This window comes from Streptomyces sp. V4I23, from assembly GCF_030817975.1.
Lineage (GTDB): Bacteria > Actinomycetota > Actinomycetes > Streptomycetales > Streptomycetaceae > Streptomyces.
The window spans coordinates 1-115,343 of record NZ_JAUSZW010000003.1; the positions used below are offsets into that span (position 1 = coordinate 1).

The window sequence follows — 115,343 nt, forward strand, 5'->3', positions numbered from 1 at the left end:
CTGTACTGAGATTTGTGGAGTCCCTGATGCCAGGGTTACGGTCCTGGCGAAGGAGATCCACCAACACCATGCCTGCACCCCGTAAATACCCGGACGAGCTCCGCGAGCGCGCGGTCCGCGAGGTCCGTTCCACCGGCCGCCCGATCGCGCACGTTGCGAAGGACCTGGGCATCCATAAAGAGGCCCTGCGCGGCTGGGTCCGCCAGGCGGAGGCCGACCGTGGCGAGCGCGACGACCGGCTGACCACCGCCGAGCAGGACGAGCTCAGGCAACTCCGCAAAGAGGTGGCGGAGTTGAGGCGGGCGAACGACATCCTCAAGGCCGCGTCGGTGTTTTTTGCCCAGGAGATCGACCGTCCCCGGACGAGGCCGAGCAGGTGATCGACCATCTGCGTGACAAGGGTCTCGGGGTCGATCCCGTCTGCCGGGTGCTGGAGCTGTCGCCGTCGACGTACTTTGCCCGCAAGAAGCGGCCGAAGTCGGCCCGCCGGCTCCGCGATGAACAGCTCATGCCTGTGATCGAGTCGGTCCACGCCGAGTCGGACGGCACCTATGGAGCCCGCCGGATGACCCGTGCCCTCAAGCGCAAGGGGGTGGACGTCGCCCGCTGCACCGTCGAGCGCCTGATGGCCAAGCTGAACCTGGAGGGTGTCATTCGCGGACAGCGGCGCCGCACCACGATCTGCGAACCGTCGGCGCCGAGGCCGCCGGACCTGGTCGATCGGGACTTCACAGCCTCCCGCCCGGACGAGCTCTGGGTCGCCGACATGACTTATGTGAGGACGTGGTCGGGCTGGGCATACGTGGCGTTTGTCCTGGACGTGTACTCGCGGATGATCGTCGGCTGGCAGGTCGCGAACCACATGAGGACCGAACTGCCCCTGGACGCACTGGAGATGGGTCTGTGGAGACGCCGGATCAAGGCAGGCTCCGGCCTCATTCATCACAGCGACCGCGGATCTCAATACGTGTCAATTCGGTACACCGACCGGCTCGCTGACATCGGCGCCTCCGCGTCGGTCGGCTCCGTGGCCGACTCGTACGATAACGCGATGGCCGAGGCCCTGAACGGCACGTTCAAGGCCGAGCTGATCGAGATGCAAGGGCCGTGGCGGGACGTCGACCAGGTCGAACGGGCGATCTTCCAGTGGGTCACGTGGTACAACGAAGAACGCCTGCACTCCGCACTCGACTACGTACCGCCCGCCGAGTACGAACGCGACTTCTGACGACAACAGGAAGCCACCCCGCAGTCCGCCTGAAACAAGACCACCGGACTCTACGAAACTCGGGGCAGCTCACGACCTTGACGCCATCGCGACGAAGCTCAACAACCGTCCGCGAAAGTGCCTGGGGTTCCGCACACCAGCCGAGAGTGTTGCCTTGACCGGTTGAATCTAGCCTCGGGCTTTCATGACAGCTCGCCAGTTCATCTGGCGGGCTGTTTCTGTCTGTGCTGTGGGTTTCGGGCATGACATCGCCCCGGCAGTCGCGTCGGGTGGGCGCCGGGTTCCACTGCTCCGGTGGGCTTGCGCTGCCCGTAGGGACGAGAAAGTGTTGGTCAGCCGGGGCTGGGGAGGGCTTCGAGTCGTGCCCACGCGTCGGTGATCAGGTTGGTCCAAGGCCAGTGTTTCGCGAGCCGGAGGATGCGGCGGCGGCCGGTGGTGACCAACTGGGCAGCGATGGAGAACAGCCGCAGGCGCAGGCGTTTGGGCTCCCACACCCGGGCGGTGCCGGCCAGAGCGAGCATGGGCATCCAGGCGAGCAGGTCGAGGGCGATCTGGACGATCTCCAGCCAGATCTGGTTCTGCGCGGTGTCGTGCAGGGGCAAATTGCGCAGGCCGGTGGCGCGGGCGGCGCGGATGCGGTCCTCGGCCCTCGCGCGCTGGCGGTGCCGCAGTTCGAGCGCGGCGATCGGAGCATGCTTGGTGTTGGTGGCGAAGCAGGTCAGGCGCATGCCGTCGGCGTCGGTGAAGCGCAGTTGGGCGCCGGGGTGCGGGCGTTCCTTCCGCACGATCAGCCGCATCTCCTTGGGCCAGCCGGTCAGGCAGTCGCCGTCGAGTTCGGCGACCCAGGCACCGTCGCGGATCTCGCCGTCGGGCTCGACGGCCGGCGTCCAGGCCGATGCCGGGACCTTCCCGACGGCCTGGTGGATGGCATCGGTGATGGTCATGCCGACCGAGTAGGACAGCCACCGGCCGCGCGCGGAAAGCCAGTCCACGAACTCGTGGGTGCCGCCGCCCGAGTCGGTGCGGATCAGCGTCCGCCGTCCGCGCCGGTACTTCTTCGGCAGCTGCTTCAGGGCGATCCTGGCGGCTTCGATGTGGTCCGCAGCGGTGTTGCTGCCCGCGTTCCCGGGCCGCAGCAGCCCGGCCACCGGCTCCCCGGACCCGCCCCGGCCGTGGTCGACGAACCCCATCAGCGGATGGTGCCCGAACGTCTTTTTCCAGGTCGCGGCCGCATCCTGCTTCTCGGAATGCGCGATCACCAGCACCCCGTCCAGGTCCACGACCACCTGCCCGCCGGCGTCCGGAGCTTCCTCACCGGCCAACGTCCACACACATTCACGGACTTGAGAGCGGGCCTGCCGCAGTGCGGTCAGAGCACGCTTCCCACCCGCTGCCAGCGTGTCGATCAGCCGGGATACCGTCGGATCGGAGGCCACCGGCCCGAACACCGACGGTTCGGCCCGCAGCAGACCTGTCCCGCGTCAAGTTTTTGGCTCAGTGATCTCGGTTTGAAAGTTGGGGATGCAGGCTCGGGTCGTTGTAGACCTCGATCGGCCGGTGGCCGGACAGGGCCTCGTGGGGTCGGTTGTGGTTGAACACATGCCGGTAGTGCTCGGCCTCGCGGGCGAGCATGGTGAGGTCCTCGATCTCCAGGCGGTAGAGGTGCTCGTACTTCAGCGAGCCGAAGGCGCGCTCGCGTACGCCGTTCTGGCCGGGGCTCTTGGCCTGGGTGCGGATGTGCAGCAACTCGGGGCGGGTAGCGATGAAGCGGGCGAACGCGGCGCCCTTGAAGGCTCCGCCATTGTCGGTGACCAGCTTGATGCGCCGGTTTTTGCCGGTGTCGGGATCGGCGGGCAGCAGCTCGGCCAGCGGACGTCCGCCGAGACGTTCGGCCTCCGCGATCGCGAGCTTCACCGCCTCGATCGCGTCGGCGCCGGTGCACGAGGGGCTGATGTGCCAGCCGTGCTCGTACTTGGTGAAGTAGTCCGTCACCCCGGCCAGCTGCCAGATCCCGCCTCCGGACGTCTCGTATTCGGAGAAGTCCAGTTGCCATACTTCGTTCGGGCTCGTCGGCGGCTGGGCGAAGGCGGCCTTGCGGGCCTTGGCCGGCTCGCGGCGTATGCCCTGGTAGTCGACCGGCTGGAGTAAATCCCTTCTGCGCAGAGCCGGTTCGATGGAGGATGCAGACACGTCGTGGCCGTCGGCTCGCATCATCCAGTGGATCTTGCGGTGGCCCCAGGCCGGCCAGTCCGCGGCGTACTTCGCGGCGATCGGCTCGAGCTGGTCGACCACCGGCGCCGGCCACGGGCCCTTGACCACACTCTGGCCACGGCGGGCGCGGGCCTGCCAGCGGGTGCAGGTGCGGCGCGGGATGCCGACAAGCTCGCAGAACCTCGAGGTCGGCATCGCCGCTTGGGTGCGGATCACCTCGAGGTCCTCGAAGGGGCCAGGCGGCCCTCAGCGGACTTCTTCCACACCCGCAGCTCGACATGGGCCTCACCAAGCGCGGCCTTGAGGTCCTCGATCTGCTCCTCGAGCATCGCCTCCCGGCTGGAGGCCTGCTTCGATGTTCCGGCCGTCAGGCCAGCCTTCCCGGACTCCAGGAACTGGTCCCGCCACTTGGCCACCGACGTCTGCGACGTCTTGTTCCGGCGGGCCGCCTCAGCGACGGTCATCTCACCAGCCAGGACCGACAGCACGATCCGTATCTTGTCCTCCACCGGGAACTGCGGCGGACGGCTCATCAGGCTCTCCTTCAGCTCGTCAGGGCTCAACAAACCCCTGTGCCAGAAAGTCTGACGCGCGACAGACCGACGTCTGCCAGGCAGTCCCCACCCAGCGCGACCGCGAGCGCCACATCCAGCAGGACCTTGCCCGGATCATGCACCGCCCGCGGCCTTCGCCACGGCTCAAGCGCCGCCGATATCGCCTCATCCAGACCGGACTTGCGGATCGTCTCCACCAGCAGCACACCGCCAGCCTGGGACACCACCCCGCGGCCACCGCCCTCGACGCGGACACGCGGGTAGGACCCGATACGCTTCTTCACCTGGAGAGTGCTTCTTTCATGCGACGACCTGGACACTAGACAAGTCCCATCGTTGCAGGTCAGGAGCACTCTCTGCGTTTCTGATCACCCACCGGACGCCCTGCCTCGTGAAAGCGCGAGGCTAAGGCCGCTTTTTTCAGGATCTCGATCGTCTTCGCCTGCTCGGCGGTCAGCTTCCGCAGCCGCTTCAGTTCCGTCGGCGGCCCGCACGGCACCGGGTCCCGATCCGCTGTCCCGGGCGGCGCTGGCCTTCTTCACCCAGCCCCGCAGGGACTCCGAGCTGATCCCGAGTTCCCGGGCGACTGCGGTCACCGTCCGGCCCGACGACCGCACGAGCTCGATCGCGTCCCGCTTGTACTCGTCCGAGTACCGCTTCGTGTACTTGCTTCCCACCTGGCACTGCTTCCTCTGGAACCTCAGAGGGCGTTAAGTCCGTTTCTGATAGCGGCCGCGTCCGGGTTGTTCGAGGAGTCCTTGGCGGACGAGTCGTCCCAGGCGGGAGTGGGTGACGTTGATCGAGGGCTCGTCGGTGGGCAGGCCGAGGTGCTCGTGCAGATCGCGGACGCGGAACACCTTCCCGGGGTGCTCGTTGAACGTGGTCACGATGCGCTGGTAGACGGTGGCGGTGGCGGTCTCCGAGGGGGCCGTTGCGTGGTCGGGAGGGGTGAGGCCGTCGATGACCTTGCGGGTGGCGGCGAGCTCGGCCAGGCGGGCTTCGGTCTCGGCGAGGGCGGTGGTGAGCTGCTCGATCTGCTCACGCAGGTTGCCGGCTCGTGCGGCGGTCTCATCGTGTTCGGTCTGCAGCAGCCGCAGGAGTTCGCTGACGTTCACGCGGCCAGCTCCACGTCGTCCCGCCAGGTGGGGCAGGGGTGGTGAGGCGGCGGAGCATGCCGGCGGTGGAGGCCCAGTAGACGCGGGAGGCCGCGTTGTCGGGCCGGTGGTCATAGTCGCGAGCGAGGCGCCGGTGCAGCATGAGGGTGCCGTTGACCTGCTCGACCACCCACCGTTTCGGTTCCGGGACGAAGCCTTTGCCTTCGTCGTCGGGGTTGCGCCGGACCACCTCGACGGTGATGTCCTTCACCGCTCCGTGGATGATCACGGCGTCTTTGAAGCCCTGGTCGACCAGGGCTGTCTCCAGGCGCATTCCGCATCGTTCGGCCGCCTGGTCCAGCAGGGCGATGCCGGCCTCGTTGTCGTGCGCGCTCGCGGCCAGGACCACCACGCCGATGATCAGGCCTATGACGTCGACGGCGAGCCCCCGCTTCCTGCCGGGCGTTTTCTTGTTCATCCAGTCCCGTCGTCTTCTTCGGCACCCCGGCCGCCACGCGGACGGACTGGGTGTCGATGATCACCAGGGACGGGTCCTCTAGGGCCAACGCCGTTCAGTTAAGGCGGGCTCGGTGGTGTCAAGGGCTGCTCGTGAGCATGGTGATGCTAATGGTGGCTTTGTAGGTGGTGCGGTCGATGGCGGGTCCGCGCGCGTTGTATTTGGAGATCGCTCGTTTGACGATGCGGTCTTTGGTGCGGACCCGCCGGGCTGGCAGGAGGTGGGCCAGGACGTGGCGGCCGATGGTGCCGACGAGGTCGATGTCGGTGTCGGTGATGACGCCGGCGGCCAAGACGAGCTGGTCCCGGGCAGCGGCGAGGGCAGTGGTGAAGCCGGCCCGGTCCGGGTCGGTGCCCGCGGCACTGTCGGCAGCGTCGGTCATTGCCGTGCGTAATGCCTGGTAGGCGGTCAGGAGTGCCCAGACCTCCTGCTCGATGCCGTCGGGGGTGCGGGCCCGCAGGACGCGTCCGCCCAAGATCGTGGATTTCAGCTCGGCGTAGGCGGTCTCGATCTCCCAGCGCTCGTGGTAGAGCCGGATGAGTTCCCCGGCCGGGTGGGTGGCAGGGTCAGTGAGGGTGGTCAGCAGCCGGTAGTGGCCGGCGCGGGCGCCCTGGGCGGTGCGGATGGTGATCTCGGCGTCGATGACTCGCATAGTCAGCGGCCCGATCCGGGTGAGTACCGAGCCGTCGCGGCAGCGGGCCACCAGGGGCAGCTTCCGATTGGTCTTGCAGCGGACCAGCAGATCGGCGCCGGTGGAGGCCAGCTGGTTCAGCAGGGCAGCGGAGGAGAAGTTCCGGTCGCCCAGCAGCAGCATTCCGGGCCGCAGGCTGTCCGCCAGGGGGCGGGCGTATTCCAACTCACCATGCGTGGCGGGACCGAATACGGCGCCGATCAATGACCGGGTCCCGCAGGCCACCAGCGCGGCCAGACGCAGTTGCGGGTAGCCAGAGGTCCCGTTGCCGAGCCGCTGCCGTGTGAACACCGCCAGGTTGGCCGGGCAGTCCGGGACCGGCAGTAAGGTGCCGTCGACCGCGACGACCCTCAGTCCCCGCCACCGCCCGGCGGCAGCGGTCGTGGCCGCGGGCCCGCTCACCAAATTGAACAGCGCTTTCATTGGTGCCGGCCCCAGCCGCTGGCGGGCCTGGCGAAGAGCGCTGCCGCTGGGCCGGAGCAGCGGCAGGCCCGCCAGCCCGGCACACAACCGGTCGAAAACCTGCTGGTAGCCCAGCCCGTTGAAGAGCGCTCCGGCCAGCAGCAGGTACACCGTGACCCGCGCCGGCACCAGCCGGATCCTGCGCTGCACCGCACCGGTCTCGGCCAACACCTCGTCGACCATCTCGAACGGAACGATCCGGGTCAGCTCACCGATATGCCCCGGCGCGAACACCCCGGCCGCTACCCCGACCGTCCTGGTTATGGCAGTCTGTTCCAACAGCGGAGCTCCTGTAGTGAGGATGTCTTGGAGGACAACCTCTTCTACAGCAGCTCCGCTGCCTCGTTCACCAAGCCTTGACGAGCGACCTCCACGCCTAACTGAACGACGTTGCCTCTAGGGCCCGTGTGATGTCGTGATCATCTTGCCGATCCGGATCTGCCTGGAAAGCGGATCCGGTAGGAAGAGGATCGTGACGTGCAGACAACTCACCGACGAGCAATGGAAGTTGATCGAGCCGTTCCTGCCGATAGGCGAGTACGGCCCCTACCCCGAGCGGCTGCGAGATCAGTTCGAGGGGGTGATCTGGCGGTTCAGGACAGGCGCGCAGTGGCGGGAGATGCCGGGCGAGTTCGGGCCCTGGCCAACCGTCTACGGACGCTTCCGGGTCTGGCGGAACGCCGGTGTCTTCACTGCCCTGCTGGAGGGTCTGATCGCCGAAGCCGCCCGCCAGGGCAAGACAGACCTTTTCCTGGTCAGCGTGGACTCCACCACCGCCCGCGCGCACCACGACGCGGCCGGGATGATCGTCGACAAGGACGTCATGGAGGCTCTCGAGGAAGCCGCCGCAGAGCAGGAACAGGCCCGGCAAAAAGGGGCGATGAGGCGGAACAGAACGGGCGGGGGTGCGGAGATGAACCTGAGCGGGTCGAACGCCGACGCGTCCGCCGCCGACACAGACTCCGTCTGGGGGCAGCCCTGCTCGGAAGATCCCGCGGCGGGCTGACCAGCAAGATTCGCCTCGCTGCTGACCGCAAGCGCCGACCGCTGTCGTTCGTTCTGACCGCCGGGCAGGCCGCGGACAGCCCCCAGTTCATCCCCGTGCTGAAGAAGATCCGCGTCCGTCTGCCGGTCGGCCGGCCCCGCACCCGGCCGGGCGCGGTCGCCGCAGACAAGGCGTACTCGTCCCGCGCCAACCGCGCCCACCTGCGCAAACGCCGCATCAAGGCAGTCATCCCGGAGAAGAAGGACCAGGCCGCCAACCGCAAGAAGAAGGGCAGCCGGGGCGGTCGTCCCGTCAACTTCGACGCCGAGCTTTACCGCGAGCGCAACACCGTCGAGCGCGTGATCAACCGGCTGAAGGACTGGCGCGGCATCGCCACACGCTTCGACAAGACGCCCGAGAGCTACCTCGCCGGCCTCGAACTGCGCGCCTCGATGATCTGGATCGGAGATCTGTTGCAGGCAACTGATTGATCACAACATCACACGGGCCCTAATTGTCTGGACCGCTCCCGCACCTGGCAGCGCAGGATCTCCTGGATCCGCTGGTCAAGGCCGTCCTCGCGCCACAGGGTGAAGTAGTAGAACACCGCCGACCAGGCCGGGAGGTCGTGTGGCAGGAGCCGCCACTGACAGCCGGTCCGGTTCTGGTAGAGCAGCGCGTTCACGACCTCACGCAGGTCGCAGGAGCCCGGGTCCCCGGTCGCCGACCGCGCCACCCGCTCCTGCTTCCACGCGGTGACCAGCGGCTCGATCAACGCCCACTGCTCGTCGGACAAGTCGGTTGCGTACGGCATCCGTTCCATGCCCGCGACCCCATCATGCACACGACATGAGGCGACGGCAGAACCGTCCCATCACCCACGAACGGGCGACACCACATCATCAGGAACGGGACTTAACGCCCTCTCAGGTCCCAGTCTCCAGGTGTCCACGATCAAGGGGAAGCATCACCAGCTTGCCGTCGGAGGCCACGACGAACCACTCGACGTCCAGGCGTTGCTCGTTGGCATAGCCCGGAGTGCAGTCGCCGACGTAATCGCACGCAATAACTGAGTGGCCAATTAGCCTACGTGGCCTGAAGGGTGCCCTCCTTGCGCCTGGTCCCGCTGAGGGCCCCTCGTGCTGACCGGCGCAGCCCGCCGGCGGGAACCCCGCCGCCTGCGACTGCGGCTGCTTTCCGCCGCCACCCAGCCCGTCACCACCGGCCGCCGTCGCATCCTCCGCCTGGCAAAGCACTGGCCCTGGAGCGTGCACGGGAGCGGTCACCCCAGGTTGGCAAGGGGCGGCGTGGGTGGTGTTTGCTGTTGATTTTTGTTTAGCTTGCTTCGCGCCACATGGCCAGGGGGTCGTATTCGGTGGGGATGTGTCCTGTGTGCAGTCGCATGGCTGCTTCGCGCAGGATTTGGGGTGTCTTGTTGCCGTGTACGAAGAGGTGGTCGCCTTCGACGGTGCGCACGGTGAAGCCGGCGGGGGCGTAGTCGGCCCATTCGATGATGCCGTGCAGGGGGGAGATGGTGTCCCGGCGTGCGGCCAGGGCGAGGAGTGGGGCTTGGAGTGGGGTTCGTTCAGCGGTAAGGAGTGCTTGGGCGAGGTGTAGGTCGTCTCGCACGACGGGGAGTACGTGTTGTTCCCACAGCCGGCCGCCTTGGGCGGCTTGGGGTGGCAGGGTCTGGTGGGCGACCAGCAGTTGCAGCAGTTCACGGTCGGGCAGTTCCAGACCGGTCTGCAAGGGAGAGGCCAGGTGAGGGGCTTGAGTGGCCCCGATGACGACCAGTGCCGGGGAGGGAAGGCCGGCCCGTTCCCGGGCGCGTGCGAAGTTATAGGCCACCAGGCCGCCCATGCTATGCCCGTAAAGGATGTAGGGGTGAGTGTTGAGGGTATCACCGAGCTGTGTGTGGAGTTCTTCGATGAGCTGGTCGGCATCGGTGATCCTTGGCTCCGCCTTGCGCTGGTCACGCCCCGGCAGGGTTACGGGAACAACCTCAGCGGCCTCACCGATGATTTTCTGCCACGAGGCGAAGGCCGAAGAACCCGCGCCCGCGTGGTGGAAGCAGACCAGCTTCGGCCGCTCCAGCGAGCCACGCCGACGACGAGCAACTTCAAGATCATTATGCCGGGAGTCGGTGGGCGCACAGCCTACTAGGGCCCGTGTGATGTTGTGATCAATCAGTTGCCTGCAACAGATCTCCGATCCAGATCATCGAGGCGCGCAGTTCGAGGCCGGCGAGGTAGCTCTCGGGCGTCTTGTCGAAGCGTGTGGCGATGCCGCGCCAGTCCTTCAGCCGGTTGATCACGCGCTCGACGGTGTTGCGCTCGCGGTAAAGCTCGGCGTCGAAGTTGACGGGACGACCGCCCCGGCTGCCCTTCTTCTTGCGGTTGGCGGCCTGGTCCTTCTTCTCCGGGATGACTGCCTTGATGCGGCGTTTGCGCAGGTGGGCGCGGTTGGCGCGGGACGAGTACGCCTTGTCTGCGGCGACCGCGCCCGGCCGGGTGCGGGGCCGGCCGACCGGCAGACGGACGCGGATCTTCTTCAGCACGGGGATGAACTGGGGGCTGTCCGCGGCCTGCCCGGCGGTCAGAACGAACGACAGCGGTCGGCGCTTGCGGTCAGCAGCGAGGCGAATCTTGCTGGTCAGCCCGCCGCGGGATCTTCCGAGCAGGGCTGCCCCCAGACGGAGTCTGTGTCGGCGGCGGACGCGTCGGCGTTCGACCCGCTCAGGTTCATCTCCGCACCCCCGCCCGTTCTGTTCCGCCTCATCGCCCCTTTTTGCCGGGCCTGTTCCTGCTCTGCGGCGGCTTCCTCGAGAGCCTCCATGACGTCCTTGTCGACGATCATCCCGGCCGCGTCGTGGTGCGCGCGGGCGGTGGTGGAGTCCACGCTGACCAGGAAAAGGTCTGTCTTGCCCTGGCGGGCGGCTTCGGCGATCAGACCCTCCAGCAGGGCAGTGAAGACACCGGCGTTCCGCCAGACCCGGAAGCGTCCGTAGACGGTTGGCCAGGGCCCGAACTCGCCCGGCATCTCCCGCCACTGCGCGCCTGTCCTGAACCGCCAGATCACCCCCTCGAACTGATCTCGCAGCCGCTCGGGGTAGGGGCCGTACTCGCCTATCGGCAGGAACGGCTCGATCAACTTCCATTGCTCGTCGGTGAGTTGTCTGCACGTCACGATCCTCTTCTACCGGATCCGCTTTCCAGGCAGATCCGGATCGGCAAGATGATCACGACATCACACGGGCCCTAGCAGGCGACCTGGCGCAAGAACAAAGCCCTGTGGAACGGGACTCGACCAGTCAGTCGACGAGCAGATCACGGCTCTGCAGTATCTCGCGCAGCGCGCGCACTGCGTAGTATGTGCGCGACTTGATGGTGCCTCGAGGCACACCCAGTACCGTGGCCGTCTGACTGGTGCTCCGACCGATAAAGTACACGTGTAGCAGCACCTCTCTTTGGATCGGCGGGAGTTCTCTCATGGCCTCGACCACCGCCTGCTTGGTGAGAACGCGATCGATCCAGTCGGGTACGGGGATGCTTGGGAGTTCCGGTTCAGCGACCTCCGGAGGCCGTGCTTGCCGGGCTCGATGGCCGTCGATGACCAGATTGCGAACCACGGTGAACAGCCAGGGACGTACGGTCTCAGCCGTCGGATCACCCAGGTTGGCGGCGTTGCGCCAGGCGCGGATGGCCGCCTCTTGCAGGACGTCCTCGGCTCGGTGCCAGTCACCGCCAAGCAACCGGGCCGCGTAGCAAAGCAGTAGGGAGCCGTGGCGTTCGTACAACGCCTTGAGGAAGGCCTCGGCCGGTTCCGAATCCGAGGATGTGGGACGCGGTGCCTCGTCGGTGGGGAGAACGTCGTGGGTGGTGAGGAGTAGGTCGCGCATGAGAGAGCCCCCAGTCAACTGGTTGTATGCAGCAGGGAGTGTTGTCTGCGCGAGCGGTCCCAAGGAGCGGCCCTGCACGCGCAACGTAGCGGGTCTGATGACTTTGTACCGGCGTAGGCGGGGCCTCAGTCGGCCCGCACCGGCATGCATTCGGGCCGAATGTGACCGTTTCCCGGAACTCCAATACACAGGCTCACATGCTCGATTGACCGGTCGCCGCCGTCTTCTCGTGCCCGGTTGCGCCAGCACGGCTGCCCGTTCCCGCTCCGAACGGACGGGAGCAGGCCGCTCCAACGCACGAGAGGGCGGCAGTCGACACGAACGGGCAAGGAATGGACCCCGCTAATCCCGCATCGGGCAGCAAAGACGGTCGCGGGAAACCCGAAACGGCTGGCTGACCAGCGGATATGCAGACTGCCTCGCGGGCAGATGCGGGCCCGATCACATCGGACATCAGTCTGTTCACCGCAGCCTTCGCGCTGTACAAACGAGCCACGCCGACCCAACGGAGCCGGCCCATAGCAGAGACAGGGATGAATGTCGTGGACATCGATGAACGCCGACGAGAGATCCTCCGACTCGCCCGGCGCACCGGCTCCGTGACTGTCACAGCACTGGCCGCGGACCTCGCGGTGGCCAAGGAGACGATTCGCCGGGACCTCCATGTGTTGGAGCAGCACGGGCTGGTCCGCCGCACGCACGGTGGGGCCTACCCGGTCGAGAGCGCGGGCTTCGAGACGACCCTCGCCGTCCGCACCAGGCAGCACGTACCGCAGAAGGCCCGGATCGCCGCCGCCGCCGCCGGGCTGCTCGGAGAGGCAGAGACCGTCTTCATCGACGAGGGCTACACACCGCAGCTCATCGCGGCGGCACTGCCCCGGGACCGGCGGCTGACAGTGGTCACCGCCTCCCTCGCCGTGGCGCACGTTCTGGCCGACGCAGAGAACACGGCCGTACTGCTGCTGGGCGGCCGGTTACGCGGCGGCACCATGGCCACCGTCGACCACTGGGCGACCCGGATGCTCGCCGGATTCGTCATCGACCTGGCGTACGTTGGGGCGAACGGCATCTCCCGCGAGTACGGGCTGACCACTCCCGACCCAGTCGTCAGCGAGGTCAAGGCACAAGCCGTCCGCGGGGCCAGGCGGCGAATCTTCGCGGGAGTGCACACCAAGTTCGGCGCCGTCAGCTTCTGCCGCTTCGCCGACGTCCGCGACGTCGAGGCCATCGTGACCGACGGCGGTCTACCGGCGGCCGAGGTCCAGCGCTACTCGGTGCTCGGCCCCCGGGTCGTCCGGGTGTGAAGCACCGTCCCGTTCCACCTGGAGGCGCACACCTCCCCGCACCCTACCCGCCGACACACGCATGAGGAGAAGCTATGTCCCTCCAGCAACCAGGACAAGTCACCAGCACGTGCATGGTAGCTTCCCGGCTCAGAGCCGTAGGGGCTTCGCTCATCGCAGCGGCCTTGCTCGCCGGGTGTAGCGGAGCGGGCGCCGAATCCTCCGGCGCCGCCGACACCCTAGTACTCCAGTCTGGTTTCGCGATCTTGCTGGTGGACCCGGCTGGTAACGCGTACGGCCACCGCATGATCATCGGGGGTTGTGTGGACTCCTGAAGATCGTGCGGTGGCCGCAGGCCATAGCGTAGACCCTGCCCGCTGGCGGGCGATGTTCGACCAGGCCATGGCCCGGATCGCGGGACGATTCGGCCGAGTTGAGCCGCGGACCGCCGCCCGTGCCTATCTGCTCGGGCTGCTGTCGAACGTCGAGCGCAAGAACTGCTGGCAGCTGGCCGAGCAGGCCGGTCTCGCCCGGCCCGGGCCGATGCAGCGCCTGCTGCGCTACGCGCGCTGGGACGCCGACGCTGTCCGTGACGACCTGCGCGCCTACGTCGCCGACCACCTCGGCACCGACGACGCGGTGCTGATCGTGGACGAGACGGGCTTTGTGAAGAAGGGCCGAGCCTCGGCGGGCGTGCAACGGCAGTACACCGGCACCGCGGGACGCATCGAGAACTCCCGGGTCGGCGTGTTCCTCGCCTACGCCACCAGCCGGGGACGGGCCCTGATCGACCGTCGGCTCTACCTGCCCGAGCATTCCTGGTGCACCGATCGCGACCGCCGTCACGCGGCCGGGATACCCAAGGAGGTGCAGTTCGCGACCAAGCCCCGCTTGGCCGGGGAGATGATCGCCGACGCGCTGGACGCGGGGCTCACCGCTTCCTGGGTGACCGGCGACGAAGCCTACGGCCAGGACCCGCACCTGCGAGCCCGCCTCGAAGGCCGTGGTATCGGCTACGTCCTGGCAGTCGCCTGCTCGGCCAGGGTGCGGATCAACCACGGCCGCACCCCCGTCCGCGCGGACACCGTCGCCGGCAGCCTGCCCGCCACCTCCTGGCACCGCCAGAGCGCCGGGAGGGGCGCGAAGGGCCCGCGCTACTACGACTGGGCCTGGATCCACATCGGCAGCGACAGCCACCGCCACCTACTCATCCGTCGCAACCGGACCACCGGTGAACTCGCCTTCTACCTGTGCTGGTCACCCACCGAGGTGCCCCTGGCGGAGCTGATCCGCGTCGCCGGTGTCCGCTGGAGCGTCGAGGAGTGCTTCCAGGCAGCCAAGGGCCAGGTCGGACTCGACCACTACCAGGTCAGGCACTGGACCTCATGGCACCGGCACATCACGCTCGCCATGCTCGCCCTGGCCTTCCTGAGCGTCGTCGCCGCCAGCGCGGCCCCGGACCGGGCCGCCGATCCGCACCACCCCACCCGCAGCCACGAACCGATCACGCTGACCGTCCCGGAGATCCGCCACCTACTCGCCGCCTTCCACCCACCGGCCGTGTCCGCGGCCAGGCTGCTGCACTGGTCCAACTGGCGCCGAAAGCACCAGGCCACAGCCCGTCGCAGCCACTACCGACGACGATCCGCCGACGAACCCACGGGATAGATCACGAAACCGCACTGGAGTACTAAGAGGGCGTTAAGTCCCGTTCCTGATGATGTGGTGTCGCCCGTTCGTGGGTGATGGGACGGTTCTGCCGTCGCCTCATGTCGTGTGCATGATGGGGTCGCGGGCATGGAACGGATGCCGTACGCAACCGACTTGTCCGACGAGCAGTGGGCGTTGATCGAGCCGCTGGTCACCGCGTGGAAGCAGGAGCGGGTGGCGCGGTCGGCGACCGGGGACCCGGGCTCCTGCGACCTGCGTGAGGTCGTGAACGCGCTGCTCTACCAGAACCGGACTGGCTGTCAGTGGCGGCTCCTGCCACACGACCTCCCGGCCTGGTCGGCGGTGTTCTACTACTTCACCCTGTGGCGCGAGGACGGCCTTGACCAGCGGATCCAGGAGATCCTGCGCTGCCAGGTGCGGGAGCGGTCCAGACGATTAGAGGACCCGTCCCTGGTGATCATCGACACCCAGTCCGTCCGCGTGGCGGCCGGGGTGCCGAAGAAGACGACGGGACTGGATGAACAAGAAAACGCCCGGCAGGAAGCGGGGGCTCGCCGTCGACGTCATAGGCCTGATCATCGGCGTGGTGGTCCTGGCCGCGAGCGCGCACGACAACGAGGCCGGCATCGCCCTGCTGGACCAGGCGGCCGAACGATGCGGAATGCGCCTGGAGACAGCCCTGGTCGACCAGGGCTTCAAAGACGCCGTGATCATCCACGGAGCGGTGAAGGACATCACCGTCGAGGTGGTCCGGCGCAACCCCGACGACGAAGGCAAAGGCTTCGTCCCGGAACCGAAACGGTGGGTGGTCGAGCAGGTCAACGGCACCCTCATGCTGCACCGGCGCCTCGCTCGCGACTATGACCACCGGCCCGACAACGCGGCCTCCCGCGTCTACTGGGCCTCCACCGCCGGCATGCTCCGCCGCCTCACCACCCCTGCCCCACCTGGCGGGACGACGTGGAGCTGGCCGCGTGAACGTCAGCGAACTCCTGCGGCTGCTGCAGACCGAACACGATGAGACCGCCGCACGAGCCGGCAACCTGCGTGAGCAGATCGAGCAGCTCACCACCGCCCTCGCCGAGACCGAAGCCCGCCTGGCCGAGCTCGCCGCCACCCGCAAGGTCATCGACGGCCTCACCCCTCCCGACCACGCAACGGCCCCCTCGGAGACCGCCACCGCCACCGTCTACCAGCGCATCGTGACCACGTTCAACGAGCACCCCGGGAAGGTGTTCCGCGTCCGCGATCTGCACGAGCACCTCGGCCTGCCCACCGACGAGCCCTCGATCAACGTCACCCACTCCCGCCTGGGACGACTCGTCCGCCAAGGACTCCTCGAACAACCCGGACGCGGCCGCTATCAGAAACGGACTTAACGCCCTCTAAGAGGGTGTCTCACGTGGCGTTAGGTGGATGCGGCATGATGCTTTGCCATGGTTGTTGGTTTGTCGCAGCGGTTGGTTCCTGACGAACTCTGGTCGCTCGTCGCACCGTTGTTGCCTTCGTTTACTTCCCGTCCGCAGGGTGGAGGCACGGCCCCGGTCGATGAGCGAGCAGCGTTCACGGCTGTGGTGTACGTGCTGACCAGCGGCTGTGCCTGGCGCCATCTGCCGGAGACTTTCGGTGTCTCGCCGGCCACCGCGCACCGCCGGTTCTCCGCTTGGACCAAGGACAGGCTGTGGCGGCGGCTGCATCGGGCCGTTCTGGACGAACTCGGGGCCCGTGGTGAGGTGGACTGGACCTCGGCGATCGTGGACGCGGCCTCGGTCCGTACGAAAAAGGGGGATCGCTGACCGGGCGCAATCCGGTCGACCGGGGCAAGAAGGGCAGCAAGCTCCACGTACTGTCCGACGCGCAAGGCTTACCCCTCGCTCTTGGCGTCTCTGGCGCGAACGTTCACGACAGCCAGGCGCTGCTGCCGCTGGTCCTGGGCATACCCGCCATCCGCTCGAGGCGCGGTCCCCGTAGACGCCGCCCCGGCAGGCTCCGTGCCGACAAGGCGTACCACTCCGCCGAGAGGCTGAAGTGGCTGCGCGAGCGGGGCATCGTCCCGCGCATCGCCAGGCCCGGCATCGAGTCCAGCGAGCGTCTCGGCCGGCACCGCTGGAAGATCGAACGGTCGATCTCCTGGCTCTTCGGCTACCGCCGCCTGACCGTCCGATACGAGCGAAAGGGCAGCCACTTCCTGGCCTTCCTCGGACTCGCGGCGGCCCTGACCTGCTACAAGAAGCTCGCAAAACTCACCACGTGAGACATCCTCTAACACTCAGGATTTCAGGCGCATGACACTAGACAGCTCGCAGGTGCGTCGAGGTGCATCAGCCCATCCCTCAAATCGCCCCGGTGAGCGAAAACCGGATAGCCGCTGCCCGTTGGGGCAAGTCCGCGATGACCGAAGGGGTACACAATCTCCAACGATGCTGACAAGCACGTTGGGCTTGCTGATCCTGATGCGGAGTCAGCAGATCCACTTTCGGCGTTATAGGTGCCTCGGATTCGGTTCGGACCCGGATGGTGCCCTCGCGTCAGCTTGCCCGTAAGGGGGTCGGCCATGGAAGGCAATGCCGCGGTCCTGTGTGGCCTGGGAGCTTGGGTGCCACCACGAGTGGTGTCCAACAAGGAACTCACCACGGCCTTGGATACGTCCGATGAATGGATCCGCAGTCGTACCGGTATCGAGCAGCGATACCTCGTCGACAAGGGAATGGCCACCTCCGACCTGGCCGTGGAAGCCGGCAAACGAGCGATCGAGTCCGCCGGCTCCCCACCCATCGGAGCGGTCGTGCTCGCAACTACGTCACCGGACCGCCTGTGCCCTGGAACAGCTCCCGAGGTCGCCACGCGGCTCGGGCTCGTCGATGTACCCGCCTTCGACATAGCGGCGGCGTGCGGCGGATTCATGTACGGGTTGACCGTCGCGTCCTCGCTCGTGAGCACAGGGCTCTCCGGCCATATCCTGCTGATCGGTGCCGAAGCCTTCTCCACCATGGTCAACCCGCAAGACCGCAGCACGGCAGTGCTGTTCGGCGACGGCGCGGGCGCCGTCGTGCTGCGTGGGGGAGAGCCGGGTGAACCAGGTGAGATCGGGCCCTTTGACCTGGGAAGTGACGGCGGCAAGGCCGACCTGCTCGCCGTGCCGGCGGGAGGCTCGCGTCAGCGGTTCGTTGCGGCAACCGGTCAGGGGTTGGCGGACGCCCGACCACCCGAGTACTTCCTCCACATGGACGGCCCGGAGATCTTCCGTAACGCGGTCAAGCGGATGACCTCCTCCAGCCGCAAGGTGCTTGACCAGATCGGCTGGACGCCGGACGAGGTCGATGCTCTTGCCGCGCACCAGGCCAACCTGCGCATTGTAAGCGCCGTAGGGGAGAGACTCGGGATTCCGCAGGAGCAGTGGCTCACCAACGCCGATCGCGTCGGTAACACCCTGACCGCTTCTATACCGATCCTGCTCGCCGCCTCAGCGGCTAAGGATCTACTACGGCCCTCCGATCGCGTCGTGCTGACGGCCTTCGGCGCGGGCCTCACCTGGGGTTCCGCGGCAATGACCTGGCCACAGATTACGCCGCGCATCGACGTTATTCCTTAGTCCGCACAGAAGGGAAGCCCACCCATGGGAACCACGTATGACCAGCTGGTCCACATCCTCACCGGGAAACTGGAGGTGCCCGCGGAACGCGTCCGTCCGGACGCTCTCTTCGGCGAGCTGGAGCTCGACTCGCTCGCTGTAGTCGAGCTGGAAGTCGTACTGGAGGAGACCTTCGGGGTTGAGCTCTGGTCGGACGGTTTCGACCAAAGCATGTCGCTTGCCGAGGCCGCGAATCAGCTTGCCGCAAGCCAGCTGGAAGTCTGATGTCCCAGGAGTGGGCCGCGGTCACCGGAATGGGCATGGTGACGCCAGGTGGTATCGGAAACGAACCGACCTGGCGCGCCGTGTCCGCCGGCATATCGACAGGGGCAGTCGACCCCAACTTGTCAGGGCTCCCCGTCGACATCTCCTGCACGGTTCCAGGCTTCGATCCGCTCGAACTCCTGGGTGAAGGGCCTTCTCACCGTCTCGACAGGTACGAACAGTTCGCCCTGGTAGCGGCCCGCGAGGCGCTGCTCGACGCGGGACTGGATCCGGATGTCTGGAACGGTTCGCGTGTCGGTGTTGTGATCGGCACCGGGGCTGCTGGAGTATCCACGTTCGCCGCACAGGCACGTCGGTTCGAGGCCAAGGGCGCCAAGGCCGTCTCGCCCTACTTTATGCCGATGTTCCTGCCGAACATGCCCGCTGCACAGCTTGCGCTAGCATTCGGCGCCAAGGGCCCTTCCCTCGGCGTGGCTACCGCATGCGCAGCAGGGGCTACGGCGATCGGTATCGCCCGGACGCTCCTGCTTGCCGGGGCGTGCGATGTGGTGCTGGCGGGGGGTGCCGAGGCGGCGATCACGCCGTTGTACGTATCCGCCTTCGCCCGCATGGGTGCCCTGGCCCAGCGGACCGACCCGCCCGACCAGATGGCGAGACCCTTCGACGCCGAACGCCAGGGAATGGTGCTCGGTGAGGCTGGCGCGGTTCTCGTGCTCGAGCGCCCGGAACATGCCCAGCGCAGGAAAGCTCGCGTTCTGGCCCGGATCACAGGATTCGGTGCCTCCACCGACGCCCATCATGTGACCGCCCCCGATCCGGAGGGTGCCGGAGCCGTGGCCGCGATACAGATGGCACTGGCCGATGCCGATGCACACCCTCAGAACGTGGATCACATCAATGCACACGGTACTTCCACCGTGCTCAACGACCTGACCGAGGCAATCGCGATCCGTAAGGCTGTCGGTGACCACCCTGCGGTCACCTCGGTCAAGGGCGTGCTCGGTCACTGCCTCGGTGCCGCCGGCGCGGTAGAGGCCGCGTGCACAGTGCTGAGCATCCGCGACGGGATCGTGCCGCCGACCGCCAACCTCAGGCGGATCGACCCGCGCGTCGGTCTCGATGTCGTCTCCGGTGCTCCTCGGCAGCAACAGATCAAGCTGGCCCTCAGCCAGTCGTTCGGCTTCGGCGGCCAGAACGCCGTACTAGCCATCGCCGCGCCCTGATCTCCCAGGAGGAGCCCTTCACATGCCCGCCCGTTTTCAAGGCAGCGGTGCCGACGAAGATCGCAACGAGCTGCTACACCTGGTGTTCGATGGTACGTTCGACGCTGTCCACACCGAGCTGCGTGAACTCGTCGCCGATCCCATCTTCGAACGCGCACGAGACCTTTCCCCCACCCAGGCGGCACGCCTGGCCTACGAGCGACTCAAGTTCGCCGGGCCCAAACTCCCCCCCGCGCAGAAACTGCTGGCCGACCCACAGCAGCTGTTCGCCGTAGCCGAGTGGCTGTCACTTGTCGACCCGACATGCGCGGCTCTCGCATCCATCCATTACAGCCTGTGCCTGGGAACGCTGCTGCAGTTCGGCGCCGACCGGCCGGAGTTGCAAGGATACGTCGATGAACTCACCTCTATGACGTCGATCGGCCTGTTCATAGGCACGGAGGTGGGCTACGGGAGCAATCTGGCTGCGCTCAAGACAGAGGCTCACTTTGATCCAGATCGCGGCGGGTTCCTTCTCAATACACCCGGGCCGATGGCCTACAAGTTCATGCCCAACACTGGTCTGAGCGATATTCCCAAGATCGCGGTCGTGCTGGCGCGACTCATGGTGCGCGGCGAGGATTTCGGAGTTTTTCCCTTCCTCGTTCGCATCAGTACGTCCGAAGGACCGTGTGAGGGAATCCGGCCCGTCCCCCTGACCGACAAACCCGGCCTCGCCCTGGACAACGGTCTGACCCGCTTCGACAACGTCTGGTTGCCGATGGAGGCGTTCCTCGGTGAGGGCCTAGGGGAGGTCACCGCAGACGGCGAGTTCCGCAGCCCCATCAGCGGCCTCCGAAACCGTTTCATGGAATCCATGACGCGCATCCACGCCGGAAGAGTCTTCCTCACCTCAGGCATCATGGCCGCTGCGCGTGCCAGCCTGTACGCGACCATCCGCTACGCACATGTGCGCCACAGCTATGGCTCTGCAAACCACGAAGTCCCGCTGATCGAGTATCGGGACTATCGGCGAACCTTGTTCGGACGCCTCGCTGAAAGCTACGCCATGGCTTTCCTGGTCAACCACACCAAGAAGGCCTACGCTACGGCGTCGGCACAGCCTAGCCAGAAGACCCTCCACCTGATCGCACTCACCAAGGCTCTCGCCAGTTGGTCAGCGTCGCACACCATTCACACGTGCCGCGAACAGTGCGGTGCTCAGGGGATGTTCGGCGTGAACCGCATCGCCGACTACGTGGGTTACGCTCAGGGCGTCGTGACTGCGGAAGGGGACAACCAGGTACTGCTTGGCCAAGTCGCCGGCTGGCTTCTGACACAACACCACGATGCCCCGGACATCCGCCTCGTGGCACACAACGCCCGCGTAGATCCCCGGGACCTCACACCTCTACTCGTTCACCGCAAGATTGACCTCGCAGAATCAGCAGGCAAGCGCCTCCGGGAGCAGCTCAGGGGCCATGGTGCGGCCTTCGAAGCGTGGAACAGTGTCGTCACCCAAGCCACCACGGCTGCTCGCCTCCACGGCACCATCCTCGCCCTCGAACTCCTCCTTGACGCCGCCGAGCGGGCACGAACCGAGCGCGTGCGCAAGGCCCTCAGGACGCTCGCAACACTGTACGGACTGCAACTGGTCATCGACCATTCTGGGTGGTTGCTCGCCCGCGGCTTGATCTCCGCGGCATTCGTCGAATCCGCTCCCCAGGTCGTCGACGAGCTGTGCAACGAGATCGTGCCAGACGCCGCCCTCCTCGCCGATGGCTTCGGGGTGAGCAATGACATTCTGCGAGCACCCATCGCCGAGGCCAACTACGCCGAAGGGGTCTTCAACGCCCTGGGGGTGCCCTATGACCCTCGCTGAACCACCTGTGGCCGGCAGTCCGAGTTCCAGGATGATCCCAGAGCCCACGCACCAGTCGACTGACACCGCCATCTCAACGTCTGCTCGCACGTTGGTTGCCGAGCTCAACGCTCGGCGCGCGGAGGCCCACAACGGGCCCAACGAAAGCGCCACCCTCGCGCAACACAAGAAGGGGAAACTCACCGCACGCGAACGAATCGACCGCCTACTCGATCCCGGTTCCTTCAACGAGGTCGAGTCGTTCCGACGTCACCGGGCCTCTGGTTTCGGCCTCGAGGACAAGAAACCTTATACCGACGGTGTGGTCACCGGATGGGGCACCGTGGAAGGGCGGACAGTATTCCTTTACGCCCATGATTTCCGGATCTTCGGCGGATCGCTCGGTGAGGCCCACGCAGCCAAGATCCATAAGATCATGGACATGGCGCTGTCGGTGGGCGCTCCGATCGTTTCACTCAATGACGGGGCCGGGGCACGGATTCAGGAAGGGGTGACCGCTCTCGCCGGCTACGGTGGCATCTTCCAGCGCAATACCAAGGCATCCGGCATCATCCCTCAAATTTCCGTCATCCTGGGTCCGTGCGCCGGCGGAGCAGCCTATGCCCCGGCGCTTACCGATTTTGTCTTCATGGTCCGGAACACCTCCCAGATGTTCATCACCGGACCGGACGTCATCCACGCCGTGACCGGCGAAAAAGTCACCCACAACGCCCTAGGCGGCGCCGACATCCACGCCGAAACATCCGGAGTGGCACACTTCTCCTATGATGACGAGGTCAGCTGCTTGGAGGACGTACGTTATCTACTCTCGCTTCTCCCGTCGAATAACGAGGAGTATCCGCCGTTCGAGCCAACGGCCGACCCTCTCGACCGCTCCTGCGAGTCCTTGCTCGATATCGTCCCATCCAATGGCCGGCAACCGTACGACATGCGCGCGGTCATCGAAAAACTAGTCGACGACGGCGATTACCTCGAAGTTCAGGAGAGATGGGCTCCCAACGTCATTTGTGCGCTCACCCGTCTGGGCGGTCATGTGGCAGGCATTGTTGCCAACCAGCCCAATCATCTCGCGGGCGTCCTCAATATCGATGCTTCCGAAAAGGCGGCCCGCTTTGTCCAACTGTGCGACGCCTTCAACATCCCTTTGGTCACCCTCCTGGATGTACCCGGCTTTCTACCAGGGGTCGACCAGGAACACAGTGGCATCATCCGGCACGGCGCAAAATTGCTGTACGCGTACTGCAATGCCACCGTGCCCAGGGTCCAGCTCATAATACGCAAAGCTTACGGAGGCGCGTACATAGTTATGGACTCCCGGTCCATCGGTGCCGACTTGGCCTACGCCTGGCCAACTAACGAAATTGCCGTGATGGGCGCCGAAGCCGCCGTTAACGTGCTCTACCGCAAACAGTTGGCTGAATCCGCCGATCCGGACACCTCTCGCGTCAGCCTCATCAAGCACTACCAACACGAACTTATGCACCCGTACTACGCCGCGGAGCGCGGACTCGTCGACGATGTCATCAATCCCTCCGAGACCCGTAAAACGCTCACCCGCGCCCTTGCGATGCTGCAGACGAAGAAGACTCCGCTCCCTCAGCGCAAACATGGCAATCCGCCGGAATGAAACTCACAAGGAGGCACCACCCTTGCAAGTGCACTCCACCTTCATCGCATCGGTACCCGATCCCTCCAAAGCTCCGTTCACCGTGACTCCGGAGGAGATCCGGGAGTTCGCCGACGCGATCGGTGCCCCTGATCCCGCTTACCGTGATTCCAAGGTAGCTCGCTCTATGGGGCACCCGGACATCATCGCACCTCCGACGTTCATCATGGCGCTTGTCATACCCGAACTGGAGCGCCTCCTGGCGAGCTTCGACATTCCGCGATCTCAAATCATGCAGGCGAAGCAGCACACCTCATACGACAGGCCGATCCATGCAGGACACGAACTGACTGTGTCCACAAAGGTGAAGCGTCTTGCGGTGGTGAAGCCGCGCGAGGTGCTCATCCTTAGATGCACCCTCTCGGACCGGGACGGCAGTCGTGTGGCACGTTCGACCTCGGCCGTAATGATCATTCCTCCGGAAGGAAAATGAACATGATTAAAGAGTCCGAGGAAAAATTTGAAGACATCGAAGTCGGCTTTCAGCTCCCGGCTGCACGGTACCGTTTCACTCGTGAAGGAGTGGTTCGATACGCCAGCGTGACCAAAGACTTCAATCCCATTCACTGGGACATGACAGCAGCCCGAGAATTCGGCCTGAAAGGCACGAATTCTCCCGGCATGCTCATCTTCGCGCAAGTACTCCGAACGGTTACTGCGTGGGCCAGAAACCCGGCTGCCGTGATCGACTACGAATTCAGCTTCCAGAATCCGCTGCTCGTGCCGGATGACGGCCACGGGACTGAAGTTGAGGTGCTAGCTACCGTTAGCGACAAGCTCCCTGGCGGGCGAGTTCGACTTAAAGCGACAGCAACCTGCAACAGTCAGCACCTCATCCGTGGAGCCAATGTGGTCGTCCAGCTCTGACTCCCACGCTATGCGACGAGTCCATCCGCACCTCCGGACGTGCCGACGGGTATGAAAATGAACGCTCGATCTGCAAAGAAATTGTCAGTCGCACGCCTTGTACCAAGCCCGACCCAGGACCGCACGATAGGCCATCCCTAGTGGAGTAGAATCCAGTGCGGCGTCGATCAAAAGTTCCACGTCCACCTCGGCACTCTCCACAGAACCGGATGAAAGATCGCCACGGGACGAGGTTCTATGGATTCCCACTCCGATTTCGTTCCTGGCAGCGCAGTAGAGGTTGTCCGCATAAGCGACGAAGCGTGCCAAATGAGCCTCCTTCGTGTGGGACTCCACCAGTCGGGCGAGTCGGATCATCTGGTCGGTCGCCTTCTGGATACTCATTTTCCCCTCCAGTATGATCTGGGCAACGGGCATTCACCTCTTACTACGAACGCTTTTTCACGAAGTAATCCGGGTTCTGTCATAGATCTGAAACAGTAAGGATCTTCGGCCTGGCCATCGATCGGAGGGGTGCGTAGTGGAATCTGAGGAACGCCGGCGCCAGATCCTGGATCTGGCGCGTCAGGCCGGGTCGGTAGACGTGGTGCAACTCGCTGAGGAACTGGGAGTCGCCAAGGAGACCGTACGGCGCGATCTGCGGACCCTCGAACAGCATGGCCTGGTGCGGCGTACGCACGGCGGCGCACATCCGGTGGAGAGCGCAGGCTTCGAGACGACGCTGGCTCTCCGGACCACCATGCATGTCGGGGAGAAGTTGCGGATCGCGAAGGCCGCGGTGGAGCTCCTGGGGGATGCCGAGACGGTGTTCATCGACGAGGGCTACACTCCACAGCTCATTGCCGATGCCCTTCCCCATGACCGGCAGCTCACTGTGATCACGGCCTCGCTCCAGACGGCCGCGAGCCTGGCGGCCCGGGATAACATCAGCGTTCTGCTGCTGGGTGGTCGGGTCCGGGGGGGCACGGTGGCCACAGTCGGTCAGTGGGCCTCCGGGATGCTGTCCGGCTTCGTCATCGATCTGGCCTACCTCGGCGCCAATGGCATCTCCCGCGAGTACGGCCTGACGACGCCCGATCCGCTGGTGAGCGAGGTGAAGAGCCAGGCCACACGGATCTCCCGGCGGCGGATCTTCTCCGGGGTGTATACTAAGTTCGGGGCCGTGAGCTTCTGCCGTTTCGCCGAGGTCGGCGCCTTCGAGGCGATCATCACCGACACCCGGCTCTCCCAAACGGAAGCCCATCGTTATTCGCTGCTGGGACCTCGGGTCATCCGTGTCTGAGTGGACGTTAAGTCCGATCTTCCCTGGTTCGTGATCGCTCGATCGTGGTACTGATCGCCGTACGAGGCGACCGTTCGCCATGTGCATGCTGGGATGCGGACATGGACCGAAGACCGTATCCGAGCGACTTGTCGGATGAGCATTGGGCGTTGATTGAGCCGATGATCACGGCCTGGAAGCAGGTGAGGGTGGCGCGGTCGGCGACCGGTGATCCCGGGGCCTGCGATCTGCGGGAGGTCGTGAACGCGATCTTCTACCAGAACCGGACGGGCTATGGCGCTACTGCCCCATGACCTGCCGGCCTGGTCGGCGGTGTTCTACTACTTCACGCTGTGGCGTCAGGACGGCCTTGACCAGCGGATCCAGGAACTCCTGCGCTGCCAGGTCCGGGCGAGAGCTCGGCGATTAGAGGACCCGTCCCTCGTGATCATCGACACCCAGTCCGTGCGTGCGGCCGCCGGTGTCCCGAAGACCACGACGGGACTGGACGCCAACAAGAAGGTGTCGGGCCGCAAGCGGGGACTGGCCGTCGACGTGCTGGGGCTGATCATCGGCGTCGTCGTGCTCGCCGCATCCGCCCACGACAACGCCGCCGGCACCGCGCTGCTCGACCAGGCCGCCGAGCGGTGCGGGATGCGTCTGGAGAAGGCTCTGGTGGACCAGGGCTTCAAGGACGAGGTCCTCATCCACGGTGCCCTGCTGGACATCGACGTCGAAGTCGTCCGCCGCAACCCGGTTGACCAGGGCAAAGGCTTCGTCCCGCAACCGAAGAGGTGGATCGTGGAGCAGGTCAACGGCACGTTGATGCTGCACCGCCGACTGGCCCGCGAGTACGATCACTGGCCCGACACGTCCGCCTCGCGCGTCTACTGGGCCTCGATCGCGAGCATGACCCGCCGCCTCACCACACCGAGTCCAGCCTGGCGCGACACCCTCGGGCTGGCCGCGTGAACGTCATCGAGCTCCTGGCCGACCTTCAGGCCCAGCACGACAAGGCCGCAGCCCGTGCCGACGAACTGCGTGCCCAGATCCAGCACTTGACCGCCGCCCTGACCGAGACCGAAGCGCGACTCGCGAACCTGGTCACCACCCGGAAGGTCATCGCCGAACTCGCACCGGCTTCAGGCCAACCCGCACCGCCCGAGACGAACACCGCCTACCAGGCCATCGTGAACACCTTCAACCAGCATCCCGATCAAGAGTTCCGAGCCCGTGAGCTGCACGTGTCCCGCGTCAAGTTTTTGGCTCAGTGATCTCGGTTTGAAAGTTGGGGATGCAGGCTCGGGTCGTTGTAGACCTCGATCGGCCGGTGGCCGGACAGGGCCTCGTGGGGTCGGATGTGGTTGAACACATGCCGGTAGTGCTCGGCCTCGCGGGCGAGCATGGTGAGGTCCTCGATCTCCAGGCGGTAGAGGTGCTCGTACTTCAGCGAGCCGAAGGCGCGCTCGCGTACGCCGTTCTGGCCGGGGCTCTTGGCCTGGGTGCGGATGTGCAGCAACTCGGGGCGGGTAGCGATGAAGCGGGCGAACGCGGCGCCCTTGAAGGCTCCGCTATTGTCGGTGACCAGCTTGATGCGCCGGTTTTTGCCGGTGTCGGGATCGGCGGGCAGCAGCTCGGCCAGCGGACGTCCGCCGAGACGTTCGGCCTCCGCGATCGCGAGCTTCACCGCCTCGATCGCGTCGGCGCCGGTGCACGAGGGGCTGATGTGCCAGCCGTGCTCGTACTTGGTGAAGTAGTCCGTCACCCCGGCCAGCTGCCAGATCCCGCCTCCGGACGTCTCGTATTCGGAGAAGTCCAGTTGCCATACTTCGTTCGGGCTCGTCGGCGGCTGGGCGAAGGCGGCCTTGCGGGCCTTGGCCGGCTCGCGGCGTATGCCCTGGTAGTCGACCGGCTGGAGTAAATCCCTTCTGCGCAGAGCCGGTTCGATGGAGGATGCAGACACGTCGTGGCCGTCGGCTCGCATCATCCAGTGGATCTTGCGGTGGCCCCAGGCCGGCCAGTCCGCGGCGTACTTCGCGGCGATCGGCTCGAGCTGGTCGACCACCGGCGCCGGCCACGGGCCCTTGACCACACTCTGGCCACGGCGGGCGCGGGCCTGCCAGCGGGTGCAGGTGCGGCGCGGGATGCCGACAAGCTCGCAGAACCTCGAGGTCGGCATCGCCGCTTCGGTGCGGATCACCTCGAGGTCCTCGAAGGGGCCAGGCGGCCCTCAGCGGACTTCTTCCACACCCGCAGCTCGACATGGGCCTCACCAAGCGCGGCCTTGAGGTCCTCGATCTGCTCCTCGAGCATCGCCTCCCGGCTGGAGGCCTGCTTCGATGTTCCGGCCGTCAGGCCAGCCTTCCCGGACTCCAGGAACTGGTCCCGCCACTTGGCCACCGACGTCTGCGACGTCTTGTTCCGGCGGGCCGCCTCAGCGACGGTCATCTCACCAGCCAGGACCGACAGCACGATCCGTATCTTGTCCTCCACCGGGAACTGCGGCGGACGGCTCATCAGGCTCTCCTTCAGCTCGTCAGGGCTCAACAAACCCCTGTGCCAGAAAGTCTGACGCGCGACACCGCAGGCAGCGCTCCAACCCCCGTGTCATCAAACGCAAGATGACCAACTGGCACCTCAAACACACCCACCACCGCAACCCACCCCGGCCACCGGCCGTCGCAGTCACACTGATCCCACCCACCAAACCAACCAGCAGACGCCAGAAAAGCACCTAAATCACCAGTATTTGGTCTTAATCCCCTTACAACAGGCCCGCCGACCGCACACGGCCCCGCGGTGGCGGGGAGCAGCAGCCACCGCCTGACGGCAGGTGTGACCGACGATGTCCCGCCTACCTGAGGATCGACACCCCAACAGAGCGACGAGCGGGCCGTGTCACGGGCACGGCCCCTACCCTGCTCGGGTGCGGCATCAACTCGAGGCTGCAGCTTCTGCGGGACGCAGCGCTGCGTGGAGCCCCCATGCAGCGAGCGCGTGGGTGACACCGGATAGTTGGACCGGCAGCGGCCAAATCCTGGCCATCTCTGGCAGGCTGCCCCGCCAGGTGCCTTGTTCGCCTAATCCGCTCACCAGATGGTCCAGCGCGGGGGCGCGGCGCTCCGCGGTCAGCAGGCCGCATTGTCGCAGAACAACCAGGGCGATGCCGGTGGCTGCCGGGGTACTCGGCCCGTCCAACTGCTCCGGCCAGCCGCCGTCTGGGTTCTGCAGCGACGCCAGGGTGCGCGCCGCCTCCACGCTCTCGGGTGCCGAGCAGCCGAGTGCCTCAGTCATCTGGTGGACGGCGTACGGCAGGCCGAGGATATGGCTTGTACCATGCGCCAGCCCCGAGGCGTTACGTACCCGTGCCGCGAGCCATCTCTCCGCCTTGTCGTACGGGACGTGGTGCCTCCCGACGTGCTGGCGCAGGGCCGCCACCACGTGGGCGACGGTCTCCTCGCACGGCTTGCCGTGGCCCCAGAGGCCGTCGGGTGTTTGCCGGGACATGAGATAGGCGCACGCGCGTTCCGATATATGGCGGGGCAGCGGCAGCCCGGCAACGGCGCTGAGGACGAGTCCGGTGAGAGAAACGTCTGAGGGGGCTTGCACCGTCGCGCCCCAACCCCCGTCGTGGCGCTGGGCCGAGCAGAGGAACGCGAGTGCGCCGGGCAGGGCATGCTCCGCAAAGGCGGGATCATCGCGAAGTGCCCGGGTGATCAGGGCTGTTTCGACCACGTCGGCGGTTCGATCGGTCCAGGAACCATCGCTCCGCTGCACGCGAATCAGGTAATCGAGACTCCGGCTCCAGGCACCTCCGCGGGCTCCCACGCTGCTGAGTGCCAGCATGGTGAATGCGGCGGCTATAACGTCGCCGTACGAGTCGTCGGGGGACTGCCTAGCCATGAGATGTTCGAGTGCCGGCCAGCCTGCCTGCCCGGCATGCTGTGGACGTTCCAGAAGTATGTGGGCGGCGAGTGCCTCGACGGTACTGGCTGGGTCCGCCGGTGCGCGAGCGGCCCAGTCGCTGATATCACTGATGGCTCCGCGCAGCTCCTTCAGTGACATTCCCCCGATTATCGGGCGATCGCCGTGGAGGGCGAGCACCTGCACGAGGAGACATTGCCAGTCCCAGTCACCAGCGGAGGGTGTCGAAGGCAGCGTCGGTGACGATGAGTCGCAGCCGGGTCCTAATGGCAGCGGCGGGAGTGTGACGGGTTCGCCGTCGTTGACGCCGAGGGACCAGAGAGCCGCTTCCAGCTGACGTGCGGGAGGTTCGATCACGGCACGGGGGTGATTGCGGAGGAGCCAGTCGCGGGCGCGGTCGACGGCCGTCCGAGAGCTCGGTCCGCCGGCGAATGCGAGCGCGAAAGCGGCGACGGCGGTCTCGGCGACGCGTAGCACGGGCCGGGAGGCCCAAGACCCATCGTCGCGCTGGCTCCGGAGGCTGTGCATCACTGTGGCCGCCGCTGCCGAGCGGTGTCGTTGTGTCCGGTCTTTCATAGTGTCTCCGTGCGAGGCCGGTGAGGGAGGTCGACCTTTTAACGTAAGGGAATGGCAGCCAGTTCAGGTGGATGCGTCGACCGATTAGAGCACCGTCACCGCACCGTCCGCTTCGCGAAGACCGCCCTGAAAGCAGGTGTCGGGCATGTCTTCGCAGTCGACGTCGCGGTCGCCGCCACAATCCGGCAGACTGGAGCCAACGGCCTCGGTGCGCAGCCGAATCATCAGCCCTCAGCGGGGTTGGGCGACGGACGTCCCCAGATTTCTGGCAGAAGAAAGCGGAAATGTGAATGATTTTAGAGGGTGTCTCACGTGGCGTTAGCCTCGCGCTTTCACGTGGCAGGGCGTCCGGTGGGTGATCAGAAACGCAGAGAGTGCTCCTGACCTGCAACGATGGGACTTGTCTAGTGTCCAGGTCGTCGCATGAAAGAAGCACTCTCCAGGTGAAGAAGCGTATCGGGTCCTACCCGCGTGTCCGCGTCGAGGGCGGTGGCCGCGGGGTGGTGTCCCAGGCCGGTGGTGTGCTGCTGGTGGAGACGATCCGCAAGTCCGGTCTGGATCAGGCGATATCGGCGGCGCTTGAGCCGTGGCGAAGGCCGCGGGCGGTGCATGATCCGGGCAAGGTCCTGCTGGATGTGGCGCTCGCGGTCGCGCTGGGTGGGGACTGCCTGGCAGACGTCGGTCTGCTGCGGGCCGAACCGGCCATGTTCGGGCCGGTGGCCTCCGATCCGACGGTATCCCGGCTGATCGACACGCTGGCAGCGGGTGGGAAGCGTGCTCTGACCGCACTGCGGCAGGCCCGCTCTCAAGTCCGTGAATGTGTGTGGACGTTGGCCGGTGACGCGGCGCCGGACGTGTCCGGGCAGGTGGTCGTGGACCTGGGCGGGGTGCTGGTGATCGCGCATTCCGAGAAGCAGGATGCGGCCGCGACCTGGAAAAAGACGTTCGGGCACCATCCGCTGATGGGGTTCGTCGACCACGGCCGGGGCGGGTCCGGGGAGCCGGTGGCCGGGCTGCTGCGGCCCGGGAACGCGGGCAGCAACACCGCTGCGGACCACATCGAAGCCGCCAGGATCGCCCTGAAGCAGCTGCCGAAGAAGTACCGGCGCGGACGGCGGACGCTGATCCGCACCGACTCGGGCGGCGGCACCCACGAGTTCGTGGACTGGCTTTCCGCGCGCGGCCGGTGGCTGTCCTACTCGGTCGGCATGACCATCACCGATGCCATCCACCAGGCCGTCGGGAAGGTCCCGGCATCGGCCTGGACGCCGGCCGTCGAGCCCGACGGCGAGATCCGCGACGGTGCCTGGGTCGCCGAACTCGACGGCGACTGCCTGACCGGCTGGCCCAAGGAGATGCGGCTGATCGTGCGGAAGGAACGCCCGCACCCCGGCGCCCAACTGCGCTTCACCGACGCCGACGGCATGCGCCTGACCTGCTTCGCCACCAACACCAAGCATGCTCCGATCGCCGCGCTCGAACTGCGGCACCGCCAGCGCGCGAGGGCCGAGGACCGCATCCGCGCCGCCCGCGCCACCGGCCTGCGCAATTTGCCCCTGCACGACACCGCGCAGAACCAGATCTGGCTGGAGATCGTCCAGATCGCCCTCGACCTGCTCGCCTGGATGCCCATGCTCGCCCTCACCGGACAAGCTGGCCGGTGGGAGCCCCGCCGCCTGCGGCTGCGGCTGTTCTCCGTGGCCGCTCAGCTCGTCACCACCGGACGCCGCCGCATCCTCCGCCTCGCCAAGCACTGGCCCTGGGCTGGTGTGATCACCGACGCCCTGCAACGGCTCGCGGCCCTGCCGAACCCCGGCTGACCAGCAACTTCCCGTCCCCACGAGCAACACCACCCGACCGGAGCCGTGGAACCCGGCGCCCACCCGACGCGACAGCCGGGCCACCAGCCTGCCCACCTGCAGAAATCTCCGCTCCGAACGAGCCGAAAGAGTCCTTCAGCAAGCTGACGGACCCTCATGCAAGATCGAGGTTAGGTGGATGCGGCATGATGCTTTGCCATGGTTGTTGGTTTGTCGCAGCGGTTGGTTCCTGACGAACTCTGGTCGCTCGTCGCACCGTTGTTGCCTTCGTTTACTTCCCGTCCGCAGGGTGGAGGCACGGCCCCGGTCGATGAGCGAGCAGCGTTCACGGCTGTGGTGTACGTGCTGACCAGCGGCTGTGCCTGGCGCCATCTGCCGGAGACTTTCGGTGTCTCGCCGGCCACCGCGCACCGCCGGTTCTCCGCTTGGACCAAGGACAGGCTGTGGCGGCGGCTGCATCGGGCCGTTCTGGACGAACTCGGGGCCCGTGGTGAGGTGGACTGGACCTCGGCGATCGTGGACGCGGCCTCGGTCCGTGCGAAAAAGGGGGATCGCTGACCGGGCGCAATCCGGTCGACCGGGGCAAGAAGGGCAGCAAGCTCCACGTACTGTCCGACGCGCAAGGCTTACCCCTCGCTCTTGGCGTCTCTGGCGCGAACGTTCATGACAGCCAGGCGCTGCTGCCGCTGGTCCTGGGCATACCCGCCATCCGCTCGAGGCGCGGTCCCCGTAGACGCCGCCCCGGCAGGCTCCGTGCCGACAAGGCGTACCACTCCGCCGAGAGGCTGAAGTGGCTGCGCGAGCGGGGCATCGTCCCGCGCATCGCCAGGCCCGGCATCGAGTCCAGCGAGCGTCTCGGCCGGCACCGCTGGAAGATCGAACGGTCGATCTCCTGGCTCTTCGGCTACCGCCGCCTGACCGTCCGATACGAGCGAAAGGGCAGCCACTTCCTGGCCTTCCTCGGACTCGCGGCGGCCCTGACCTGCTACAAGAAGCTCGCAAAACTCACCACGTGAGACATCCTCTTATTGCCAATGAGCCTTTTCCAACCTCGTTCTTGAGTACGTCAGTTGGGCTGACAACGTGGTGAAGCCCCTGGTAGACGGGTTTTCGACCAAGAGAACCGTCTCCACCAGAGGCTTCACGTGCTTGTCTACCCGTCGGGCGCTGACGTGTCCAGCTCCGCCCTTCGCTTCCTCACACAGCAGTTGCGGCGGCACCGCCGCGCGATCGGTTCCCGGTGGCGGCGTCTGAGCGCCGGCCGCCAGGCCCTGCTCACAATCGCCCACCTGCGGGTGGGAAACACCTACGCCCAGCTCGCGGCCGGATTCGGCGTCGGCACCACAACGGCCTACCGCTACGTCACCGAGGCGGTCGAGCTTCTCGCCACGCTCGCCCCGAGCCTCGCCGACGTGGTGCGGACCGCGTCGGCGAAGGCATATCTGATCCTGGACGGCACGCTCCTGCCGATCGACCGCATCGCCGCCGACCGCCCGTTCTACTCCGGCAAACACAAGAAGCACGGGATGAACGTGCAGGTCCTCGCCGATCCCTTCGGCCGACTGCTGTGGGCCTCACCGGCCCTGCCCGGCGCCGTCCACGACATCCGCGCGGCCCGCGAACACGGCATTGTCGACGCCCTCACGCAGGCCGGCATCCGATGCTGGGCCGACAAGGGCTACCGAGGTGCCGGAGGCACGGTCCGCGTCCCGTGCCGGGGCCGGTGGGAGAACCTCTCCGAAGGCCAGAAAGCGGTGAACCGGTCCCACGCAAAGATCCGGGCCCTCGTCGAGCCCGCCGTCGCAGCCCTCAAGTCTTGGCGGATCCTGCGCAAACTGCGGTGCTCGACCACCCGGATCACCAGCATCGTCCAAGCCGTCCTCACCCTTCATCTGACCAGCTCAGAGTGAGGTTGGAAAAGGCTCAATGTTGCCACTTCGATCTCTCGCTCGATGTTCTTGAGGCGGTTCTTCAGCTGGTAGCTGTGGCCGTTGATGGAGATCACTTCGCAGTGGGGGAGGAGCCGGTCGCGGATGGCGGACGACGGTCTTGGTGCGGTCGTAGACGATCGTCATCGGGGCCCTTCTGATTTGCGGGAGCTCGCTGTAGCTCCCGGAGCGTTGCACTTCATCAGTCGATCAGTGATTCCCAATCAGGTTTGTCAAGGGCTGTGGTAGCGGTCGGTGACCGTGTTATGCCGCTGCGAGGCCGCGTTGAGGTGGCTCGACGGTGAAGGTCCGCTGGTCGCGTATGAGGGCCCACAAGACGTCGAGGCGGCGCCGGGCGAGGGCGAGGATGGCCTGCTTGTGTGACTTGCCCTCGCTCCTCTTGCGTTCGTAGAAGGCTCTGGATGTCGGACAGCACCGGGCGGCGACCTGGGCGGACAGGTAGAAGACGCGCAGGAGGCGGCGGTGGTAGCGGTGCGGTTGGCGCATGTTGCCGCTGATGCGTCCGGAGTCCTTGGGGACGGGGGCCAGGCCTGCGATGCCGGCCAGGCGGCCGGAGCTGCCGATGGCGTCCAGGTTTCCGCCGGTGCAGGCGATGAACTCGGCACCGAGGAGGCTGCCCATGCCCGGCATGCTGGTGATCGCCGCAGCGTGCGCGTGCTCGCGAAACCGTGCCTCGATCAGCGCGTCGGTGCGGGCGATCTCCTCGTCCAGGGCCATCACCGCGGCGGCCAGGGTGCGGACCATGGCTGCTGCGGTCCTCTCGCCGGGAATCACCGTGTGCTGGGCCTGCGCCGCCTCCAGCGCGGTGAACTCCACCGCCTGGGCGTTTCGCACCTTGCGGTTCGCCAGCCAGGTGCTCAGGCGGGACCGGCCGATCCGGCGCAGGGCGGCCGGTGTCTGGTAGCCGGTCAGCAGGACCAGCGCGGCCTTGGAGGTGCTGTAGTTGAAGGCGCGTTCCAGGGCGGGGAAGTACTCCAGGAGCTGGGCGCGCAGCCGGTTGATGGCGCGGGTGCGGTCGGCGGTGAGGTCGTAACGGCGGGCGGTGAGGATCCGCAGGTCGACGGCGATCTCGTCCTGTTCCTGCAGGGGGTGCAGGTCACGGCGCATGCGGGCCTGATCGGCGATGACGTAGGCGTCCTTGGCGTCCGTCTTGCCGTCGCCCCGGTAGGAACCGGAGGCGTGGTGGACGGTCCGGCCCGGGATGTAGAGGACTTTCTGTCCGTGGGCGGCCAACAGCGCGATCAGCAGTGCGGCACCGCCCGCGTTCAGATCGACGGCCCAGGTCACCGGCTCGCCCTCGCTCAACTCGAGGACCTCACCGATCAGCTCGAGCAGAGTCGTCTCGTCGTTGGCCACCCGCCGTGACAGCCTTCGCTCACCCTCGGCGTCGATCACCGTGCAGTGATGCTCGCTCTTGCCCGCGTCCGTTCCCGCCCACAGCTGCGGCACTCGTGCCTCCCTTGAGGATCCGTGTTCCTGGTCCCGGCAGACGACCACGCCGACGTGTCCTTACGAAGCGATGAGGTTCGCGCATCCCAATGAGTGGCCGTGTCGTCGCGGGGCGCCGGGCGGCCAATCACTGAAAGCCACACCCTCGGCATGAGCTTTTTGAGCCACACCCGACGTCCCTGGGCCTCCCGATCGTACGAATGAGCGGAACCGACCCGCCAAGAAGGTAAGGAGCATTTTCAGAGTGGCCACTGATCGGGTGACGGGCCGACGTCCGCAACGCATGAGGCTCCTGTGCCGTTGAGGGAGGTGTTCGACGTCTCAACTGATCAGCGCAGGAGCCTCGTTGGTTTCCTATCGAGCCGAACTCGACCTGCCTCACGCTCTGGTCGAGTGGGTAACCATGCTCATCGTCACCCGTGAGGGTGACCGCCGCTGCAAGCTCCCGCCTCACCAGCGTGCTCTCGTCGGCCTGATCTACCTTCGCCGGCACGACCCGCTGTCGCAGATCGCGGCCGGCTTCGGCATATCCGTCGGCACCGCCCACGCTTACGTCGCGACCGTCGTCGGCCACCTGTCCCGCAGGGCGCCCGGCCTGCTGCGTGTCCTGCGCGAGACCGATCCCGAGCACGTCCTGCTCGACGGAACCCTCGCCGAGTGCGACCGGGTCGGTGACAGCCGGGCGGACTTCTCCCAGAAGCACCGCCGCCATGGCGTGAACGTGCAGGTCGTGGCCGACCCTGCGGGCAAGCTGCTATGGATCTCGCCCGCACTGCCGGGGCGCACCCACGATCTGACTGCGGCCCGCACCCACCGCATCATCCGGATCTGCGAACGCCAAGGCGTTCCCGTCCTCGCCGACCGCGCCTACATCGGCGCCGACTCCTGGGTGACCACGCCGATCAGACGGCTTCCGCGCCAGGACCTCAACCCGACCCAGCAGACGATCAACCGAACCCTGTCAGCTGCGCGAGCGCCAGTCGAACGAAGCGTCGCGCAACTGAAGTCCTGGCGGATCTTCCGCCGGGCCCGTTGCAGTCCCAACCGCCTGTCGTCAATCTCCGCCGCCGTCCTCACTCCGGAGCGTCAACGCTGAAAACGCTCAGTGACAGGCATTCGAACTCCGTCGTGCGCTGCAGCTCCTCCAGCCGACCTGGGTCATGTCCCCTGTAGTGGTGTAACCGTGTCGCGTTGATCTTCAGTGGGATAGATCTTGTCCATGCTGCCTTCGGGGAGGTAGCGGCGGGGGAAGGCGATCCATTCGTCGTGCATCTCGATGAGCACGGCGGTGGTGAGGCGTTCGAGGGCGCCTGGGTTGGGGAAGATCTGGACGACGTCGACGCGGCGCTTGATCTCCTGGTTGACCCGCTCCAGGGGGTTGGTCGACTGGATCTTCTTCCAATGTCGCTCGGGGAAGTCCGCGAAGGCGGTGAGGTCGACCTTGGCTTCCAGGAGCATCGCCTGCACCTTGGGGAACTGGCGTCCGAGCATGTCGGCGACGGTGTCGAGCTGGGCGCGGACGGCCTCGGCCGTGGGCTGGGCGAAGATCGTGCGGATGGTCGCGGCCACCATCTCCGCGGCGTCCTTGGGGATCACCGCGAAGACGTTGCGCAGGAAATGAAGCCGTAAAGAATCAAGGTGCTGCTTTACAGGGACAGGCTCGTTGTCAGGGTATGGCAGTTCCGGAGGAGATCTGTTTCCAACTCCAGTGCAGGTTCTCGGTGTTGTTGCCGTACTTGAACGAGCGGCAGCGGCGGCTGGCCCTGGCTACCGAGGCCCGGCTGCTCGGGCACGGCGGCATACGGGCGGTAGCGCGGATCGCGCAGGTCAGCGAGACGACCGTGCGTCGTGGAGTGTTGGAGCTGGAAGCGGGGGCCGGGCCTCTGCCGGACGGCCGGGTGCGTGCACCAGGCGGAGGCCGCAAGCGGGCCGAGGAGAACGATCCGGTCTTGCGCAAAGCCCTGTTGGGGCTGGTCGAGCCGGACGAGCGGGGAGATCCTCAGTCTCCGCTGCGGTGGACGACGAAGTCGCTGCGCAACCTGGCCGAGGAGCTGACCCGGCAGGGGCACCCGGTGTCCGCGCCGACGGTGGGCCGGCTGCTCAAGCAGGAGGGCTTCAGCCTGCAGGCGAACGCCAAGACCCTCGAGGGTGCCCAGCATCCCGACCGGGATGCCCAGTTCCGCTATATCAACGAGCAGGTCAAGCAGCACCAGGCCGATGGCGAGCCGGTGATCAGCGTGGACACGAAGAAGCGGGAGCAGATCGGACGGCTGCCCATGGCCGGCCGCGAGTGGCGGCCCAGGGGCGAGCCGGTCGAGGTGGAGGACCATCACTTCTTCTTCAGTGGCCCGGACGTTCAGCAGGCGATCCCATACGGGATCTACGACATCGTCCGCAACACCGGATGGGTCAACGTCGGTGTCGACCACGACACGTCGGTCTTCGCGGTCGAGTCCATCCGCCGCTGGTGGCGCTGTCGCGGCAGCCTCGACTACCCGAAGGCGTCACGCCTGCTGATCACCTCGGACGCAGGCGGCTCCAACGGTTACCGCTACCGGGTCTGCAAGAGCGAACTGGCCGCCCTGGCCGCCGAAACCGAACTGAGCATCACCGTGTGTCACTTTCCTCCGGGCACACAATGCCGTTGCTTGAGTAGGGCAAGCAGTTCGCGGTGACGTTTGGGGCACAGTGATCGTTGAGCCCGGCATGCATCCATGGGTGGGGATATCTGATCATGTGCGGCTGGGAGTGGTGACACGCTGGGTGACCCCGGAGCTCGTCGGTGAAGTGCTGGAGAAATGCGGGGTTCGCGACAAGAAGTCCGGCGCCCTGCCGGCCGGGTTCATGGTCTACTTCACGCTCGCTCTGGCCCTGTTTCAGCAGGACTCCTACGACGACGTCGCCGAGCAGCTTGTCGGCAGTATCCCGGAGTTGGGTGAGAGCATCCCCAACAAGTCCTCGTTCACGCGGGCGCGAAGGCGCCTGGGACCGCAGGTCTTGGAAACCATGTTCCGGGAGCTGGCCGGGCCGTTGGCTCCGGTCGGTTTGAAGAGCGCCTTCTATCGCGAGATGCGGCTGGCCGCAGTGGACGGGTTCGTGCTGGACGTGCCGGACACGACGGCCAATCGGGCCGCGTTCGGCGGACCGGTCAAGAACGGCCAGCCCGCGGGTTTCCCGCAGGTCCGGGGGGTGACGCTGACCGAGTGCGGCACCCACGCACAGATCGACGCGGCGGTGGGCGGATTCAACGGCGGCGAGCCGGAGCTGGCGATCAAAATGGCCGACGCGGCGGCCGGGATGCTGGTCATCATGGACCGCGGCTTTCCCGGGGTGGCGCTATGGAAGGCATACACCGGGACCGGGGCTCATCTGCTAATCCGTGCCCGGTCGAGCGTTGCTGCTCGCCCGGTCAAGTATCTGCCCGACGGTAGGGACTGCTGCAGGGTTGAGTGACACCTGACCTGGCTTGCTGAGAGGCGGCCTGGAAGGATGTTGCAGTGCCCAAGCCGTATCCGAAGGAGTTCCGCGAGGACGTCGTGCGGGTCGCGCGCAACCGCGAGCCCGGCGTCACGCTGGAGCAGATCGCCGCTGACTTCGGGGTCCACCCGATCACGTTGTCGAAGTGGCTGCGCCGCGCCGAGACCGATGAGGGCGCCAGGCCCGCAACGACGTCGGGTGAGTCGGCCGAGCTGCGCGAGGCCCGCAAGCGGATCCGGTTGTTGGAGCAGGAGAACGAGGTGCTCAGGAGGGCTGCGGCGTATCTGTCGCAGGCGAACCTGCCGTCAAAATGATGTACCCGCTCGTCCGTGAGCTGGCCGCCGCCGATGCCCCTTACCGGGTGCCGGTGGCGGTGACGTGCCGGGTGCTCGGGCTGGCCCGCCAGCCCTACTACCGGTGGCTTGCCCGGCCTGCCACCGACGCGGAACTGACCGAGGCATACCGGGCCAACGCCCTGTTCGAGGCGCACCGCGACGATCCCGAGTTCGGGCACCGCTTCCTTCTCGACGAGGCCCACGCCGCCGGTGAGGCGATGGCCGAGCGGACCGCCTGGCGGATCTGCCGGGACAACGGCTGGTGGAGTGCCTTCGGCAAACGCCGGGGCCGCGGGAAGAATGCCAAAGCCGGGCCACCGGTCCACGATGACCTGGTGCGGCGGAACTTCACCGCGGACGGGCCGAACCGGTTGTGGCTCACGGACATCACCGAGCACGCGACCGGCGAGGGCAAGCTGTATCTGTGCGCCGTCAAGGATGTGTACTCCGGCCGCATCGTGGGCTATTCCATCGACGCCCGGATGAAGTCCCGCCTCGCGGTGGCCGCGCTGGAGTCCGCCGTTGCCCGCCGCAGCCCCGCTGCGGGATGCATCGTGCACTCCGACCGCGGATCGCAATTCCGGTCCCGCAAGGTCGCCGCCGTCCTCACCCGGCACGGCCTGGTCGGCTCAATGGGCCGGGTCGGGGCCGCCGGCGACAACGCCGCAATGGAGAGCTTCTTCGCATTGCTGCAGAAGAACGTCCTCGACCGCCGCGTCTGGGCCACCCGCCAGGAGTTGCGGATCGCGATCGTCACCTGGATCGAGCGGACCTACCACCGGCGCCGGCGGCAACGACGCCTGGGCCGATTGACCCCCGTCGAGTACGAGACCATCATGACCCCACCCGCAGCTCTGGCTGCATAAACCCCGCTGTCACCCGATCATGCAGCAGTCCCGTACTTACCTGGCGAGGATGAACCTGGCCGGGCAGAAAGGCGCGCATCCCGGAGGTGTGCTGGTCCGCGTGATCGAGTACCGCGTCGATGACGGCGAGGTGGTCAGGCTGTTGACCGACCTTGTGGACCCGGTCGCATATCCGGCGGCGGAGTTGGCAGGGCTCTATCACTCGCGGTGGGAGGCGGAGTCGGCATTCCGGCAGATCAAGACCTTCCAGCGCGGGCCAGCCGAGGTCCTGCGCTCGGGTGACCCGGATCTGGTGCGCCAGGAGGTCTGGGCGCATCTGGTCGTACACCACTGCCTCACGCAGGTCATCATCGCTCTGGCCGACGACACCGGGATTCCCCCGGACCGGGTCTCCTTCGTCAAGGTCCTCAAGCACGCACGGCGCAGCGTGGTCCGCCAGTGCACGGACACGCCCACGAAGATCAAGGAGTTCTTGGTGGTGCTGGCGGCAAAGGTTCGCCGTAAGCTCGACAACGGCGCCAGGCGCCTGCGGGAGGCGGACCGACATCTGAAGCGTCCGGACTCGAAGTACTCGTCGAAGCTCTCCTACCGGATCATCACGCTACAGCCCGTGATAGTTCGGTAGTCAAGCAACGGCATTGTCCGGGCACAAGCAAATGGAACAAAATCGAGCACCGGCTGTTCTCCCACATCACCCACAACTGGCGTGGCAGGCCGCTGACCAGCCACGAAGTCGTTATCGAGACGATCGCCGCCACCCGCACCCGGGCTGGTCTGCGCGTCGAGGCCCACCTGGATCCCGGTGACTACCCCACCGGCATCGCGATCAGCAAGGACCGCTTCGCCGCGCTGCCGCTGGTCCGGCATGAGGTTCACGGCCAGTGGAACTACACCCTGCTGCCCGAACCCTCCGCGCCACAGGCCCTGCCTGTCAGCGAGGCGCACGGCGTCGCCGGCCGACGCCGCGAACTTCTGGCCCGTCTGGCGGACCCGCGCCTGACCGGGCTGAATGGCACGGAACTCGCAGAGCTGTGTGCTGAGTTGGCCCCGCTGCAGGCCGCCCGGGCCCAGGAACGCTACAGCGAGCAGCGCGGCGGACGCGCCCGGCGCGCAACCGGAAATCAGCGGGCCAAGCCGCTGTTCGACGACGCCACCCGGGTGATGCTCACCCTCCTCTACCAGCGCCAGGTCTGCTCGATGAAGCTGCTGGGCGACATGCTGGAGGTGACCCCAACCTGCATCGGCCACCTCATCGCCGAGACCCGCCGGGTCCTGGAGGACCACGGCCACCAGCCCGGTTACGCTCCCCAGCCGGTTCACCACGGCGCACACGCTGATGGCCTTCCTCGACACCGACAAGACCCCGCCGCGCACCCGGATCATGGAGAGCCTGTCCCATCCGCGGCTTACCGGCATGTCCCGCACGGAACTGGATGCACTCGCTCGCCGCCTCGCCCCACGCCAGGTTGCCCTGGTCGAACGTGCCTCCTACCAGCGCCGGGGCACCGATCGCCAGCCGGGCAGCCGCGGCGGCGTCTTCCCGCAGAAGCTCGGCGACAGAGAACGCGTCGTCGTCGCCATCCTCTACCTGCGGAGACTGTGCACCCTGGACGTCCTCGCCGACGTGCTGGGGGACGTGAGCAGGTCCTCGATCGGGAACGTCGTCCGCGAGATCCGGCCCCTGCTCGCCGAAAGCGGACTTCTCCCACCTCCGGCCACCACCCGCTACCGCACCGCCACCGAACTCCTCGCCGCCGCGGATGAAGAAACCGACACACCGACAAGTTGATTCTTTACGGCTTCATTTCCTGCGCAACGCCTTCGCGGTGATCCCCAAGGACGCCGCGGAGATGGCGGCCGCGACCATCCGCACGATCTTCGCCCAGCCCACGGCCGAGGCCGTCCGCGCCCAGCTCGACACCGTCGCCGACATGCTCGGACGCCAGTTCCCCAAGGTGCAGGCGATGCTCCTGGAAGCCAAGGTCGACCTCACCGCCTTCGCGGACTTCCCCGAGCGACATTGGAAGAAGATCCAGTCGACCAACCCCCTGGAGCGGGTCAACCGGGAGATCAAGCGCCGCGTCGACGTCGTCCAGATCTTCCCCAACCCAGGCGCCCTCGAACGCCTCACCACCGCCGTGCTCATCGAGATGCACGACGAATGGATCGCCTTCCCCCGCCGCTACCTCCCCGAAGGCAGCATGGACAAGATCTATCCCACTGAAGATCAACGCGACACGGTTACACCACTACAGGAGACATGACCGGTTTCGTGGTTGCGAGGTAGTGGTTGTTCTCGTATTCGACGGGCGGGACGTGGCCTATCTCACCGTGGAGTCGTCGGTGGTTGTACTGTCCCGCGTCAAGTTTTTGGCTCAGTGATCTCGGTTTGAAAGTTGGGGATGCAGGCTCGGGTCGTTGTAGACCTCGATCGGCCGGTGGCCGGACAGGGCCTCGTGGGGTCGGATGTGGTTGAACACATGCCGGTAGTGCTCGGCCTCGCGGGCGAGCATGGTGAGGTCCTCGATCTCCAGGCGGTAGAGGTGCTCGTACTTCAGCGAGCCGAAGGCGCGCTCGCGTACGCCGTTCTGGCCGGGGCTCTTGGCCCGCGTGCGGATGTGCAGCAACTCGGGGCGGGTAGCGATGAAGCGGGCGAACGCGGCGCCCTTGAAGGCTCCGCCATTGTCGGTGACCAGCTTGATGCGCCGGTTTTTGCCGGTGTCGGGACCGGCGGGCAGCAGCTCGGCCAGCGGACGTCCGCCGAGACGTTCGGCCTCCGCGATCGCGAGCTTCACCGCCTCGATCGCGTCGGCGCCGGTGCACGAGGGGCTGATGTGCCAGCCGTGCTCGTACTTGGTGAAGTAGTCCGTCACCCCGGCCAGCCGCCGGTCCTGGACCTGCACCGCATCGAGGTCACACCGCTACCCGGACCCCCCGCCCGCACCCTCGCACAACTACAAACCCACCTACCATCACGCGACGACACCTGCACAGATCAACCCTGACAGTTATTCAGACACGAGCCCCGGCGGTGCGTGTACTGCCGCTGCACCCCGGCCGAGGAACGGCCCTTCTTCACAAAGCCGGTCTCGTCCACGATCAGCACCGCGTTGTCGGTGCCGAGGTGGTCGGCGGCGTAGGCGCGCAGGTCGTCGCGGACCGCATCGGCGTCCCAACGGGCGTAGCGCAGCAGGCGCTGCATCGGCCCGGGCCGGGTGTGGCCCGCCTGTTCGGCCAGCTGCCAGCAGTTCTTCCGCTCGACACCCGACAGCAGCCCGAGCAGGTAGGCACGGGCAGAGGACCGAGGCTCAACTCGCCTGAACCGTCCCTCTATCCGGGCCATGGCCTGCTCAAACATCGCCCGCCAGCGGGCAGGGTCTACGCTATGACCTGCGGCCACCGCACGATCTTCAGGAATCCACACAACCCCCGATGATCACGCGGTGGCCGTACCCGTTCCCAGCCGGGCCCGACACAAGATCGCGAAACCAGACTGGAGTACTAGCCCTTCCACCTGCGCAGGTGAACGTGAGACTGACAGCACCCTCCAGGCGCGCCCCCGCAAACCACGGCTTCGCAGAGTCGAATCTACCTCCGTCAGCCAGCGGTCGCCACCGTGCCAGTCGGCAGGTCCTCGGGCAGTAGTGTGCGCAGGTCCTCCACGGTCGGCGCGGCGTGGGAGCCGAGCCGACGTGACTGGTTGGTGATCATGTCCTCCAGGACTTGGCGCGCGAGGCGTGCGTTGCCGAACGAACGGTCTCGTGGAAGGGGCGCGATATGAGCGCGCAGCACCTTGAGCGTCTCGGGAACGCACTCATATCCAGTGGACACTGCCTGCTGCTCCACGATGGTGACGAGTTCGTCCGTGGTGTAGTTCTCGAACACGACATTCCGCGTGAAGCGCGAGGCTAGGCCGGGGTTGGAAGCCAGGAAGCGCTGCATCTCCTCGCCGTACCCGGCAACGATGACGACGACGTCGTCCCGGTGGTCCTCCATCAATTTCAGCAACGTGTCGACGGCTTCCCGGCCGAAGTCGTTGGAAGAGCCCCCGTCGGGCGTCAGGGTGTACGCCTCGTCGATGAACAGCACACCGCCCATCGCACTCTGGAAGACGTCCTTGGTCTGCTGTGCGGTGTGTCCCACGTACCGGCCGACCAAGTCGGCCCGGGCCACCTCCACGAGCTGGCCCTTGGGCAGCACGCCGAGAACGTGGAGTAGTTGGGCGTACAAGCGGGCCACGGTCGTCTTGCCGGTCCCCGGCGGTCCTGAGAAGACCAGGTGCCGGCTGACCCTCGGGGCGGGGAGGCCGGCCGCCTCTCTCTGCTTGGCTGTGGTGAGGAGACCGACGAGGTCCTTGACCTCGCGTTTCACCGCCCCCAGTCCGATCATGGACTCTAGCCGGGCCAGCATCGCGTCGCGGTCCTCGCCCGTCGGTCCGCTGCCGGCCGCCTCGTCTGCGACATCCTCGGGCAGGAGCAGGGACAGATCAGCCTCGGCGGTGTCCGCGATGCCGGCCAGACGGGACGCCTGGCGGTCCACCATCTCCTCGAAGACCCGGCGGGCAGCACGACCGTTGCCAAAGGTGGCGTCGCGCGTCATCTTCTCGAACTGCCCGGCGAGCGCGGCTGAGGTGCCGGGGCCCAGCTCGTAGTGATGACGTAGACACATGTTTTCGACGATCGTCACCAGCTCGTCGACGGAGTAATTGGCGAACTCGACGGTGCGGGAGAACCGGGAGGCCATTCCGGGGTTGGCGGAGAGGAAGCCCTCCATCTCGGCCGAGTAGCCGGCCGCGACGACCACGACGTCGTCGCGGTGGTCCTCCATCAGCTTGACCAGGGTGTCGATGGCCTCGCGGCCGAAGTCGTTGGATGATGCCCCCTCGGGGCAGAGGGTGTACGCCTCATCGATGAACAGCACACCGCCGAGGGCCTCGTTGAACGCCTCGGTCGTCTTGATTGCCGTGCCGCCGATGACCTGCGCCACCAGGTCGGCGCGGGCGACCTCAACAATGTGGCCGGAGCGCAGTACGCCGAGGTCGGCCAGGATGCTTCCGTAGAGCCGCGCCACGGTCGTCTTGCCGGTACCAGGAGGCCCCGCGAATATCAGGTGACGACTCATCGTGGCCACCGGCATGCCCAGGCGTATCCGGCGCTGTGCGAGCTGGTTAAGGTTGACGAGGGAACGGACCTGGGTTTTCACCCCGTCCAGGCCGACGAGCGCCTCCAGTTCGTCCAGCGGGGTCGTGGGTGCGCTGGGTCCGCCGCCCGGCCCGCCGGCTCCGGCGCCCTGCCCGGGCACTGCCGCTTCGGCTCCCCACGCGTCCGGGATGGCGTTGCCCGCGCTGGTCAGGTCCACCACTTCGAGCTGGCTGCTCGCACGCGTCTGCCGCAGCCCCGCTCCCCTGTTGTCCCGCACCGAGCAGCCGACGATCTCCACCAGTTCCGCGCTGTCGACGCGGATGCCGTCGCCGACGCTACGGACGATTTCGCAAGACCGCAGCTCGGCGCGGGCGCCCGACGGGATGAGCACCCCGTGTGCTCCGGCGGCGCTGATGCGCGTGCGGTGGAGTGTCAGCTCGCCGCCGTCCGCGATCGTGACGGCGGAAGCGCCGCTGCCATCGAGTTCGCAGTCCCCCACCGAAGCGATGCCCTGGGCGCCGACCAAGATGGCGGCATCGGAGGTCGAGCGCAGCACGCAGTCCCTGATCTGTGTGTTACCTCCGTCAGCCACACGTATGCCCACGCCGCCCGCCCCGTCGATGGTGCAGCTTTCGAGGCGTCCGCGCCCCTCGTCGCCAATGTCGACTCCGGCGCCGCCCGGCGCGGTGATCCGGGCTCGCCGGATCATCGGATTGGCCTGGGAGCGGACCCGTATCGCCGTGCCCGCCGCGCCCGCCACCTCCAGCTGGTCGAACTCGGCTACCGACTCTTCGGCCAGCAGCACCGCACCCGCCTGATCGGCGCAGTCCCGTACGACGGTGCGGGCGAACGACGGCGAGCTGCTGCCCGACACATGGATCGCCGACGCCTGCGCCCCTGTGAACTCACAGTCCTCGAAGGTGCCGCGGGAACGCTCTGAGATGAACACCCCGTGGTGCTTGGTGCGGATGGTCCGGCAGCGGCGCAGCAGCGGATCGGCACCTGACGAGAGGACGAATCCTGGGCTCTTGGTCGAGGTGACGGTGACCTCTTCCAGGACCGGCCGCGAGGCACTGGTGATGAACACTCCCACCGACGCGTCTCGGATCTTGATGCGCGCCACCTGCGTGCTGCTGTTGCCCTCCAACGCGATGGCTGGCTTCTCAGTCGCGGCGATCTCGCAGTCCTCGACGACGCCCGTCGCCTCGCCGTTGGAGAGGACGCCGTTGCCACGGGCGTCCCGCATCCGGCAGTTGCGCACAATGGAGCGGGCCTGCTCGCTGAGGACGATCGCGGACGTGCCGACGTTCTCGATGACACAGTCCTCGATCACGCTGCCCGTGGGTGAGGTATCGACGACGCCGGCTCCGGCGGGGTTGGTGATACGGCAGTTACGCATCGCCAGTGACCCGGTCTGCCGTGCCAGCGCCGCCGTCCATCCGGAACCGACCACCGTGCAGCCGTCCATGGCGAGCTGTCCCCGGGCAGCGTCGACGACAGGAACGTCTTCACTACCACCACGCAGCACTAGGTCGGTGAGCATCACCGCGTCCGCGACCAGGACGACGGCGGAGCCGCGACGCGGGCAGATCTCCGCGCTGCCCGGTTCTCCCTCGGCGACGATTGTCACGCGGGTCCTGATGGTCAGGTTCTCGGTGTACCGCCCGGAGCGGACGCGGATCACCGCTCCGGTACGCGCTGCTGCGAGTGCATCACTGATGGTGCGGAAACTGTCCGGTTGCTCCGGACAGACCACAAGTACCTGCCGTGACACGCTCGGTCCTCCTCGGCTCGCACGAGTGCCATGGCTTGCTGCCATGACCCTCCCGCCTTTCCTTGCCCACTCCGAGTTCAGCCCAACACCGTTGGCGTGAACACACGTGTCCGTCCGGGAGTGTGACATCCGAGACGTACAAACATTCAAGCGACGCAGTTCCCTCAACGTCAAGTCAGAAGGCCTTGATGAATCGACAACAACGCCGGCGCGGTCAGGAAACGGGCACACCGCATACCGAAACGGAAATCCCCTGGTCCTTCAGGTGCCTGTTCGGGCAACTCCCGATGACCCCTTTGGCTCGACCGACAACAAGCCAACGCCACTACCAGCCATGCTGCGCTAGATTGGCGTTACCCTCCTCAGGTTCACCCTGAACGAAGGGACAAAGCGTTGATACTGGACAGTGCGCCAGAGCCCGCCGCCGAATGGCGGTCATGCCGGGCGGATTTGCGCTGCATCCGCGGAGCCCACTTCGTCACCGGGACGGACATCGTCCGCATCTGGCGCTCCCTCGCCCTTGAGCCGTGGCACTTCACCCATACGGCGCCCGCCTCCGCTGTCGATCCGGCCGGAATCGTCCTGGACGGCGGCCGACGTCGAGTGAACCTCAGGATCTCCAACGCCTCACACGGCTGCGTCTTCCTGATCAAACCGCTCGATGGGACGAGGAACGGCCGCTGCGGACTCGGAGATATCGCACCCGTCGACTACCGCATCTTCCGCGCCAAGCCGAGCTGGAGCGGTACCCCGCACCCGGCGAACCCGAGTCCGAGGGCCGGATCTGGACTGAAGACGACTTGGACCAGGACGCATTGGCACAAGCACCGCGCCTGTGGGGTGCCGACCGCCGCCATGGGTACGAAACCGTCACACGATGGACAGCGCTGGCCGAGAAGTCCGACGACCTCCACGGCATCGAGGACTTCCAGCGCTACATGCTTGAGGCACGGGCCGCCCGCGAAGCCGGTGCGACATGGCCCGAGGAGGGAGCAGCGTGAACGGAAGCGGGGCCAACCTCGCGGGCTGCGCCGGTTGCGTCGGCGACTGCTGCCGCAACTACAAGGTCGGCGTGACCGTTAGTGACATGCGAAGGCTCGCGGCCGGAATGTCCCTGAACCTCCGTGAGTTCACCAGTCTGCTGGAAGACGAGCAGGACGGCTTCCGCCTGAGTCGCGACGGGCCGACGCTGGACCTTCACCTCCGCCACCGGCCGGTGTCCCGCGGTTGCGTGTTCCTCATGGAGATCGCCCAAGGCAAGGCCCGCTGCGGCGCCTACGCCCACCGCCCACTGGTGTGCAGTAAATTTCCGACGACGCTCGAGCGGGTATCGGTGATCCGCGGGGACACCGTCTGTGGCCCGAACTCCTGGAATCTCGCCGCTATGGACCTCACCTCCTACCAGCCCGACCTGACCCGCAACAAAGCGGCCTGGTCTGAGCACATACGAATCGTGCGAATCTGGAGCGCAACCGTCGAGGACCCCCTCTCGGGAAGCTCCACCCGCAGCGCTCTTCGAATTCCTGCTTAGCTCAAAGGAGGTCGAAAAGGCTGAGCATTCTGTGAAATCCCGTGCCTAGTTCTGCGGATACCTGTCGGAGAGGCCCATGCTGCTCACATCCAATCGAATGGAGTATCGGTTTCTGGGGCCGGTGCAAGCCTGGCACGCAGGAGTGGAGATTTCCCTCGGACCACCGCGCCATCGCGCAGTGCTGGCTGTTCTCTTGGCGCATGTAGGCGAAATCGTTTCGGTCGACCAATTGATCTGGGCATTGTGGGGAGAACACCCACCCGCTCAAGCTGTGGCGATGCTTCATGTGCGCATGTCACGGTTGCGCAAGGCCTTGTCCGTCGCACCCGTGGATCCGCACACCACCGTGGTCACACGCGGGGCCGGTTATGTACTGGCAGCTCATCGCGATCAGACCGACGCGTACCAGTTCGAGAGGTTGACGCTGGCCGGTCGGCGAGCGCTGGCCAGGGGCGAGAGTCGGACGGCCGCTTCCGTGCTGCGGGAGGGACTCGCCCTGTGGAAGGGGCAGCCCTTCGGGACGCTCGCCGATGAACCGTTCGCGCAAACGATCAGGGCCCGGCTGGAGTCGCTGCGTCTCGACACGCTGGAGGCGCGGATCGAGGCGGACATCCAAGCAGGCCTGCACCGTGACGTCATCCCCGAGCTCGTGGAACTCACCTGCGAGCACCCCCTTCGGGAGCGTCTCTGGGGCCACCTCATGCTGTCCCTGGTCCGCGCTGGGAGGCAAGGGGAAGCACTGCAGACCTACCAGACCGCCCGGCAGCAGCTCGTCGATCTCATGGGCATCGAGCCCGGACCAGAGTTGAGAGATCTCCAGGCGGCCATCCTCCATCAGAACGTGCCGCCAGCGCACGCGGAGCCGTACCAGGTACGGCACGCACCGCTGCCCAGGCCGCAGAACGACCTGGTCGGGCGGGAGGCAGAGCTAGAGCAGCTCGTGCGACTGACCCGCCTGAAGCGGCTCGTCACCGTGACCGGACCGAGCGGCGTCGGCAAGAGCCGAATGATATTGGAAGTCGCCAATGTTGTCGGCAGCACGTTTCACAACGGTGTGGTCCTGATCGTTCTGGGCGGGCTGGAGGAATCAGATTCGCCGGCCTCCCGGATCGCCGCGGCGCTCGGCGTACGCGAGCCGTCGTCGATGCTGTCACCCCAACTGATCAGCCAGCGGCTACGGGGGGCGGAACTACTCCTGGGTCTCGACGACTGCGAGCACCATCTGGAAGACGTGTTCCCCATCGTCAACGAGTTACTGGACAAGACGGACGGGGTGCACGTCCTGGCTACCGGAAGAGAACCCCTGGGGCTCCCCGGCGAGCAAGTGTTCCGTCTGGCTGGTCTGGCCGTACCACAGCCGACGGATGTGACGGCGGACGGGGTGAGCCGGTCACCATCAGCGCAACTATTCGCGGCCCAGGCAGGGGCCGCGGGAGCCGGATTCCGTCTCACCGATGCCAATGCCGCCGATGTGGCGCGCGTCTGCCGGTCTCTGGGCGGCCTGCCGCTGCCGATTTCGCTGGCGGCTTCGCGGGTCAGGGGCTTCGACGTGGCTCATATCGCGGATCGACTGGACGCGCATGGGGCGCTTATGGAGTCGCACGTGCTGTTCGGACCGTTCAGTGATTACAGCCTGCCTGTCGCGATCGAGGGCAGCTACGACTCTCTGCCCGGGACTGAGCGCAGGCTATTCCGGCGCTTGGCCGTCTTCGACGGTGGGTTCACGTTGGAGGCCGCTCAAGCGGTGTGCGGGGACGAGGAACCTGTTTCCGCGCCGCTCGCACGGTTGGTGGGCGCGTCACTAGTCTCGGTAGAGGGGGCGGCCGAGGGTGGCTGCCGCTACCGCCTGAAGGAAGCGGCACGGGCGTACGCGTCGAGGCAGTTGTGGAAGTGCGGGGAGACCGCTTGGCTCAGTAGCCGGCACGCCATCTATTTCGGCGCCCTCGCAGCGCCGCCCCTGGAGGACTCGCACGGCCCCGCCCTTCGCGGCTGGGCAGAACGGCCCGACACGGAGCTCGACAACTTCAGGGCCGCCCTTCGGTGGTCGATGGGGCAGGGCGTCGCATCCGATGCCGTCAGCCTCGCCGGTTACCTGTCCCCGTTCTGGGATGTCCCTGGGCGGCTCACCGAGGCACGCCTCTGGCTGGCATCAGCGCTGGCTCTGCAAGGACCGGTTCCCCCTCGTGTGCGGGCCCGAGCATTGCTGGGGGCGTCGTGGCTGGCCATCGTTCAAGACGATCCCGCGGCTGGAATGTCCGCCGCGGAGCAGGCCCAGTACCTCTTCGAGGAGCTGGGCGAACCGGTGGGGGCAACAGCTGCCGTAATCGACCAGGGTTTGGCAGCACTGGTCATGGGCGCGCACGAGCGCGCGGAGGAGTTGCTGCGACGGGGGCTGTCCCAAGCCCAGGCGATGGGCAACGCGTGGCTGGAACAGTGGTCGCTGTTCTTCACATCCTTGTGGGCACTCGACAGCGGTCGCGTTGACGAGGCAGAAGCGTTGATCACCCGCGCGACCGTGGAACAGACGGCGGCCCCCGAGAGCCAGGCCTGGCTGGCTCTCGTGCGCAGCGCGGTGGCGTACGGGCGCGGGGAGCTCCCGCAGGCCGCGGCCAGCTTGCGCGAGTGCATTCGGCACTTCCGCGCAATGCGGTCGCCCTGGGGCCTTGCAGTCGCCTTTCTTGTCGCCGGCCAGATCGTGGGCAGCCAGGGAAATCATCATCGGGCGGTCAATCTGTCGGGAGCCGCTGAAAAACTCCGTACATCCGTTGACATCGGATTGTGGCCGACGTTCAAGAGCTGGGACGAGGAGGTGTCCAGCCGGGCAACGAAAGCCCTGGGGCCCACGGAGTTCGGTAATGCCCGGTCCGCAGGTCGGAGGCTCTGCGCCGCCGAGGCGACGGAGAGGGCCGAAGCAGCCCTGCGATGGATCGAGGCACGCAAGCGGCCTGCCAGCAAGCCACCCGCGGAACAGCGAGCACTGCGGCCCGTGCACGGTGTGACGGTCATGATCTCGGGTGCGTGTTCAGTACGCCGCTGAGCCCGCCACTCAACATCGCCGCGTCGTGTCGCCATAGCCCCTCACTCATATGCGGCCGACGCAGCGCTCCGGCCATTGCGGACCTCCCGGCGCCGGGAACTCGCCCTCTTGGAGCGCCCTTTCGAGATGGCCCAGCGCCACCCGGTCCAACTGGCCGAGTTCGCCGGTGTCGCCGGCGTACGAGGCAGCGGACCCGGGGAGTTCACGCAGGAGAACCACGGGTGAACGGTGCACCTCCCGCGTACCGAGAACGCGAAAGCCGGAGCCCGGTGCGAAGACGATCTCCTCACCCGCTTCGCCCGACCCGTTGGCGGCACCCGTGAGGTGCCGCACGTTGCGGCCAGTGACCGACCAGACGGCGTATCGCACCGGGGCGCCGCTAGGGACAAGCGGTGACTTTGCCCAGGCGCTGACGGGCCAGGGGCACCGCAGGATAGCCCCCGTCGCGGGGATGTCGTCGGGGGCCGACGGTTCACCTCCCCGCAGAGCGATCCCCCGATAGGAGGGCAGCCGCCGCAGCCCGGAGGCGAGGCACGCGCCATAGCTCAGCAGGCTTCCGCCACCGCCTTCCAAGTCGCGCGTCAATTCGGCTGCGGACAAGTGGCCTTCTTCGTGCGTGAGGTAGGCGATCACGGCGACCAGATCAGTCCTCGTCTCGTCCAATTCCTGCCCGCGCAGCGCTGGTGACCGGGTGAGCATCCGCGAGGCGACCGCTCCGTGCGCTTCCCATACGTCCGCCGCCAAAGCGCGGAATGCCGCTCGCTCGTGGGGAGTGCTGACGTGGCCGGGTGTGAAGGGAGCCGGCGCATCGGACCGTGGTCTGCGCACGGGAGGGGTCCCGCTTCCGGCGCCCCTCTTCGCCTTCCCCACCGCCAGTGCGACCTCATGGGCCGTCGGCTTCGCTGGCTCCGCACTAACCGGCCGAGTGGGCCGCGGTTCCTGTTCGTCTTGTTTTACACCGAGAGCGACCGGTTCGGCGGCGAGTGCCGGAACCGATGTCTCCATGGGGCGACACGCCTCGGGAAGGTCATGGTGGTCCAACGCGTCGCCGACAACCTCCTCCTGGATGGCGCCCTCCTCTTGTACGGGAGCCGCCTCCGGGGCGACTGCCTCCGGAACTTCCAGAACAGAGGAGATGGGTGACTGCATCGGCACGGGCGTGGACACGAGCTCCGGCTCGGACGTCCGCACGGGCGTCGGCTCGGACGTCGGCCGTTCGGGTGTGCGGTAACGAACGCTCGCGATACCGTGCCGGGCCGCCAGCCGCCGTAGCTCCTTCTCCCCACCGGTGAGCGTGCCGCTCACCAGCAACGTTGTTCTTGATCGGTTGGCGGGCGGCAGGTTGATCAGGATCCGAGAGAGGACCGGCAGCACGGACTCATCCATAGCCCGACCATGCTCCCCTACTTCGAGAGTCATCATGTCCGGATCGACGGGGAGGCCCGCGATGGGGGCGGGTGGGCCGCTACGTTCCCGTACCGCGAGACCCGCCCTCGTTGCGTCGACGGCCCATCGGCTGTCGACGACGTCCAACGGTTGACGGTGTACCACCCTGGGACCGGAAGTCGAGACGTCCCCTTGCGTCGGACGGCAGGCCACCGCGGTCACGTAGGGCTGCCAGGACGGTTCGCCGTCAGATCCCACCACCGTCATCCGCACCGTGTCCTCAGCGCGCGGGTCCCCCGCCATCAGCGGTATCCCGGTGAGGACCTCGACCTCGCTGTCCAGCCTGTCGGCTATGGACTGCGCGAGGCCGAGCACATCATGTCGGCCGCCGGGGGCAAGGCGGGCGCGGGCGCGTTCAGCGGGCGGGAGCCCGGCGAGTACTTCGGCCACCTCATCCGCCGCCACCTCCTCGGAGCCCACCAGCCCCACCAGTACAAGCGGCCGCTCTTGGTCGACGGGTATCGCGAAAGGCAGATCTCCCTGTTCCGGTCGCGCGGCTTCCGCGGGGCGCAGGTGTATCCCCGCGGGTATCTGCTCGAGCACGCATCCGCTGGCCGTGTGGGAGGGCATCCGGCTGACCTCCCTCTGCCACACGGGCGGAGGAGTGCGCGGGCCCAGCGGCCGGGGTGTCTGGCCGTCGGTGAAGCTCCACCAGTTGCCTGGTCGTTGTGCGCTGTCCTGAACGAACAGCGCACCGCCGGGGACAAGGAGCACCGCCCCGTCTGGCGCGACGACCTCCATCCTCCAGGCGTCGGCTATCCGATGCGCGAGGCAGGGCTGTCCGGACAGGGCGGCTCCGGCCCCGGACAGGACAAGCTGGATCTTCTCGGTTCCCTTGCGTCGCAGAGCATCGAAGAGTTCGCCTAGAGGACCCGAGTGGCCGGAGGCGTCGTCCCCTGCCGAGTCGACCCGTCCGACCACCACGGTGACGGCCCCGTCACCGCCACGGGCGGCGTGAGCCACCTCCGACAGAGCTGCCAGGCTCGGGTACTCCTCCTCGTGGGAGCGTAGGACGAGGATGCCGTCGACGTCTTCGACCACGACATCGGACGCTCCCCACCCTCGTTCGCCTCCCTGGCGGGGTCCGGTCTCCTGCACAGCATCCGGCCCGATACCCTTCCGGCTCCGGCTCAGACGCGCGACAGCGGACACCCAACGGCTCACTCGTTCGCCTTTCGTGCGTGGCGGGGCATCAGCACGCAGCCCCGCGGATGGCGTCGACGCTCAGCATGCGGCGTGCCGCCGAGACATCGGTGATGATTCCGGAGAGAAGCCCGGAGGCGAGGACGGCGCTGATCGCGTCGGCCTTTCCGGTCCCTCCGGCGACAGCGATGACCTCGGGGATCTTCGCGAGCTTCGCCATCTCGATGGAGATGACACGGTCGTCCATCCCCGCGGTGATCGCACGGCCGTCGGCGTCGAAGAGATGACCGCAGACCTCACCAACGACTCCCCGCTGCCGGTACCCACGTCGCTCAGGCTCCGTCAGGGCGTCGTAGACGGTCGACAGTGTCGGGGACCAGGCACCGATTTCGACAACCGCCTTGGTGATCCGGTCGAACCGTGCCACGGCCGCAGCGATGCCCGGCTGCTTGATGACGATGGAACCGGTGAGCGCGTTCGGCACGACCAGCGGGGCCTGGATGGGGTAGGCGGTGCCGCCGCCGACCGTTCCTGCCCGGCATACGGGAGCGATCGACTCGTCACCGGCCCACTCGTTCGGATGAGTCCCGGTCAGCTGCACGACCTCGCAGGGGGCCAGCTTGGTAATGGCCTGGCAGAGTGCGTCCGTGGACCGTCCCCAAGACAGCCCGAGGACATCGCCGCAATCCACGATCTCGGAGATTAGTTGGGCCGCGACGGCACCGAGCCAACGAGGCATCTGTTCTCCGCCGTCAACCGCCTGTCCGTCCACGCCGACGTCGATCACCGTGGCGTACTTGAGGCCGAAGCGCTCACGGAGGGCCAGGGAGTACTCGGTGTCGATCTTGGCTGGAACGGTGATGTCGATGCGGACGATGCCTAGCTCCACGGCGGCGTCGAGCATCCGGGCTACCTTGAAACGACTGACATCGAACTCGTCCGCGATCTCGGTCTTCGATCGATGCTCGAGGTAGAACCGCCTGGCTATGGAGGCGGCCAGGAGAACATCGATCGCCCCAGGAGGATACGGTGCCTCATGCGCTCGCCCCATGTCGTTCGCCCCCTCGCTGCTGCGTGCCAGAGACCTCCGAAGCTAGCAAAGGGCCCTTACACGCCCTCTTACACGCCGCCGCCGTAGCTCTGGCCGTTCCCCCTCGCTGCGGAGGAGTCAGCCGGACGTCCCGAACATCTGGGTCCAGTACGTCCCTGCCCTTCCGCCGGTGGCGTACCCGACGCCGATGCACGTAAAGTCACGTCTGAGCATGTTGGCGCAGTGGTCAGGGCTGTTCATCCAGCCGCACACCACCTCCGCCGCGCTGCGCTGGCCGCAGGCGATGTTCTCGCCGACCCCCTGGTGCGGATAGCCGGCGGCGACCGCTCGATCCCAGGCGCCCCACCCCTCTGGACTGGTGTGGGAGTAAAAGCGGCGGGCGGCCATGTCGGCGCTGTGCGCCTGTGCAGCCACGGTCAGGTGGGTGTCAGCGATCACAGCGGGGAGGCCCGCCGCCGCTCGTTCGGCGTTGGTGAGGACGACAACTTGCGACAGTATCCGCGCCAGGCCGTCGGTCGAGAACTGACGGGCCCACACAGCGGTCCAGAAGAGCTCCCCCTGACCGCGGGGGCTGTGGCCGAAACCGAAATGTGACACGTCCGGGTCACCCCACGCCCGTACGGTTCGCTCAACCGACAAGCAGTGCTGGGCGAACTCGGTGACATCACGGGGGCCGGACGCGACATGCTCGACGATCGACAGATACCGGTAACCGGTCCCGGTCACCCGGTCGAACAGAGACACGTCGCCGGACGTCCCCTGGTCGAACGTTTCCCGGGCGGCCATGGCAGCCGCATGCGCCCGTGCGGCCGCGTCAAGGCGTACGTCCGCACTCAGCGGCGGTACGCCGAGTCGCAAACGAACCGCGTTCATCAGCGCGGGCATGCTGTCCTGCGGCGGCTGCGCCTCGCCCTCCGCGGCCCCGACCTGTTCACGCCCGGGCAGCGGCCAGGCCCTGACCCACCAGGATCCCTCCGATCTGAAGATCTCGGCGAGTGGCAACAGACCGGTCGACCGTGGAGACTTGACCGTGAACCGGGCGTACAGCACACCATCCGCGCCGGCAACGTCGACCGTGAGCGCTCCGGACCGCTGCCGACCGACGTCCAACCGCAGGGCGGAGACGACCACCCTCCGCGTCTCGGAGCCCAGCCGCCGCAGGTCCAGGGCGAGCATGTCGCTCTGAACCCGAGCCCCCAGGACCGCTTGCCGTCCGTCGGCGACGAGCGAGGGATCGGCTACCACGAACGTATCTGTGCCGTCGACCAATGCAGATACGGCGTACGGACCCGGGACCCGGATCACCAGCGCCTTGGCAGGCAGCTCCTTCAGGCTCGCCGCCAGGTCTGGTTCGCTGTCCCAGTGCAGGGCCATAGCATGATCGGTGTGCCGTTGGACTCCTTTCCCTCCCAAACGTCGGCACATTTGTTCGCCTTCAGGGCGACCAGATCCTCGGTCAGGTTGAGGTGGAACTGTTGCTCGGGCCGTCCTGTGCACGGAGCGACGACGAAGGACGTGCCGTTCGCGGTGGCCGCGTGGGCTAGTTGCACGCACATCGATCCGTTGCGCAGCGTCTTGTCTTCGTGGAAGACCCAGTTCTGCGACGCAGACCCGTCGCACGTCCAGATCACCAGCGGCGCACCCCTCTCAGAACCGCTGGCAGTCAGGCACTTGCCGGTATCAGCGCTGGTGACCCGATACACCTTAGGCAAGGGGGGACTGGCCTTCGTCGGCGCGGGGACGAGCTTGATCGCCTTCCTTCGCTCGACCTCGGTCTGGGTGGGCGTCGGCTTGTGCTTCGGCTTGTGCTTTGGCGCGGAATGGTGAGAAGCAGTGCCGGTCGATTTCGTGGGCTTCGGTTCGACTTTCGGCTTCTCGGGGGCGTAGGTGGCGGCCGGGGGCTCCTCATCGTCCATGGGGGGCTGCTCCACCTGACCGGCCAGTGCCGTCTTGTCCTTGCGTTCCTCACGGTCGTCCGTGGCGAAGACCAGGAGCGGCACAGCCACCAGGATCACACCGGCGATCCCCGCCGCGGCCAGCAGTGGCTTCTTCGGTCGGTGGAAGGGCGGCATGTCACCGCCGGATGGAGGGGCCCCGCCGTCGGCCCCCACCGTCGCCAGCCGGGCCTCGGCCTCCGGCTCCGTCGCACTCCGCGTCGCTCCCTGCGCGGACCGTTCCGATGTCGACTGTGCGGCCGAGTCCAGTTCGGCCTGAGCCGGGGCTGTTTCACGCGTGGCATCCGTCAGCCAGGTGGGGGCCGCATTGCCGTTGGGCTCAATGCCCGTGGGAGCCGGGCCCAAGTCCCCTGCGGCGGTCGGCAGCGCCACCGCTCGGCGCACAGCGTCCTGCCCGGCGGATGCCGGCACCGCCGCCATGCTTTCACCACGTGGTTCCTGACCGGGCATCATCGCTCCCCTGCTTCGGCGTTGGACCCGTCAAGGCTCAAGATGGTGACTGACTTCTTGCGAGCCGACCGCTTCGGCGCGGCGCTGACGGTGGGAACCTCGACCGCGGGTGTGCCGGCCTCCGTGACCAAACTCGCGTCGTCGAGTGCCTGACACACAACGTCGAGTTCAAGGGTCATGCTCACCGGGCCCGAGGGGTTCAGGTAGAGCAGGTGCTTCTCCGGAACCTTGTCCACCAGGTCCTTGACGGCGACCAGTTCGAACGCGAGCCGTCCGGCAGTGTGGAGGTAGACAGGCGACGTGAACAGCGGAATCGCGGGGTCCCCGTTCGGTGTCGTAGCCGCCAGTGGACCGCCACCGGGAGCCACAAGTACCGCCACTTCGCGGTGTACGAGCGTCTGGGTCACCGCCTCCCCCGGTCCGTAGCCGGTCGCGGCGAGCTGTATGGCCTCGTCCACCTCATCCTCCGGCTCAGGCCATCCCAGCGCCCGGGGTGACGGCTTGTACTCGGGGTTGTCCTGCCACTCCTCGATCTCGCCGTTCAGGCCGGAGCGCCAACGACCCACCATCGCCCACTCAGGCGGTTCTCCCTCGCCCGACCAGGTCGGATCGACCATCCCCAGCCAGTGGTCAGGGGCGAGCTTGCCCGCCTCGCGGATCTCGTCCGGGACGGGCGGCATGTCGTCGGTCGCGTCGGCAACCGGCTCGCCGTCACCGCCGGGCGTTCCGTCACCGGCCGCGCCGCCCGTGGCGCCGCTTTCGTCGGCACCGCTGTCTTCGTCCGTCCACTCGTCGGCGATCTTCTTGCTCATTCGTCATCCTCACTGGGGGAAGAGATATCGCGTACCCAGAACTGCACTTACCCGTGTGCGCAAGCGTTTTCTGCTCATCTGATGCAGGGTTGGGTTAGGTGGGAGACCGGCCCTGCGGCTCGTATACAGGCTCGCGAAAAGGACCTCGGCTGCTGGAGTGCCGTCCATGGCCGACTCATTGAGCGCCGAGGGGTGCCCGCGGCCACATCCGGCCGGGCACCGCAAAGAAGCGCCCCACTCCAACTCAGCATAGCGGACTTGGAGTGCCGCGGGACCGTCAAAGTCGGTCTTCGGTTTAGTCTTCGACGTCGGACTCGGAGGGATCCTCGTCCTCCTCGACGTCGGAGGACCCGAAGGGATTCCCCTCGTACCCCTCGACGTCGAACTCGAAGAAATTCCCCTCGTCCTCCTCGACGTCGGACTCGGAGGGATCCTCGTCCTCCTCGACGTCGGAGGACCCGAAGGGATTCCCCTCGTACCCCTCGACGTCGAACTCGAAGAAATTCCCCTCGTCCTCCTCGACGTCGGAGGACCCGAAGGGATTCCCCTCGTACCCCTCATAGAACAACGCGAGATCGGCGAAGGTCTGCCGCTGAGAAACGGGATAGACGATCGGCCCGGCGCCGTCACGGTCCGCTTCGAACCGGTATGCGGCATCGTCGAAGGCCGACTCGTCGGGGAACATGCCGTCCATCAAAGCGGCGGACTCGTCCATGCCGGAAAGCCGATGGAACATCCGGTGCTGATAGTCCGACGGGGTCTCGACCTGGAAGCCGCTGCCATGGTCCAGCTTCGGATCATCCTCGTCCCCCGTCACATACAGCGCTACGTCGGGTCTCACCGCGCCGGGATGGTGGCGTCGTGGGTCACCGGCCCAGGGACCGAGGTTGGGGCGTCCCCCCAGGCTATGCTCCTCAAGCTGGGTGTAGCTCAGAATCGGCCGGCTCAGGCCCGGCACGAACCTGATCAGTGGCGTCCCTTCCGGCCCATGGGAGCTGGCGATCTCCGCGAACACCGTCTGTTCGGAATCGGTCTGCGGCTTCCAGAACATATGCGCACCGTGCATCACGCCCATGGCCCGCTCGACCATGTCGCTCTCGATCGCGGCGTACTCCTCATCGGTGAGCCGGAAACCGTCTGGGTCGTGGATGTCCAACACATCGTGGTCGCCTGCGACCGGCTTCTCCTCGCCCTGCTCGTTGAGGCCCCAGACGACTCCGTCGACGACCCAGAAGCGCCCGGTCTCCTCCAGTTGCCGCATATTCGGAAGCTGATCGTGGTACTCGGCAGTCCGCTGCCGATGGCGCGCCTGAACGCGTTCGAAGAGCCCTGGAACCGCGTCCATCTCCTCGGTTCGCACCAGCGGACCCGGCAGGAAGAAGCCGACCAAGCCCCGGTCCTCGGCCCGGGCGCCGAGCCAGAGGTCCTCCTCACCGATCGTCTTCGCCTTGATGTCCATGGGTTTGGGCAGCGCCCCGGCGTACAGATGGGGCACGGAGTCCGGGTTGGTGGGCCGGACCTCGAGGACGACGTTGCGTTCGTCGGCCATCCGCTGGAATTTCGCCTGGTTCATTCTGGGGATGCCCAGCACCCGCTCCGTGTAGCCCTCTGACACCGACATGAACTCGACCTGCGACATCACTTCCGCCGGCACCTGGACTATCTCGGGCTTGTACGAGGGGACGCTTCCCTCGGACAGATTGCGGTGAGCCACAGGCCGAAGGGCTGTCTCGCCCGCCAGCCATTGGGAGGTTGTGTAGTCGATTGGCGAGATGTTCAGAGCGTCGATCCCGGGAACTGGCTCGTTCGGGCCCTGCACAGGGTGGTCGGAGGGGGTGGGAGCAACGGTGGCGACGATCGACGACTCCGGGACGGTCTGGTGCTGTGTGGTCACGCTTGTCGCTGCAAGGCGCGCCAGGCGCAATTGCATGGAACTGAGTGCGACATGCTTGAGTTTGGCCGACTCGGCCAGTTCGAAGAGCTCCAACCGGTGCCCGTCACTCACCAGGGCGTCCGAGGGCAGGCGGAACACCCTGCGGATCAGGTGATCCAGGTGCTCCACCCGTAGCGGTCCGGTGTGACCGAACTCCTTCCGCAGAATGTTGCTCAGTTGCCGGCCAACGATCAGGCGGCGCTTCTCCGGAATCCCGTTGTCCTGTATGGCCTCGCGCACGAAGTGGATGAGCTCCTTCGTACGAAGAGCCTCCCGGGGGCTGACGGGCTTGTCCTCGCGCGGGCGGAACAGGGAGTGCGGGGCCCTGTGCAGACGGATGTCCTTGGCCAACTCGACCAGCTGCCCGATGGTGAGGGAGAGAGTTCCGTCGAAGGACCTCTCCGTCGTGATGTGAAATTCATATTGCGTATCCAGTGAGCCGTCGGTGCTGCCCTGCCAGACCTCGCGGTCGGAACGCAGCTCGAAGTTCTGCACCAGTTCGAAGTGGTGTGTGCCGAGGGTGGCGTCGCCTGGCAGGGGGTCCCTGTCCTGCCGTGAGGTGAGGCTCGTGGCAAGCGCCTGCTGGAAGAAGTTCAGTGTGGACTCGACCCGTTCGGCGGCGACCTGTAGGTCTTCGTCCTCGTGAATCTGGGCGGTGAAATGGATCTGCGGCGGTCGCATGCCTTGACTGACACGCCACAGTCCAACCTTGGCGAGCCCGTCGGTGAGTTTGTTCAGCCGGTTCCGGTGGACGTCCTTCATGCCCTGCGGCATCTCGGCGACGAAGCCTGCCTGGAACTGTTGGACGTTGTCGACGTGACCACCCCTGACCAGGGCGACCAGCGGGTTGCTGAAGACCGATTCATCGGTGCCGGCCCACATATCGTAAAAGCTCTCACCAGGGCTACGCCCGTGCATGGTGAGGAACCAGTCCTCGTTCCGGTCTCCATAGGTGTCCGCCGACAGCAAGCTCATAAAGCGGCTGGCGGTTCTCATGGCCACCGACTCCTGTTTCACCAACGCCTCCCTGCCCGCGGTGGAGTCGGGGACCGATGACGGGTCCGCATTCAGCGCCGCGATCTCCTGGCGGATGGTGTGGACTTTTTGGAGCGCCTCGGCCAGGTAGTAGCGCTTGGTCTTCTTGACGTGGCCACTCGGCCCGGCCGCCTTCTCCAGCCGCTCGACCACGTCCTGGATGGAGTCTCCGTAATGGGCGAGGTTGGCCTCGATGGCGTCGCGCATGTCCTGTTTGAAGGCCAGGCGGGAGGTGAACATCTGCAGCGCGATGTGGTGGTTCTCGTTGCCCGCCACGACTGGTGCGAGGTGGTAGCCGGCGGTCTTCTGGAATGCGGGCATGTCCTCGGCCGTACCGTGGGCGTAGTCCTGGTTGTAGCACCGGGAGTCGTCGACGCTGTGCGGCAGCGCCTGGATGATGTAGGCCTCTCCGGGCCGTTGTGCGATCGCCATTTGGTTGACGCCGATCCTCATGTTCAGCTCCCGCCAGCGCTCGGCGGCCTCCGGGTTGTGCTTGGCTCGGAACTGGGCCTGCCCGTACTCCCTCCCTACCACCGGCCAGTCCTCCTCCATCGAGTTCCAGACCTGGCCCAGAAGGTCGTGTCCCCACTCCACGCCGAGTGCGGTGTCCGGCTGGTCCTCGGGCGCGTTGAAGGCCTCCGCGAGCCCCTGGGCAAGGTAGGCGGGCCCGGAGATTTCCATGTCGTAGCTGAAGCTGGCGAGGGCGGTCTCGGTGGCTCCGGTGCCGCCCTCCCTGAGAGGCCGGGTGTCGTGCAGCAAAAGGTAGTCGTGCCGCCCGCCCAGAACCTTTTCAGAGAGGTCGCGGCTCGCGGCACCCAGCTCGCCCCTGATATCGGGCGTGACTTTGTACAGTCGCTTCGTCCGACCGTCGTGCTCGAACTCCACGTACGTTGAGGTGTCCAGGATCAGCGTCACCTTGCCACCGGCCAGGTCGATGTGCTTCTGGGACTCGGAGACGACGGCTTCGGTGGCGAAGAACTCCCTGTTCGGCCCAGACTGGGCGGCGAGGGCCAGGTTTCCGTCGCCGGAGACTTCCAGTGCGGGGTGGTCGTCCGACTCCACCGGCCGCGCCGCCTTGAAGATGGGGAACGGCGCCGTCTCGGGGTCCGCTGCCGGGACGATACGGCTGGTCGAGCGATACGAGAACGGGGCATCGGGCAGCTTTGCGGAGTCCGGCGCATCCTGCAGTCCCGTGAAGGACGACTGCAGCGTGTAGTCGGTGACCAGGCGCTTGGGCTTGGCCGTGCCGTCGGTGTACACCTCGCGTCGGCCGAGTACTGCCCCCAGCTCTGCTGTGCCGGGGGGGGCGAAGCGCTCCGCCGGTGACAGGTCGGCCGCTTTATCCCGGGCGGGCGTCTCTTCCCTGCGGACATCCGTGCGCGGCTCCGAGGGCCGCGGAGGCGTCGAGACGGCCGTCACCTCGATCGGGCCACCCAGCTCGATGGACATGGTCGGGTTAGGGGCGGCCGGTGCCAGGCCGACCATGTAGCGCCCGTAATGCAACAGCAGCAGGAGGTTGGGGCCGGCGGCCCCACCGAGGTGGCGGACGGATGAGGCGTCGTCCAGCTCCGCGAGGGTGACGCGGAAGCCGAGCCTGCGCCCCATCAGGTCCGCGACGATTTCGCTGACGAGGCCGTCCCGCATGTCCTCGCGGCCCAGCAGGATCCGGAACTGGTCGGCCCGGGTGAGGTTGGCGTCCTGGGCCGTGATCTTTCCTCCCTGGAGGGCTGCCTGCGTGCGGATGCGAACGCTCAGCTGAATGCCGATGGCCGACAGCTCGTCCGTGGTCACCCGCTGCCGCTGGTCGAGCAGCCGCGTTTCCTCAGGGATGTCGGCGTCGGTCACCGCGCCGCTGACCCAGCGGAGCACGGACTCGGTGTTCTGGGCCAGCATCTGGCCGGAGTTCACGCCCAGTTCGCGGCCAGTGTCCGTGGTGAGCAACTCAGGCGCGGAGTAGACCAGACCATGCACGACCGCCTCGGTCATGCGTTGGCCCAATCCCGGCACCTCCCGCACGGACAGGTCCCTTCCGGCGTATCGGACGACCCAGTCTCCGGCGACCGACTCGTGGCCGTCCCGCACGGATTGGGCCACCGGCGGTGGCAGTCGGATTCCGCTCTCCACGAGGTGCCGGATGGCGAGATGGCGCCGCGACTGTGCGGGGCGGACGGACTTGAAGAGATCCGAGACGCCGAAGGTGTTGTGCAAGGCCTGGGACGGCCTGGGCGGCATCTCGACCACGGTGTAGCGGTCGTATTCCCGGTCCGTTCCGAGGTCCGCTACCTCCCGCTTGATGATGCGGAACGCAGTAGGCGAGTACAGCACCTCGTTCTCCTGCGGCACGGAGGAGAACGGGGCGATATTTGGCGCGGTGGAACGTGGGACGTGCCCCAGCTCGGGTCGGCCGTAAACGCGGTAGTACTCCAGGAATTCGGTTGCCACGCTTTCGTAGAGCGTGGTGCCGCGGAACCACGGCTCGAACTTGACCGTCGCAGTCAGCAGCGGGCCGCTGTCCCTCCCTCCTTCGGGGCCACCTGCCGTCCAGGCCCCCCACCAGACTTCGGCATTGGACGGCGGCAGCAGCTCGAGAGCCTCGGCCGCCATGTCGATGTGCACGGGAAGCTGCACGCGGATGCGTTCGGTGACCCCCCGCAGACCACCGTCCACTCGTGCCCTGAGGTCGTCGCTGGGCGCCCTCGTGAGCTCGTCCAGGTCCCTGCCCAGGGTCCGGAACCCGGCGTCTTCCAGCAGCAGTTCCGGTATGGCGAAAGCTCCATCGCGGGCGAACTCTCGCGCCAGGCTACGGATTCTGGCCTTCATCACCCAGCTGGCGGCCCGGTCGCCGAGGCGCCCGGCCTGGGTGTAGGTACTAAACAGCTTCCAGTCGTGGTACGTGTAGCGGTAGATCGCCGCCAGATGGGCGCGCTGCAGAGAGCGCATCGCCTGCCGCCCGCTTTCGCCGTGCCGCTCCAGCCACTTGAACGCGAACTCGTGCCGGCCGAGGGAGCCCTCCCGAGGCTTGGCTCCGGACAGGGCTGCGGCCAGTTCCCTCTCCACGCCGTCGGGTACGACAGAGCCGTCCCGGGCGGTGAACCGGTACCGGGTGGCATAGAGACGGTGGTGCGGCAGCTCCCCCTTCGTACCGAACTGGGAGGCGGCCCATCGGTGCAGGCGTGATGCGTCCATGGACAGCGCGGTGGTCAGGGCCTCGTCGTCCACACCCACTTCGGCAGCCTGCGCGTCACGCAGAACCTCGTGGAGGGACTGGACGCCCGACCCCAGCGCCCACGCCAGGACCGCCCTGCGGAACTGGAGCAGTTCAGCGGTGTCCGCTCCTAGCATCCGGTACGACTGCATCAGCGCCAGGGCGGGACCTCGTGTGCCACCTGTGTGGCGGAACCCGCGCCCGTCGTGCGCGAACCGGTACGGCCCGCCGTGCGCACCCCAAGGCATCCAGACCGGCCGGGCGATCAGGCCTGGGACGGTCTGCGCCAGCGTGGCGGGCGCGTCAGAGTACACCGCGTATGCGAAGGCATCCATCAAGGCGGGCAGTCCGGGATCCGTCGCTATGAACTCGTGCACCGACGGTGCGGGCTCCTGCTCGCTCCTGCGCCCTGGGAAGAAGACCTCGTTCACCGCCCGCGTCCCATGACGCCGAGCCAGGAAGCCGTAGAGACTCGTCAGCGCCCGCACCGTGGCGGAGACGGCGCCTGGATTCTGGGCCAAGGCCGTCGCCAGGCTCATCTCGTATTCGACGCTCATGCGACGCCATGTCTGGTCTGTGTAGAGCGACGCGAACCGTACGCTCTGGACCGAGCCGGTCGGCCGCCAGCCCGTCACCGACCAGGCGGTGGCTTGCGGATCGACGCCGGCCGGGCCTGGAGGCGTCAGGGGCGAGATCGCCGACTGGGTGGGCGGTTGGCCCGGCCGCGCCACAATCCAACTCGTCGGGCGGCCCTGCGCGTCGTCGAGGAGGTGGACATCCGCAGTCATATCCTCGCTGCCGCGCGGGGCGATCGCGATCTGCGCCTCGGGCCTGATGATCGTCAGGCCGCTCCGGTCGGCGAGCCGCTGCAGGGAGGCCGTCGTGGCGTCCCGGTCCTCGGACTCGCCGGGCGAGCAGGCCGCGATTACCAGGGTGTGGAAGCCGGCTGCGACCAGTCCGCCGTCCATCAGATCCCGCGCCCAGGCGTACTCCGACGCTGTCTCGCCATCCCCGGCCAGAGCTGTGACCAGCGCGTCCGCCGCCTTGCCGTGCATCGCGAAGAACGCCGTGCCGCTCCCTCCGGCAGGCATCGGCACCCGCACCGCCACCGACTCGCCACCGGGACCGAGGCTCCACTGCTCGTACTCCGAGACCTCCTTCAAACGGCCGTAGACCTTTTCGCGCAGCTGGAAGTCCCGCTCCGTGAACACCGTCCAGACGAACGTCGTCCCGTCCTCGCCGGACAGGGTCCGAAGCGCCAGGTCCGCCTGCCCGACACTCCCGGCCGCCGGGCTGTTGACCAGCTCCGCGGGCGGGTAGGCCGGAGCCTCCCGGCCCTCGTCGGACACGGGCGCGGCAGCGTAGGTCTCCGTCCGGCCGCCGGGGTGGTGGACCAACCAGCTGCCCGGCTGGCCGTCGGGCGCCTCCAGCAGGTGGAGGTATCCACGGTCGCCGCCGTCCGGAGGGGTGACGGTGGCGCCCCAGCGGGGCTGAAGGACCGTGAGTCCGGTGGAAGTGCTGACGAGGCGGCCCGCCCCGGGATCCGTGGGTCCGTTGCCGAGCAGCACGATGACCGTCCCGGCACGGAGCTTGGCGAGGCTCGGACGGTGCGGCGTCGCGCTCGTGACGTCGCCGGCGAGGAAGAAGCGGGACCGTCCTTCCAATGGCAGCGGCAGCAGCCTCGGCGTACGGCGGCCGTCCGCGGTCCTGGTCCACTCGACGTAGTGACTCGCCTTGGCCGCCTGCCGCAGCGTCCCCTCACTGCGCTGCCATTCGGCCGGGCTGATCATCACCTCGCCCAAGCTCTCGCCGTTCTTGTCGAGGATGCTGTGGATGAGTGTCTGGGTGTCCCAGCCTGGGGCCGGCGCAAGCTGGGGGTCTGGGACCAGCCCCAGCCGGTTATCCAGATCCTGGATCACACCGGCCTGCACTAGGCGCGCAGCTGACCACAGAGTCATGCGGATGACGACGGGTACCGGCAGCGACGCCTCCACGGTGCCCAGGGCGCGCTTTGAGCCGAAGCGGCGGTTCAGTCCGGCCTCCAGCCGCAGGTCTACGTCGAACTGCACCAGTACCGAGGTGCCGACGATCCTTGGGCGCGAAATGGTGCCGGATATGTTCCCAGCATCCTCCTCGAGTCCCGAGGAGTGGCTAGGCGCACCAGTGATCCTGTGGTCGTGAACGTCCCCCTCCCGGAAGCGCAGCCAGCCCCCGCCGAAGTGCGACCCTCCGCCCGACTCGCCGTCGGACGTGCTCGTAGCATGCCCCTGCTGGATGAGCCGCGCCTGCGTGTCGCCGGTTATCTCGAAGGACATCCGATCGCCCGGCCCGAGGACCTCTCCGCCGGTGAACCGGCTGTACAGCTCAACGTCGAGGTCCTGGTGCCCGTCCAGCAGCGAGGAGAAAACGAACACGTCGGGCAGCCGTCCGCCGGTGGTGAGCCCCGGCAGCGCGGCCGTCAGCCACTCGTGTGAGACGTTCCCCTCCAGCATGTTCGACGCGTCCGTGCCGACGGCGTGCAGCTCCGGCGGCGCGCCGAGGCCGCGGGCCAGCTGCCGCAGGGCGGACTTCAGGACAGGTGTGCCCTGGAAGCTCTCGACCTGGGCTTCCGGCGGCAGCGGCGTGCCCTTCGCACGCCACTGTTCGAGGGCACGCGAGCGGTCCTGAGGAAGTGCCGGAAGCAAGGCCGGTGCGGTCACTTCGCGGCTCGGCCGTCGGCGGGCGAGCGCCATGACGTCCGCCTCCAGCATGCGGTGCAACAGGAAGCGGTCGTCCTCGCCGCGGCCCGGCGCTTCGAGCGGTACGACAGCGTCCGGTGCGGCGTCCGCGGGGCGGCCGGCCTCGTGGAGCTCCAGCCTCGCCGTCACGGGGAATTTCATGTTGACCGCTAGGGCGTCGGGCGAGGATGCCGTGCGGACACTGGCCTGGTACTTCCGGCTCTGCTCCCGCGCCACCGACCGCTCGCTCCCCGCGCTGGGCACAATCATCGGAGCGAGGCCGCCGGAGTCGTGTTCCTTCTCATCGCTGAGCTTGATGACGGGCAGCACGACTAGGGCGCGCTCCTTGGCAGCCACGCGGCTCTTGGCCTGTTTCTCCTCGTAGATCGCCTTGGTGGTGTACTCCAACTTCCGGCGGTCGGCCGCTCGGCTGTCGAACTCGCCCGCGCCCCGGGTCACGGAGAACCGGACGACGTAGGCCGGCGCTCCGTTCCGCTCGTAGAGCGTGACGGCCGTACCGCCGTCCGTCGCGCCGCCAACCAGCGACGAGCCTCCCACCTCGGTGAGCAGGGTCATGAGGCGCCGTGTGTTGCGGTAGCGGTCGTCGACCAGCTGCCACGGCAGCAGCTCCTCGGCGTAGTCCTCACCGCGCAGGGCCGTCAGTCCGGCACGCAGGTCGGGAAGCAGCCTGTTGAAGTCCGGTATGTGCTCCATCTGGCCGAGGCCCAGCGAGCCGGTGTCCGGCAGCTGCAGAAGGACCGCAGGGTCCTTGAGCGGCGGCGGGGGGAGAGTCTTGGCGCTGCCGGCGTTCTCGGTCGATCGGCTCAGGTACGCGTCCAGTTCCCGGCCGAGGCCAAGCGCACGCACCTGGGATTCACTCAGCCATGCCGAGACGGCGCGGGGGACCCTGCGCCCACCGCTGGCGACCGTGGGCGCGCCACCGCGGAACTTGGTCTCGGCCACCACCAGCACATCTCGGTCTGCCTTGACCAGCACCATCCGCTCTCCGGGCGCGGAGGCAGCCGCCCGTCCGATGCTGCCTTCGATGCCGTACGACGTCGACCGCGACCAGCCGCGCGCCAGGCCCAGCCCCATGCCACCGAGCTGCCACAGCGGCGACGCGGCGCCGGCACCGAGAAAGAATCCCCCGAATGATAGGGAGAGACCGCCGCCGCGCGTGATGGACGCCTTGTGTCCGCCGCTGTCGGTCCGGTCGATCGGGGGCGTTTTCTTCTCCCCGTCCGTCACGTGCACCACGGTGGGCCGGACGGCGTGGAACCGGACCCCGAGAGCTCCCTTGAGGCCGCCAAGCCGCCGGTCGAAGCGCAGACCGTCCACCACCCAGACGTGCTGCGTGCCGGTCGGGAAGCCGCTCGCGAACGCCTCCGGGCTCAGCGCTTCCTCGACCAGCATTCCCGGGTCCAGGCCTTGGACCCCGAGCGCTCGGTCGCCGCCGGCGGCCTTGGCCAGCAGCTCCTGGGCCAGTTCGATCAAGGCCTTGTCCACTCCGGCGTCCTCGAGCAGCAGCCAGTCGGTGAGCTCCGTTTCCTCGGGCTGTCGCGCCCAGCTCTGGTCGTACATGTCGGCGATGCCGAGCGCCGGGGGGACGGCGATCGGGACCGCAGGTTCAGCTGCCGGCGGTAGTCCGTTGCGGGTCGGCCGGATCGTCAGCGAGGTGGGAGCGGTAAAGAGGACGGGCACTGGTTCGAATGATGTGTCCTCCTCATTCGAACTGTCGGTCCTCAGGAGTGTGACGACCTCTGGGGTGTGGCGGCCCGGGGCACCGGGGGCGACCGAACGCCGCCACTGCCTCGGCCGCCGGACAGAGGTGATTTCGATGTCGAAGTCGAGGGTCGACTCGAAGGCGCTGATCGGTGCTTGGCCGTCGAGCAGGGTGCCGACGGCGCGGTAGGCCTTCAGGTTTCTCGTGGACGAACGCTGACTGTAGGCGCCGATGTCACCGACAGCGACGAGGTACAGGTGTCCGGGAATCGGTTTCGCCATGCCATGGCCCCGCAGGCCCACCCCGAATTGGCTCGACGCCACGCCGTCGACTCCGGTGCTCAGTACCGACCCGTACAGCGCGCCCCAGTCCTCGGTGTCACCGCGGTAGTCGAGGGGATCGCGTAGCCGACCCTTGACCCGGATGACCAGGTTTTCCGTACTGTCCAGATGCTTACGACGCATGCGGACGAGGACGCCGGAGGTCAGCAGCTTCCGCTTGCGAGCCTGCAAGTTAGTGGTGGACAGCGTCGTGGTCAGCGCGCGGTAGTTCTGTCGCTTCTGGACTTCGTCGGCCTTGAACACGCGCCAGGTCGGCCGGCTGTCAGACCCATCGAAGCCGGGGAGGAAGCCGTCCAGTTCGGACTTGTCACGGAACAGCTGCTCGAGGCCCGCCACGAGCTGGGAGCTGTCCAGTCCGGTCAGCGTCGTAGTGCTGCCCAGAGGCCCCGCCGGCAGGACGCGGTCGAAGCCGGGGTGGTGGAACAGCGGTCCGGGGGACTGCATGCCGTCGGGCAGCGGCAGGCCCAGTTCGGCGGCCTCTTCCGCACGCATGGAGAACCAGACCTTCACCTCCGCCTCGGTCGGCTGGTCTGCGGCGCGGCTGAGGAGCGGCCGCGGCCCAGTGCCGCTCACTTCGACGCGGACGCGGGCCTCGTAGAAGACCTGCTTACCCTCGACCTCGCCGCCCTGGGCCGCCACCGCCGTAGCGTCCACAGCCACTGAGCGGCTCCGGCTGTACTGCACGGCGGGCGTGATGAAGAACCGAGCCCGCGGCCCGCCGAGCATCGTGCCGATGCCTATGCCGGGTCCGGCCGCGATGCCCCAGCCGTCCTTCTTGGTGATCTCCGTCGTGTGGCCGATCGACGACTCCTGGCTCATACCCGTGGCAGCCGGATTCGGGCCGTTCCACGGGGCGCGCTCGGCGGGGGCGGGGGCGGTTCCGGTCGCCGCGCCCGGGCCGCTGCCCAGCCTGGGGATCGGTGCCAGGGCGGTGATCGTGGCCCTGGACCGGTACCCGCCGCTGATCCCTACGTGCTCACTCGTCAGGTCTTCCGAGAGGACCCAGCCCGCCAGGGTGCGGGGCAGAGCCCGGGCGAAGGCATCCGAGGAGACCGCTGCGAACGCCACCGCACGGCCCGGCGCCCCAGGACTGATGACGGAAGGGTGCACCTGCTTCTTGATTGCGCCGAAGAGGCCCCCGGTTCCCTCGAACGATCTCCCCGTGTCGGCTGACAGCGGCACCATTGACCGGGCGCGCTTCAGTCCTTCCGCCGTACGGGCGTCGATCGGTGTCATCCGCGGCGGCCGTGCCTTCACACCGTCAGGTACGAGTTCATCGACGGGGATCCGCGCCACGACAGAACCCTGGCCCTGGAGCGTCCGCCCGCCCGCGACCCCGCCCTTCTGTACCCGCAGGTGCCAGAGAACCTGGCGCGGCACCGTGACCAGACCGCGCCCGCTGATCACCACCCGGCCTTCCTCGACGCCCAGCGCCCCGCCCGTCTTCACGCTCCACTGGCGCAGAGGAAACTCGACGCCGACCGAGGCGCCGGCGAGTATGAGCGGATGGGGCGTCGGGACCAGGAACGCTCCCCTGCCTCGCAGCCCGACGCCGCCGGTGTAGCTCGACCCGAACCCGCTGGACGCGCCGCTCTTGCGGGAGACGATGCTGCCGGAACCGACGTGCTCGGGGTCGTCCGTGGCGGTGATCAGTGGTCGCCGCTCCTGGGGGTCGCGGGTCATCCAGACCGCGACGTCGTACCAGCCGTCGCCCCCCTTGATCTGGTACGGCTTGCCGTGGCCGAGAAACGCTTCGGGACTGGCGACGACCTCGTCCACGATCTCGTCGGGCGACCCGTTGCCGGTGAGGGCGCGGATCTGTTCGGCGATCCAATCGGTGCCGATAGGGCTGACCAGGTGTGCCGTACCGGCAGCTTTCAGCTTCTCCAGGTAGGAGGGAAGCCGCCAGCGACTGGTCTGTCCCCGCCGTGCCATGGCCGGAGCCAGAGCCGGCGTGGTGTGGGTGAACTCGCCGATCCGGCGGCCATTCTGGGTCACCGCTCGAGCGCTGACGTCGTCGCGGGCCCAAGCCGAGACGGGACGCCTCTCGGCTACCGACACCTCCCTCACCTTCGCGAGGACGTACGGCTGGCCCTCGGCGTCGGTCGCCCGCGTCCACGAGTCCACCCGGAACTCGGTTGGCGCGGAGTAGCGCACCATGCCCTCCGCGACGAAGCGAGACATGTCCCGACTGGTGGACTGCTCCACCAGGTACACCACGGGGTAGCGCGGCTCTCCTTCGGCGAGTCCGGCACCGGCGCGGGCCAGTTCGAAGGCACTCTCCACGGCCTCGGCCTGCCGAGTGGTCGCTCCGTGGAACGGTGGAACCGACACGGCGGGCCCTCCGGGACGCTCCGCTCCCGGGCGTCCCGGCTCCACGGCCGCCCACCACACGGGGCCGCCCACCTCCGGAAGGGCATCCAGGGCATCGGATACCACCGCGCGGTGCAGCGACGACTCCTCGAGCAGCCGGTCGGCACTCTCGCCGCCGCCGGCGAGCCGCAGCGCCTGTCCGTACAGCGTCTGACCCGACGCGACCGCGCGTGTGGCTCCCGCAGGGCCGCCCCCCTGCTGCCCGAGCAACTCGGCGTACATCCGCAGGTGCGGCGGCCGCAGCCCCGAGTCTGTCCCGTACGTCCCCTTCGTTTCGACGATACGGCTCGCTGATGCCAGCACCGTGCCCGCCCAGCGGTACAGCTCAGCCCCGTTGGCCGTGGACACATCCGGATCGGCGTCGGCACGGACCCCGGCACGATGCGACGCCTCGAGGATTTCGGCGAGCGAGTGCCCACTCGTGGCCATCAGCGCCTCGCGGAAGCCCACGGAGTCGCTGTCCGGCACATGCAGCCACTGGTGGACTCGCATCAGCCATTCTGCGGAGGCTGCCGTACTCTGCCCACGCCGCAGCCCTCGAGTGCGCATCACCGGGGTGAGTTCGTATCCCTCATCCGGGCGCCTCGCCTCGGATCCGCCAGGGTATGGACCCGGGTTGGTCGACCTGGTGACGTGCGTCGCCCGTCTTGTGGACCTCTCCCACAGTCGGTGCACCGCGTCCCGCGAGGCGGTGAAGAACCGGCTGACGCGCTGCGGCCTACCTGTGCCCTTCTCCTGCTCCCGCCAGAGCCGACTCAGCGTGTGAGTGTCGGTGGGGTTGGCGTAGGCCGCGTTGGCGAACGCGGTCATCAGTTCGTGCAGCGTCGCGTCGGAGCCGCTGTGAAGCAGCCGGTCCATCGCGGCTTCCACCTGGTCGCCTGCCAGGGCCGGAGCGAAGAAGGCCTGGCGGGCTTCGGCTGGCTGGTGCTGCCCGGACAGGTAGGCGTAGAGCCGCGCCACCGCGGCACGAGCCTGCGCCAGCACCTTCGGGTCCTGGGCAAGCAGCTCGGCGACGGCGTTCTCGTACTCATCGGTGAGCTCGTCCCAGCGGGGGGAGCCGTAGACGGCTGCGTCGTCCAGAGAAGGGGTTTCGGACTCGAAGTACCGGGCGATTCCGGCCCGTACCGTCTCCACGAGGGCGGCGGCCCGCTCCAGGAGCACCTCGCCGGCATCGGCCAGCCACGCTTCCCGGTCGGGGCCACTGTCGATGGCGCGGGCCTCGGCCACAAGTGCGCTAAAGACCTGATCCCCCATGAGGAGTTCGGGGAAGACCAGGTCGTCGTGCGCGAGTCCGTCCCGGACGGCCGCCGCGATTTCCTGTGCGAGGGCCGAGCGGTTCTTGCCCTCGACGTCGCTGTCCGCGGGCTCATCAAGGAACCGCCGGTGGACCAGCCGAGCGTCGGATGCGGGGACGGAGCGCGGAGCAGCGCCGTCAGCAGCCGCGTTCCAGTCCTGGCCTTCGGGCTGTTCGGACGCGTCGACCTCCACAGCCTGGTCGGTCACCCGCACATACTCGTAGGGTCCCGCGGCGTCCGCGCGCACCTCACGATCCACCACCCGCAACGTGACCGCGTCCGCGTACCGCGCCTCACCCCGAACCGGATCCGGCGAGAACAACGACACATCCCGGACAGGCGAGAACCGCGACACATCCCCGTCAGGCGGGGACACCACCTCGGCCAGCACCCGATGCACATCTGCAGTCGGCTCGGACTCGAAGCCCAGCAGATCACCCAGCGCCACCCGCTCGTGCGTCGTGCCCGCCGACAGCTGCGGCAGCACCAGCGTGTCGAACCCCTCCAGCAGCGCCCCCTCGTCCGGCACCGGACCAGGCGCGGTCATCGCCACCCACACCGACGAGCCACCAGGCCATGCCGGCAGAGCCTCCAGCGCCTCCAACGCCATCGCCCGATGCACCAGCGCCTCCCGCCGCAACCCCGGCAACAGCACACCAGCCCGGGTGAGCAGGTCCTCGACCGAGCCCTCGCGGGTCAAGGTACGGAAGTCCCGGTCGCGCATGAGCAGGAACGGATACCGGCCCGCACCATCAGCCGCCCGCCGCACCGCCGCGAACAGTGCATCCTCCGAGCCGCTACCGGCGATGAACCCGCCATCGGAACCACCCAGCAGATACAAGGCCACCACAGGAGCCCGATACACACCACTCAACGGCAAACCGCCACCGGCCAGCGACGACACAATGCCCTGGAGACTGGCCCCATCCCCGGTAACCTCAGCCGTCAACCCCCCGAAGCGCTCGAAATACATCGTCCAATGCGGCGGCTCCGTCTCCCGGTGCAACACCGCCTGAGCCCACGTATAAAGACCCACCGCGTCACCACGCAGCAGCCACGACTCCAGACCCCGGGCAGAGTCGTCACTGGCGGCCACCCACGCAGCCACAATGTCGTAAAGGGAGAACACGTTGCCGAGCAGCAACCCACCCAACAGCACCGCACGCAGCCGGCCCATGTCCTCGGCGAACAGCTTCAGTTCCTTCCGCATCCTCGTGAAGACGGTCGTCAGCTGAGCGGTCTCGCCGATAGTGAGGAACCCTCGCGCACGCAGGCTGTGGTATTCCGCACTGTCAGGGCCACCCCCCCCGTTTTCAGAGCCTGAAGCCAGGCTGCCGAGCAGGATGTGCACGTAATCCGCAAGCGTCGCCTCGGAGTTCTCATCCAGCAGTTCGTTCAGCCGCGTCGCGTAGTCGAAGGTGTCCGTGTCCTCCTGCGGGATCAGCTCCCGGTACGCGCTCTGCTCATCCCCCCCGACCCGGTCCAGGACGCTGTCATACAGGCGCTGGACGAAGTCACGCCCCCACGCGGCCGCCCACGGATCCCGAGCGAGCGCTCGGCCCAGGCTGTCCTCGTAGCCACGGGCCAGCTCCTCCCAGCGCTCCGTGCCGAAGAAGGCGCTGAACCGGTGCGGCTCTGCGGTGAAGGGACGCCGAGCCGCACGCTCCGCCGCCTGTGCCACCGCAGGCTCCCGGTATGTGAACGTCAGCCACCGCGGCTTCGGCTCGCCGGGAACAGAGAGGAGCACCCCGCGCACGCTGCGGCCACGCCGATCAATCTCGGTGCGCGAGGGTGCTGCCGTGACCGTCCGCCCTTCATGCTCGTCCGCCACGGCCTGCGCCCACGCGCTCATGCCCGGAACATCCCGCCCGGCAAGACAGGCATCCACGACCAGGTTGAGCCGCTCTCCGGGACGCAGGACCTCCAACAGGGTCTTCAGATGGCGTGCGACCTCACCACCCCGCGCCAACCGGAAGCCACGACGCGAACCGACATGGACCCTCGTGGCACGGCTATGGGACATCCACAGGAAGTCGGTGTCCGCGTCCCCCCACGGCACCTCGAAGGGACCCCTCTGGGACTCAATGCCCTTACCCGCGATGAAGTACTGCCGTCGGTCGAAGAAGGATTCGGCACCGCTCTGGTACACATAGCCGGCCTCGGAGTCGCTGAGGGCGCTAACGCCGAGGATTTGGCCGGTGATGGAGTGGTGGACGCGCCGTGTGATGAGCTCCCGGTCCCACTTCTTCGCCGGCAACGGTGCCGGAACCTCCTCCAGCACCACATGCGTGTACCGCAGCCCGGTCGCGGCATCCAGAACCTCCCCGCGCCCCACTTCCCGGAGCTCCGTCAGACGCGGGAACACCACCGGAGAGGTCTCCGGATCCCGCGCGAACACCGCCACATCCCGCGCCGACGAATCCCGCACCTCCCACACCACCGCACGCCGGCCCCCACCCTGGGCCGCCGCGGTGGCCAACGCCGCCTCCCTGCTCGACGTCGCCCGATACAGCGCCGGAACCTCAGTGACGAACTCATCCCCCCACGTCACCCACCACACCGAATCCAACACCGCCGGAAGCAGCTCCACCGCCTCCAGCACCATCTCCCGGTGCTGCGCCAGCTCACCCGCCATCCCACCCAACAACTGCACAGCACGAGCCACCGCATCCCGGCCCAGCTGGGCCAGTTGCACCGTCCTGTCAGACGCCTGAGCCGAAACCCCCAAAGCCGCATCCAACAACCCAGCGATGCCACCATCCCGCAGGAACAACAACGGAAGCACCGAACGCGCCTCCGCCGGAGAAGCGAACGCACGCTCCACCAACGACCGGACCACCGGACGCAAAGCATCCGCGCCAGGAGTGATCGGATCCCTCAGCAGCACCGCATCCGGACCGGTCGCCAGATACAACGCCGGAACATGCTCGACCCGAACATTCCGCAAGAAGCCCGCATCGCCATGCCGCAACATCCACGACCACAGCGCCTCCAACCGCCCCACACTGGCCCCGTCCCCGTCGCCGACGGCACCCTCGCCATCGGACGCGGCGAACTGGGAGTAAGCCTCGAGCGGACCTGGGACTTCAGCTACATCAGCGATCGACCGCAAGCCATCGCCGCCAGCGGTGAGTTCCGGAGTCAGCCAGGCAGTCGACTCCCCATACAGCCGCCGGTACGGAAGACCCAGATCATCCTCGTTGAAGTCCTCAGGCAGGTAGGGGCTCTTCAGCCGGTGGTTCAGCTTCAGGGCGTGGTCGGCCCACGCGTACAACACCATCGGATCCACGTCGTCCACATCGGGCTCAGCCCTGTCCCGCACCCCGGCCCGCTGCGCCGCCCGCAAGAACTCCACCAGCGACATCCGCCCCGAAGCCAGCATCCGGCCCATCAACGCATCACGGAACGCCACCGGATCCGCCTCGAGTGGCTCCAAAGCCTGGTAGACACCCAGCAGCCACCCCACCACATCCGCCGGCTCATCCGAGACCGGACGCAGCGGCAGACCCCGCACATTCAACTCCGGACGAGCAGCCCACAACCTGCCCAACGTGTGAGACGAAGATGCATTCGCATAAGCAGCGTTGACAAACGCCTCAATCACACTCCCCAGCGTCCTCTGGTCAGGCTCCTCTCGAAGGAGCTGAGGGAGCGCAGCCGGGGAGCCTGGGGCGAAGAACGCGCCCGTGACCTCCTCAACGCCGTAGCCGTCCCAAAGAAAGTCCGCGAGCCGATCGACAGCCATTCGCGCGGGCAGGATGAGCAGCCTGTCGCTGTTGAGGAGCCGGCCCATGGCCAGGTCGTAGGTCTCACTGAACAGCCTCAGCTCAGGCTGCTCCGGCCAGGGCCGCACCTCCTCCTCCGGCCCGGCCCCCACGTTCCAGTCCGATGACTCAGGTTTGGCCCCCGTGCCCACGGCGACATTCGACGGCGGCGAGGCATTGGCGGTTAGCACATTCCCGCCCGCGGGAGTCGGCGCCTGCCTGGTGTCGTCCGGCCCGGCCGCAGCCTCCCCGCCACGGGGCAGCGGCGGCGCAGGGGGAGCGGTGTCGAAGGCGTGCAGCAGCCGCGCATACTCCCGGCCCGCGCGGCCGGTCGGGGTATATCGATCGTTCTCCCAGTTCCTAACCGTCTTGTCCGTCACTGAGAGGTAATCGGCCATCTCCTGCCGGGTCCGGCCCGCCTTCTCCCGCAGGTTCACACGTTGGGCCGCGATGGGCAGCTGCGGCGCAGGGGGAGCGGTGTCGAAGCCGTGCAGCAGCCACGCATACTCCCGGCCCGCGCGGCCGGTCGGGGTAGCTTGACCGCTCTCCCAGCGCTTAACCGTCTTGTCCGCCACTGAGAGGTAATCGGCCATCTCCAGCCGGGTCCAGCCCGCCTTCTCCCGCAGGCCCGCACGTTGGGCCGCGGTGGGCAGCGGCGGCACAGCGGGAGCGTTCGCGAAGGCGTGCAGCAGCCGCGCATACGCCTCGGCGACCGCGGTGCCGGGCTCGGAGCCGCCCTCGATCTCCCACCGCCTCACCTCGTCCGCCGTCACGCCGAGGAACGCGGCCACCTCTTCCTGTGTCCAGCCCACGCGCCATCGCAGGTCGCTGCGTGCGGCCCTGCTGGAGGGCAGCTCCGGTGCCTGCTGGCCGGCTGCAGGCTGCAACCCCACAGCGGGAGCGGTGTCGAAGCCCTGCAGCAGCCACGCATACGCCTCGGCGACCGCGGTGCCGGGCTCGGAGCCGCCCTCGCTCTCCCACTGCCCCACCTCGTCCGCCGTCACGCCGAGGAACGTGGCCACCTGTTCCTGTGTCCAGCCCACGCGCTGTCGCAGGTGGCTGCGTGCGGCCCTGGAGGGCAGCTCCGGTGCCCACCACTCGGCACCCGCCGCCTGGCCACCCGACACGACAGAAACCGCGGAGCCCTCGCCGGCCGGAACCTCCGGCATCTCCACATCACTGTCAGTCCCGTCACCCGACGCCCCGACCAGACCCGCGGCATCCGACATCGCCACATCACTGTCATCAGTGGCGTCACTGGCAGCATCGTCCTGGGTGTCATCACTGGCAGGATGGGCAGGATTGTGCTGAGTGTGCGGTGACGACGGGGCCGCAGCCGGGCCCGCTGAGCCGCCGGGAACCACAAGCTCTGGGAAGGCACCCGTCCCACCGGCACGTCCACCGCTCGGAGTATCCCCGGCCGCCTGTGGTCCGGCGTTCCCGCCCGCGGGAGCCGGCGCCTGCCTAGTGTCGTCCGGCCCGGCCGCAGCCTCCCCGCCACGGGGCAGCTGCGGCACAGGGGGAGCGGTGTCGAAGGCGTGCAGCAGCCACGCATACGCCCGGCCCACGCGGCCGGCCGGAGTAGCTCCACTGTTCTCCCAGCGCTCAACGCTGGCTATCGACACCGAGAGGTAATCGGCCATCTCCTGCAGGGTCCAGCCCGCCTGCTCCCGCAGGCCCGCACGTTGGGCCGCGGAGGGCAGCGGCGGCACAGCGGGAGCGGTGTCGAAGCCGTGCAGCAGCCACGCATACGCCCGGCCCACGCGGCCGACGGCCGGAGTAGCTCCACTGTTCTCCCAGCCCTCAACGCTGACTCTCGTCACTGAGAGGTGAGCGGCCATCTCCTGCCGGGTCCAGCCCGCCTTCTCCCGCAGGCCCGCACGTTGGGCCGCGGAGGGCAGCTGCGGCACAGCGGGAGCGGTGTCGAAGCCGTGCAGCAGCCACGCATACTCCCGGCCCACGCGGCCGGCCGGGGTACCTCGACCGCTCTCCCAACGCTCAACGCTGACTTTCGCCACTGAGAGGTAATCGGCCATCTCCTGCCGGGTCCAGCCCGCCTTCTCCCGCAGGTTCACACGTTGGGCCGCGATGGGCAGCGGCGGCACAGCGGGAGCGTTCGCGAAGGCGTGCAGCAGCCGCGCATACGCCTCGGCGACCGCGGTGCCGGGCTCGGAGCCGCCCTCGATCTCCCACCGCCTCACCGCCTCCTTCATCACGCCGAGGAACGCGGCCACCTCTTCCCGTGTCCAGCCCACGCGCCATCGCAGGTCGCTGCGTGCGGCCCTGCTGGAGGGCAGCTCCGGTGCCTGCTGGCCGGCTGCAGGCTGCAACCCCACAGCGGGAGCGGTGTCGAAGCCCTGCAGCAGCCACGCATACGCCTCGGCGACCGCGGTGCCGGGCTCGGAGCCGCCCTCGATCTCCCACTGCCCCACCTCGTCCGCCGTCACGCCGAGGAACGTGGCCACCTGTTCCTGTGTCCAGCCCACGCGCCGTCGCAGGTGGCTGCGTGCGGCCCTGCTGGAGGGCAGCTCCGGTGCCCACCACTCAGCACCCGCCGCCTGGCCACCCGACACGACAGAAACCGCGGAGCCCTCGCCGGCCGGAACCTCCGGCATCTCCACATCACTGCCAGTCCCGTCACCCGACGCCCCGACCACACCCGCCGCATCCGACATCTCCACATCACTGTCATCAGTGGCGTCACTGGCAGCATCGTCCTGGGTGTCATCACTGGCAGGATGGGCAGGATTGTGCGGTGACGACGGGGCCGCAGCCAGGCCCGCTGAACCACCGGGAACCACAAGCTCTGGGAAGGCACCCGTCCCACCGGCACGTCCACCGCTCGGAGTATCCCCGGCCGCCCCCAAGCCCGCGTTGCCCTGTTCCTTGTGGCCCACCGGCACGCCGCGCGATACCGACTCCTCCTCCTGCTCCTCCTCCAGGAAGCCCGCCGACTCCGCCGGGTCCTTCCCCCGCGTCAAGAGGGCCGGGTCCACATAGCGCCCAGGATCTGCCGGGTCCTCCCGGCCCGGCGTGCCGACCGGGCCCGTCAAGACCGCAAACTCCTCCTCGTCCTCGTCCTCGTCGGCGAGGCCGGTGTCGCTCCACGGGATTCCCGGAGACGAGGGCTCGAAGTGCGGTGTTTCACCGACTTGGCCCTCCCGCTCCTGCGGACGGACGACCTGCTCCTGCGGACGGACGCCCAGTGCCCTAGTCAGCCAGTGCGGGTCGTTCTCACCAAAGTCGTACACCGCGGAGCCCTCGCCGGCCGGAACCTCCGGCATCTCCACATCACTGTCAGTCCCGTCACCCGACGCCCCGACCAGACCCGCGGCATCCGACATCTCCACATCACTGTCATCACTGTCATCAGTGGCGCTGGCAGCATCGTCCTGGGTGTCATCACTGGCAGGATGGGCAGGATTGTGCTGAGTGTGCGGTGACGACGGGGCCGCAGCCAGGCCCGCTGAACCACCGGGAACCACAAGCTCTGGGAAGGCACCCGTCCCACCGGCACGTCCACCGCTCGGAGTATCCCCGGCCGCCCCCAAGCCCGCGTTGCCCTGTTCCTTGTGGCCCACCGGCACGCCGCGCGATACCGACTCCTCCTCCTGCTCCTCCTCCAGGAAGCCCGCCGACTCCGCCGGGTCCTTCCCCCGCGTCAAGAGGGCCGGGTCCACATAGCGCCCAGGATCTGCCGGGTCCTCCCGGCCCGGCGTGCCGACCGGGCCCGTCAAGACCGCAAACTCCTCCTCGTCCTCGTCCCCGTCGGCGAGGCCGGTATCGCTCCACGGGATTCCCGGAGACGAGGGCTCGAAGTGCCGTGCATCACCGACTTGGCCCTCCCGCTCCTGCGGACGGACGACCTGCTCCTGCGGACGGACGCCCAGTGCCCTAGTCAGCCAGTGCGAGTCGTTCTCACCAAAGTCGTACACCGCGGAGCCCTCGCCGGCCGGAACCTCCGGCATCTCCACATCACTGTCAGTCCCGTCACCCGACGCCCCGACCACACCCGCGGCATCCGACATCTCCACATCACTGTCATCACTGTCATCAGTGGCGCTGGCAGCATCGTCCTGGGTGTCATCACTGGCAGGATGGGCAGGATTGTGCTGAGTGTGCGGTGACGACGGGGCCGCAGCCGGGCCCGCTGAGCCACCGGGAACCACAAGCTCTGGGAAGGCACCCGTCCCACCGGCACGTCCACCGCTCGGAGTATCCCCGGCCGCCTGTGGTCCGGCGTTCCCGCCCGCGGGAGCCGGCGCCTGCCTAGTGTCGTCCGGCCCGGCCGCAGCCTCCCCGCCGCGGGGCAGCTGCGGCACAGCGGTAGCGTTCGCGAAGGCGTGCAGCAGCCGCGCATACGCCCGGCCCACGCGGCCGGTCGGGGTATATCGACCGTTCTCCCAGTTCCCAACCGTCGTGTCCGCCACCGAGAGGTGAGCGGCGACCGCCTGCCGGGTCCAGCCCGCCTGCTCCCGCAGGCCCGCACGTTGGGCCGCGGAGGGCAGCTGCGGCACAGCGGGAGCGGTGTCGAAGCCGTGCAGCAGCCACGCATACTCCCGGCCCACGCGGCCGGCCGGAGTAGCTCGACCGCTCTCCCAGTTCAGAACGCTGACTTGCGTCCGCACTGAGAGGTGAGCGGCCATCTCCTGCCGGGTCCAGCCCGCCTTCTTCCGCAGGTTCACACGTTCGGTCGGGGTGGGCAGCGGCGGCACAGCGGGAGCGTTCGCGAAGGCGTGCAGCAGCCGCGCATACGCCTCGGCGACCGCGGTGCCGGGCTCGGAGCCGCCCTCGCTCTCCCACTTCCTCACCGCGTCCGTCGTCACGCGGAGGAACGCGGCCACCTCTTCCTGTGTCCAGCCCACGCGCTGTCGCAGGTGGCTGCGTGCGGCCCTGCTGGAGGGCAGCTCCGGTGCCTGCTGGCCGGCTGCAGGCTGCAACCCCACAGCGGGAGCGGTGTCGAAGCCCTGCAGCAGCCATGCATACGCCTCGGCGACCGCGGTGCCGGGCTCGGAGCCGCCCTCGATCTCCCACTGCCCCACCTCGTCCGCCGTCACGCCGAGGAACGTGGCCACCTTTTCCTGTGTCCAGCCCACGCGCTGTCGCAGGTGGCTGCGTGCGGCCCTGCTGGAGGGCGGCTCCGGTGCCCACCACTCAGCACCCGCCGCCTGGCCACCCGACACGACAGAAACCGCGGAGCCCTCGCCGGCCGGAACCGGAACCACAAGCTCTGGGAAGGCACCCGTCCCACCGGCACGTCCACCGCTCGGAGTATCCCCGGCCGCCTGTGGTCCGGCGTTCCCGCCCGCGGGAGCCGGCGCCTGCCTAGTGTCGTCCGGCCCGGCCGCAGCCTCCCCGCCACGGGGCAGCTGCGGCGCAGCGGGAGCGTTCGCGAAGGCGTGCAGCAGCCGCGCATACTCCCGGCGCGCGCGGCCGACGGCCGGGGTAGCTCGACCGTTCTCCCAGTTCCCAACCGTCTTGTCCGCCACTGAGAGGTGAGCGGCGACCGCCTGCAGGGTCCAGCCCGCCTTCTCCCGCAGGCCCGCACGTTCGGCCGCGGAGGGCAGCTGCGGCACAGCGGGAGCGTTCGCGAAGGCGTGCAGCAGCCACGCATACTCCCGGCCCGCGCGGCCGGCCGGAGTAGCTCGACCGCTCTCCCAGTTCAGAACGCTGAGTCTCGTCACTGAGAGGTGAGCGGCCATCTCCGGCGGGGTCCAGCCCGCCTTCTCCCGCAGGCCCGCACGTTCGGCCGCGGCGGGCAGCGGCGGCACAGCGGGAGCGTTCGCGAAGGCGTGCAGCAGCCGCGCATACGCCTCGGCGACCGCGGTGCCGGGCTCGGAGCTGCCCTCGCTCTCCCACTTCCTCACCTGGCCCGTCGTCACGCGGAGGAACGTGGCCACCTCTTCCTGTGTCCAGCCCACGCGCTGTCGCAGGTGGCTGCGTGCGGCCCTGCTGGAGGGCAGCTCCGGTGCCTGCTGGCCGGCTGCAGGCTGCAACCCCACAGCGGGAGCGGTGTCGAAGCCCTGCAGCAGCCATGCATACGCCTCGGCGACCGCGGTGCCGGGCTCGGAGCCGCCCTCGATCTCCCACTGCCCCACCTCGTCCGCCGTCACGCCGAGGAACGTGGCCACCTGTTCCTGTGTCCAGCCCACGCGCCGTCGCAGGTGGCTGCGTGCGGCCCTGCTGGAGGGCAGCTCCGGTGCCCACCACTCAGCACCCGCCGCCTGGCCACCCGACACGACAGAAACCGCGGAGCCCTCGCCGGCCGGAACCTCCGGCATCTCCACATCACTGCCAGTCCCGTCACCCGACGCCCCGACCACACCCGCGGCATCCTCACCCGGTGCGTTCCAGTCTGGTGACTCCGGCTGTTCTCCCGTGCCCACGGGGACATTCGACGGCGGCGAGGCACTGGCGGTTTTGGCGTCGGTGGGGGTGCCGATGGGCGTTTTCCGGGGCCGGAATTTTCGCCATTCGGTCGCCCTGCCGAACTTGTCGTGGTCCAGGGTGATGCGGACGTCCCCGCCTGCCTTCGGCTTGTGGAAGGCGATTTTCCCGGTAGGCGCGTTGATGTCGAAACCCGAGACGTCTGCGACGATCTGCGCGTCGGCGACAACCTGTTCCGCATCCGCGTTCGTGACTCGATCGGCTCCCGCCGTACAGGAGAAGAGGGTGATCTCCTTGAAGTCCGAGAAGTTGTTCTTAAGGTCACGCAGCAGCTCGCCGAGCTCCTGGGGACTCATGATCACTTCGCGTGTGTTCACGGGAGTCCCACTCGTTCCCTGATCCGCCTCGTCATCGCTGACGACGACCCTGAAGCCCTTCTCATCGTGGTGCAGGCCGAGGAAGAACGAGTCCTTGAAGTTCTCGGGCAGGTCCTTCCAAGTGCCGGCCCACTCACCCTGGCTGTCGCGGAACGCCTGGACGAAGTGCGTCTGCTCCGACAGCTTTTCGTAGTTCCCTTGACGCCTCGACAGGTCTGTGGCGTTGAAGGACACCGCTCCTATGCGTTTGCCCCTCGAGTCGTTGACGGCGCTGACGAGCAGCCGAGGACGGGCCCACGCGCTGTTCGACGGCTTCGTGTACTTCTTCGGGCCTTGCGCCGGTTTCGCGGGTGGGACGATGAACGTGCCGGCTGGCTGGATGGCCGAGGAACCAGTTTTCGTACCGCTGCCGTGCGCTGATGCGGTCTGCGGGGTGGATTGGGCAGGGTCTGCGCTCGAGGTGGAGACCGTCGCTACGACCGGAGTCTTGCTGGTCGTGGGTGTCGCACCGGGTGTCGTACCGGGTGTCGTACCGGCGGTGGGAGTCTTACTGGCTGTGGGTGTCGTGCTCGCGGCAGAAGCCGGGGTGGCCGTGTTGGTGGAAGCGGGGTTGGCCGGGGCTGTCTTGGCCGGGGCGGCGTTGTCAGCGTGGGTTGGTGTCGGAGCCTGGCCGAGCGGAGCGCTCGTGGTGGGCGCGGGTGGTGTCGGGCCGGCTGGAGCGCCTGTCCCGGTGTGGGCCGGCGATCCGGGTGTGGCCACGGCGGCTTGCCCGCTGTGGGGTGCGGTGCCGGCGGGCTGAGGACGGGTTGTCGTGCCCCCGTCGGTGACGGCCGGTGCAGGCGATACCGCGCTGTCCGCTGTGGGGCGGTGGGGACTGGTACCCGAGTCCGTGGTGTTTTCCGTGCGTTCCGGGCTGTCTGATACAGGGCTGAGGGGATCGGGGCGAGCCGGGCCGGCAAGGTCCGGCTGATCCTGGCCGGGCCGCAACCCAGGCTGGTCGGGGGTAAGTCTGGGCTGGTCGGGCTGGATGGTGGATGCGGCATCCGCGGCGGCCGAGTCAGCCGGCGGAGCCCACTGGCTCTGGGCGGAACTGCCCAGGCCCGGTGTACTCGATGCCGGCGTGCCCAAGGTGTTCGGGTCGTTGCTTCCCACGGGGAGGTCGGCATCCGGCAGTTTGCCCGGTATGCCGCTGTCGCCGATGGCCGGCACGGTGGCGGACGCGTCGGTGAAGCCACCGGCCACTCTCGGCGGCGGGAAGTCGGCGGACTCGAAGTCGGTGACAGACGAGGCGCCACTGAGGTCGCTGACATCGCTGAACACCGACGGCACGTCACTGGCGTCTGTCAGGGCGCTGACGTCACTGACATCGCTGAAGATCGACGCCGTGTCACTGTCCGGGTCGGTGAGGTCGCTGACATCGCTGAACACCGACGGCACGTCACTGGCGTCTGTCAGGGCGCTGACGTCACTGACATCGCTGAAGATCGACGCCGTGTCACTGTCCGGGTCGGTGAGGTCGCTGACATCGCTGAACACCGACGGCACGTCACTGGCGTCTGTCAGGGCGCTGACGTCACTGACATCGCTGAAGATCGACGCCGTGTCACTGTCCGGGTCGGTGATGATGTCGGGTACGTCCAGCGGATCCACGACGCTCGGGGCGACGCTCTGATCCGCGCCAGGGCCACTGGAGCCGGTGAAGGCCGGCTTCGTTCCAGAGCCGTTGGCTCCGGCTCCGGCTCCGGCTCCGGCTCCGGCTCCGGCTCCGGCTCCGGCCACCAACGGGTTGGGGTGCCCAAGAGTGTGGGGCACACCGGGCGTGACATCGGTTGTGACCTCGTCGGCCGTGTGCGAGGTGCTGGACGTCACCTGCGGGCGGCTCTCCGATCCTGCGCTGCCCGCCCCTTGCCCGTCAGGGTTCGTAACGGAGTTCAAGTCCGTCTTGTTCTTCAAGAAGTCCATCTTGTTCTTGAAGATGTCGTTGATCGCCTTGCCGGTCGCAACCCCTACGCCCGCCGTGGCGTGATGCATGACCCCGCTCACGCCGGCACTCAGCATCGTGTCCGGGTCGACACTGAACTTGCCGGTGAACATCAAGTCGAAGACAGTCTTCGCGCTTGTCTCGGCGAATGCCTCGTTGACGAAGGAATCGGGAAGCTCGACCGCTTCCTTGACCCATTTAGGCTGGTCCTTGACGAGGTCCTTCGTGACCTTATTGGTGATCGACTTGAGTCCGGCGCCCGCGATGCCTCCCATCGCCTCAAGGAGCGCGGACTTACCGATGTCCGTCCAGTCGAAGTCCGTACGCCGCCGGTCAGCATTATCCGGACCCACCATTGACGTGAGTTGCGCCAGGAAGCTGGTGAAGGCCCCCTGCAGGCCCTCCATCGCTCCGGCGATCGGGATAGGCAGCTCACGGCTTATCCGTCGCGCGATGAGTATCATGGCGAGAGCCGTACGATATTTCGCAAGGAGGATTTCGGACAGCGAGAAGCCGCCGGTCAGCGCGGCCCTGATGCTGATCAGCGCGATCTCCAGCATCATATAGCTGAATTCGATGATCAATTCAGCCTTGCCCTCGGCCATCTTCATCGAGCGTTGCACCTGGACCCAGGCGCGTTCGTCGAGCTGCTCGGCGAACTCGCTCAGATGGTTCTTGCCGTTGTCGTCGATGAACACCCGCACCGCACTGCTGAACTGTTCGCCGATGCTCTCCGGTAGCGAATACGCGATCTCAGACAGTCCACGGCTCAGGAAGGACGAGAGACTGCGGAGTTGATCCGCCGACATCTCAAAAGGGAACCGGCTTCTATAGCCCTCGTCCTCGTTTCCGCTGAAGTATTTACCGCCTACATAGACCTCCATGAACTCGGCGAGAGCCGGGGGGACGTTGATCATAGTGCTATCGCTTCGTTCCCGCGTCAGGGTCGGCGGAGCCGGCGCCGCCCATCCAGTCGAGGGCGTCCGTCTGGGGCTTCTGGACGGCGGCGGCCTGATCGACGACCGCTCGGTACAGCGCGTCGAGCCCGTCCGAGATCTTCTGCATAATGCCGAGGGACGTGTCTCGCTCCTCCACCCAGGCAGGGCCCACCACGTCGGCGAACGGGTCGTCCACGCCTTCCTCACCCCACCATCCGTAAACGCCGTTCATATCCTTCTCGAATTCAGGGCCAAGCGTGCTGTGCAATCTCGCGGCGTCGCCAAGGTTCTCAGAGCTGGCGAGGATCTTGTTCACGTCCGCAGAGTAGTCAGCCACGGCCGTTGCCCTCCTCTTCGTCATCGATCTCGTCGCGGAGCCGGCTCATGGGCGTCGGTGCATGATCGTCAGCGGCCATTTCCTGCTTGAGCGGACCGAGGAGCTTCTCCCAGTCCAGCTCGCGCCCTTCCTGGGCGGCTCCACCAGCGATTGTTCGGGCCACCGGATCCATCTTCTCGACCATGTGGCGCGCCATATCCGCTCGCGCCTGGGAGGCCGCTTGAATCACCGCTGCGGAGAGCTGCGAAGCCGCCATGGTCTTGTACTTCCCGTCGAGGAAATCGACGCTCACCAAATCACCCTTCGAACCCACGGTCACCTGCACCGACCGGTCCACCGAACGTGCCGTGGCCGAGGCTTGCCGCAGCTCGGCCTCCAACTCCGCCACCACCTTCTCGGCGACCTTGAAATCGGCCATCGCCTTGGCCACCCGGTCGTCCATCGACTGACTCATCGCGTCCTTCACCAACTTCCCTGCACTCAGCCGACATCAGCGGCCCAGGGCCTGCGGCAGACCGCCATCGTCCGTGCCCCAGACGTCCTCGTCCTCCGCGACCCAGGAGGTCCGCTCCCGGTCCCCCTTGCTCTCCGTATCCTGACCACCCGGCATACCCCCTCCCCCCATCGGACCCATGAACGGCATGGAGCCACTCGACTGGGTCCCCCGCGGCACGACCTGGTGCTCCTCGTCCTCGACGGCCGACGACACCGGCCGTCGACCACGGCTGACGGCAGGTTCGATGACGGTACGCGTCCTCTCTCCGGAGGAGCCGCCGCCGCCGTCGCCGCCTGTCCCTCGCATCATCGGCGGATACATCCCCGGGGCCCCCCCGGCACCGGAGGGGCTGCCCGCCCCTCCGTACGCGGGGTCGCCCGCGCTTCCCCGGCCGAGCGCATCCGCGAGGTCGTCCTGGTTGTAGAGGTTGTCGCTGAACTGGGCGGCGAACTGGCTGGCCGCGCCCGTCGGCGTAAGGTCCGGCTCGGGAAGATCGGCCATGCGCTGGCGGATGAGCTCTTCGATGCTCTTGTCGCCGGCGCCGAAGCGGTCCTGATCGGCCTGGATGTCGCCGATGCTTCGATCGTACGTGGCCTTCGCGTCCCGGCGCGCCTGCTCCGCCTGCTCACGCGCCGATTCGCGCTCATGCACAGCGTCCGACCGCTGCTGATCGAAGTGGTCCTTGGCTTCGGCCTCCCGCCGATCGGCCTCGTCGATGGCTTCGCGCTCGACGGCGTCGATTTCGGCCATCCGCCGGTCGAAGTCCCGTCGTGCCTCCGCCTCACTCGTGCGACCGTCGGCCAAATCCCGGTCCAACTGCTGCCTGGCTTCGGCGCGGTCCTGGTCGGCCTGCTGCTGGGCCCGCTCGCGCTGTTCTTGTGCCTCGGCCTTATCGCGCTCGAATTCCCGCTTGGCCTCGGCCTCTTGCTGATCGGCCTTCTGTTCGGCGGCGTCGCGATCGGCTCGGGCCTCGGCGTTGGCGCGGTCCATCTCCGCCTTCGCTTCAGCCCTGGCCTGCTGGGAGTCCTGCCTGGCCTGGTCGCGGTCCTGCTCGTTCTGGGCCCGGGCCTCATCCTGGGCCTTCTGCGCCTCAGCGCGATCCTGGTCGTTCTGCGCCTTGGCCTCGGCCCTTTCCTTCTCCGCCTCGGCCTTGGCCGCCGCCTGCTCCTTCTTGGCGGCCTCCTTCTCCTCTTCCTGCTCCCGCTTGACCTCGGCGCGGTCCTGCTCGTTCTGAGCCCGGGCCTCATCCTGGGCCTTCTGCGCCTCAGCGCGATCCTGGTCGTTCTGCGCCTTGGCCTCGGCCCTTTCCTTCTCCGCCTCGGCCTTGGCCGCCGCCTGCTCCTTCTTGGCGGCCTCCTTCTCCTCTTCCTGCTCCCGCTTGGCCTCGGCCCTTTCCTTCTCCGCCTCGGCCTTGGCCGCCGCCTGCTCCTTCTTGGCGGCCTCCTTCTCCTCTTCCTGCTCCCGCTTGGCCTCGGCGCGGTCCTGCTCGTTCTGAGCCCGGGCCTCATCCTGGGCCTTCTTGTCCTCCGCCCGTTGCCGCGCGGCCTGCTTGACGGCCGCTGCCTGTGCTGCCACGGCGCTGCTCTTGGCCTCGGCGCGGTCCTGCTCGTTCTGCGAGCGCGCTTCGTCCTGAGCCGCCTTCGCCTCGGCCCGGTCCTTGTCGTTCTGCGCTCGGGCTTCCGCGCGGTCCTGGTCGGCCTGCTGCTTGGCCGCCGCGTGCTCCTTCTTCGCCTCGGCCTTCTCTGCCTGCTGCTCCTTCTTCGCCTCGGCCTTCTCCTTCTCCGCCTCGGCCTTGGCCGCCGCGTGCTCCTTCTTCGCCTCGGCCTTCTCTGCCTGCTGCTCCTTCTTCGCCTCGGCCTTCTCCTTCTCCGCCTCGGCCTTGGCCGCCGCGTGCTCCTTCTTCGCCTCGGCCTTCTCTGCCTGCTGCTCCTTCTTCGCCTCGGCCTTCTCCTTCTCCGCCTCGGCCTTGGCCGCCGCGTGCTCCTTCTTCGCCTCAGCCTTCTCCTTGGCCGCCTCGGCCTTGGCCGCCGCGTGCTCTTTCTTCGCCTCAGCCTTCTCTTTCTTCGCCTCCTCCTTCTCCTTCTTCGCCTCCTCCTTGGCCAGCAAGTCGGCAAGCGAACCCTTGGAAACGTCATGCACCTTGTTCCCGAACGGCTTCTGTGCCGCACTCAGAGCTTCGGTGATAGCGACGATGGAATCCGCGGCCGGGATGCTGAGCCAGTCGTCAACCGACTGGTTCCAGGCGCGAACGGCCTCCTCGCCGATCGCCTGCCATGTCTCCACCTCGTTGGGCGGACCATAGTCCTTTCCGTAGATGGTGACGGTGTTCTTAAAATCAGACTTCGCAAAGACGTGTACGTCTATTCCGTTCGGTTCAAAGTCAATCTTCTCGTACTGGTTTTCGAACATGTTGAGCTGAGCGTCCATCAACATGTCCCACAAAAAGCGGTGGGGCGAGCTCATCGGCTTCCACATATTCCAGGCGTCAGAGAGGTTAACTGCCTCACGCTGAATGATGAACTGAGCGTTCATCAGTGCGCGCCCAGGTGCGGAACCGATCGTCTCACCATCCGCAGAGGCTACGGGGACGAAGCCCTCATTATTTCCCACCTGTGCGGCGTAACCTTCATAGTTCTTGGCCATCTTGTGCACCAATTGCTTGAAAAGGCTCGCACTGGTGCCGGCCCAGGACATGCTGCCATTACCGATGTCCTTGGCTTCCCATTCTTCCAGCGTCTTGGCGCTGTCCTGGAAGAACTTCACGACGCGGTCGAGGGACTTGGCGACCTCGGTGAATGTCAGGAGGTCCACATAGGAGTCGTCGGGGATCGAAATCCCACGACTCTCGAATCCCTGGGTGCTATGGGGGTATAGAACAATCTTGTCCAGTGCAGCCTTCGAACCGTGCACGTACTGCATCAGCGGCAAGGCGTCCCAACTGATCTTCTCGCCGTCGCCCTTGTTCCACATGCCATCCTCTTTGAGGACCTTACTGGTCTTCTCACCGCCGCGGACTGCGACGTTACCGGAGGGCGGAGTGTCTCCGGCCGCGCGCCCGATGAACGTGATGTGCGCCTTGTAGTGGCCCAGGTTGCTGCCCTCTGAGGGGTCATCCTTCCCGCTGTCTCCAAGGCGGTAGTAGGGGAGGACGAAGTCCGTCTTGTCTCTGAGCCATCCACCTGATTGGACGAATCCCGGCATGTGCTGAGAGCCGCCGACCTTGTCCAGCCTGACGTGCATCAGGGGGATACCCTCGTTCCCCTTGAGAGTGTCGAACAACGTCTTGCGCTGCGGCAGAATGTAGCCGGTGAGCAGCTCGACTATTCTCTTCCAGTTGTCGTCGTTGTTCTTCGCGGCGTCACGCGCTTCGGCCATGGCGCAGCTCCCAGCCTCTTCATCGGGCGTCTTATTCTGTGCTCGTACTGTTCGAAGACGTGCGGGTACCACTGTCAGAGCCGAGCGAGTTCTCCACGTCCTCGAAAGCATCGAGGAAGAACTCGGTCGAGATCTTGTCCAGGCTCTTGGCCTGGCTGTCCCGCATCTTTCGGATGGTCTCCCAGAGGGCGTCTTCCACGTCTTCGAACATCACATCATGGTCGGTGAGTATCTTGCTGATAGCCGCCGCCATCTCCTGGATGGCCTTGTTCAGCTCGCCGCCCCCGACACCGTTGTCCTTGTCGCCGTTGCCGGCCATGAGACCGATCGCCAGCGGCTTGCTGGAGAGCAGCGTGGACGGCGTGACATCCCCGTCGGCGATAAAGCTGATCGCACGCCCACTGGGATCATCCTTGAGAATTTTCCCCAGTACGGCGCGGAAGTCCTGGATGTTGTCCCGGATGAATGCCTTCATCCACTCACTGTCGAGAACTGTTGTATTGCCTTGGTCGGACATGGCACCTGCTCAGTGAAATGAGTTATATCAGCGCCGTCGCCCCCCGCCCGGCACAGCGTAGGACGACGGCATCAGGTCTTGTTCAGTGGCTTCCGATTCTGATGTCACCCCACCTCTGCGACAGGCTGCTCTCGTTGAACTTGTAGTTCCCGGAGATTTCGGTGAGGAGTGCGGAGTGGCTGGCCAGGAGTATTTTGATGTTCTCGACCGCCTGGTCCCACTTCCCCTGAACTTCGGTGTAGACATCTCGGTCGTCACCGATCCACGTATTCTTGAGTTCGGTGAGTTCCATTTCCAGGTTGGCCAGGATGCTCATAATGGCCTGGGACTGGGAGACCATGTCTTCCGCGGCGTTGTCAGCATGGTTGTAGTCGACGTAGATGTAGCCGTCGCTGAAATCCATAGTGTCCTCGATCTCTTCAGCGAGTGTCATGAGGTCGCCCGGACGCTACCCGTGGGCGGGGTGCGGCTGGGCAATTCGAACTGTCATGCGGTGGGCGCGTCCCGTGATGTTGTGGGATCAGGAACTGTGGGCGGCTCCCGGGTTGAGCTCGTCGAAGACGCGCGTCGACCTCGTGTGCTCCCGGTCGATGGCTTCATTTGCCGATCCCTGCGCGAGACCGTGCTCTCGGAGCGTGTTGTTGAGCTCGTCCACCATCCTGTCCAGATTCGTCAGGATGATGTCCACCTGTCCGTCCCACTGGTCCAGGAGTTGACCGTATCGGCCACCGTCCGCTCCGCCATATCCGGACGCGAGATTACCCCGGGTCGACTGGACATCCTGCTGACACTTCAGAACACCCGAATATGCCTGCTCCAGCGCCATGATGCCGCTTCGCGTGGCGGCTTCTTCAGATTGCCGCATTGCCATTCGGGACCCCCTCTCTGGTGAATTACCTGCTGTCGCGAAGCCCTTACACAGTTCACTCCGCAACGCTTGATTGACCAAGGTACGACCCGGAGCGAATACCTGACAAGTATTTGTCGGGTGGCCGTTTAACCAACCAGCGCCCGAAAATGCTCGATTGAGCAATCATCAAAAAATGCAGCGCTCAATCGAGCGAAGGCTCGAATCGATAGGGATATAGGAGACATTTCGACGACCGGCCGCTCACACATCGCATCCACACGAAATGCATGTGACACACATCACACATCAAGAAGCTCTCACAGAGGGTGATCATTCGCAACGCAGCGTCACACGCGCCTCACCGAGAGAAGCAGCCTCAGGGCTGAGATCCGGCCCCGTCGGCAGCATCGACAGCAACTGCGCGGGCAGAGTTCGCGTCTTGCCGCCTTCAAGCCCCAGGGCTTCGATGGCTTCCTGCGACAGCAGGCGGTACTTCACCCCTTCGTCCGTCACCAGGAACGTCGTATCACCCATCCCACTGCCACTGGCGCTCACGGCCCTCACGAGAGCTCCCTTGTCCGGTCGCGCGGCTATAGCGTCGACGGCGAGGCATGCCGGCTCGGTCTCAGGCCCGGGCCGCTGCACCAGCGCCGGCAAACTCCCCGAAGGCAGCACCGCCGCGGTGATGCGCGGTTTGCTCCCGAGTGAGTCGACCTCGGCGCACGCGAGGGACCCAGCGTCAACCTCGGTCGCTGCGGGCGGGGACGCGGGAAGCTTGGTGCGAACCTCTGGCGCTCGCGCGTCCGTCGGAGCCACATGGGCGCTCAACGCGTCGGCCCCAAGCGTGGCAACGGTCACCGCGGCCCCGTCGTACGCCTCCTTCCGGGTGAGCGGGTCACCCAGGACGAGCGTCGCGTCCGTCGCCGTGAGGGCGACCAGCCCTTCTGCCGTGAGCAGGTTGTACCGAGGGGCGGATCCCGGTGCCTGGACACGGAAGACCTGACCGATCTTGGTAGGCCGTCCGGCCAGCGTGGGCCCGGACTTGCCGCGGTCCGGGACGGTGGGGGGCGACAGATCGGGCCCCTGCGGGAACGCGTTGAGGAAGGGCGCCGAAACCGGCCGCGGCGTGACGGATCCGTACCCGAGCGACTCGACGGCACGGGCCTCCTTGTCCAGGCGCAGCCGGGTTCCCTGCCACAGCAGATGGACGACGCCGTCAGGCCCGTTGACGAGCAATCCCTCTTTGCTGCTCAGTTGGCGTCGACCCGCCATGCCCTGCGTGTCGACGCCGGTCGCCAGGGCGGTCGACGCGACCGATGTGCCCGTCGACTTCAGCACCGTTGCGGAGCAGACTAGCCACGGCGACACGGCGTCCAGGTCGCCCGGCCCGGGCAGGGCCTCCGGTGCACCGGGGATGCCGACGGGTGTGCCCCGTGGCGTACCGGCGAGGGAGGACGTGACCACGGTCGTGGTGCCGAGCCCATCACGGGCGATCAAGCGAGCGGAAGGATAGTTCCGTACGGGACGCAGCCGTCCGTCGAGGTACAGGTAGCGGGCGCCGGTACTTTTGTCGACGATGAGGTCGCCGGACGTTTTCCAGGAGTCCTGTCCACCGGGCCTGAGGAGCCCGAACACAAAGGCGCCAGCGCAGATGATGACACCTATGATCACTCCGATCCCGGCACCGCGGTTGGTCCGTCCGGAGGGGCTCTCGGGGGAGTCCGGCTCAGTCCTGAGCATGGCGGAAGCTAGCCGGCCCATGACAAAGAGATGGGCTTGGACCTGATCACGTTTGCTGTGCATCGTCGAAGTCCCTTTCGATGATCAGCCGTTGAGGCCCCGTAGCGCGGCATAAGCGCCACAGCACCACAACATGAGTGGCACCATGCTGATCGCGGCCGTGGAGTGCAGTAGCTCGGCGGCGCGTCCCCAATACGGCACCAGCCGGCGCCCGGGAACCGTCCACGAGGCGATCGCGATAACGGTGGTCAGGGCCAGCAGGCCCGCCGTCAGGGTCAGCCGGTGAGTGGGGGCGACGGCGTGGGCGATGACGAAAAGGAGCAGAGCAAGGCCCCATGCCCCCGCGGCCGTGAGCGCGACTCGCTGCCAGACGTTGCCCAATCCTCGGCTGTGCAGCAACAGCAGCATCGAGAGGGCGAAGACCGTGAAGAGCTCCGCGAGCTCGGGGTCCACGGTGAGCGCGGCCATGCACGGGAAGCAGACCAGCCCGATGGCCCCGTAGAACGCCGTCATCCACTCGTCGGCGACGATCGAGCGCTCCCGCACGACATCAGTGGAATAGGGGTCGATGCCCTCTTGAAGCTGCTGAACATTGGTGGGGAGCGGCGGCATGCGCATCCCTGAGAAGCGGAACGACAGAGATGGGACGAACCCGCCGAAGAGCACCACCACCACGGCGATCACACTGGCCGCCTGTTCCGGGGTCTGACCGAAGATCAGGAGCACGGCGCCGATCGCTCCGGTCACGACGACGGCGGCCACGCCGAGGAAGAGCGCGGGGAACATGCCGACCGCGGCCAGCGAGAGAACGGCGCTGCCCGCAGCCGCGGCGGAGGCCGCCAGCAACCGCGCGCCGAGCACGCTGTGATCCCCGGCTCCACCGAGGGCCCCCTCGGGCAGCAGCCAGCCGGCGAGGGCGAAGTAGGGAATGGCCGTGATCCCGAGCAAGGCGCCGGCCCCCGAGTCACCGACTGCCCGGGTCGACGTGCCCGCACCGGCGATGAGCAACAGCCCGGCGCTCGCGGCCGCGAGCGCCCTGACCCACCCCGCGGCGCCAGGCAGCGCGAGAATGATGATGCCGAGCAGCAGTGTCGTCGCGCCCAGGCCGTGCAGCAGTCGCCGACTGGCATCCGGACTCCATCCGTGCGGCTGCCCGTGCATCGTGGTGAAGATGCCGTCGACCAAGTCGTCGAGGTGCACCTCGGGCAACGCGTCGTCGCGAGGCCTGAGATAGAGGGCTTCACCATCGCGCAAGCCGAGAGAGTCCAGGGTACTCTCAGGGTCTAGCGGTGTACCGCCGAGGCGCTGGAGGACCCAACCCCCGTGGTCGAGCCCGGACTCCTCCAAGTTGTCACCTCCATAGCTGATCACTGTGGGCAACAGATCGGCGATGGGGACATCGGCGGGAACGGCCAGGTCAACAACCCTGGCGGGGGCGCGTACGGTGAGGCGGCAGAGGCTGGCCGCTTGAGTTTCCGTCATGGCCTTTTTTCGCTTCCTGTCAGGCCGCGTTCGCGGGGCGGGAATTCTCAAGTACTCCTGTTGCTGGAGTGCGTTGAGATTCTGACGCCCTTACAGGCAATCTCGCAATGGAACGCGTGACACATGTGGGCGGAACTCTCTCCCACAGCTCGGAACGCGCGTGATGGAATTACTCCTGCCCTTTTCGCGGTGGGAACCACTCGGACGTCCTGAGAAGGAGGCCATTCGTTGAGCGTCATCCTGTTTCGCAGACCGGCGCGTCGCCGTGGTCCGGAAATGCCGTCGGGAGAACTGAGCCTTCAGGAACCGCCGACGTTGCCGGAGGTCGTACCCGATAGTTCCGCCATATGGACTTACTTGCCCATGGCGCTGATGTCAGTATCCATGATGATGATGTTCCTCCGGCCCGGCATGAGGGGCGCTAGCGGAGGGTTCATGTATCTCGCCCTCGGCCTGATGCTAGTCGCCTCCGCGGCGATGATTCTGGGTCAGGTGATGCGGCGCAACTCCGAGCGCAAGCAGCGTCTCAAGGGAGAGCGCCGGGACTACCTGCGTTATTTGGGGCAGACTAGGCGCAAGGTACGAGCATCCATCGAGAACCAGCAGCGTGCGCTGGCGTGGCGCCATCCGCATCCCGAAGCACTCTCCACTCTCGTCCGCAGCACCCGGCTGTGGGAACGGCGAGCGGCTGACGACGATTTCGCCGAAGTGCGGGTCGGCATGGGCGACCAGCGCATCGCCATGAAACTGACACCGCTGTCCACCAAGCCGGTCGAGGACTTGGAGCCGCTGTCCGCCCGCGCGCTACGCAGCTTCACCCGGGCCTACTCTGTCGTGCCCGACCAACCCGTCGCCATCTACCTGCGGGCCTGGTCGAAGGTGCTGTTCCGCGGCGACGAAGAGCACATCAGACGCGCTGCCCGCGCCATACTTGCCCAGCTGACCTTCTTCCACGCACCCGAGGACCTGTGGATCGCCCTGTGCGTTTCTGACGAAGTCAGGCCCCAGTGGGAGTGGGTCAAGTGGCTCCCGCACGGCCTCCACCCCCATGAACAGGACGGGGCGGGTCCCGCCCGCATGGTCGCCTCGACCTTCACTGAGCTCGAGAACCTGCTCGGCATGGAATTCCAGGAGCGTCCGGCGGCCGACCCGGCGGCGGTGCCCGAACGGGAGGAGCCCTTCACGATCATCCTGCTGGACGGCTGTACCGTACCCGGAGGACATCGCTTCGACAGCACGGGCTTCCGCAACGCGGTGGTGCTGGACCTCTCTGGGAGCCTCACCTGGAAGCCCGGACGCACCACGCTGCGGCTCGAGGTCGACGACGACGTCATGTCGCTGGTCCGAACCGACAAAGACCGCAAGGAGCAGTCAACGCCACTCGGCAGACCTGACCAGCTGGGCCCGGCCAGCGCCGAGACACTCGCCCGGCTGATGGCTCCCTACCGCATGGGCATGGGCGGCAGTGACCTTTCTGACCCCCTCTCCAACAACCTCGAGCTGACCACCCTGCTGAACATCCCCGACCTCTACCGGCACGACCCGAAGACCCTGTGGGAGCGGCACACCGGCAGCAGCCGCCTGCGGGTGCCCATCGCGGTGTCCGGCGACGGCAAGCCCGTGGAACTGGACATCAAGGAATCCGCGCAGGGCGGCACCGGCCCACACGGCATGCTCATCGGGGCGACCGGCTCCGGCAAGAGCGAGTTGCTGCGCACCCTGGTCCTCGCACTGGCGCTCACCAACTCCTCCGAGACGCTCAACTTCGTTCTGGTCGACTTCAAGGGCGGCGCGACGTTCCTCGGCCTGGACGAACTCCCCCACACCTCCGCCGTCATCACCAATCTCGCGGACGAGGTGCACCTCGTCTCCCGCATGCAGGACGCCCTCCATGGCGAGCTCATCCGGCGGCAGGAGCTGCTGCGCGCCGCCGGCAATTACACCTCGGCGCATGAGTACGAGAAGGCCCGTCAGTCCGGTGTGCCGTTGCGGTCTCTGCCCAGCCTCTTTGTCGTTGTCGACGAATTCAGCGAACTACTGGCCGCCCACCGTGACTTCATGGAGCTCTTCGTCATGATCGGGCGGCTCGGGCGCAGCCTGGGAGTGCACCTCCTGCTCGCTTCGCAACGGCTCGACGAAGGCCGCATGCACCAGCTGGAGAGCCATCTGTCTTACCGGATTGGCCTTCGCACCTTCTCCGCGATTGAGAGCCGGGGTGTGCTCGGTGTATCGGACGCCTACGAGCTGCCCGCACAACCCGGCCTTGGCATCATCAAAAGCGGTGTGGACGCACTGACCCGCTTCCGCGCCGCCTATGTTTCCGGCACCTACCACCAGCGGCGCAGCGCGGCGGTCCAGGCTCAGGTAGCACGTCAGGTGGTGCCCTGGACCTCGGACTGGGTGGTGCCGCGCACCCTGCCGGACACGGAAACCCTCGCTGATGAGGACATCGCCGATCCCCCCGCGGAGGACGAGGAGTCCGGCGACACGCTTCTGTCAGTGGCCCTGGACCGGCTGCGCGGCTCGGGCCCCCCCGCCCACGAGGTCTGGCTTCCACCACTTGATCTGCCGTCCACGCTGGACCAGATCCTGCCGCCGCTGGGACCGGACCCGCAGTTCGGCCTGACCGCGGTCGGCTCACCACTGCGAGGTCGGCTGACCGTACCCGTGGGCATCGTCGACCGGCCCTTCGACCAGCTCCGCGAACTGCTGACGGTCGACTTGTCGGGCGCCGGCGGGCACGTCGCCATCGCAGGCGGGCCGCAGAGCGGCAAGAGCACCCTGGTGCGCACGCTCATCGCCTCGCTGGCCCTCACCCATACCCCTCGCGAAGTCCAGTTCTACTGCCTCGACTTCGGCGGCGGATCCCTGTCCGGACTGACCGGACTCCCCCATATGAGCGGGGTCGCCTCGAGGGTGGACACCGAGCGCGTCGGTCGTACGATCGCGGAAGTCACAACGCTCCTCAGCGCGCGCGAGCGGTTCTTCCTGGAACATGGCATCGACTCGATGCAGACCTATCGAAGACGCCGCGCATCCGGTGAGTTCCCCGACGAACCCCATGGTGACGTCTTCCTCGTCATCGACGGCTGGGCCACCGTGCGCCAGGACTTCGACCGTCACCTGCCGACGTTCAACGCACTCGCCGGGCGCGGGCTCAACTACGGCGTGCACCTCATCGTCACCACCGCGCGTTGGGTCGAACTGTCCGCGTCCATCCGCGACCAAGCCGGCACCCGGCTGGAGCTGCGGATGGGGGACCCGATGGACTCCCACATCGACTCCCGCAAGGCCGGCGCGGTCCCCCGCATCCCAGGCCGCGGTCTGACATCTGACAAACTGCACTACCTCACAGCACTCCCGCGACTCGACGGAGTCGAGGACGCCCACGACCTTGCCGACGGAGTCACCGGCCTCGTCGCCGCGATCAGCGAAAGCTGGGCGGGTCCACCCGCTCCCCCCGTGCGCATGCTGCCAACCCGGCTCACCGTCGAGGAACTGCCCGCTGTCGAGCGGGACGGTGGCCTGCGGATCGCGGTCGGTCTAGAGGAGAACGAACTCTTCCCCGTGTGGCACGACTTCACAGAAAACCCGCACATGATCGCGGTCGGCGACACCGAGTGCGGCAAGACGAACCTTCTGCGTGTGATTGTCAAGGGCATCACCGACCGCTACTCACCAGCCGAGGCCCGCATCATGACGGTGGACTACCGCCGGAATCTGATCTCTGCGGTACCCGAGCCCTACCAACTCGGGCACGCGGTCTCCTTGGACTCGCTGAATGAACTCATTCAGGGCGCAGCCCAGGCCGTTAAGTACCGGGTGCCCGGGCCGGACATAGCACCGGCGCGCATGAGACTCGCCGACTGGTGGGAAGGACCGAGGCTGTTCATCCTGGTCGACGACTACGACATGGTCAGCGGCGGACCGATGACCCAGCCATTCATGCCGCTGCTCGACGTGTTGGCGCTCGGCCACGAGATCGGCCTCCATGTGATCGTGGCACGCGCCGCGGCAGGAGCCGGACGAGGCCTCAACGAGGCCTTGCTCCGCAAGCTCCAGGAAGTCAACACACCAGCCTTGCTGATGTCGTGTCCGCCGAGTGAAGGATACCTGTTCGGCAACCTCAAGGGACGCGAACTCATCCCCGGCCGTGCTGTACGCATCGCCCGGCGCAAGACGACCCAGGTACAGACTCCGCTGCTCGAGGACGGTGACGCGTGACGTCTTTACGACCTCTGAGACGTGCCCCGGTGTTGAGTGCCCGGCGGAAGCCAGCCCCTGGCGCGCCCTCGGGGAATGACCACCGCGGCGGCAGCGATCAGCAGCACCAGCCCGAGGGCCGCACCGGCGACCGCGAGGGCCTGTGTGACATGCGCCGTGCGGGCGGGTGGCGGGTAATGTGCGGCCGGTGCCGAGGCCCGGTCTGCTCCGCGCCCACGCACGAGCGACATGGCGGCGAACGGATCAAGCCGCGGAGTGTCCGTCGGGTAAGCGGCGTCAATCAGCCGTCGGCGCAGCTCCTCGGCGGAGACCTCGGGGTATCGGGCCCGCACCAGGGCAGCCGCGCCGGCGACGCAAGCTGCGGCCAGGGAGGCTCCGGAGCCGATGTAGTGCCCTGTGCCGCTGGGTCCGACGCTGACCATCGCGCTGCCGGGCGCGGCGAGGTCAGGCTTGTATGCAGGCGGAGCGTTGCGCTGCCTCAGCCCGTTCGGGCCGAAGTCCACGGCGGCCAGCGCTCCGGGTGCCGCGGCCGGCCAGTAGGGGCCGGTGGGCTGTTCACCATCGAGCCCCTTTCCCTCCGGGGGAACCACGTCGGGGGCGGCGGGCGCGACAACGAGCGCGTCGCGGGCAGCGGCATAGGTGACCGCTGCTATCAGCTCCGCCCGTCCACCGTTCAGGGCATGGCCTACGTAGATGACATCAACCCCGCGGTCAGCAGCCGTCCGGATGCCTTTGGCAATCTTCTGAGCGCTTGGCACCCCGCGGTCGTCCGTGCCCTGGATGGCCAAGATCTCGGCTTCGGGCGCGATACCCATCACCGCGCTGCCCTCGATCCGTGCCCCAGCAATGATCCCGGCCGCGAAGGTGCCGTGGCCGACGCAGTCCCGGCCCGCGCCCTTAGTGGCCGTCACGCGACCGGCAAGGCTTGGGACCTGGTCCGCAACGCCAGTGTCGATCACTGCCACAGTCGTGCCGGCGCCCTTCGTGAGCTGCTGCGCCTTCGGAAGCCCGAGAACCTGCCGCATCCACGAGCTGCTGGCCGCAGTCTTGTCCGATGCCTGGGTGCACGGCGCGTCGTCTCCGAGGCGTACGGGCAGCGGGGGCAGCAGCGTCACAGAACCCGGTGGCGGGTCGTCCGCCGTCGGCGCGGCGAGAGCCGAGGACGCGGTCACCGGAAGCGAGAAAGCGGCAGTCACGACAACCGCTGTGAATCTGCGTATCACGGCACTTGGCATGCCTCGCATGATAAGCGCCCAGCACGCTTCTTTGTAATGCCGTAGAAGAAATATGACCTCAAGGAGACAGGAGCGATACCAGCGCCACACAAAATACTCAACCGTCCGGGGAGCCGGTCAGTCGTTGCATGGCCGGTGATGTGTTTCGTCTGCCGCGTCAGGATATTTCGATGACCCAAAGGATCTTCCTTTCCTGTAACAAATTCTCTTCGTTTGTCATCCCCTTGCAAACAACGCGGCAGAGGGACAACCGATCACCTCCGCTTCTCAGTGATTCCCAATCAGGTTTGTCAAGGGCTGTGGTAGCGGTCGGTGACCGTGTTATGCCGCTGCGAGGCCGCGTTGAGGTGGCTCGACGGTGAAGGTCCGCTGGTCGCGTATGAGGGCCCACAAGACGTCGAGGCGGCGCCGGGCGAGGGCGAGGATGGCCTGCTTGTGTGACTTGCCCTCGCTCCTCTTGCGTTCGTAGAAGGCTCTGGATGTCGGACAGCACCGGGCGGCGACCTGGGCGGACAGGTAGAAGACGCGCAGGAGGCGGCGGTGGTAGCGGTGCGGTTGGCGCATGTTGCCGCTGATGCGTCCGGAGTCCTTGGGGACGGGGGCCAGGCCTGCGATGCCGGCCAGGCGGCCGGAGCTGCCGATGGCGTCCAGGTTTCCGCCGGTGCAGGCGATGAACTCGGCACCGAGGAGGCTGCCCATGCCCGGCATGCTGGTGATCGCCGCAGCGTGCGCGTGCTCGCGAAACCGTGCCTCGATCAGCGCGTCGGTGCGGGCGATCTCCTCGTCCAGGGCCATCACCGCGGCGGCCAGGGTGCGGACCATGGCTGCTGCGGTCCTCTCGCCGGGAATCACCGTGTGCTGGGCCTGCGCCGCCTCCAGCGCGGTGAACTCCACCGCCTGGGCGTTTCGCACCTTGCGGTTCGCCAGCCAGGTGCTCAGGCGGGACCGGCCGATCCGGCGCAGGGCGGCCGGTGTCTGGTAGCCGGTCAGCAGGACCAGCGCGGCCTTGGAGGTGCTGTAGTTGAAGGCGCGTTCCAGGGCGGGGAAGTACTCCAGGAGCTGGGCGCGCAGCCGTGCAGTGATGCTCGCTCTTGCCCGCGTCCGTTCCCGCCCACAGCTGCGGCACTCGTGCCTCCCTTGAGGATCCGTGTTCCTGGTCCCGGCAGACGACCACGCCGACGTGTCCTTACGAAGCGATGAGGTTCGCGCATCCCAATGAGTGGCCGTGTCGTCGCGGGGCGCCGGGCGGCCAATCACTGAAAGCCACACCCTCGGCATGAGCTTTTTGAGCCACACCCGACGTCCCTGGGCCTCCCGATCGTACGAATGAGCGGAACCGACCCGCCAAGAAGGTAAGGAGCGTTTTCAGAGTGGCCACTGATCGGGTGACGGGCCGACGTGGCCCTGCCCCGTTCCAGCCGACGGCCTGGGGCAGATCCACGGGGCACGGACGGCGACATCCCCGCTGCCGCCTCCGCCCCTGCCGTCTGGTGCAATCCGGGCTCAGCGCAAGGTGCATGCGAGCGGCCGCTTCGTGATCAACGGGCAGTTCATCAAGCTCGGACCGCGGCATGCCGGAAAGATCGTCACCATCGTCATTGAGGACACCCATACCGGATCCTGCACGGGGAGGACGAACTCGCTGTCAGGCCCCGCAAGAACCTCGGACCGATCACCAGGCTCTACGTCAAAGGCATGGGCACCCAGAAGGACCGTCAAGGATCTCCTGGCGACAAACTGTCAAGGAAGTCCTGAGACCTCACACCGACAGCATCGCCCCTGTCGGGGAACGGCTGCTTTCGCTTCCACCTGACGGAAGTAGCATTGATCGGTCTTGTTCCTTATGTGAGGATCTGGCTCTCTTATCCGCTCAATCTCTCCGGAGTACGGATAAGCCCTGTTCGGATAGGGGCGGAGTCTCGCCCCGATGTTGACCGTCACAAAGGAGTGGCCATGTCCGCTGGTTCTTCCCCACTGCTGTTCGTTCACGGTTACTGGCACGGTTCCTGGTGCTGGAGCGAGGTCATCGCCCAGGTGACGGGTGCCGGCCGTAAGGCTCTCGCGGTGGACATGGCAGGGCATGGGTTGCGCGCCCGTCGGCCCGAGTGCCTCACCAGACGCCCGTTTGACCCTGCGACACTGGCCACCGAAGTCTCGCCGGTAGCGGACGTGGACCTCGATCAGGCGGGTGACCTGCTGGTTTCGCAGATCAAGCAGCTCGGCCGCAGTGGCCCAGTCACAGTGGTGGCCCACAGTATGGGCGGCACCGTGCTGACGCGGGCGGCGCAGCAGGCGCCCGAGCTGGTGGCTCACGCGGTGTACCTGACCGCTTTCATGCCGGCCTCGGACGTCCCGGCGATCGCCTACGTCCAGATGCCCGAGAACGCGGGCGAGCTCGTCGCGCCGTCCGTTCGGGCCGATCCCACCGCGATCGGAGCGCTGCGGTTCGACCTCACCTCGGACGACGCCGGCTACCGTCAGCAGCTTCGGGATGCGTTCTTCGGTGACGTCGACCCGGCCGTCTCCGACGCCGCCATCGGGCTGCTGACGCCCGACGCTCCGGCCGGTATCGCGCTCGGTGCCACCAGTCTGACCAGCGACGGTTGGGGCTCCGTTCCTCGCACCTACGTCACCTGTGCACGGGACATGGCGATCCGCCCGGCCCTCCAGCAGAAGTTCATTGCCGACGCTGATGCCGCCTTCCCGGAAAATCCGACCGCCGTCGTGGCTCTGGACTCCTCTCACTCGCCGTTCTTGTCGATGCCCGGCCGGGTAGCCGACATCGTCGCGAAGCTGGGCTGACCTCAAGGTCTTGCTGCCGTAGGGCCTGCCGGCCGACTGATCAGGCCACCCCGGTAAGGGAGGATGTCGTCACGGCGGGCGGCACGGACCGGCTGCCGCAGGATCCGGGGAGTCCCACGGCCGTCTCGGAGGGCCGGTGGGCCTTGATCCAAGGCTGGGTAGTTAACGGATTCGCGCTGGTGGCAAGCGAGTTGGCGGGTGTTCCGTGATGGAGCGGGGAACAAGGGCAACGGAGTCCCGTTGGAGCAGGTAGTCCGCCAAGACTTCTGCCGTTACGGAGCTCCGTTGCCTGCACGCCATTGCGCCCTGCCGCCCGGTCTGACGACCGTGACCCGAAGCCTCACCGTGGCCGGGGGCCGCTTCGCTCCCGGCCATCTGGGCGAGTTGACCCAGGTTCTGCCGTTCGAGCTGGTCGACGCGGTCCTGGAAGAGACCCGGAGTGTGCAGCGCAGGCTGCGGGACCTGCCCTCCCGGGTCGGGGTGTACTTCGTGCTCGCGATGTGCCTGTTTCCCGAGGTCGGTTACCGGCTGGTGAGCTGCCCCGAGTTTCGTAGAGTCCGGTGGTCTTGTTTCAGGCGGACTGCGGGGTGGCTTCCTGTTGTCGTCAGAAGTCGCGTTCGTACTCGGCGGGCGGTACGTAGTCGAGTGCGGAGTGCAGGCGTTCTTCGTTGTACCACGTGACCCACTGGAAGATCGCCCGTTCGACCTGGTCGACGTCCCGCCACGGCCCTTGCATCTCGATCAGCTCGGCCTTGAACGTGCCGTTCAGGGCCTCGGCCATCGCGTTATCGTACGAGTCGGCCACGGAGCCGACCGACGCGGAGGCGCCGATGTCAGCGAGCCGGTCGGTGTACCGAATTGACACGTATTGAGATCCGCGGTCGCTGTGATGAATGAGGCCGGAGCCTGCCTTGATCCGGCGTCTCCACAGACCCATCTCCAGTGCGTCCAGGGGCAGTTCGGTCCTCATGTGGTTCGCGACCTGCCAGCCGACGATCATCCGCGAGTACACGTCCAGGACAAACGCCACGTATGCCCAGCCCGACCACGTCCTCACATAAGTCATGTCGGCGACCCAGAGCTCGTCCGGGCGGGAGGCTGTGAAGTCCCGATCGACCAGGTCCGGCGGCCTCGGCGCCGACGGTTCGCAGATCGTGGTGCGGCGCCGCTGTCCGCGAATGACACCCTCCAGGTTCAGCTTGGCCATCAGGCGCTCGACGGTGCAGCGGGCGACGTCCACCCCCTTGCGCTTGAGGGCACGGGTCATCCGGCGGGCTCCATAGGTGCCGTCCGACTCGGCGTGGACCGACTCGATCACAGGCATGAGCTGTTCATCGCGGAGCCGGCGGGCCGACTTCGGCCGCTTCTTGCGGGCAAAGTACGTCGACGGCGACAGCTCCAGCACCCGGCAGACGGGATCGACCCCGAGACCCTTGTCACGCAGATGGTCGATCACCTGCTCGGCCTCGTCCGGGGACGGTCGATCTCCTGGGCAAAAAACACCGACGCGGCCTTGAGGATGTCGTTCGCCCGCCTCAACTCCGCCACCTCTTTGCGGAGTTGCCTGAGCTCGTCCTGCTCGGCGGTGGTCAGCCGGTCGTCGCGCTCGCCACGGTCGGCCTCCGCCTGGCGGACCCAGCCGCGCAGGGCCTCTTTATGGATGCCCAGGTCCTTCGCAACGTGCGCGATCGGGCGGCCGGTGGAACGGACCTCGCGGACCGCGCGCTCGCGGAGCTCGTCCGGGTATTTACGGGGTGCAGGCATGGTGTTGGTGGATCTCCTTCGCCAGGACCGTAACCCTGGCATCAGGGACTCCACAAATCTCAGTACAGCTCAGAGGTCGCCGCCGATCTGGACCAGGTCCTGGTGGCCTGCGCCGGCGTCGAGGTCGCCCGCCATGCCCGCAGCTGGGCCCGCCACCAGACGATCACCGATCCGGACCATGCGGCCGCTGCCGAGGCCGCCCGCAAGGCGGCCGCCGGCACGAAAGCGGCGCCGGTGGACGTGACGGAGGTCGAGGAGCGGTCGCTGGACACCTACGACCGGATCTTCGGCGTCATCGACGGCGGGCTGAGCACGGGTGAAGGGGCGGCGTGATGAGCACGAAGAACGGCACGAACCAGACCAGGACCAGCCGCGACGTCGAATCTGAACTGATCTATCTGACCAAGGCGTTGAAGGCCCCGGCCCTGCGGGATGCGGCAGCCCGGCTCGCCGAGCGGGCCCGCGACGAGGGCTGGAGTCACGAGGAGTATCTGGCCGCATGCCTGCAGCGGGAGGTCGCCGCCCGTGACTCCCACGGCGCCGAGGGACGCATCCGGGCGGCTCGTTTCCCCTCTCGCAAGTCGCTGGAGGACTTCGACTTCGATCACCAGCGGTCCGTGAAGCGCGAGGTCATCGCACATCTGGGGACGCTGGACTTCGTCGTCGGGAAGGAGAACGTGATCTTCCTGGGGCCGCCCGGCACCGGCAAGACCCACCTCGCCACCGGCCTGGGCATCCGGGCCAGGCCGGCCACCGGGTCGCCTTCGCCACCGCCGCTCAGTGGGTCACCCGCCTCGCCGAAGCCCACCAAGCAGGCAGGCTCAGCGACGAGTTGACCCGGCTGGGCCGGATCCCGCTGATCGTGGTCGATGAAGTGGGTTACATCCCCTTCGAACCCGAGGCCGCGAACCTGTTCTTCCAGTTCATCTCGGGCCGCTACGAACGCGCCTCGGTGATCGTCACCAGCAGCAAGCCCTTCGGACGCTGGGGCGAAGTCTTCGGCGACGACACCGTTGCCGCCGCGATGATCGATCGCCTCGTTCACCATGCCGAGGTCATCTCGCTGAAGGGTGACAGCTACCGCATGCGCGGCCGCGACCTCGGACGGGTTCCCGCGGCCAACACTGGGGAATGACCAACATCAACTGACGCAGCGGGGGGTCATTTTTCACCCGCCGGAATCGGCTCACATTTCAAGCGTCGCCGACACCCGACGTCCGAAACAGTGCCTGCTCACCCGCAGGCCCGCGTTGAGGCAGACGGTGCTGACCCTGCTGAGGGAGGAGTGGCCGCCGGAACAGATCGTCGGGCATCTGCGTCTACATCACAGTGACGACCCGGGTCTGCGGATCAGCCACGAGACGATCTACCGGTCGCTCTACACCACCCGATGGAAAGTGGTGCCCCGCGAGTTGTGCAAACGCCTGCGAACTGACCGCCCGATCCGGAAGAACAAGCGTCACACGGTGAAGGGACAGTGGCGTTCACAGATCATCGATGCCCGACCGATCGAGGAGCGGCCCCAGGCGGCGGAGGAGGACCGCAGCGAAGCCGGACACCTGGAAGGCGATCTGGTGATCGGCTCGAACAACAGCCAGGTCGCCACACTGGTCGACCGGAAGACGCGGTTTCTCAAGGTCGTGAAGCTCGCCAGTCGCCATACCACCGTGGTCGTTCCCGCTCTGGCCGAGACCTACGCACGCATGGATCCCCGTCTACGCGGCACGCTGACCTGGGATCGCGGCATGGAATTGGCAGCCCATAAGCGTCTCAGCGCTGACACCGGTGTCGACGTGTTCTTCGCAGCACCGCGTAGCCCCTGGCAACGTGGCACCAACGAGAACACCAACAAGTTGCTACGGCAGTACCTGCCCAAAGGAACGAACCTGTCGACCTTCAGCCAGTACGACCTTGACGCCATCGCGACGAAGCTCAACAACCGTCCGCGAAAGTGCCTGGGGTTCCGCACACCAGCCGAGAGTGTTGCCTTGACCGGTTGAATCTAGCCTCGGGCTTTCATGACAGCTCGCCAGTTCATCTGGCGGGCTGTTTCTGTCTGTGCTGTGGGTTTCGGGCATGACATCGCCCCGGCAGTCGCGTCGGGTGGGCGCCGGGTTCCACTGCTCCGGTGGGCTTGCGCTGCCCGTAGGGACGAGAAAGTGTTGGTCAGCCGGGGCTGGGGAGGGCTTCGAGTCGTGCCCACGCGTCGGTGATCAGGTTGGTCCAAGGCCAGTGTTTCGCGAGCCGGAGGATGCGGCGGCGGCCGGTGGTGACCAACTGGGCAGCGATGGAGAACAGCCGCAGGCGCAGGCGTTTGGGCTCCCACACCCGGGCGGTGCCGGCCAGAGCGAGCATGGGCATCCAGGCGAGCAGGTCGAGGGCGATCTGGACGATCTCCAGCCAGATCTGGTTCTGCGCGGTGTCGTGCAGGGGCAAATTGCGCAGGCCGGTGGCGCGGGCGGCGCGGATGCGGTCCTCGGCCCTCGCGCGCTGGCGGTGCCGCAGTTCGAGCGCGGCGATCGGAGCATGCTTGGTGTTGGTGGCGAAGCAGGTCAGGCGCATGCCGTCGGCGTCGGTGAAGCGCAGTTGGGCGCCGGGGTGCGGGCGTTCCTTCCGCACGATCAGCCGCATCTCCTTGGGCCAGCCGGTCAGGCAGTCGCCGTCGAGTTCGGCGACCCAGGCACCGTCGCGGATCTCGCCGTCGGGCTCGACGGCCGGCGTCCAGGCCGATGCCGGGACCTTCCCGACGGCCTGGTGGATGGCATCGGTGATGGTCATGCCGACCGAGTAGGACAGCCACCGGCCGCGCGCGGAAAGCCAGTCCACGAACTCGTGGGTGCCGCCGCCCGAGTCGGTGCGGATCAGCGTCCGCCGTCCGCGCCGGTACTTCTTCGGCAGCTGCTTCAGGGCGATCCTGGCGGCTTCGATGTGGTCCGCAGCGGTGTTGCTGCCCGCGTTCCCGGGCCGCAGCAGCCCGGCCACCGGCTCCCCGGACCCGCCCCGGCCGTGGTCGACGAACCCCATCAGCGGATGGTGCCCGAACGTCTTTTTCCAGGTCGCGGCCGCATCCTGCTTCTCGGAATGCGCGATCACCAGCACCCCGCCCAGGTCCACGACCACCTGCCCGGACACGTCCGGCGCCGCGTCACCGGCCAACGTCCACACACATTCACGGACTTGAGAGCGGGCCTGCCGCAGTGCGGTCAGAGCACGCTTCCCACCCGCTGCCAGCGTGTCGATCAGCCGGGATACCGTCGGATCGGAGGCCACCGGCCCGAACATGGCCGGTTCGGCCCGCAGCAGACCGACGTCTGCCAGGCAGTCCCCACCCAGCGCGACCGCGAGCGCCACATCCAGCAGGACCTTGCCCGGATCATGCACCGCCCGCGGCCTTCGCCACGGCTCAAGCGCCGCCGATATCGCCTGATCCAGACCGGACTTGCGGATCGTCTCCACCAGCAGCACACCACCGGCCTGGGACACCACCCCGCGGCCACCGCCCTCGACGCGGACACGCGGGTAGGACCCGATACGCTTCTTCACCTGGAGAGTGCTTCTTTCCTGCGACGACCTGGACACTAGACAAGTCCCATCGTTGCAGGTCAGGAGCACTCTCTGCGTTTCTGATCACCCACCGGACGCCCTGCCTCATGAAAGCGCGAGGCTAACGCCACGTGAGACACCCTCTAAGGCCGCTTTTTTCAGGATCTCGATTGTCTGCTGCTGTTCGCGGACCTCCTTGCGCAGCCGCTTGAGTTCCTCGCGCTCGGCGCTGGTCAGCTCACCGGACTCGCCCTCGCCCCGGTCTGCCTTCGCCCGGCGGTACCAGCCGCGCAGGGACTCGGAGCTGATGCCGAGTTCCCGGGCGACGGCGGTGACCGTCTTGCCCGAGGAATCGACGAGCGCGATCGCGTCCCGCTTGAACTCCTCGGTGTACCGCTTCGTGTACTTGCTTCCCACCTGGCACTGCTTCCTCTGGAACCTCACGTCCCAGTCTCCAGGTGTCCAACATCAAGGGGAAGCTTCATCCAGCGGAAAGGGTCACTGCCTGACAACCCTCCCGTACAAGTTGGGGTTGTAGGAGCTGAACGAAGAGACGCGGACGTTCCTGCCAGGCTTGGGAGCCTCCAGGTACTGGCCCCCACCCAAATAGATGGCTACATGATGAACGCCGGAGGTCGTGCCGTTGTGACTCCAGAATACGAGATCACCTCGGCGCAGCTGGTCCCGGGAGATGGGAATCGTCGCGCTGTACTGACCGCTGGCGACCCTCGGCAAGGAAATGCCCCCCGCGCGATAGGCCGCCTGGACGAGTCCGGAACAATCCCACGCGTTCGGGCCGGAACCGCCCCAGCGATACGGCTCGCCCAGTTGAGCCTTCGCGAAGTTGATCACAGCTGCGATGTCGGCGGTGACCGTCGTGTCGGTCGACTTGGCACCGCTGCCTTGGTGGCCGCCGGCTGCCTTGACCACAGATCCCGGTTCATTCGGACGCGCCAGTGCCGAAGGTCTCGATGAGGGTGTAGAAGTCACCAGCCTGCCAGTGCGACGGACATATGTGTCCTGGTGGGAGGTCCATCTCCAACGGCCATCGTGCTGGAACCAGTACACCCGGTCCTCCGCGTCCCACCCCGCCATGCCTGGGAAGGTCGGCTCCCCGCGGGACTGCTCCGCCGCGGTGCCAGGGTCACGACGCGCCTGCCGTGTTGCCGAAAGATACTTGTCGTAGTGGCTCGTCCAGCGCCACCAGCCTGTCGCGTCTTTGTACCAGTACTTGGAGCCGTCCCACCCAGCGTGCCTAGGTGCCGGTTCCGCCGCGGCGGTGCCGGCGCCGATGCCCATCACGACTGTGGCACCCAGCGCCATCGCGAGCGCTCCCTTAACGATCCGCTGGTGGCGCATGCAAGTAGCGGCGGGCCCCTTCTCTGCCGCACCACAAGTGCATTCGCATTCTGCCGCTATATCAGCGAGCTGCGCAGCTTGGCAAGCTGACGCGTTCTTCAGCGACCGTCGACGGTACCGTCGCGCGCTGTACTGAAGGACGGCAGCGGTGACTCTGCCTTGGACATTGCTCACGAGACTCCCCTAACTGTCGAAGTGGACCACGTACCCGATGGACGGCTCACACACCTGACCAACTGCCGTGAAACTCTCAACTTCGCACCCGGCACTCAGGAACCGTCCAACCTCTGGTGAGCCGGGTAATGCATCAGGCGCTCAACGCACCTCGGGCGCCGACACGGACGTCGGCCGACTCAGCGCGGCTGAGGCACGACTGCGCTACTCCCACCCCGGCCTTCCTCAACGTCTCGAGGCGTCGGACGACGGCCGCCACCGATCCGTGCACACGGCCAGGCACATGTCGGCGCAGAGCAAGGAGATACGGTGCCACCGTCATCGCGAACGCTTGGTCGCGGACTTGCAGCCACTGGTGGTGCGCCCGATCCACTGCGGCGACGACATCGTCGTCATCCTGTGCGCCGCATACAGCGAGACGTGCGCGGGCCACGGCCATCCATGCTTTGCAACTCCGCGCCGGATGGCCTGCAAGATGGGCCAGTTCTGCTTGGACCTCCATCCAGAAGATCACCTCGGGCGACCCTGTTCCTGCGCCCCTTAGTGCTGTGTCATGACATGACGACGCGAGCAGGGCCGCCTCGTCATGGAAGCCCGAGCGAGACGCAGCCAGGATCAGTGGGAGCAGCCCCCGTGTGGTCGCCGTCGGAGCTGACCTGGGGACATTCCGTGTCACAGTAGTGCACAGCAGGATGCCGTCCGCGTCCTCGGGGGACCGCACCGCCTGCTCGTGCAGCTGGGCGAACGTAAGGCGTCCATTCGCGTTCCACTGATCCACACACCGGAGCAGGTATCCGGGCTTCGCCGTCTCGCCTCGGGTCGGCGGAGGGCCTATACGTCCGTAGACGGAGACTCCCTCGGGAAGGGGGAGCCCCTCTTCCCGGACCCGTTCCCAAGCTTTGCGGTCGGCGACAAGGTCCACCAACACTGTGGTGAAACCCCTTTGACGGGAAGCGAGTTCGCGAGCAAGCGACTGCCAGGAAAGGCCCGAGTAGCGGATGCTTGCTGGGGTGGTGAGTCCAAGCGCCAGATATGGGAGCTTCTCTTTACGATCGAGATGAAGCTGACCTATCACGTACAACACCAGGGGCTCAGGCATGGCAGCAGCTGCCCTGATGCGATTCACCACGTTCGACGGATCGACCGGATCGACCAGTTCAATCACAGTGGACCGTGACGCATCGGCGAGTAGATCCGGCGCCACAGCCCTGAGCTCGGACATCACCGCCGTGGTATCGACCACCCGGCCCCGTCCTGCCGGCGTAGCGGCAAGCAGCAGCACGGTCCCTCCGGTGGGAGAGTTCTGAGGGCTGGATTCGCCGTTCTCCAGGCCAGCGTGCTCTTCCACCCACGAAGCTGACACCTGCTTTTGCCCCGCACGGATGGACGGGGAAGTCCGGAGTGCTGACGCAGCTTGCGGACATCTCTCATCATGCGTGACGCGAAACCGCTGAGTGGTTGTGCTCATGCAGCCCTCCATCTGATGCCTCGCTCCCAGGCAGCCCTTCTCGGCGACAGTGCAGACCGTTGCCGTGTCCGCCCCTCGTGCCCGGGTCGCTGAATCGAAGTGGCGATGGCGACCCAGCCGATCCTGCTTGGTCACCTCAGGTGTCGATGTTGTCGAGCATCGACCTACCGGGTTGGTGCCCGAGACGGTCGCGGTGTGGTATGTCGGAAGCCAAGGTGGTGGTCGTGCATTGTTTCTACAGGAGCGGACCGTGGCATGTGAGGGTTGCCGCCCCTCCGATCCTGCCCGATGCATGCCCGGTCGACAGCCGGGAAATGCTAGGTCAAGGGCGTATCAGACCTGGATCGCTATCCCGAATGGGCCCGGTCAGCGCTGAAACCTGCCCGTTCCTTGCCCGCGCCGGCTCCACCGGCGCTCACGTGCCGCCGGGGGAGTAATTGTCGAGATCTGTGGATCAGTTGAGGTGGATCACGCTGCGAGGGTCTCGTCTCGTTCGACGAGGAGGCCCCCGCAGCGTGATCCACCTCAACTGATCCACAAGTCCTGAGCATTGCTCTGATGTGATCAGTTGCTGTTCGAGCTCGGCTGGTGTGAGGTAGCCGAGCGCGGAGTGCCGACGGTGCCGGTTGTAGTTCGGCAGCCGGTGGAACAGCTCGAGTCGGGTCTGTGTCTTCGAGGTCCAGCGGCGGTCGTGGAGCAACTCGCGCTTGAGGCCCTGGAGGAACGGTTCGGTGAGGGCATTGTCATAGCTCGAGCCGATGCGGCCCATGCTGCGGCGGATGCCGTGCCGGCGGGAGACCTCGGCGAAGGCGGTCGCGCTGTACTGGGCGCCCCTGTCGCTGTGGAAACGACGCTGTGGACCCGGTCGCCGCGGGCGGCCGCAGCCATTTCGATCGCGTCGGTGACCAGGGAGGTGTGCTTGTGGTCGGCGATCGACCAGCCCACCGCCTTTCTCGAGCAGATGTCGATCACCGTGGCGAGGTAGAGCCACGTCGTGCCGACGGCTATGTATGTGATGTCGCCGCACCACCTGGTGTTCAGCGTGTCCGCGGTGAAGTCGCGCATCACCAGGTCCGGCGCGGGCGGCGCGGTCCTGTCCGCGATCGTCGTCCGCTTCTTCTTCTTCCGCAGGTGACGGCCGACGATGTGGTTGATCCGCATCAGCCGGGTTACGCGCTTGCGGTTGATCCTGCGTTCTGTCGCACGCAGTTCAGCATGACGCGCGCGGGGCGCCGTAGGCCGCCCTGGTGTTCGGCGTGGATGGCGCGGATCTCGCTCACGGTCCGCTTGGCCTCGGCCCGGCGCTCGGTGCGGGCCTGCTCGGTGGCCAGGTGCGGGTAGTAGCCGGCGCGGGACGCTTCAAGCACCCGGCAGATCCGCTTGACGCCGAGGTCGGCGCCGTTTTTGGAGATGAAGTCCCAGCGGTGGGGGCTCACTTCACCTCCTGGGCGAAATAGGCAGCAGCCCGGCGCAGGATCTCGCGCTCCAGCCGCCACTCCTGCTCGGCCTTGAGCAGCCGAACGTTCTCCGCTCGCAACCGGGCCAGCTCCTCGGCCGCGCTCACGCTGCCGTCGCGGCCCTCGGGCACGGCCTGGGCCTCGTCCTTACGCACCCACGTCCGAAGCGACTCCGTGGTGATGCCGAGATCCGCGGCCACCGCCGCGTACGTCCGCTTCCCGGCCGCAGCGCGGTAGAGCGCGACAGCATCCTTCCTGAACTCCTCCGGATACGGAGACTTGCGTCCCACCTGGACATCCCTCCCTGGACCATGAAGATCCATACCGAGGTTGTCGAGCCGCCGGTTCTGCCGCCGCAGGGACGGCCGTCGAGTTCGAGGTGCGGGTGCCTCCCAGCGGTGAGATCACCCTGGTGACGGGCAGGCAGCGAGTTGGCATCCACCAGGCACTGGCCGGCAGGACACTGACGGTCTGGGCGAACCACCGCAGCGTCCACTTCCTCCTCTACAGGCACCTGGTCACCACGGTCCCGTCCCGATTGAGGCCGGAGGATCTCGCCTACCTGACCATGCGCTACGGCTCCCGCCCGGCCGGTCCCGAGCCCGCACCCACCGCCCTGCCCAGGGCCCGCAGCGGCACGGCCGTCCTCGCCGCCAGCGAACCGGTCGAGGTCGCCCGCAAGGTCCATCGCGACGGGGTCGTCTGCCTGGCCGGAGGCCGCTACCAGGTCGGCTTCGCCCTCGCCGGCCGCACGATCACCCTCCGCCTCGACGGACACCTCATCCACGCCATCGCCGACAACGCACTGATGGGAACGTGGCCCTGCCCCGTTCCAGCCGACGGCCTGGGGCAGATCCACGGGGCACGGACGGCGACATCCCCGCTGCCGCCTCCGCCCCTGCCGTCTGGTGCAATCCGGGCTCAGCGCAAGGTGCATGCGAGCGGCCGCTTCGTGATCAACGGGCAGTTCATCAAGCTCGGACCGCGGCATGCCGGAAAGATCGTCACCATCGTCATTGAGGACACCCATACCGGATCCTGCACGGGGAGGACGAACTCGCTGTCAGGCCCCGCAAGAACCTCGGACCGATCACCAGGCTCTACGTCAAAGGCATGGGCACCCAGAAGGACCGTCAAGGATCTCCTGGCGACAAACTGTCAAGGAAGTCCTGAGACCTCACACCGACAGAGGTGGACCCCCTGGCGAATGAGCCGACGTCGCCTCGGTCGGCCGGCAGTGCGGTGAGCGTCGCTCGTTACACGGGGCAAGGACAACAGGCGGCAACCAGCACCGCTGTCACGACGCTTGAGATCGGGTGGTCACAGTGCGTCGCCGACCGGGATCCTGTCGCCGCTGTTTACCGGCTCATCGATCGGTCGAGTGGCGAGTTTGGCGCACCGCTCACGCCACGCCGCGCGCGGCGGTGCCACGGGCGCGCGGGCCGCCCGATCCCGGTGGAGGTCAGAGAGGAAGTCGTCGAGCAGCCGCCGAGCAGCCCGAGCGCGGGCCTTCACGCTCGCACCCTCGGCTGCCTTACGGTCCTTCGCGCCCGGCGGGCACTCGAGCGCCTTCCGCAGTGCTGTCCGATAGGCATGCTGCGCTTCTGCCTCGGCGGGACCGGCACTCTCCAAGTGCGTGAGGGCCGCATGCCGACGCTGGTTCAGCAGTCTCTCGGCGATCAGTCGTTCCGTGTAGGCGCGGGACGTGTCGTCTTCAGCGCCCTCACGTGCGCAGGCCTCGGTGATCACCTTCCAGGTGTCGCGTTCGACCTGCTCGGTGAGCGCGGCAAGCGCGCTCTGATCGTCGAGATCGGCGCGCAGGGCCACGATCAGGTCGACGGCCTTGGTGACCGTGGCCTCGGTGCGGCGTCGGTTGCTGCAGGTGAGGCATAGTCCACCGGCGTCCGCGATTCCACAGTCCGCACACGGGCTTGCCGCACGTGCCGACTCCGCGGCTGCCAGTGCCTCGCGTCGACGCTGTACGGCCTCCACCAGTACGACGTGCTCTTGGACGGTACGCTCGCGCCGCACGAGCGCCATGGCTGCTTCGTGTGCGACACGGTCCTGCAGTTGCCATTCGATTTCGGCCCGCCGTTCTTCCCGGGCCAGAGTGGGGTGCTGGGCGGCCACGTTCGCGACCACGGAGGCGCGCATGGCACGCCGGTCCTCCACGAGACATGCGCAGCTGTCACAGTTGGCCCCGGTGTCGAGGCGAATGCCGTCGTCGCACATGTGGGACCAGCACCCGGGCTTCTGCGGGAGCCCGCGCGTCAGCAGCCAGCCTTGCAACGACACGACGGTGGTCGGCCCTTGACGGTCGATGCGTCGCTGCAGGCGGGAGGCCAGGACTTCCTCCGCTCGCTCCGCACCTACGAGTCCGCCGAGGC

66 protein-coding genes and 18 pseudogenes (1 of these 84 running past the window's edge) are annotated in these 115,343 nt (G+C 67.1%); 40 read left to right on the forward strand and 44 right to left on the reverse strand.

Going from position 1 to position 115,343, the window contains the following annotated elements; translation table 11 throughout:
- Positions 1-68 precede the first annotated feature (68 nt).
- Positions 69-1,228 (forward strand): IS3 family transposase gene (locus tag QFZ82_RS01615; protein ID WP_307711216.1). Its coding sequence is split into 2 segments (ribosomal slippage): positions 69-333 and positions 333-1,228, totalling 1,161 coding nucleotides; the frame shifts between segments, so codons are not numbered across the junction.
- A gap of 332 nt (positions 1,229-1,560) precedes the next feature.
- Here the strand turns inward: QFZ82_RS01615 and QFZ82_RS01620 are convergent.
- From QFZ82_RS01620 to QFZ82_RS01655, 8 genes and pseudogenes are all read right to left on the reverse strand, one after another.
- Positions 1,561-2,697: pseudogene (locus QFZ82_RS01620) on the reverse strand (IS1380 family transposase); the annotation flags it as partial.
- 25 nt (positions 2,698-2,722) lie between these two features.
- Positions 2,723-3,655, reverse strand: coding sequence for an integrase core domain-containing protein (locus QFZ82_RS01625; RefSeq protein ID WP_307711409.1), 933 nt, complete (start codon positions 3,653-3,655; stop codon positions 2,723-2,725).
- The gene (locus tag QFZ82_RS01630; protein WP_307711246.1) at positions 3,652-3,972 is read right to left on the reverse strand and encodes a transposase; all 321 of its coding nucleotides are present in this window, start codon (positions 3,970-3,972) and stop codon (positions 3,652-3,654) included. Before QFZ82_RS01630 ends, QFZ82_RS01625 begins: the two co-directional genes overlap by 4 nt.
- Before the next feature lie 56 nt (positions 3,973-4,028).
- Positions 4,029-4,277, reverse strand: a pseudogene (locus QFZ82_RS01635) (transposase); the annotation flags it as partial.
- 84 nt (positions 4,278-4,361) lie between these two features.
- Positions 4,362-4,670 carry a transposase gene (locus QFZ82_RS01640; protein WP_307711410.1) on the reverse strand — a complete coding sequence of 103 codons (309 nt, stop codon included), beginning with the start codon at positions 4,668-4,670 and terminating at the stop codon, positions 4,362-4,364.
- 33 nt (positions 4,671-4,703) lie between these two features.
- A complete protein-coding gene (locus tag QFZ82_RS01645; protein ID WP_307711411.1) occupies positions 4,704-5,108 on the reverse strand; it encodes a type IV toxin-antitoxin system AbiEi family antitoxin domain-containing protein in 405 nt (134 codons plus the stop codon).
- Positions 5,105-5,647, reverse strand: a pseudogene (locus QFZ82_RS01650) (transposase); the annotation flags it as partial. The pseudogene QFZ82_RS01650 and the gene QFZ82_RS01645, both read right to left, overlap by 4 nt.
- A gap of 36 nt (positions 5,648-5,683) precedes the next feature.
- The gene (locus tag QFZ82_RS01655) at positions 5,684-7,036 is read right to left on the reverse strand and encodes an IS4 family transposase (RefSeq protein ID WP_307711412.1); all 1,353 of its coding nucleotides are present in this window, start codon (positions 7,034-7,036) and stop codon (positions 5,684-5,686) included.
- A 193-nt stretch (positions 7,037-7,229) separates the two neighbouring features.
- Between QFZ82_RS01655 and QFZ82_RS01660 the strand changes: the two are divergent.
- Positions 7,230-8,233: pseudogene (locus tag QFZ82_RS01660) on the forward strand (IS5 family transposase).
- Between the two features lie 20 nt (positions 8,234-8,253).
- Here the strand turns inward: QFZ82_RS01660 and QFZ82_RS01665 are convergent.
- Positions 8,254-8,565, reverse strand: a pseudogene (locus QFZ82_RS01665) (transposase); the annotation flags it as partial.
- A gap of 313 nt (positions 8,566-8,878) precedes the next feature.
- Here QFZ82_RS01665 and QFZ82_RS01670 point away from each other — a divergent pair.
- Positions 8,879-9,070 (forward strand): annotated as a pseudogene (locus QFZ82_RS01670) (hypothetical protein); the annotation flags it as partial.
- A 7-nt stretch (positions 9,071-9,077) separates the two neighbouring features.
- Here the strand turns inward: QFZ82_RS01670 and QFZ82_RS01675 are convergent.
- The 3 genes and pseudogenes from QFZ82_RS01675 to QFZ82_RS01685 all read right to left on the reverse strand — a co-directional run bounded on the left by QFZ82_RS01675 (position 9,078) and on the right by QFZ82_RS01685 (position 11,640).
- Positions 9,078-9,947: a thioesterase II family protein gene (locus QFZ82_RS01675; protein ID WP_307711475.1), complete on the reverse strand. Its 870-nt coding sequence runs from the start codon at positions 9,945-9,947 to the stop codon at positions 9,078-9,080.
- Positions 9,925-10,928: pseudogene (locus QFZ82_RS01680) on the reverse strand (IS5 family transposase). The gene QFZ82_RS01675 and the pseudogene QFZ82_RS01680 overlap by 23 nt, the downstream one beginning before the upstream one ends.
- Positions 10,929-11,052: 124 nt before the next feature.
- Positions 11,053-11,640, reverse strand: a complete 588-nt coding sequence (locus QFZ82_RS01685; protein ID WP_307711413.1) for a sigma-70 family RNA polymerase sigma factor — start codon at positions 11,638-11,640, stop codon at positions 11,053-11,055.
- A gap of 542 nt (positions 11,641-12,182) precedes the next feature.
- On the opposite strand from QFZ82_RS01685, the gene QFZ82_RS01690 reads away from it, so the two are divergent.
- The 12 genes and pseudogenes from QFZ82_RS01690 (at position 12,183) to QFZ82_RS01745 (ending at position 24,067) form a co-directional block, all read left to right on the forward strand.
- Positions 12,183-12,944: a DeoR/GlpR family DNA-binding transcription regulator gene (locus QFZ82_RS01690; protein ID WP_307711414.1), complete on the forward strand. Its 762-nt coding sequence runs from the start codon at positions 12,183-12,185 to the stop codon at positions 12,942-12,944.
- A gap of 366 nt (positions 12,945-13,310) precedes the next feature.
- A pseudogene (locus QFZ82_RS01695) lies at positions 13,311-14,617 on the forward strand (IS701 family transposase).
- Positions 14,618-14,720: 103 nt separating this feature from the next.
- A pseudogene (locus QFZ82_RS01700) lies at positions 14,721-15,572 on the forward strand (IS5 family transposase).
- On the forward strand, positions 15,569-15,973 hold the full coding sequence (locus QFZ82_RS01705) for a type IV toxin-antitoxin system AbiEi family antitoxin domain-containing protein (RefSeq protein WP_307711411.1): 405 nt from the start codon (positions 15,569-15,571) through the stop codon (positions 15,971-15,973). The pseudogene QFZ82_RS01700 and the gene QFZ82_RS01705 overlap by 4 nt, the downstream one beginning before the upstream one ends.
- A gap of 57 nt (positions 15,974-16,030) precedes the next feature.
- Positions 16,031-16,848, forward strand: a protein-coding gene (locus QFZ82_RS01710; RefSeq protein WP_373429201.1) for an IS5 family transposase whose coding sequence is annotated in 2 segments (ribosomal slippage) — positions 16,031-16,378 and positions 16,381-16,848 — 816 coding nt in all. Because the reading frame shifts where the segments join, the coding sequence is not laid out codon by codon here.
- 300 nt (positions 16,849-17,148) lie between these two features.
- A complete protein-coding gene (locus tag QFZ82_RS01715; RefSeq protein WP_307711415.1) occupies positions 17,149-18,186 on the forward strand; it encodes a beta-ketoacyl-ACP synthase III in 1,038 nt (345 codons plus the stop codon).
- Positions 18,187-18,210: 24 nt separating this feature from the next.
- A complete protein-coding gene (locus QFZ82_RS01720; protein ID WP_307711416.1) occupies positions 18,211-18,450 on the forward strand; it encodes a phosphopantetheine-binding protein in 240 nt (79 codons plus the stop codon).
- Positions 18,450-19,673 carry a beta-ketoacyl synthase gene (locus QFZ82_RS01725; protein ID WP_307711417.1) on the forward strand — a complete coding sequence of 408 codons (1,224 nt, stop codon included), beginning with the start codon at positions 18,450-18,452 and terminating at the stop codon, positions 19,671-19,673. The genes QFZ82_RS01720 and QFZ82_RS01725 overlap by 1 nt, the downstream gene beginning before the upstream one ends.
- Before the next feature lie 22 nt (positions 19,674-19,695).
- On the forward strand, positions 19,696-21,534 hold the full coding sequence (locus QFZ82_RS01730) for an acyl-CoA dehydrogenase (protein ID WP_307711418.1): 1,839 nt from the start codon (positions 19,696-19,698) through the stop codon (positions 21,532-21,534).
- Positions 21,535-21,565: 31 nt separating this feature from the next.
- Positions 21,566-23,161, forward strand: a complete 1,596-nt coding sequence (locus tag QFZ82_RS01735) for an acyl-CoA carboxylase subunit beta (protein ID WP_307711419.1) — start codon at positions 21,566-21,568, stop codon at positions 23,159-23,161.
- A 28-nt stretch (positions 23,162-23,189) separates the two neighbouring features.
- Positions 23,190-23,633 (forward strand): MaoC family dehydratase N-terminal domain-containing protein, encoded by a 444-nt coding sequence (locus tag QFZ82_RS01740; protein WP_307711477.1) that lies wholly within the window; start codon positions 23,190-23,192, stop codon positions 23,631-23,633.
- Positions 23,634-23,635: 2 nt separating this feature from the next.
- Entirely contained in the window at positions 23,636-24,067 is a 432-nt protein-coding gene (locus tag QFZ82_RS01745) for a MaoC/PaaZ C-terminal domain-containing protein (protein WP_307711420.1), read from the forward strand.
- 84 nt (positions 24,068-24,151) lie between these two features.
- On the opposite strand, the gene QFZ82_RS01750 is transcribed toward QFZ82_RS01745, so the two are convergent.
- Positions 24,152-24,451 (reverse strand): hypothetical protein, encoded by a 300-nt coding sequence (locus QFZ82_RS01750; RefSeq protein ID WP_307711421.1) that lies wholly within the window; start codon positions 24,449-24,451, stop codon positions 24,152-24,154.
- A gap of 136 nt (positions 24,452-24,587) precedes the next feature.
- On the opposite strand from QFZ82_RS01750, the gene QFZ82_RS01755 reads away from it, so the two are divergent.
- The 3 genes and pseudogenes from QFZ82_RS01755 (at position 24,588) to QFZ82_RS01765 (ending at position 26,602) form a co-directional block, all read left to right on the forward strand.
- A complete protein-coding gene (locus QFZ82_RS01755; RefSeq protein WP_307711422.1) occupies positions 24,588-25,349 on the forward strand; it encodes a DeoR/GlpR family DNA-binding transcription regulator in 762 nt (253 codons plus the stop codon).
- Between the two features lie 101 nt (positions 25,350-25,450).
- Positions 25,451-26,300: pseudogene (locus QFZ82_RS01760) on the forward strand (IS5 family transposase).
- Positions 26,297-26,602: a hypothetical protein gene (locus QFZ82_RS01765; protein WP_307711423.1), complete on the forward strand. Its 306-nt coding sequence runs from the start codon at positions 26,297-26,299 to the stop codon at positions 26,600-26,602. Before QFZ82_RS01760 ends, QFZ82_RS01765 begins: the two are co-directional and overlap by 4 nt.
- Here the strand turns inward: QFZ82_RS01765 and QFZ82_RS01770 are convergent.
- The 3 genes from QFZ82_RS01770 to QFZ82_RS01780 all read right to left on the reverse strand — a co-directional run bounded on the left by QFZ82_RS01770 (position 26,596) and on the right by QFZ82_RS01780 (position 29,393).
- Entirely contained in the window at positions 26,596-27,528 is a 933-nt protein-coding gene (locus QFZ82_RS01770; RefSeq protein ID WP_307711424.1) for an integrase core domain-containing protein, read from the reverse strand. The genes QFZ82_RS01765 and QFZ82_RS01770 overlap by 7 nt on opposite strands.
- Positions 27,525-27,845, reverse strand: coding sequence for a transposase (locus tag QFZ82_RS01775; protein WP_307711246.1), 321 nt, complete (start codon positions 27,843-27,845; stop codon positions 27,525-27,527). The genes QFZ82_RS01770 and QFZ82_RS01775 overlap by 4 nt, the downstream gene beginning before the upstream one ends.
- A gap of 417 nt (positions 27,846-28,262) precedes the next feature.
- Entirely contained in the window at positions 28,263-29,393 is a 1,131-nt protein-coding gene (locus QFZ82_RS01780; protein WP_307711425.1) for a prenyltransferase/squalene oxidase repeat-containing protein, read from the reverse strand.
- Positions 29,394-30,271: 878 nt separating this feature from the next.
- On the opposite strand from QFZ82_RS01780, the gene QFZ82_RS01785 reads away from it, so the two are divergent.
- The 3 genes from QFZ82_RS01785 to QFZ82_RS01795 all read left to right on the forward strand — a co-directional run bounded on the left by QFZ82_RS01785 (position 30,272) and on the right by QFZ82_RS01795 (position 33,558).
- A complete protein-coding gene (locus QFZ82_RS01785; protein WP_307711426.1) occupies positions 30,272-31,648 on the forward strand; it encodes an IS1380 family transposase in 1,377 nt (458 codons plus the stop codon).
- 198 nt (positions 31,649-31,846) lie between these two features.
- Positions 31,847-32,664, forward strand: a protein-coding gene (locus QFZ82_RS01790) for an IS5 family transposase (RefSeq protein WP_373429203.1) whose coding sequence is annotated in 2 segments (ribosomal slippage) — positions 31,847-32,180 and positions 32,180-32,664 — 819 coding nt in all. Because the reading frame shifts where the segments join, the coding sequence is not laid out codon by codon here.
- Positions 32,665-32,793: 129 nt separating this feature from the next.
- Positions 32,794-33,558, forward strand: coding sequence for an IS5 family transposase (locus QFZ82_RS01795; RefSeq protein WP_307711427.1), 765 nt, complete (start codon positions 32,794-32,796; stop codon positions 33,556-33,558).
- 282 nt (positions 33,559-33,840) lie between these two features.
- On the opposite strand, the gene QFZ82_RS01800 is transcribed toward QFZ82_RS01795, so the two are convergent.
- Positions 33,841-35,046, reverse strand: a complete 1,206-nt coding sequence (locus QFZ82_RS01800) for an IS110 family transposase (protein WP_307711428.1) — start codon at positions 35,044-35,046, stop codon at positions 33,841-33,843.
- Between the two features lie 346 nt (positions 35,047-35,392).
- On the opposite strand from QFZ82_RS01800, the gene QFZ82_RS01805 reads away from it, so the two are divergent.
- Positions 35,393-36,142: a transposase family protein gene (locus QFZ82_RS01805; RefSeq protein WP_307711429.1), complete on the forward strand. Its 750-nt coding sequence runs from the start codon at positions 35,393-35,395 to the stop codon at positions 36,140-36,142.
- A gap of 62 nt (positions 36,143-36,204) precedes the next feature.
- Here QFZ82_RS01805 and QFZ82_RS01810 read toward each other — a convergent pair.
- Positions 36,205-36,672 (reverse strand): annotated as a pseudogene (locus tag QFZ82_RS01810) (transposase); the annotation flags it as partial.
- Positions 36,673-36,719: 47 nt separating this feature from the next.
- On the opposite strand from QFZ82_RS01810, the pseudogene QFZ82_RS01815 reads away from it, so the two are divergent.
- The 7 genes and pseudogenes from QFZ82_RS01815 to QFZ82_RS01845 form a co-directional block, all read left to right on the forward strand.
- Positions 36,720-37,682 (forward strand): annotated as a pseudogene (locus QFZ82_RS01815) (ISAzo13 family transposase); the annotation flags it as partial.
- A gap of 70 nt (positions 37,683-37,752) precedes the next feature.
- The gene (locus tag QFZ82_RS01820; RefSeq protein ID WP_307711478.1) at positions 37,753-38,499 is read left to right on the forward strand and encodes a transposase domain-containing protein; all 747 of its coding nucleotides are present in this window, start codon (positions 37,753-37,755) and stop codon (positions 38,497-38,499) included.
- A gap of 44 nt (positions 38,500-38,543) precedes the next feature.
- Positions 38,544-39,724 (forward strand): IS3 family transposase gene (locus tag QFZ82_RS01825; RefSeq protein WP_307711400.1). Its coding sequence is split into 2 segments (ribosomal slippage): positions 38,544-38,828 and positions 38,831-39,724, totalling 1,179 coding nucleotides; the frame shifts between segments, so codons are not numbered across the junction.
- A gap of 19 nt (positions 39,725-39,743) precedes the next feature.
- Complete coding sequence (locus QFZ82_RS01830) at positions 39,744-40,349, forward strand: hypothetical protein (RefSeq protein ID WP_307711430.1); 606 nt, start codon at positions 39,744-39,746, stop codon at positions 40,347-40,349.
- Between the two features lie 17 nt (positions 40,350-40,366).
- Positions 40,367-40,627 (forward strand): annotated as a pseudogene (locus QFZ82_RS01835) (ISAzo13 family transposase); the annotation flags it as partial.
- A 433-nt stretch (positions 40,628-41,060) separates the two neighbouring features.
- Entirely contained in the window at positions 41,061-41,513 is a 453-nt protein-coding gene (locus tag QFZ82_RS01840; RefSeq protein ID WP_307711333.1) for a hypothetical protein, read from the forward strand.
- A gap of 7 nt (positions 41,514-41,520) precedes the next feature.
- Positions 41,521-41,988, forward strand: a pseudogene (locus QFZ82_RS01845) (transposase); the annotation flags it as partial.
- A gap of 111 nt (positions 41,989-42,099) precedes the next feature.
- Here QFZ82_RS01845 and QFZ82_RS01850 read toward each other — a convergent pair.
- From QFZ82_RS01850 to QFZ82_RS01860, 3 genes are all read right to left on the reverse strand, one after another.
- Positions 42,100-42,627 carry an integrase core domain-containing protein gene (locus QFZ82_RS01850; protein WP_307711431.1) on the reverse strand — a complete coding sequence of 176 codons (528 nt, stop codon included), beginning with the start codon at positions 42,625-42,627 and terminating at the stop codon, positions 42,100-42,102.
- A gap of 92 nt (positions 42,628-42,719) precedes the next feature.
- Positions 42,720-43,082, reverse strand: a complete 363-nt coding sequence (locus tag QFZ82_RS01855; protein WP_373429219.1) for a transposase — start codon at positions 43,080-43,082, stop codon at positions 42,720-42,722.
- A 239-nt stretch (positions 43,083-43,321) separates the two neighbouring features.
- Positions 43,322-46,639, reverse strand: a complete 3,318-nt coding sequence (locus tag QFZ82_RS01860; RefSeq protein ID WP_307711432.1) for a right-handed parallel beta-helix repeat-containing protein — start codon at positions 46,637-46,639, stop codon at positions 43,322-43,324.
- 815 nt (positions 46,640-47,454) lie between these two features.
- On the opposite strand from QFZ82_RS01860, the gene QFZ82_RS01865 reads away from it, so the two are divergent.
- The 3 genes from QFZ82_RS01865 to QFZ82_RS01875 all read left to right on the forward strand — a co-directional run bounded on the left by QFZ82_RS01865 (position 47,455) and on the right by QFZ82_RS01875 (position 51,207).
- Positions 47,455-47,640 (forward strand): hypothetical protein, encoded by a 186-nt coding sequence (locus QFZ82_RS01865; protein ID WP_307711433.1) that lies wholly within the window; start codon positions 47,455-47,457, stop codon positions 47,638-47,640.
- Positions 47,637-48,170 (forward strand): YkgJ family cysteine cluster protein, encoded by a 534-nt coding sequence (locus tag QFZ82_RS01870; protein ID WP_307711434.1) that lies wholly within the window; start codon positions 47,637-47,639, stop codon positions 48,168-48,170. The genes QFZ82_RS01865 and QFZ82_RS01870 overlap by 4 nt, the downstream gene beginning before the upstream one ends.
- Positions 48,171-48,246: 76 nt before the next feature.
- Positions 48,247-51,207, forward strand: a complete 2,961-nt coding sequence (locus QFZ82_RS01875) for a BTAD domain-containing putative transcriptional regulator (RefSeq protein WP_307711435.1) — start codon at positions 48,247-48,249, stop codon at positions 51,205-51,207.
- Positions 51,208-51,252: 45 nt separating this feature from the next.
- On the opposite strand, the gene QFZ82_RS01880 is transcribed toward QFZ82_RS01875, so the two are convergent.
- From QFZ82_RS01880 to eccD, 14 genes are all read right to left on the reverse strand, one after another.
- Positions 51,253-53,694, reverse strand: a complete 2,442-nt coding sequence (locus QFZ82_RS01880; RefSeq protein WP_307711436.1) for a hypothetical protein — start codon at positions 53,692-53,694, stop codon at positions 51,253-51,255.
- 151 nt (positions 53,695-53,845) lie between these two features.
- On the reverse strand, positions 53,846-54,847 hold the full coding sequence (locus QFZ82_RS01885) for a sugar-binding transcriptional regulator (RefSeq protein ID WP_307711437.1): 1,002 nt from the start codon (positions 54,845-54,847) through the stop codon (positions 53,846-53,848).
- Between the two features lie 117 nt (positions 54,848-54,964).
- Positions 54,965-56,221 (reverse strand): CAP domain-containing protein, encoded by a 1,257-nt coding sequence (locus QFZ82_RS01890; protein ID WP_307711438.1) that lies wholly within the window; start codon positions 56,219-56,221, stop codon positions 54,965-54,967.
- On the reverse strand, positions 56,176-57,222 hold the full coding sequence (locus QFZ82_RS01895) for an RICIN domain-containing protein (protein ID WP_307711439.1): 1,047 nt from the start codon (positions 57,220-57,222) through the stop codon (positions 56,176-56,178). Before QFZ82_RS01895 ends, QFZ82_RS01890 begins: the two co-directional genes overlap by 46 nt.
- A gap of 29 nt (positions 57,223-57,251) precedes the next feature.
- On the reverse strand, positions 57,252-58,064 hold the full coding sequence (locus QFZ82_RS01900; protein WP_307711440.1) for a type VII secretion system-associated protein: 813 nt from the start codon (positions 58,062-58,064) through the stop codon (positions 57,252-57,254).
- Positions 58,065-58,359: 295 nt separating this feature from the next.
- A complete protein-coding gene (locus tag QFZ82_RS01905; protein ID WP_307711441.1) occupies positions 58,360-86,112 on the reverse strand; it encodes a helix-turn-helix domain-containing protein in 27,753 nt (9,250 codons plus the stop codon).
- Positions 86,113-86,116: 4 nt separating this feature from the next.
- Complete coding sequence (locus QFZ82_RS01910; protein WP_307711270.1) at positions 86,117-86,470, reverse strand: hypothetical protein; 354 nt, start codon at positions 86,468-86,470, stop codon at positions 86,117-86,119.
- Positions 86,463-86,936 carry a YbaB/EbfC family nucleoid-associated protein gene (locus QFZ82_RS01915; RefSeq protein WP_307711442.1) on the reverse strand — a complete coding sequence of 158 codons (474 nt, stop codon included), beginning with the start codon at positions 86,934-86,936 and terminating at the stop codon, positions 86,463-86,465. The genes QFZ82_RS01910 and QFZ82_RS01915 overlap by 8 nt, the downstream gene beginning before the upstream one ends.
- Positions 86,937-86,960: 24 nt before the next feature.
- Positions 86,961-90,341 carry an AAWKG family protein gene (locus tag QFZ82_RS01920; RefSeq protein ID WP_307711443.1) on the reverse strand — a complete coding sequence of 1,127 codons (3,381 nt, stop codon included), beginning with the start codon at positions 90,339-90,341 and terminating at the stop codon, positions 86,961-86,963.
- 31 nt (positions 90,342-90,372) lie between these two features.
- Positions 90,373-90,858 carry a type VII secretion system-associated protein gene (locus QFZ82_RS01925; protein ID WP_307711365.1) on the reverse strand — a complete coding sequence of 162 codons (486 nt, stop codon included), beginning with the start codon at positions 90,856-90,858 and terminating at the stop codon, positions 90,373-90,375.
- 82 nt (positions 90,859-90,940) lie between these two features.
- Entirely contained in the window at positions 90,941-91,291 is a 351-nt protein-coding gene (locus QFZ82_RS01930) for a WXG100 family type VII secretion target (protein WP_307711364.1), read from the reverse strand.
- 87 nt (positions 91,292-91,378) lie between these two features.
- Positions 91,379-91,729, reverse strand: a complete 351-nt coding sequence (locus QFZ82_RS01935; protein WP_307711363.1) for a hypothetical protein — start codon at positions 91,727-91,729, stop codon at positions 91,379-91,381.
- A 309-nt stretch (positions 91,730-92,038) separates the two neighbouring features.
- Entirely contained in the window at positions 92,039-93,511 is a 1,473-nt protein-coding gene (gene eccB / locus QFZ82_RS01940) for a type VII secretion protein EccB (protein ID WP_307711444.1), read from the reverse strand.
- A 21-nt stretch (positions 93,512-93,532) separates the two neighbouring features.
- The gene (gene eccD / locus QFZ82_RS01945; protein WP_307711445.1) at positions 93,533-94,930 is read right to left on the reverse strand and encodes a type VII secretion integral membrane protein EccD; all 1,398 of its coding nucleotides are present in this window, start codon (positions 94,928-94,930) and stop codon (positions 93,533-93,535) included.
- Between the two features lie 228 nt (positions 94,931-95,158).
- Here eccD and eccCa point away from each other — a divergent pair, with 228 nt between their 5' ends.
- Entirely contained in the window at positions 95,159-99,154 is a 3,996-nt protein-coding gene (gene eccCa, locus QFZ82_RS01950) for a type VII secretion protein EccCa (protein ID WP_307711446.1), read from the forward strand.
- A 5-nt stretch (positions 99,155-99,159) separates the two neighbouring features.
- Here the strand turns inward: eccCa and QFZ82_RS01955 are convergent, their stop codons facing one another.
- On the reverse strand, positions 99,160-100,350 hold the full coding sequence (locus QFZ82_RS01955) for a S8 family serine peptidase (protein WP_307711447.1): 1,191 nt from the start codon (positions 100,348-100,350) through the stop codon (positions 99,160-99,162).
- 360 nt (positions 100,351-100,710) lie between these two features.
- Positions 100,711-101,646 (reverse strand): transposase, encoded by a 936-nt coding sequence (locus tag QFZ82_RS01960; RefSeq protein WP_373429220.1) that lies wholly within the window; start codon positions 101,644-101,646, stop codon positions 100,711-100,713.
- 696 nt (positions 101,647-102,342) lie between these two features.
- On the opposite strand from QFZ82_RS01960, the gene QFZ82_RS01965 reads away from it, so the two are divergent.
- Together QFZ82_RS01965 and QFZ82_RS01970 are read left to right on the forward strand one after the other, a co-directional pair.
- On the forward strand, positions 102,343-103,191 hold the full coding sequence (locus QFZ82_RS01965) for an alpha/beta fold hydrolase (RefSeq protein ID WP_307711448.1): 849 nt from the start codon (positions 102,343-102,345) through the stop codon (positions 103,189-103,191).
- Between the two features lie 306 nt (positions 103,192-103,497).
- A pseudogene (locus tag QFZ82_RS01970) lies at positions 103,498-103,716 on the forward strand (transposase domain-containing protein); the annotation flags it as partial.
- A 79-nt stretch (positions 103,717-103,795) separates the two neighbouring features.
- On the opposite strand, the gene QFZ82_RS01975 reads toward QFZ82_RS01970, so the two are convergent.
- A protein-coding gene (locus QFZ82_RS01975; RefSeq protein ID WP_307711216.1) for an IS3 family transposase occupies positions 103,796-104,955 on the reverse strand; the annotation gives its coding sequence in 2 pieces (ribosomal slippage) (positions 103,796-104,691 and positions 104,691-104,955; 1,161 coding nt in all).
- 84 nt (positions 104,956-105,039) lie between these two features.
- Between QFZ82_RS01975 and QFZ82_RS01980 the strand changes: the two are divergent.
- The 4 genes and pseudogenes from QFZ82_RS01980 to QFZ82_RS01995 all read left to right on the forward strand — a co-directional run.
- A pseudogene (locus QFZ82_RS01980) lies at positions 105,040-105,288 on the forward strand (IS21 family transposase); the annotation flags it as partial.
- A complete protein-coding gene (locus QFZ82_RS01985) occupies positions 105,288-105,791 on the forward strand; it encodes an ATP-binding protein (protein ID WP_307711356.1) in 504 nt (167 codons plus the stop codon). The pseudogene QFZ82_RS01980 and the gene QFZ82_RS01985, both read left to right, overlap by 1 nt.
- Positions 105,761-106,090, forward strand: a pseudogene (locus tag QFZ82_RS01990) (ATP-binding protein); the annotation flags it as partial. The gene QFZ82_RS01985 and the pseudogene QFZ82_RS01990, both read left to right, overlap by 31 nt.
- Positions 106,026-106,955: an IS30 family transposase gene (locus QFZ82_RS01995; protein WP_307711450.1), complete on the forward strand. Its 930-nt coding sequence runs from the start codon at positions 106,026-106,028 to the stop codon at positions 106,953-106,955. The pseudogene QFZ82_RS01990 and the gene QFZ82_RS01995, both read left to right, overlap by 65 nt.
- 166 nt (positions 106,956-107,121) lie before the next feature.
- Here the strand turns inward: QFZ82_RS01995 and QFZ82_RS02000 are convergent, their stop codons facing one another.
- The 5 genes and pseudogenes from QFZ82_RS02000 to QFZ82_RS02020 all read right to left on the reverse strand — a co-directional run.
- Positions 107,122-108,498, reverse strand: coding sequence for an IS1380 family transposase (locus tag QFZ82_RS02000; RefSeq protein WP_307711451.1), 1,377 nt, complete (start codon positions 108,496-108,498; stop codon positions 107,122-107,124).
- Between the two features lie 105 nt (positions 108,499-108,603).
- Positions 108,604-108,915, reverse strand: a complete 312-nt coding sequence (locus tag QFZ82_RS02005; protein ID WP_307711452.1) for a transposase — start codon at positions 108,913-108,915, stop codon at positions 108,604-108,606.
- An 81-nt stretch (positions 108,916-108,996) separates the two neighbouring features.
- The gene (locus QFZ82_RS02010) at positions 108,997-109,428 is read right to left on the reverse strand and encodes a C40 family peptidase (protein WP_307711453.1); all 432 of its coding nucleotides are present in this window, start codon (positions 109,426-109,428) and stop codon (positions 108,997-108,999) included.
- 736 nt (positions 109,429-110,164) lie between these two features.
- Positions 110,165-111,274 (reverse strand): hypothetical protein, encoded by a 1,110-nt coding sequence (locus QFZ82_RS02015; protein WP_307711454.1) that lies wholly within the window; start codon positions 111,272-111,274, stop codon positions 110,165-110,167.
- A gap of 769 nt (positions 111,275-112,043) precedes the next feature.
- Positions 112,044-113,246 (reverse strand): annotated as a pseudogene (locus tag QFZ82_RS02020) (IS3 family transposase); the annotation flags it as partial.
- A 95-nt stretch (positions 113,247-113,341) separates the two neighbouring features.
- Here QFZ82_RS02020 and QFZ82_RS02025 point away from each other — a divergent pair.
- A complete protein-coding gene (locus QFZ82_RS02025) occupies positions 113,342-114,202 on the forward strand; it encodes a hypothetical protein (RefSeq protein WP_307711455.1) in 861 nt (286 codons plus the stop codon).
- Positions 114,203-114,276: 74 nt separating this feature from the next.
- Here QFZ82_RS02025 and QFZ82_RS02030 read toward each other — a convergent pair whose 3' ends face one another.
- Positions 114,277-115,343, reverse strand: partial view of a hypothetical protein gene (locus QFZ82_RS02030; RefSeq protein ID WP_307711456.1) — the 3' portion only. The gene runs 112 nt beyond the window's last position; the window shows 1,067 of its 1,179 coding nt (coding positions 113-1,179); the start codon falls outside the window, past its right edge; it ends in the stop codon at positions 114,277-114,279.

What these genes read in the sequence shown, in the direction of transcription:
- eccB (WP_307711444.1), bottom strand. Translation starts at nt 93,511, where the DNA reads ATGCACAGCAAACGTGATCAGGTCCAAGCCCATCTCTTTGTCATGGGC.
- QFZ82_RS01730 (WP_307711418.1), top strand. Translation starts at nt 19,696, where the DNA reads ATGCCCGCCCGTTTTCAAGGCAGCGGTGCCGACGAAGATCGCAACGAG.
- QFZ82_RS01775 (WP_307711246.1), bottom strand. Translation starts at nt 27,845, where the DNA reads ATGAGCCGTCCGCCGCAGTTCCCGGTGGAGGACAAGATACGGATCGTG.
- QFZ82_RS01725 (WP_307711417.1), top strand. Translation starts at nt 18,450, where the DNA reads ATGTCCCAGGAGTGGGCCGCGGTCACCGGAATGGGCATGGTGACGCCA.
- QFZ82_RS01890 (WP_307711438.1), bottom strand. Translation starts at nt 56,221, where the DNA reads ATGGCCCTGCACTGGGACAGCGAACCAGACCTGGCGGCGAGCCTGAAG.
- QFZ82_RS01750 (WP_307711421.1), bottom strand. Translation starts at nt 24,451, where the DNA reads ATGAGTATCCAGAAGGCGACCGACCAGATGATCCGACTCGCCCGACTG.
- QFZ82_RS01840 (WP_307711333.1), top strand. Translation starts at nt 41,061, where the DNA reads ATGGCCTTCCTCGACACCGACAAGACCCCGCCGCGCACCCGGATCATG.
- QFZ82_RS01895 (WP_307711439.1), bottom strand. Translation starts at nt 57,222, where the DNA reads ATGGCGGCGGTGCCGGCATCCGCCGGGCAGGACGCTGTGCGCCGAGCG.
- QFZ82_RS01935 (WP_307711363.1), bottom strand. Translation starts at nt 91,729, where the DNA reads ATGGCAATGCGGCAATCTGAAGAAGCCGCCACGCGAAGCGGCATCATG.
- QFZ82_RS01900 (WP_307711440.1), bottom strand. Translation starts at nt 58,064, where the DNA reads ATGAGCAAGAAGATCGCCGACGAGTGGACGGACGAAGACAGCGGTGCC.
- QFZ82_RS01745 (WP_307711420.1), top strand. Translation starts at nt 23,636, where the DNA reads ATGATTAAAGAGTCCGAGGAAAAATTTGAAGACATCGAAGTCGGCTTT.
- QFZ82_RS01985 (WP_307711356.1), top strand. Translation starts at nt 105,288, where the DNA reads ATGAGCACGAAGAACGGCACGAACCAGACCAGGACCAGCCGCGACGTC.
- QFZ82_RS01685 (WP_307711413.1), bottom strand. Translation starts at nt 11,640, where the DNA reads ATGCGCGACCTACTCCTCACCACCCACGACGTTCTCCCCACCGACGAG.
- QFZ82_RS01925 (WP_307711365.1), bottom strand. Translation starts at nt 90,858, where the DNA reads ATGTCCGACCAAGGCAATACAACAGTTCTCGACAGTGAGTGGATGAAG.
- QFZ82_RS01715 (WP_307711415.1), top strand. Translation starts at nt 17,149, where the DNA reads ATGGAAGGCAATGCCGCGGTCCTGTGTGGCCTGGGAGCTTGGGTGCCA.
- QFZ82_RS01930 (WP_307711364.1), bottom strand. Translation starts at nt 91,291, where the DNA reads ATGACACTCGCTGAAGAGATCGAGGACACTATGGATTTCAGCGACGGC.
- QFZ82_RS01630 (WP_307711246.1), bottom strand. Translation starts at nt 3,972, where the DNA reads ATGAGCCGTCCGCCGCAGTTCCCGGTGGAGGACAAGATACGGATCGTG.
- QFZ82_RS01905 (WP_307711441.1), bottom strand. Translation starts at nt 86,112, where the DNA reads ATGATCAACGTCCCCCCGGCTCTCGCCGAGTTCATGGAGGTCTATGTA.
- eccD (WP_307711445.1), bottom strand. Translation starts at nt 94,930, where the DNA reads ATGACGGAAACTCAAGCGGCCAGCCTCTGCCGCCTCACCGTACGCGCC.
- QFZ82_RS01920 (WP_307711443.1), bottom strand. Translation starts at nt 90,341, where the DNA reads ATGGCCGAAGCGCGTGACGCCGCGAAGAACAACGACGACAACTGGAAG.
- QFZ82_RS01885 (WP_307711437.1), bottom strand. Translation starts at nt 54,847, where the DNA reads ATGGGGCGAGCGCATGAGGCACCGTATCCTCCTGGGGCGATCGATGTT.
- QFZ82_RS01780 (WP_307711425.1), bottom strand. Translation starts at nt 29,393, where the DNA reads ATGTCACTGAAGGAGCTGCGCGGAGCCATCAGTGATATCAGCGACTGG.
- QFZ82_RS01965 (WP_307711448.1), top strand. Translation starts at nt 102,343, where the DNA reads ATGTCCGCTGGTTCTTCCCCACTGCTGTTCGTTCACGGTTACTGGCAC.
- QFZ82_RS01875 (WP_307711435.1), top strand. Translation starts at nt 48,247, where the DNA reads ATGCTGCTCACATCCAATCGAATGGAGTATCGGTTTCTGGGGCCGGTG.
- QFZ82_RS01820 (WP_307711478.1), top strand. Translation starts at nt 37,753, where the DNA reads ATGCATCCATGGGTGGGGATATCTGATCATGTGCGGCTGGGAGTGGTG.
- QFZ82_RS01830 (WP_307711430.1), top strand. Translation starts at nt 39,744, where the DNA reads ATGCAGCAGTCCCGTACTTACCTGGCGAGGATGAACCTGGCCGGGCAG.
- QFZ82_RS01735 (WP_307711419.1), top strand. Translation starts at nt 21,566, where the DNA reads ATGATCCCAGAGCCCACGCACCAGTCGACTGACACCGCCATCTCAACG.
- QFZ82_RS01720 (WP_307711416.1), top strand. Translation starts at nt 18,211, where the DNA reads ATGGGAACCACGTATGACCAGCTGGTCCACATCCTCACCGGGAAACTG.
- QFZ82_RS01855 (WP_373429219.1), bottom strand. Translation starts at nt 43,082, where the DNA reads ATGTTTGAGCAGGCCATGGCCCGGATAGAGGGACGGTTCAGGCGAGTT.